Annotated in this window: 105 protein-coding genes and 17 pseudogenes; 64 read left to right on the forward strand and 58 right to left on the reverse strand. The window is 40.3% G+C overall.

What is annotated here, in order from left to right; all coding sequences use genetic code 11:
• Window positions 1-230 precede the first annotated feature (230 nt).
• The 8 genes and pseudogenes from AC0L6R_RS03965 to AC0L6R_RS04000 form a co-directional block, all read right to left on the reverse strand.
• Window positions 231-1,080 (reverse strand): annotated as a pseudogene (locus AC0L6R_RS03965) (prephenate dehydrogenase).
• 148 nt (window positions 1,081-1,228) lie between these two features.
• Window positions 1,229-2,372: pseudogene (locus tag AC0L6R_RS03970) on the reverse strand (pyridoxal phosphate-dependent aminotransferase).
• Between the two features lie 10 nt (window positions 2,373-2,382).
• The gene (locus AC0L6R_RS03975; RefSeq protein WP_473270036.1) at window positions 2,383-3,552 is read right to left on the reverse strand and encodes a GNAT family N-acetyltransferase; all 1,170 of its coding nucleotides are present in this window, start codon (window positions 3,550-3,552) and stop codon (window positions 2,383-2,385) included.
• 5 nt (window positions 3,553-3,557) lie between these two features.
• A complete protein-coding gene (locus tag AC0L6R_RS03980; RefSeq protein WP_473270037.1) occupies window positions 3,558-4,091 on the reverse strand; it encodes a hypothetical protein in 534 nt (177 codons plus the stop codon).
• A 14-nt stretch (window positions 4,092-4,105) separates the two neighbouring features.
• Window positions 4,106-4,990, reverse strand: a complete 885-nt coding sequence (locus AC0L6R_RS03985) for a 3-phosphoshikimate 1-carboxyvinyltransferase (RefSeq protein ID WP_473270038.1) — start codon at window positions 4,988-4,990, stop codon at window positions 4,106-4,108.
• Between the two features lie 11 nt (window positions 4,991-5,001).
• A pseudogene (locus tag AC0L6R_RS03990) lies at window positions 5,002-5,520 on the reverse strand (3-dehydroquinate synthase family protein).
• 91 nt (window positions 5,521-5,611) lie between these two features.
• Window positions 5,612-6,046, reverse strand: coding sequence for an iron-containing alcohol dehydrogenase (locus AC0L6R_RS03995; protein ID WP_473270039.1), 435 nt, complete (start codon window positions 6,044-6,046; stop codon window positions 5,612-5,614).
• A gap of 91 nt (window positions 6,047-6,137) precedes the next feature.
• Window positions 6,138-7,242: pseudogene (locus tag AC0L6R_RS04000) on the reverse strand (chorismate mutase).
• A 445-nt stretch (window positions 7,243-7,687) separates the two neighbouring features.
• On the opposite strand from AC0L6R_RS04000, the gene AC0L6R_RS04005 reads away from it, so the two are divergent.
• From AC0L6R_RS04005 to AC0L6R_RS04030, 6 genes and pseudogenes are all read left to right on the forward strand, one after another.
• Window positions 7,688-8,725, forward strand: coding sequence for a proline dehydrogenase family protein (locus tag AC0L6R_RS04005; RefSeq protein ID WP_473270040.1), 1,038 nt, complete (start codon window positions 7,688-7,690; stop codon window positions 8,723-8,725).
• A gap of 46 nt (window positions 8,726-8,771) precedes the next feature.
• Window positions 8,772-8,921 carry a proline dehydrogenase family protein gene (locus AC0L6R_RS04010; RefSeq protein ID WP_473270113.1) on the forward strand — a complete coding sequence of 50 codons (150 nt, stop codon included), beginning with the start codon at window positions 8,772-8,774 and terminating at the stop codon, window positions 8,919-8,921.
• A gap of 261 nt (window positions 8,922-9,182) precedes the next feature.
• Window positions 9,183-10,895, forward strand: a pseudogene (lysS, locus tag AC0L6R_RS04015) (lysine--tRNA ligase).
• A gap of 309 nt (window positions 10,896-11,204) precedes the next feature.
• Window positions 11,205-11,474: a hypothetical protein gene (locus tag AC0L6R_RS04020; protein WP_473270041.1), complete on the forward strand. Its 270-nt coding sequence runs from the start codon at window positions 11,205-11,207 to the stop codon at window positions 11,472-11,474.
• Complete coding sequence (locus AC0L6R_RS04025) at window positions 11,426-11,983, forward strand: M48 family metalloprotease (RefSeq protein WP_473270042.1); 558 nt, start codon at window positions 11,426-11,428, stop codon at window positions 11,981-11,983. Before AC0L6R_RS04020 ends, AC0L6R_RS04025 begins: the two co-directional genes overlap by 49 nt.
• A 65-nt stretch (window positions 11,984-12,048) precedes the next feature.
• Window positions 12,049-12,651, forward strand: a complete 603-nt coding sequence (locus AC0L6R_RS04030) for a hypothetical protein (RefSeq protein WP_473270043.1) — start codon at window positions 12,049-12,051, stop codon at window positions 12,649-12,651.
• Between the two features lie 39 nt (window positions 12,652-12,690).
• Here the strand turns inward: AC0L6R_RS04030 and AC0L6R_RS04035 are convergent, their stop codons facing one another.
• From AC0L6R_RS04035 to AC0L6R_RS04050, 4 genes are all read right to left on the reverse strand, one after another.
• Window positions 12,691-14,943 (reverse strand): ATP-binding protein, encoded by a 2,253-nt coding sequence (locus AC0L6R_RS04035; RefSeq protein ID WP_473270044.1) that lies wholly within the window; start codon window positions 14,941-14,943, stop codon window positions 12,691-12,693.
• Between the two features lie 5 nt (window positions 14,944-14,948).
• Window positions 14,949-15,551, reverse strand: coding sequence for a biliverdin-producing heme oxygenase (locus tag AC0L6R_RS04040; protein WP_473270045.1), 603 nt, complete (start codon window positions 15,549-15,551; stop codon window positions 14,949-14,951).
• A gap of 12 nt (window positions 15,552-15,563) precedes the next feature.
• Window positions 15,564-16,001 (reverse strand): response regulator, encoded by a 438-nt coding sequence (locus AC0L6R_RS04045; RefSeq protein WP_473270046.1) that lies wholly within the window; start codon window positions 15,999-16,001, stop codon window positions 15,564-15,566.
• A gap of 197 nt (window positions 16,002-16,198) precedes the next feature.
• On the reverse strand, window positions 16,199-16,939 hold the full coding sequence (locus tag AC0L6R_RS04050; protein ID WP_473270047.1) for a DUF4197 domain-containing protein: 741 nt from the start codon (window positions 16,937-16,939) through the stop codon (window positions 16,199-16,201).
• Window positions 16,940-17,132: 193 nt separating this feature from the next.
• Here AC0L6R_RS04050 and AC0L6R_RS04055 point away from each other — a divergent pair.
• Window positions 17,133-18,346 (forward strand): annotated as a pseudogene (locus AC0L6R_RS04055) (arginine deiminase).
• A 133-nt stretch (window positions 18,347-18,479) separates the two neighbouring features.
• Here the strand turns inward: AC0L6R_RS04055 and AC0L6R_RS04060 are convergent.
• The 5 genes and pseudogenes from AC0L6R_RS04060 to AC0L6R_RS04080 form a co-directional block, all read right to left on the reverse strand.
• A complete protein-coding gene (locus AC0L6R_RS04060) occupies window positions 18,480-18,893 on the reverse strand; it encodes a hypothetical protein (protein ID WP_473270048.1) in 414 nt (137 codons plus the stop codon).
• Window positions 18,875-19,099 carry a hypothetical protein gene (locus tag AC0L6R_RS04065; RefSeq protein WP_473270049.1) on the reverse strand — a complete coding sequence of 75 codons (225 nt, stop codon included), beginning with the start codon at window positions 19,097-19,099 and terminating at the stop codon, window positions 18,875-18,877. The genes AC0L6R_RS04060 and AC0L6R_RS04065 overlap by 19 nt, the downstream gene beginning before the upstream one ends.
• A gap of 2 nt (window positions 19,100-19,101) precedes the next feature.
• Complete coding sequence (locus AC0L6R_RS04070; RefSeq protein ID WP_473270050.1) at window positions 19,102-19,863, reverse strand: putative LPS assembly protein LptD; 762 nt, start codon at window positions 19,861-19,863, stop codon at window positions 19,102-19,104.
• Window positions 19,835-20,514: pseudogene (locus AC0L6R_RS04075) on the reverse strand (putative LPS assembly protein LptD). Before AC0L6R_RS04075 ends, AC0L6R_RS04070 begins: the two are co-directional and overlap by 29 nt.
• Window positions 20,439-21,173 (reverse strand): hypothetical protein, encoded by a 735-nt coding sequence (locus tag AC0L6R_RS04080; protein WP_473270051.1) that lies wholly within the window; start codon window positions 21,171-21,173, stop codon window positions 20,439-20,441. The pseudogene AC0L6R_RS04075 and the gene AC0L6R_RS04080 overlap by 76 nt, the downstream one beginning before the upstream one ends.
• Before the next feature lie 103 nt (window positions 21,174-21,276).
• Between AC0L6R_RS04080 and AC0L6R_RS04085 the strand changes: the two genes are divergently transcribed.
• From AC0L6R_RS04085 to AC0L6R_RS04095, 3 genes and pseudogenes are all read left to right on the forward strand, one after another.
• Entirely contained in the window at window positions 21,277-22,077 is an 801-nt protein-coding gene (locus AC0L6R_RS04085) for an N-acetylmuramoyl-L-alanine amidase family protein (protein WP_283414524.1), read from the forward strand.
• Between the two features lie 233 nt (window positions 22,078-22,310).
• A pseudogene (locus AC0L6R_RS04090) lies at window positions 22,311-23,905 on the forward strand (acyl-CoA carboxylase subunit beta).
• 57 nt (window positions 23,906-23,962) lie between these two features.
• Window positions 23,963-24,807 (forward strand): annotated as a pseudogene (locus AC0L6R_RS04095) (transglutaminase-like domain-containing protein).
• Here AC0L6R_RS04095 and AC0L6R_RS04100 read toward each other — a convergent pair.
• From AC0L6R_RS04100 to AC0L6R_RS04110, 3 genes are all read right to left on the reverse strand, one after another.
• Window positions 24,801-25,352 carry a redoxin domain-containing protein gene (locus AC0L6R_RS04100; RefSeq protein WP_473270114.1) on the reverse strand — a complete coding sequence of 184 codons (552 nt, stop codon included), beginning with the start codon at window positions 25,350-25,352 and terminating at the stop codon, window positions 24,801-24,803. The pseudogene AC0L6R_RS04095 and the gene AC0L6R_RS04100 sit on opposite strands and share 7 nt — an antisense overlap.
• A gap of 134 nt (window positions 25,353-25,486) precedes the next feature.
• Window positions 25,487-25,768, reverse strand: a complete 282-nt coding sequence (locus tag AC0L6R_RS04105; RefSeq protein ID WP_473270052.1) for a hypothetical protein — start codon at window positions 25,766-25,768, stop codon at window positions 25,487-25,489.
• 22 nt (window positions 25,769-25,790) lie between these two features.
• Complete coding sequence (locus AC0L6R_RS04110; protein WP_473270053.1) at window positions 25,791-25,949, reverse strand: hypothetical protein; 159 nt, start codon at window positions 25,947-25,949, stop codon at window positions 25,791-25,793.
• Between the two features lie 214 nt (window positions 25,950-26,163).
• On the opposite strand from AC0L6R_RS04110, the gene AC0L6R_RS04115 reads away from it, so the two are divergent.
• From AC0L6R_RS04115 to AC0L6R_RS04150, 8 genes are all read left to right on the forward strand, one after another.
• Window positions 26,164-26,469, forward strand: coding sequence for a hypothetical protein (locus AC0L6R_RS04115; protein WP_473270054.1), 306 nt, complete (start codon window positions 26,164-26,166; stop codon window positions 26,467-26,469).
• The gene (locus AC0L6R_RS04120; protein WP_473270055.1) at window positions 26,462-26,965 is read left to right on the forward strand and encodes a WD40 repeat domain-containing protein; all 504 of its coding nucleotides are present in this window, start codon (window positions 26,462-26,464) and stop codon (window positions 26,963-26,965) included. The genes AC0L6R_RS04115 and AC0L6R_RS04120 overlap by 8 nt, the downstream gene beginning before the upstream one ends.
• 95 nt (window positions 26,966-27,060) lie before the next feature.
• The gene (locus AC0L6R_RS04125) at window positions 27,061-27,312 is read left to right on the forward strand and encodes a DivIVA domain-containing protein (RefSeq protein ID WP_473270056.1); all 252 of its coding nucleotides are present in this window, start codon (window positions 27,061-27,063) and stop codon (window positions 27,310-27,312) included.
• 38 nt (window positions 27,313-27,350) lie between these two features.
• A complete protein-coding gene (locus AC0L6R_RS04130) occupies window positions 27,351-28,016 on the forward strand; it encodes a hypothetical protein (protein WP_473270057.1) in 666 nt (221 codons plus the stop codon).
• 36 nt (window positions 28,017-28,052) lie between these two features.
• The gene (locus tag AC0L6R_RS04135) at window positions 28,053-28,277 is read left to right on the forward strand and encodes a dihydroneopterin aldolase (protein ID WP_473270058.1); all 225 of its coding nucleotides are present in this window, start codon (window positions 28,053-28,055) and stop codon (window positions 28,275-28,277) included.
• 126 nt (window positions 28,278-28,403) lie between these two features.
• A complete protein-coding gene (locus AC0L6R_RS04140; RefSeq protein ID WP_473270059.1) occupies window positions 28,404-28,835 on the forward strand; it encodes a ChaN family lipoprotein in 432 nt (143 codons plus the stop codon).
• 23 nt (window positions 28,836-28,858) lie between these two features.
• Entirely contained in the window at window positions 28,859-29,257 is a 399-nt protein-coding gene (locus AC0L6R_RS04145; RefSeq protein ID WP_473270060.1) for a ChaN family lipoprotein, read from the forward strand.
• Window positions 29,258-29,259: 2 nt separating this feature from the next.
• Complete coding sequence (locus AC0L6R_RS04150) at window positions 29,260-29,715, forward strand: DUF4268 domain-containing protein (RefSeq protein ID WP_473270061.1); 456 nt, start codon at window positions 29,260-29,262, stop codon at window positions 29,713-29,715.
• Window positions 29,716-30,544: 829 nt separating this feature from the next.
• On the opposite strand, the gene AC0L6R_RS04155 is transcribed toward AC0L6R_RS04150, so the two are convergent.
• Together AC0L6R_RS04155 and AC0L6R_RS04160 are read right to left on the reverse strand one after the other, a co-directional pair.
• Window positions 30,545-31,039 carry a DUF6265 family protein gene (locus AC0L6R_RS04155; RefSeq protein WP_473270062.1) on the reverse strand — a complete coding sequence of 165 codons (495 nt, stop codon included), beginning with the start codon at window positions 31,037-31,039 and terminating at the stop codon, window positions 30,545-30,547.
• Window positions 31,040-31,194: 155 nt separating this feature from the next.
• Window positions 31,195-31,509 carry a HesB/IscA family protein gene (locus AC0L6R_RS04160; RefSeq protein ID WP_283414513.1) on the reverse strand — a complete coding sequence of 105 codons (315 nt, stop codon included), beginning with the start codon at window positions 31,507-31,509 and terminating at the stop codon, window positions 31,195-31,197.
• A gap of 110 nt (window positions 31,510-31,619) precedes the next feature.
• On the opposite strand from AC0L6R_RS04160, the gene AC0L6R_RS04165 reads away from it, so the two are divergent.
• The 7 genes from AC0L6R_RS04165 to AC0L6R_RS04195 all read left to right on the forward strand — a co-directional run bounded on the left by AC0L6R_RS04165 (window position 31,620) and on the right by AC0L6R_RS04195 (window position 37,668).
• Complete coding sequence (locus AC0L6R_RS04165) at window positions 31,620-32,141, forward strand: DUF7935 family protein (protein WP_283414512.1); 522 nt, start codon at window positions 31,620-31,622, stop codon at window positions 32,139-32,141.
• A 2-nt stretch (window positions 32,142-32,143) separates the two neighbouring features.
• Complete coding sequence (locus AC0L6R_RS04170) at window positions 32,144-32,557, forward strand: YkvA family protein (protein ID WP_283414511.1); 414 nt, start codon at window positions 32,144-32,146, stop codon at window positions 32,555-32,557.
• A gap of 31 nt (window positions 32,558-32,588) precedes the next feature.
• Window positions 32,589-33,209 (forward strand): thioredoxin family protein, encoded by a 621-nt coding sequence (locus AC0L6R_RS04175; protein WP_473270063.1) that lies wholly within the window; start codon window positions 32,589-32,591, stop codon window positions 33,207-33,209.
• Window positions 33,210-33,212: 3 nt separating this feature from the next.
• The gene (locus AC0L6R_RS04180) at window positions 33,213-33,932 is read left to right on the forward strand and encodes an NAD-dependent epimerase/dehydratase family protein (RefSeq protein ID WP_473270064.1); all 720 of its coding nucleotides are present in this window, start codon (window positions 33,213-33,215) and stop codon (window positions 33,930-33,932) included.
• On the forward strand, window positions 33,929-34,381 hold the full coding sequence (gene dtd, locus AC0L6R_RS04185) for a D-aminoacyl-tRNA deacylase (protein WP_473270065.1): 453 nt from the start codon (window positions 33,929-33,931) through the stop codon (window positions 34,379-34,381). Before AC0L6R_RS04180 ends, dtd begins: the two co-directional genes overlap by 4 nt.
• Window positions 34,382-34,473: 92 nt before the next feature.
• Entirely contained in the window at window positions 34,474-35,952 is a 1,479-nt protein-coding gene (locus AC0L6R_RS04190) for a sulfatase family protein (protein WP_473270066.1), read from the forward strand.
• Window positions 35,953-36,195: 243 nt separating this feature from the next.
• Window positions 36,196-37,668, forward strand: coding sequence for an ATP-binding cassette domain-containing protein (locus tag AC0L6R_RS04195; protein WP_473270067.1), 1,473 nt, complete (start codon window positions 36,196-36,198; stop codon window positions 37,666-37,668).
• 415 nt (window positions 37,669-38,083) lie between these two features.
• Here the strand turns inward: AC0L6R_RS04195 and AC0L6R_RS04200 are convergent, their stop codons facing one another.
• Both AC0L6R_RS04200 and AC0L6R_RS04205 read right to left on the reverse strand, forming a co-directional pair.
• Window positions 38,084-38,536, reverse strand: coding sequence for a transposase (locus AC0L6R_RS04200; protein ID WP_473270068.1), 453 nt, complete (start codon window positions 38,534-38,536; stop codon window positions 38,084-38,086).
• 185 nt (window positions 38,537-38,721) lie between these two features.
• Window positions 38,722-41,427, reverse strand: coding sequence for an alginate lyase family protein (locus AC0L6R_RS04205; RefSeq protein WP_473270069.1), 2,706 nt, complete (start codon window positions 41,425-41,427; stop codon window positions 38,722-38,724).
• A gap of 182 nt (window positions 41,428-41,609) precedes the next feature.
• On the opposite strand from AC0L6R_RS04205, the gene AC0L6R_RS04210 reads away from it, so the two are divergent.
• Both AC0L6R_RS04210 and AC0L6R_RS04215 read left to right on the forward strand, forming a co-directional pair.
• Entirely contained in the window at window positions 41,610-41,999 is a 390-nt protein-coding gene (locus AC0L6R_RS04210; protein WP_473270070.1) for a DUF302 domain-containing protein, read from the forward strand.
• A 309-nt stretch (window positions 42,000-42,308) separates the two neighbouring features.
• On the forward strand, window positions 42,309-43,577 hold the full coding sequence (locus AC0L6R_RS04215) for an aminotransferase class V-fold PLP-dependent enzyme (RefSeq protein ID WP_473270071.1): 1,269 nt from the start codon (window positions 42,309-42,311) through the stop codon (window positions 43,575-43,577).
• A 183-nt stretch (window positions 43,578-43,760) separates the two neighbouring features.
• Here AC0L6R_RS04215 and AC0L6R_RS04220 read toward each other — a convergent pair whose 3' ends face one another.
• The 5 genes and pseudogenes from AC0L6R_RS04220 to AC0L6R_RS04240 all read right to left on the reverse strand — a co-directional run bounded on the left by AC0L6R_RS04220 (window position 43,761) and on the right by AC0L6R_RS04240 (window position 47,650).
• Window positions 43,761-44,144 (reverse strand): iron chaperone, encoded by a 384-nt coding sequence (locus AC0L6R_RS04220; protein ID WP_473270072.1) that lies wholly within the window; start codon window positions 44,142-44,144, stop codon window positions 43,761-43,763.
• Between the two features lie 11 nt (window positions 44,145-44,155).
• Window positions 44,156-44,512, reverse strand: a complete 357-nt coding sequence (locus AC0L6R_RS04225; protein ID WP_283414501.1) for a helix-turn-helix domain-containing protein — start codon at window positions 44,510-44,512, stop codon at window positions 44,156-44,158.
• A 1-nt stretch (window position 44,513) separates the two neighbouring features.
• Window positions 44,514-44,807 (reverse strand): type II toxin-antitoxin system HigB family toxin, encoded by a 294-nt coding sequence (locus AC0L6R_RS04230; protein WP_339868770.1) that lies wholly within the window; start codon window positions 44,805-44,807, stop codon window positions 44,514-44,516.
• Window positions 44,808-44,862: 55 nt separating this feature from the next.
• Window positions 44,863-46,426 (reverse strand): annotated as a pseudogene (locus tag AC0L6R_RS04235) (M81 family metallopeptidase).
• A gap of 126 nt (window positions 46,427-46,552) precedes the next feature.
• Window positions 46,553-47,650 (reverse strand): VanZ family protein, encoded by a 1,098-nt coding sequence (locus tag AC0L6R_RS04240; protein ID WP_473270073.1) that lies wholly within the window; start codon window positions 47,648-47,650, stop codon window positions 46,553-46,555.
• Window positions 47,651-47,799: 149 nt separating this feature from the next.
• Between AC0L6R_RS04240 and AC0L6R_RS04245 the strand changes: the two genes are divergently transcribed.
• Window positions 47,800-48,138 carry a nucleotide pyrophosphohydrolase gene (locus AC0L6R_RS04245; RefSeq protein WP_283414497.1) on the forward strand — a complete coding sequence of 113 codons (339 nt, stop codon included), beginning with the start codon at window positions 47,800-47,802 and terminating at the stop codon, window positions 48,136-48,138.
• An 8-nt stretch (window positions 48,139-48,146) separates the two neighbouring features.
• Here the strand turns inward: AC0L6R_RS04245 and AC0L6R_RS04250 are convergent, their stop codons facing one another.
• From AC0L6R_RS04250 to AC0L6R_RS04270, 5 genes and pseudogenes are all read right to left on the reverse strand, one after another.
• The gene (locus AC0L6R_RS04250) at window positions 48,147-49,625 is read right to left on the reverse strand and encodes a sulfatase (protein WP_473270074.1); all 1,479 of its coding nucleotides are present in this window, start codon (window positions 49,623-49,625) and stop codon (window positions 48,147-48,149) included.
• 146 nt (window positions 49,626-49,771) lie between these two features.
• Entirely contained in the window at window positions 49,772-51,250 is a 1,479-nt protein-coding gene (locus AC0L6R_RS04255; RefSeq protein WP_473270075.1) for an alpha-amylase, read from the reverse strand.
• A 184-nt stretch (window positions 51,251-51,434) separates the two neighbouring features.
• A complete protein-coding gene (locus AC0L6R_RS04260; RefSeq protein WP_473270076.1) occupies window positions 51,435-52,148 on the reverse strand; it encodes a 2-phosphosulfolactate phosphatase in 714 nt (237 codons plus the stop codon).
• Window positions 52,149-53,242, reverse strand: a pseudogene (gcvT, locus tag AC0L6R_RS04265) (glycine cleavage system aminomethyltransferase GcvT). It lies immediately after the preceding gene.
• Between the two features lie 107 nt (window positions 53,243-53,349).
• Entirely contained in the window at window positions 53,350-53,676 is a 327-nt protein-coding gene (locus AC0L6R_RS04270) for a HesB/IscA family protein (protein ID WP_192348245.1), read from the reverse strand.
• A gap of 90 nt (window positions 53,677-53,766) precedes the next feature.
• On the opposite strand from AC0L6R_RS04270, the gene mce reads away from it, so the two are divergent.
• From mce to AC0L6R_RS04285, 3 genes are all read left to right on the forward strand, one after another.
• Window positions 53,767-54,168 (forward strand): methylmalonyl-CoA epimerase, encoded by a 402-nt coding sequence (gene mce, locus AC0L6R_RS04275; RefSeq protein WP_473270077.1) that lies wholly within the window; start codon window positions 53,767-53,769, stop codon window positions 54,166-54,168.
• A 261-nt stretch (window positions 54,169-54,429) separates the two neighbouring features.
• Complete coding sequence (gene thiL / locus AC0L6R_RS04280) at window positions 54,430-55,458, forward strand: thiamine-phosphate kinase (RefSeq protein WP_473270078.1); 1,029 nt, start codon at window positions 54,430-54,432, stop codon at window positions 55,456-55,458.
• Window positions 55,459-55,992: 534 nt separating this feature from the next.
• Complete coding sequence (locus AC0L6R_RS04285; RefSeq protein WP_473270079.1) at window positions 55,993-57,141, forward strand: 6-bladed beta-propeller; 1,149 nt, start codon at window positions 55,993-55,995, stop codon at window positions 57,139-57,141.
• Window positions 57,142-57,253: 112 nt separating this feature from the next.
• Here the strand turns inward: AC0L6R_RS04285 and AC0L6R_RS04290 are convergent, their stop codons facing one another.
• From AC0L6R_RS04290 to AC0L6R_RS04330, 9 genes are all read right to left on the reverse strand, one after another.
• Window positions 57,254-58,921, reverse strand: coding sequence for a M1 family metallopeptidase (locus AC0L6R_RS04290; RefSeq protein WP_473270080.1), 1,668 nt, complete (start codon window positions 58,919-58,921; stop codon window positions 57,254-57,256).
• Between the two features lie 78 nt (window positions 58,922-58,999).
• Window positions 59,000-59,830: a translation elongation factor Ts gene (tsf, locus tag AC0L6R_RS04295; protein ID WP_283414489.1), complete on the reverse strand. Its 831-nt coding sequence runs from the start codon at window positions 59,828-59,830 to the stop codon at window positions 59,000-59,002.
• Window positions 59,831-60,039: 209 nt separating this feature from the next.
• Window positions 60,040-60,804, reverse strand: a complete 765-nt coding sequence (gene rpsB, locus AC0L6R_RS04300) for a 30S ribosomal protein S2 (RefSeq protein WP_283414488.1) — start codon at window positions 60,802-60,804, stop codon at window positions 60,040-60,042.
• 33 nt (window positions 60,805-60,837) lie between these two features.
• The gene (gene rpsI / locus AC0L6R_RS04305) at window positions 60,838-61,224 is read right to left on the reverse strand and encodes a 30S ribosomal protein S9 (protein WP_111612705.1); all 387 of its coding nucleotides are present in this window, start codon (window positions 61,222-61,224) and stop codon (window positions 60,838-60,840) included.
• A 9-nt stretch (window positions 61,225-61,233) separates the two neighbouring features.
• Window positions 61,234-61,677: a 50S ribosomal protein L13 gene (gene rplM, locus AC0L6R_RS04310; RefSeq protein WP_091697417.1), complete on the reverse strand. Its 444-nt coding sequence runs from the start codon at window positions 61,675-61,677 to the stop codon at window positions 61,234-61,236.
• A gap of 181 nt (window positions 61,678-61,858) precedes the next feature.
• The gene (locus AC0L6R_RS04315) at window positions 61,859-62,569 is read right to left on the reverse strand and encodes an RluA family pseudouridine synthase (RefSeq protein WP_283414487.1); all 711 of its coding nucleotides are present in this window, start codon (window positions 62,567-62,569) and stop codon (window positions 61,859-61,861) included.
• A 79-nt stretch (window positions 62,570-62,648) separates the two neighbouring features.
• On the reverse strand, window positions 62,649-63,725 hold the full coding sequence (locus tag AC0L6R_RS04320) for a sensor histidine kinase (RefSeq protein WP_283414486.1): 1,077 nt from the start codon (window positions 63,723-63,725) through the stop codon (window positions 62,649-62,651).
• A complete protein-coding gene (locus AC0L6R_RS04325) occupies window positions 63,726-64,418 on the reverse strand; it encodes a response regulator transcription factor (protein ID WP_283414485.1) in 693 nt (230 codons plus the stop codon).
• Between the two features lie 151 nt (window positions 64,419-64,569).
• Window positions 64,570-65,361, reverse strand: a complete 792-nt coding sequence (locus tag AC0L6R_RS04330; RefSeq protein WP_283414484.1) for a DUF3108 domain-containing protein — start codon at window positions 65,359-65,361, stop codon at window positions 64,570-64,572.
• A 180-nt stretch (window positions 65,362-65,541) separates the two neighbouring features.
• Between AC0L6R_RS04330 and recA the strand changes: the two genes are divergently transcribed.
• Entirely contained in the window at window positions 65,542-66,570 is a 1,029-nt protein-coding gene (gene recA / locus AC0L6R_RS04335; RefSeq protein WP_283414483.1) for a recombinase RecA, read from the forward strand.
• 75 nt (window positions 66,571-66,645) lie between these two features.
• Here the strand turns inward: recA and AC0L6R_RS04340 are convergent, their stop codons facing one another.
• Complete coding sequence (locus AC0L6R_RS04340; protein WP_283414482.1) at window positions 66,646-67,893, reverse strand: ABC transporter permease; 1,248 nt, start codon at window positions 67,891-67,893, stop codon at window positions 66,646-66,648.
• A 208-nt stretch (window positions 67,894-68,101) separates the two neighbouring features.
• Between AC0L6R_RS04340 and queA the strand changes: the two are divergent.
• The 5 genes and pseudogenes from queA (at window position 68,102) to AC0L6R_RS04365 (ending at window position 72,799) form a co-directional block, all read left to right on the forward strand.
• A pseudogene (gene queA / locus AC0L6R_RS04345) lies at window positions 68,102-69,152 on the forward strand (tRNA preQ1(34) S-adenosylmethionine ribosyltransferase-isomerase QueA).
• 100 nt (window positions 69,153-69,252) lie between these two features.
• On the forward strand, window positions 69,253-69,942 hold the full coding sequence (locus AC0L6R_RS04350; RefSeq protein WP_473270081.1) for a 2-C-methyl-D-erythritol 4-phosphate cytidylyltransferase: 690 nt from the start codon (window positions 69,253-69,255) through the stop codon (window positions 69,940-69,942).
• 219 nt (window positions 69,943-70,161) lie between these two features.
• Complete coding sequence (locus tag AC0L6R_RS04355) at window positions 70,162-71,007, forward strand: LiaF transmembrane domain-containing protein (RefSeq protein WP_283414479.1); 846 nt, start codon at window positions 70,162-70,164, stop codon at window positions 71,005-71,007.
• 29 nt (window positions 71,008-71,036) lie between these two features.
• On the forward strand, window positions 71,037-72,077 hold the full coding sequence (locus tag AC0L6R_RS04360; RefSeq protein WP_473270082.1) for a sensor histidine kinase: 1,041 nt from the start codon (window positions 71,037-71,039) through the stop codon (window positions 72,075-72,077).
• Entirely contained in the window at window positions 72,074-72,799 is a 726-nt protein-coding gene (locus AC0L6R_RS04365; protein ID WP_283414477.1) for a LytR/AlgR family response regulator transcription factor, read from the forward strand. The genes AC0L6R_RS04360 and AC0L6R_RS04365 overlap by 4 nt, the downstream gene beginning before the upstream one ends.
• 213 nt (window positions 72,800-73,012) lie before the next feature.
• On the opposite strand, the gene AC0L6R_RS04370 is transcribed toward AC0L6R_RS04365, so the two are convergent.
• Together AC0L6R_RS04370 and AC0L6R_RS04375 are read right to left on the reverse strand one after the other, a co-directional pair.
• On the reverse strand, window positions 73,013-73,234 hold the full coding sequence (locus tag AC0L6R_RS04370; protein ID WP_024284896.1) for a DUF2795 domain-containing protein: 222 nt from the start codon (window positions 73,232-73,234) through the stop codon (window positions 73,013-73,015).
• Between the two features lie 76 nt (window positions 73,235-73,310).
• Window positions 73,311-74,558, reverse strand: coding sequence for a DUF349 domain-containing protein (locus AC0L6R_RS04375; RefSeq protein WP_283414476.1), 1,248 nt, complete (start codon window positions 74,556-74,558; stop codon window positions 73,311-73,313).
• A 132-nt stretch (window positions 74,559-74,690) separates the two neighbouring features.
• On the opposite strand from AC0L6R_RS04375, the gene ettA reads away from it, so the two are divergent.
• Window positions 74,691-76,370, forward strand: a complete 1,680-nt coding sequence (gene ettA / locus AC0L6R_RS04380; RefSeq protein WP_473270083.1) for an energy-dependent translational throttle protein EttA — start codon at window positions 74,691-74,693, stop codon at window positions 76,368-76,370.
• A 524-nt stretch (window positions 76,371-76,894) separates the two neighbouring features.
• On the opposite strand, the gene AC0L6R_RS04385 is transcribed toward ettA, so the two are convergent.
• From AC0L6R_RS04385 to AC0L6R_RS04395, 3 genes are all read right to left on the reverse strand, one after another.
• Window positions 76,895-77,473, reverse strand: a complete 579-nt coding sequence (locus AC0L6R_RS04385; RefSeq protein WP_473270084.1) for a transposase — start codon at window positions 77,471-77,473, stop codon at window positions 76,895-76,897.
• A gap of 386 nt (window positions 77,474-77,859) precedes the next feature.
• Window positions 77,860-78,162 (reverse strand): type II toxin-antitoxin system RelE/ParE family toxin, encoded by a 303-nt coding sequence (locus AC0L6R_RS04390; protein ID WP_473270085.1) that lies wholly within the window; start codon window positions 78,160-78,162, stop codon window positions 77,860-77,862.
• Window positions 78,150-78,332, reverse strand: coding sequence for a hypothetical protein (locus tag AC0L6R_RS04395; protein WP_473270086.1), 183 nt, complete (start codon window positions 78,330-78,332; stop codon window positions 78,150-78,152). The genes AC0L6R_RS04390 and AC0L6R_RS04395 overlap by 13 nt, the downstream gene beginning before the upstream one ends.
• A gap of 204 nt (window positions 78,333-78,536) precedes the next feature.
• On the opposite strand from AC0L6R_RS04395, the gene AC0L6R_RS04400 reads away from it, so the two are divergent.
• Window positions 78,537-79,703, forward strand: a complete 1,167-nt coding sequence (locus AC0L6R_RS04400; protein WP_473270087.1) for a hypothetical protein — start codon at window positions 78,537-78,539, stop codon at window positions 79,701-79,703.
• Between the two features lie 652 nt (window positions 79,704-80,355).
• Entirely contained in the window at window positions 80,356-80,802 is a 447-nt protein-coding gene (locus AC0L6R_RS04405) for an alpha/beta hydrolase family protein (protein WP_473270088.1), read from the forward strand.
• A gap of 151 nt (window positions 80,803-80,953) precedes the next feature.
• Here AC0L6R_RS04405 and AC0L6R_RS04410 read toward each other — a convergent pair whose 3' ends face one another.
• The 3 genes from AC0L6R_RS04410 to AC0L6R_RS04420 form a co-directional block, all read right to left on the reverse strand.
• A complete protein-coding gene (locus AC0L6R_RS04410) occupies window positions 80,954-81,394 on the reverse strand; it encodes a DUF6266 family protein (protein WP_473270089.1) in 441 nt (146 codons plus the stop codon).
• Between the two features lie 29 nt (window positions 81,395-81,423).
• A complete protein-coding gene (locus AC0L6R_RS04415; protein ID WP_473270090.1) occupies window positions 81,424-81,597 on the reverse strand; it encodes a hypothetical protein in 174 nt (57 codons plus the stop codon).
• Window positions 81,598-81,866: 269 nt separating this feature from the next.
• Window positions 81,867-82,124 (reverse strand): hypothetical protein, encoded by a 258-nt coding sequence (locus AC0L6R_RS04420; RefSeq protein ID WP_473270091.1) that lies wholly within the window; start codon window positions 82,122-82,124, stop codon window positions 81,867-81,869.
• A gap of 556 nt (window positions 82,125-82,680) precedes the next feature.
• Between AC0L6R_RS04420 and AC0L6R_RS04425 the strand changes: the two genes are divergently transcribed.
• Window positions 82,681-83,085: a helix-turn-helix transcriptional regulator gene (locus AC0L6R_RS04425; RefSeq protein WP_473270092.1), complete on the forward strand. Its 405-nt coding sequence runs from the start codon at window positions 82,681-82,683 to the stop codon at window positions 83,083-83,085.
• 291 nt (window positions 83,086-83,376) lie between these two features.
• Here the strand turns inward: AC0L6R_RS04425 and AC0L6R_RS04430 are convergent, their stop codons facing one another.
• On the reverse strand, window positions 83,377-83,754 hold the full coding sequence (locus AC0L6R_RS04430) for a hypothetical protein (protein WP_473270093.1): 378 nt from the start codon (window positions 83,752-83,754) through the stop codon (window positions 83,377-83,379).
• 71 nt (window positions 83,755-83,825) lie between these two features.
• Here AC0L6R_RS04430 and AC0L6R_RS04435 point away from each other — a divergent pair, with 71 nt between their 5' ends.
• From AC0L6R_RS04435 to AC0L6R_RS04495, 13 genes and pseudogenes are all read left to right on the forward strand, one after another.
• The gene (locus tag AC0L6R_RS04435; protein WP_473270094.1) at window positions 83,826-84,359 is read left to right on the forward strand and encodes an HsdM family class I SAM-dependent methyltransferase; all 534 of its coding nucleotides are present in this window, start codon (window positions 83,826-83,828) and stop codon (window positions 84,357-84,359) included.
• A pseudogene (locus AC0L6R_RS04440) lies at window positions 84,329-84,589 on the forward strand (N-6 DNA methylase); the annotation flags it as partial. The gene AC0L6R_RS04435 and the pseudogene AC0L6R_RS04440, both read left to right, overlap by 31 nt.
• A gap of 83 nt (window positions 84,590-84,672) precedes the next feature.
• Window positions 84,673-84,846, forward strand: coding sequence for a hypothetical protein (locus tag AC0L6R_RS04445; protein ID WP_473270095.1), 174 nt, complete (start codon window positions 84,673-84,675; stop codon window positions 84,844-84,846).
• Window positions 84,843-85,364: pseudogene (locus AC0L6R_RS04450) on the forward strand (restriction endonuclease subunit S); the annotation flags it as partial. The gene AC0L6R_RS04445 and the pseudogene AC0L6R_RS04450, both read left to right, overlap by 4 nt.
• A gap of 69 nt (window positions 85,365-85,433) precedes the next feature.
• Window positions 85,434-86,057 (forward strand): restriction endonuclease subunit S, encoded by a 624-nt coding sequence (locus AC0L6R_RS04455; RefSeq protein ID WP_473270115.1) that lies wholly within the window; start codon window positions 85,434-85,436, stop codon window positions 86,055-86,057.
• Window positions 86,050-86,574, forward strand: a complete 525-nt coding sequence (locus tag AC0L6R_RS04460) for a P-loop NTPase fold protein (RefSeq protein WP_473270096.1) — start codon at window positions 86,050-86,052, stop codon at window positions 86,572-86,574. Before AC0L6R_RS04455 ends, AC0L6R_RS04460 begins: the two co-directional genes overlap by 8 nt.
• Complete coding sequence (locus tag AC0L6R_RS04465) at window positions 86,550-87,449, forward strand: KAP family P-loop NTPase fold protein (protein ID WP_473270097.1); 900 nt, start codon at window positions 86,550-86,552, stop codon at window positions 87,447-87,449. Before AC0L6R_RS04460 ends, AC0L6R_RS04465 begins: the two co-directional genes overlap by 25 nt.
• A gap of 38 nt (window positions 87,450-87,487) precedes the next feature.
• A complete protein-coding gene (locus AC0L6R_RS04470; protein WP_473270098.1) occupies window positions 87,488-88,066 on the forward strand; it encodes a four helix bundle suffix domain-containing protein in 579 nt (192 codons plus the stop codon).
• 73 nt (window positions 88,067-88,139) lie between these two features.
• A pseudogene (gene hsdR, locus AC0L6R_RS04475) lies at window positions 88,140-90,558 on the forward strand (EcoAI/FtnUII family type I restriction enzme subunit R).
• Window positions 90,559-90,793: 235 nt separating this feature from the next.
• Window positions 90,794-91,045: a type II toxin-antitoxin system Phd/YefM family antitoxin gene (locus tag AC0L6R_RS04480; RefSeq protein ID WP_473270099.1), complete on the forward strand. Its 252-nt coding sequence runs from the start codon at window positions 90,794-90,796 to the stop codon at window positions 91,043-91,045.
• Window positions 91,042-91,320: a Txe/YoeB family addiction module toxin gene (locus AC0L6R_RS04485; protein WP_473270100.1), complete on the forward strand. Its 279-nt coding sequence runs from the start codon at window positions 91,042-91,044 to the stop codon at window positions 91,318-91,320. Before AC0L6R_RS04480 ends, AC0L6R_RS04485 begins: the two co-directional genes overlap by 4 nt.
• Window positions 91,321-91,545: 225 nt before the next feature.
• Window positions 91,546-91,728 carry an IS1/IS1595 family N-terminal zinc-binding domain-containing protein gene (locus tag AC0L6R_RS04490; RefSeq protein WP_473270116.1) on the forward strand — a complete coding sequence of 61 codons (183 nt, stop codon included), beginning with the start codon at window positions 91,546-91,548 and terminating at the stop codon, window positions 91,726-91,728.
• Window positions 91,662-92,504: an IS256 family transposase, variant Zn-binding type gene (locus AC0L6R_RS04495; RefSeq protein ID WP_473270101.1), complete on the forward strand. Its 843-nt coding sequence runs from the start codon at window positions 91,662-91,664 to the stop codon at window positions 92,502-92,504. The genes AC0L6R_RS04490 and AC0L6R_RS04495 overlap by 67 nt, the downstream gene beginning before the upstream one ends.
• A gap of 267 nt (window positions 92,505-92,771) precedes the next feature.
• On the opposite strand, the gene AC0L6R_RS04500 is transcribed toward AC0L6R_RS04495, so the two are convergent.
• The 3 genes from AC0L6R_RS04500 to AC0L6R_RS04510 form a co-directional block, all read right to left on the reverse strand.
• Entirely contained in the window at window positions 92,772-93,989 is a 1,218-nt protein-coding gene (locus AC0L6R_RS04500) for a metallophosphoesterase (RefSeq protein WP_473270102.1), read from the reverse strand.
• Between the two features lie 117 nt (window positions 93,990-94,106).
• Entirely contained in the window at window positions 94,107-94,580 is a 474-nt protein-coding gene (locus AC0L6R_RS04505; protein WP_473270103.1) for a hypothetical protein, read from the reverse strand.
• Window positions 94,523-95,569: a sulfatase-like hydrolase/transferase gene (locus AC0L6R_RS04510; protein WP_473270104.1), complete on the reverse strand. Its 1,047-nt coding sequence runs from the start codon at window positions 95,567-95,569 to the stop codon at window positions 94,523-94,525. The genes AC0L6R_RS04505 and AC0L6R_RS04510 overlap by 58 nt, the downstream gene beginning before the upstream one ends.
• A gap of 361 nt (window positions 95,570-95,930) precedes the next feature.
• Here AC0L6R_RS04510 and AC0L6R_RS04515 point away from each other — a divergent pair, with 361 nt between their 5' ends.
• Both AC0L6R_RS04515 and AC0L6R_RS04520 read left to right on the forward strand, forming a co-directional pair.
• Window positions 95,931-96,137, forward strand: coding sequence for a hypothetical protein (locus AC0L6R_RS04515; protein ID WP_473270105.1), 207 nt, complete (start codon window positions 95,931-95,933; stop codon window positions 96,135-96,137).
• 439 nt (window positions 96,138-96,576) lie between these two features.
• On the forward strand, window positions 96,577-97,893 hold the full coding sequence (locus AC0L6R_RS04520; RefSeq protein WP_473270106.1) for a pyridoxal phosphate-dependent aminotransferase: 1,317 nt from the start codon (window positions 96,577-96,579) through the stop codon (window positions 97,891-97,893).
• Between the two features lie 131 nt (window positions 97,894-98,024).
• Here the strand turns inward: AC0L6R_RS04520 and AC0L6R_RS04525 are convergent, their stop codons facing one another.
• On the reverse strand, window positions 98,025-98,396 hold the full coding sequence (locus AC0L6R_RS04525) for a four helix bundle protein (protein WP_473270107.1): 372 nt from the start codon (window positions 98,394-98,396) through the stop codon (window positions 98,025-98,027).
• 110 nt (window positions 98,397-98,506) lie between these two features.
• On the reverse strand, window positions 98,507-99,280 hold the full coding sequence (locus tag AC0L6R_RS04530) for a zinc dependent phospholipase C family protein (protein ID WP_473270108.1): 774 nt from the start codon (window positions 99,278-99,280) through the stop codon (window positions 98,507-98,509).
• 381 nt (window positions 99,281-99,661) lie between these two features.
• Here AC0L6R_RS04530 and rpsT point away from each other — a divergent pair, with 381 nt between their 5' ends.
• The 8 genes and pseudogenes from rpsT (at window position 99,662) to rny (ending at window position 106,190) form a co-directional block, all read left to right on the forward strand.
• A complete protein-coding gene (gene rpsT / locus AC0L6R_RS04535) occupies window positions 99,662-99,916 on the forward strand; it encodes a 30S ribosomal protein S20 (protein ID WP_057937416.1) in 255 nt (84 codons plus the stop codon).
• A gap of 96 nt (window positions 99,917-100,012) precedes the next feature.
• Window positions 100,013-100,708, forward strand: a complete 696-nt coding sequence (gene radC, locus AC0L6R_RS04540; RefSeq protein ID WP_283414468.1) for a RadC family protein — start codon at window positions 100,013-100,015, stop codon at window positions 100,706-100,708.
• A 106-nt stretch (window positions 100,709-100,814) separates the two neighbouring features.
• Window positions 100,815-101,432: a DUF1684 domain-containing protein gene (locus AC0L6R_RS04545; RefSeq protein WP_473270109.1), complete on the forward strand. Its 618-nt coding sequence runs from the start codon at window positions 100,815-100,817 to the stop codon at window positions 101,430-101,432.
• A 118-nt stretch (window positions 101,433-101,550) separates the two neighbouring features.
• Entirely contained in the window at window positions 101,551-103,200 is a 1,650-nt protein-coding gene (pheT, locus tag AC0L6R_RS04550; protein ID WP_473270110.1) for a phenylalanine--tRNA ligase subunit beta, read from the forward strand.
• A gap of 91 nt (window positions 103,201-103,291) precedes the next feature.
• Window positions 103,292-103,807, forward strand: coding sequence for a hypothetical protein (locus tag AC0L6R_RS04555; protein WP_473270111.1), 516 nt, complete (start codon window positions 103,292-103,294; stop codon window positions 103,805-103,807).
• Window positions 103,740-104,261, forward strand: coding sequence for a phenylalanine--tRNA ligase subunit beta-related protein (locus tag AC0L6R_RS04560; protein WP_473270112.1), 522 nt, complete (start codon window positions 103,740-103,742; stop codon window positions 104,259-104,261). Before AC0L6R_RS04555 ends, AC0L6R_RS04560 begins: the two co-directional genes overlap by 68 nt.
• Before the next feature lies 1 nt (window position 104,262).
• A pseudogene (locus tag AC0L6R_RS04565) lies at window positions 104,263-104,549 on the forward strand (cell division protein ZapA).
• Window positions 104,550-104,616: 67 nt separating this feature from the next.
• Window positions 104,617-106,190 (forward strand): annotated as a pseudogene (rny, locus tag AC0L6R_RS04570) (ribonuclease Y).
• Window positions 106,191-106,527 lie beyond the last annotated feature (337 nt).

A 106,527-nucleotide genomic window follows, 5' to 3' on the forward strand; every position in this document is an offset into this window, starting at 1 on the left:
TACAGCAATAAGGAGAAATGCTAGCGTGAAAAAGGATTTCATAGGATTGGGTCGTTTTATGGAGTTCAAATTACTGAATTTGGAATGGTTATTATAATAGTCCGGTGATCAACTTTCTTGCACCCTCCAGGAAAAACTCAGCGTACTCATAGTTAAAAAAAAACGCCACTTGAACTTTCAAATGGCGTTGATTAAAATCCGAAATCATACATCGGAACCCCGAAATCGATTTACTTCTCCAGATCCAGAATATCTCCAATTTTATTGATTTCAGTCATATCATCAGACAGTCCTTGCCCGTCGCTTGCGGCAATTTTTTCGCGGAAAGCGCTCAAATTGGAGATGTATCCATCCAGTGCAGATAAGATATTGTCTTTGTTCTCAGTGAAAATAGGTGACCACATTGCTGGACTTGACTTCGCTAGTCGAACTGTGGAGGCAAAGCCAGAACCCGCCATATCGAAGATGTTTTTCTCATCTGCCATTTTCTGCAAGACAGTTTTGCCCAGCATAAAAGAAGAAATATGCGAAAGGTGAGACACAAAAGCCAAGTGGCGGTCATGCTCCTCTGGATCCATAAATCTCAATTTTAGATTCAGAGCATCAAATAGCTCATAAGCTTTCTCTTTCAGACTTAGGTCAGTTTGTTCCAGCTCACAGATGATCATGACTTTGCGATCTAGCAAATCCCCAAAAGCTGCTTTTGGTCCCGAATACTCCGTTCCGGCAATCGGGGTGAGCGGCGAGGTATTGCTTTCTTTTTGGGTGTTGAGCCACCATGGCACAAAGTTTAGCTTTCGTAGATCCCACATCAAAAACCAGAGTGTTTTCACCGACCTGATCCAGAGTTTTGAGTAGAAGATCTCCCAAGGTATCTGCTGGAGTTGCTAAAATAACGATGTCAGTATCAGCAGCAGGGGTATCTTTAGCTTCCTGGATAATTCCAAGATTCAATGCATCCTGCAAATTCTTCTCATCAGCATCAGTTCCTGTGATGAAAATCTCCGGAAATTTGTCCTTTGCCGCCAAGGAAAAAGAGCCTCCCAGAAGTCCTAAGCCGATAATATGTATTTTTTTCATGTGTCTATTTTTTAATTTTTTTCTGCTCTTCTCAAAGCTTAATTATATGCTTAATTCTGGTATTGAGGCCTCTTCGGTCTCCTGTCTTCGGTCTTCCAGCCCATGAACCAAAGAAATTTAAGCCAATAATAAAATTGCGGTTAAGATATTACTTAATCCTGTTTATTGCTTCCCAAATCTTGAACTCAGGCATACATAGCGAAAAGCGAACGTAGCCTTCTCCGGCTGATCCAAAGATTTTTCCGGGAGTTATGAATATGTTTTTCTCATAAAGTAACTCGTCAACCACCTGATCTGCCGTCTTTCCTTCAGGCACTTGGCACCAGACGAATAGTCCTGCTGCATTGGTGTCGTAGGTCAGATTAAGCTTGTCTGCAAGTTTCCACACCAATTTTCTGCGGCTTTGGTAAGTGCTTTCAATATCCGAAAACCAACTTTCCCCTAAATTCAAAGCGGCTATTGCTCCTTTCTGAATTCCCAGAAACATCCCGGAATCCATGTTGCTTTTCACCTTCAAGACTTTTGCTATCCAGTCTTCCCGACCTGCAAGCATTCCGACTCGCACCTGGCATATTGAAAGCCTTACTTAGTGAATTCAATTCCATTGCAACATCCTTAGCTTCAGGGATTGATAAAATACTGATTGGCTCCTTCGTCAAAATGTGACTGTAAGGATTGTCATGAAGCAAGACGATTTGATGCTTTTTGGCAAAAGCTACCAACTCCTGTAAAATAGCTTTGTTTCCAGGTGCGCCAGTTGGCATATGAGGATAGTTTATCCACATAAGTTTCACCTTACTTAGATCCTGATTTTCCAATTCTTCTAAGTTCGGTCGGCCCGATTTCGTCAGGTCAATTCCGTAGAAAATTGGGGTAGCTCCAAGTAAATTTGTGACAGATGTATAAGTAGGATAGCCTGGGTTTGGTATTAATACCTCATCTCCTGGATTCAAAAAAGTCATGCTTAAATGCATGATTCCTTCTTTGGATCCCATCATAGGGAGAATTTCTTTGTTAGGGTCCAAGGTGACACCATACTCTCTTGAATAAAAGGAGGCAATGGAAGTTCTGAGCTGCGGGATTCCCTGATAATTTTGGTAACCATGAGCTTGGGAATTTTCGGCTGTGCTTTTGAGCGCATCTATCACAAGTTTGTCAGGAGCCAAATCCGGGCTCCCAATTCCTAGGTTAATGATAGGTTTTCCATCAGCAATCATCTGATTCACCTCACGTAGTTTGGCGGAAAAGTAATATTCCTCTACACTACTCACTCTATCTGCAAAGCCCTTCATTATTTTCTACTTAGGTATTCCCAAAAATTTTCACTTCACCAAAGCTACTTCGAATTTCTTCAATTGTCTGAGTGAAGACGGTTTGATCTTCAAAAACCAGATCGATGAAAAATGCATATTCCCAAGGTTTTTCGATCACTGGAATGGATTGAATTTTACTTAAATCAATTCCATTTTCAGAAATGAAAGTTAACAACTTCGCCAGCCCACCTTTTTGATTTTGAATGGTGACTTTAATTGATGCTTTGTTTACAGCTTCAACAGCTTCGACTGATTCTTTCTGAAGGATAATAAAGCGGGTAAAATTGCTTTTAACCGTCTGAATATCCGGCGCAATAATTTCCATTCTATAGATCTCAGCTGCTATACTCGAAGCAATTGCAGCTACTCCCTTCCAGTTTCCGGCAGCGATATCTCTTGCTACAGAAGCCGTATCGGTATCTTCTTTAAGTGCGATATGTGGATGCTGCGCAAAAAAGGCCTTGCACTGCAAAAGAGCCATGGGTGGACGAACTTCCGAAATATCCTCGATCGTTTGGCCAGGAAGAGCCATAAATTGATGCCCAATAGGAAGGTAATATTCGTCTCGAATGCTCAGGCCATAGCGATCTATTAGATCATAATTTGGCAAAATCGCACCGGCAATGGAGTTCTCAATTGCCATCACGGCAAAGTCTGCATCGCCATTTGCTACAGCTCTTGCTACCGGTTCGAAGGTGGTGTAATCTAGGATTTCTATGTCTTCACCGAAATTGCGCAGAGCAACTTGATGATGAAAAGAGCCAGGAACTCCTTGAATGGCTATTTTAAGTTTATTCATTTTACTAAAAACTCTTTTATTTTCAAACAAAAATAACTCCTCTTCACTATTTGGTAATTTGGTCGTTCCAGTCAAAGTCAAACCCAGTTTTTCCAATAGCTTTTGTGAAACCAAATTATTTTTAGAAGTAACAGCACTCAGTCTTTCAAGACCAAATTCAGTGAATGCAAGTGTTTTTAATTTTTCAGCGGCTTCAAAAGCATATCCTCTTTTTTCAAATTTTGTCAACAGCGCATACCCAATATCTATGCCTTCTAATCCATCTCTATCGTACAAGCCACATGTTCCAACTTTCGTATGATTATTTTTGGTGACAATTGTGTAAGTAGAATAACCGAGTTTTTCTAGTTGAGGAAGCATATTATTTAAAATATATATTTGCCATGTCCACAGATTTGATATTTTCTTTCTCCTATGTTTTCTATGAATGTGGGCAGGTTGAAAAGCTCATAAATGAATTCTGCATCCTCTACTGATATAGGAACGAGCAGAAGTCTTTCAGTTTCAAAAATTTTATGATTTCCCACAATGATTTTTACAGAGCTTAGAATCTCCTTATGATTGGCTGACGATGGATATTCCTGCAAGCTGGCAGTGTTTAAGGAAAACTTTGGATAAGATTTATTCACCACGGATGGATCTTCAATACTTACGCGCGTCTTGGTGATCAAAGGCATAAAAGCCATAGCCATCCTGTGGTCATCGTAAGTATGTATTTTCACTTCAGGAGGCATGGTCACTGAAGGAATCACCTGATAAACTTCCGGTTCGATTTCCTGAAGGTCTGCATTGAACTTCGCCAGCTCTTGCTGCAAAGCGTAGATTCTATCTGTCTCTTTGATTTTCAAACTTTCCAATCCTGTGAACGTCGCGTTTTGTCCTAGAATCGCGCATGTCACAGCGATAGTTTGCGCTAAGTCTGGGCAATGTGTGAATCCCAATGTCTTAACCCTTTCACTGCTTGTTTTTCCAATAAGACGCCACCATCCTTAAAAGTGCTTTTCACGCCTAGTTGCCCCATGATTTCCACCACGGCAGAGTCTCCTTGAAGACTATTTTCTTTCAAGCCAGAAAGAAATAGCTCTCCGGAATCAGCACAGGCTAATAAGCTGAACCAGTATCCAGCGCCTGACCAGTCGCTTTCTACTGCGAACGTGGTTGGTTGATATGCTTGATGTGCAACGGATATTTTATTTTCTACCCATTCATAGCTGATCCCAAATTGAGACATGGAATCCAAGGTCATTTCAATGTAAGAACGCGATCCTACCTTTCCTTCCAATTCGAGTTCCAAGCCTTGAGGCAATAAAGGCGCGATCATGAGAATGGCAGAAATGTATTGACTGGAAACATCCCCTCGTATTTTTACTTGATTGCTCTTCTGCTCAGAAAGTCCATGAATTGCCATAGGTGGGTATCCTTCCACACCTAAATAATGAATTTCAGCTCCTAAAGTTCGTAGCGCATCTACCAAAATCCCGATTGGACGCTCACACATTCGTGGAGTTCCAGTCATGACTTTGTTTTGATTGGTGATGGCAGCATAAGCTGTCAAAAATCGCATTGTTGTTCCAGCGTCCAAGACATCAAAAACTGGTGGGTTTTTCTCCAGCAAGGAGATCATAGTCTGCGTATCACGAGCCTCGGCGAGATTGCTGAGTTCGTTTTTGCCTTCTGTCAGCGCATCAATTATAAGAACTCTATTTGATTCACTTTTCGAAGACGGAAGGGGGATATGTGTAGCCGAAAAATCTGTTTTCTGAGCCAGATGAATCGTTTCCTTGGTTTCAGTAGTCAAAATATTGGTAATTAGGTCTGAGGTAAATTTTGGTAATAATGGATTGCTTCCCGGATTTCTTCCCGTGTGATTGGAATATTATAAGTGCAATCGCCGATCGAACGGAGTAAAGAAAACATCAGTTCTTTGCCTTCATTTTTCTTGTCTTGCAGGCAGAAATCAAGGACAGCAGGCAGGTCAGTTTTCAGGATTTCTATTTTGCCATAAACATTCAAAAAGGCAGCTTGAATTTGCTCCACTTCTGCCATCGAAAGGTTTAATTTCTTGTGTGAAAGCCATGCTTCGCAAATCATTCCAACTGCTATGGCTTCTCCGTGTAATAAATGTCTAGGTCCATCCAAAAAGTACGTTTCAAAAGCATGTCATATTGTATGCCCAAAATTCAAGATTTTGCGCAAGCCTGCTTCTTTAGGATCTTCTTTGACCACGGCTTTTTTGATCTCCACAGAATGATGGATTAAGGGAGTCCAGTAGGATTTTTCCCAGTGGTCAAAATCCAAGCTTTCGAAATATTTTTTATCTCGAATCAAACCGTGCTTGATAATCTCAGCAAAGCCTGATCTTAATTCGTGCTGAGGTAAAGTTTTTAAAAATTCGGATGCTTCAATGACCGTTTCTGGTTCATTCGAATACGCCCAAGTGATTTTTCAATCCTTCGAAATCCACTCCTAATTTTCCGCCAACACTAGCATCTACTTGGGAAAGTAGGGTAGTAGGCATGTTGATAAAACGGATTCCTCTTTTGTATATGCTGGCGCAAAAGCCACCCATATCGCCCAAAACGCCGCCTCCTATATTGATGAAAAGAGCTTTTCTGTCAAGCTGCGCTTCGGTCATCGCAGCCCAGATATTCATACAGGTAGCGATGGTTTTGTTTTTTTCACCAGAATCAATCGTATAAAAAGTGGTGTTGGAAGGAAAAACTTCTTCAACCAAGGGTAGGCAATGCTCCTTGGTGTTTTCATCTGTCAGAATAAAAAGACTTGAAAATTTGATCTCACCGAGTACGGCAGTCAAATCGACAGATGCATTTTCAGAAAAGATAATTGAGTTCACGAAGAAGAAATTTTACTGAACTTAAAATTAGAGTAAAAATCTGAGGAGAAATATTCCCCTCAGATTTACTAAAAGCTCAGTGATTATGAATTTACTTTTTTACTGGATCAGCTTCTCTTAGCTGCTTTTCTTGACGCTTTACTGACTCTTCGTGAATACAATAAAGCAACTCCTTCATGAATTTTTCGCTAAGATTCTTTGCAACGCCTTTTTGAGTACGGCTCTCCATCACATCTTTCCAGCGATCAGACTGAAATACGGATAGATGATGCTCTCTTTTATGCGCACCGATTTGATCGATCACTGCAAATCTCTCCTGAAGGATATCCAACAATTGATCATCCATGTGGTCAACAGCCCTTCTTAAGTCGTTCAGACGCTCACTTGGCTGCTCAGATTCCATTGGTTTTTTGAAATCTATAGCAGATAGAATTTCTTTCAATCGTGCTGGAGTCACTTGCTGCTTAGCATCAGACCAAGCTTTGTCCGGATCGTGGTGAGTTTCGATCATCAAACCATCCAAACCGAAGTTCATTGCCTTCTGGGAGATTTCAAGAATTCCATCTCCTTCTTTCCAACGATGTGAGAAGGATCGTTGATTACTTCCATTCCAGTCCAAACGCGCTTCAAGTGCATTGGCATAGACCAGTTTGGTTTGTTTCTGAATCTCTTGTCGTATGCATCAGAGAATCCTCTGTGAATCGCAGCTAACTTAAGTAAGTCCTACGGCATGGAATCTTTCCAAAGCCCCCATCCAAAGATCTAGATCTGGATTCATCGGATTTTTCACCATCACTGGGATATCAGAACCTGCCAATGCATCAGCAATTTCCTGAACTGCAAATGGGTTGACAGTAGTTTCTAGCGCCTACCCAAACCACGTCTACATTATTTCTAAGGGCGATTTCAGCATGAGCTGCATTTCCTACTTCTACCGTGATCGGAATGTTCAAGTGGTGACGAACGATCTCCATCCACTTCAATCCTTCTTCCCCGATGCCTTCGAAGCTTCCTTGGTCGAAGTTCGAGGCTTCCAGATTCCTGCTCGAAACATAGAAGGGATGACATTATTTTCCTTCATCTCGATACAAATCTGTTCGATTTGTTCTGGAGCTTCGAGCGGAGCAAGGTCCTGCGATAATTGTTGGGCCTGTTAGTCCTAGGCCCCAGTCTTTGATTTGCTTGTGTTCTTTCATCATACTGAGCTTTAAATGAAAAAAGCCCGACTCTTTCGAATCGGGCTTTATGTGTTATATTTTGTTTCTAAGTTTAGGCAAGGCAATACACAACTCCGATTCGATTTTGTCTTCGAAAGTAAAAAGTAAAAGAAGCTAAAATATGTCGCTGCTGTGTTTAACATGTGCCAAATGTAAAGTGGTGATTTTTAAAAATCAAAATTAATTTTTTGCCACAGGTATTATTTAATCGGCAAAGATTCAGGTGATTTGTTGAATATTTCTAAATCTTGACAAAATACTCAGTGCTTTCGGAATTATATTTTGACTTATATGAAAATACTTCTATTTAGAGCTGTAAAATATTTTTTGGAATAATTTAAAAATGCTGGCAGGGTTTAAGGAGAAAGGATATTGGTTTTAGAAAGAATAAGAACGTCTGGGTAAAATTTTACTTTTACTTGCAATGAATCACATAAGGAAACAAGCAATTGCTTTTCTTGAGTCTCTGAACGCCTACAATACAGTCGCTTTTCACTGGTTCAATCATCCCGACAAGACCAACCCAAAAGCAGTTTTTTTGATATCTTTGCAGCTTTATTTCTGGAATATGCCCGCCAAACCCACTATTTCTTTTGACAACTTAAAAGTTGCCTTTGCCTCAAAAAGTGACGCAGAACTGAAGAAAATGCATTTAGTCTTTGCCATGTTGAACAATAAATTTGTCTCAGATATGGGGATTGCACTGACCAAAATCGGTTTTGCGCTTCATTTGCCAATCAAAGGTATTATGAAGCAAACTATGTTTGGGCATTTCTGTGGGGGTGAAACAATCTCAGAAACTATCGAAGATTGTAAAAGTCTTGCCAAATTTGGAGTGGAGTCGATTCTGGACTACTCCGTGGAGGGAAAAGGCGACGAAGAGAGTTTTGATAAAACCTGTGAGGAAATCCGCCAAACGATGGTGGAGTCTGCCAAGACTGATTATATGCCTTTTGGAGTAATTAAGGTTACCGGTTTGGGAGATTATCATATTCTGATCAAAATCCAAGCAGGTGAGGCTCTCGTTCCAGCCGAATATCAGGCGTATGAGCGTTGTAAAGCCCGAGTGGATCTACTTTGCAAAACTGCTTATGATTTAGGATTGAAGATCTTGATCGATGCAGAAGAGTCATGGTTTCAAGATGTGGTCGACACGCTGACCTATGAAGCCATGGAGAAATACAATAAGGAAAGATGTGTGGTATATAATACATATCAGATGTATCGCCACGACATGCTGGGGAGATTGAAGGAAGCTAAAGTTTTGGCAGATGAACTTGGGTTTCTTTTAGGAGCTAAGTTGGTACGTGGTGCATACATGGAGAAAGAGGCAGAGAGAGCGGAAGAAATGGGCTATCCTAGTCCTATTCAACCTAGCAAATCGGCTACTGATACGGACTATAATCTAGGTGTGGAGTTTTGCATTGCTAATGGAGTATACTTAAGTAAGTGGATCGCATAATGAAGCAAGTAACGATCTCGTAGTTGAGCTGATCGAAAAGTATGGAATTGACAAAAAGTCTGACCGTGTTTTCTTTGCTCAGCTTTATGGGATGAGTGATAATATTTCCTTTTATCGAGCAGATGCAGGTTATCGGGTTTTGAAATACGTGCCTTATGGACCTGTGGAAAAAGGTAATGCCTTACCTGATCCGTAGATGACTTCTGGAGAACTCCAGTATAGCTGGTCAAAGCAGTCGCGAGTTTTCGATGATCAAGAAAGAAGTGGAGAGAAGGAAGAAGGAGAAATAAAAGGCTTGATGTCCGATGTCGGGTGACCGATGTTTGCCAAGTAAAGTGAAAAGTGTGAGGTAGAAAGTGAAAAGGTGGCAAAAGGGACAAGGTTCTGACGAACACCGGGTATCGGCTCAATCCGACACCCAACAATAATATAGACAACAAATCTCAAATCAAGACAAATGCAACTTTTGAGCGAACAGGAAATAGAAAGACGTAAAGATCGGGAAGAACTGATGAAGCTAGGGATCAATCCCTATCCAGCTGAGGCGTTTCCGATCAATGTCACCACCGAGGATATTCATCGTAACTATGAAAATCGCAAGAATGACTACAAGAGCATTTCAATAGCAGGTCGATTGATGAGCCGTAGGATCATGGGTTCAGCTTCCTTTGGCGAGATCCAAGACGCTACTGGCAGATTACAGTTTTACGTTCGTCGCGATGATATTTGCGAAGGCGAAGACAAGACCTTATATAATACAGTTTTCAAAGAGCTTCCTGGGAATTGGTGATTTCTTAGGGCTGAAAGGCTATATTTTCACTACGCAGACTGGAGAGATTTCTCTTCACGTAACTGAGTTGACCGTGCTTTCTAAATCTGGAAAGCCACTTCCGGTGGTGAAAAGAGACGAAGACGGCAATGTGCACGATGGATTTACTGATCCTGAGATGAGATACCGTCAGCGTTATGTGGATTTGACAGTGAATCCTGAGGTGAAGAAGACCTTTATTACTCGCTCTACGAATTATCACTCAGATGCGTCGCTATTTTGATGATCATGGATGGCTGGAAGTAGAGACCCCAATCCTGCAAGCTGTGCATGGTGGGGCTGCAGCGCGTCCATTTGATACGCATCACAATACTCTGGATATGCCACTTTTCCTGAGAATTGCGAATGAGCTATACCTGAAGAGATTAATCGTAGGTGGATTTGATGGGGCGTATGAGTTTTTGGGAAAATGTTCAGAAATGAAGGCATGGACCGCACGCACAATCCTGAATTCACTTCCATGGAAATCTATGTGGCCTATAAAGACTACATCTGGATGATGGAAATGGTGGAAGAGCTAATCGAGCAGGTAACTGAAAAGATTCACGGCAAAACCAAAATCACAGTAGGTAATAATGAAATTGAATTTGCTGGTCCATACAGAAGATTGACTATGCATGATTCCATTAAGGAATATGCAGGTATCGACGTGAGCAAAATGGATGAGGAAGGTCTTCGTAAGGTTTGCGCTGAGATGGGCATTGCAGACCGATGCCACGATGGGCAAAGGCAAATTGGTGGATGAGATCTTCGGTGAGAAGGTGGAAGCTAATTTGATCCAGCCAACTTACATCACGGATTATCCTATTGAAGATGACGCCTTTGGCGAAAAAGCGTCGAACTCAGCCAGGTTTGGTGGAGCGTTTGCAGCTATTTGTTAATGGAAAAGAAATCGCAAATGCCTATACTGAATTGAACGATCCTATCGATCAGCGTGAGCGCTTTGAAGATCAGTTGAAATTGGCTGAGCGTGGTGACGACGAGGCGATGGCGATGGACGAGGATTTTCTTCGTGCCTTGGAATATGGAATGCCTCCAACCTCAGGTTTGGGTATTGGTATTGATCGTTTGACTATGTTGTTGACAAATAATACCACTATTCAGGAGGTATTGTTCTTCCCTCAGATGAGACCTGAGAAAAAGCAGGTGGAAATGACTGAAGAAGAAAAAGGCATCTTCGAATTGCTGAAAGCAGAGTCTCCAGTGGCTATCGCTGATCTGAAAGGAAAAGCTGGACTAAGCGGAAAGAAATGGGATGTAGCGATGAAAGGCCTAACAGGCAAGGGAGTCGCTAAAGTGACTAAAGAGGGTGATGCTATCACTGTATCTCTTGTCGACTAATTCCAACTTGATATAAAAGTAAAAACCGGGCTGCGAGGCTCGGTTTTTTTTGTGGCTGGGTTTTTACCGCGGTGGGCGCGAGAGCTTGCGCAGAGTCGCGGAGGGGTTAAGCTCAAAGAAAGAGTGTAGGCGATATAGTTAGTCTTGCTACTGTCAAAGAGCCTAAGCTCTGTCGCCGTGAATGTCTTCACCCAAGGTTTCCAAATCACCGTATAATCACCCGCGATGAAGGCTACTTCCCTTTCCGAAATTAATTGGAATGAATTTTTCAATACCTCATGAACAGATAGCCACCAACCTCAACTTCTAATGAGAACTTTTAAGAATTACCTTAGCCTCTTTTCGGCCCTTTTTCTCTTGAGTTTAGGATCCTGCGCCATCAATCCAGTAACGGGAAAAAAGCAACTTGTTTTGATGTCTGAAGCTCAGGAAATCGCTATGGGACAGCAGTCGGATCCTGAAGTGGTTGCTTTTTTTGGGCTTTATGAAGATCCCAAACTCCAGAGTTTATTACCACTAAAGGATCTGAAATGGCTGCGATCTCACACCGGCCAAAGTTGGCCTATGAGTTCAAAATAGTCGATTCACCTGTGATTAATGCCTTTGCCTTGCCGGGTGGCTTTGTTTATTTTACCCGCGGTATCATGGCGCATTTTAACAATGAAGCCGAGTTTGCCGGAGTGCTGGGACATGAGATAGGTCACGTGACTGCCAGGCACTCAGTGATCCAGCAACGAAACCAGATTTTGGGACAAATAGGTCTTTTGGCAGGAATTATTTTGGTGCCTGAACTTGGTCAGTTTGTAGACCCTCTCTCCCAAGGAATGCAATTAGCTTTATTGAAATTTGGTAGAGATGCTGAGAGGCAGTCAGATGAGCTAGGTGTGGAATATTCTTCCCAGATCGGGTACGATGCCAGAGAAATGGCTGACTTTTTTGAGACTCTGGAAAGACAGCAAACAAATACCGGAGCGGATGAAATCCCACCTTTTCTTTCCACCCACCCATCCCCAGTAGAACGAAATGCAACCGTGGAAGTGCTTGCGCAAAAGTGGCAGGATAAGTCCAAATTGACAGAGTTTGAATAAATCGAGATAGTTACCTGAGGAAAATTGATGGCTTGATTGTGGGTGCAGATCCCAAACAAGGCTTTGTGGAGAACAGTGCATTCTATCATCCAGTTTTGAAAATTCAGTTTCCTATCCCAACTGGGTGGCAGCATCAAAATTCTCCACAACAGTTTCAAATGGCGCCAGCAGAAGGCGATGCGGTAATGATTCTCACCTTAGCTTCTGGAGCTAACCTAGAGGAGGCTGCGAATGCAATTTTAGAAAACTATGGATTGACGCTGGTAGAATCTAAAAAGGAAACTATCAATGGAATGCCTGCAGTTCTGTTGGTTGGGGATCGTCTACAGGAGCAAGCAGCTACGCTTCGAGTCCTTTCTTCTGTTATTGAGTTTGAAGGGAATATTTACAGTCTCATGGGAGTGACGGATATAGCTAATTTTAATTCGTATCAGCCCCTATTTTCTAAAACCATCAGAGACTTCAAGGAATTACGGGATTCGGAAAAGCTTAATCGTAAACCAGATATAATTAAGATCAAGACTGTGCCAAATGTTATGTCACTAGAAGCTGCCTTTAGGTACTACGGAATGCCAGCGGAGAGATATGAGGAGCTTTCTTTGTTGAATGGGATGCACCTGACAGACCAGCTGAGTAAAGGGATGCTGATCAAGCTAATTGGTAAGTAATTTCTGGTTTGTACCAGTAATTTGGTGCCTCTAATAAAATCAATTTAGCGGAAAGTAAATGCTGATTTCTGTGCCTTTCCCAGGAGTACTTTCAGCGCTTATGTATCCTCGGTGGTTTTTCATTATTTTCTTACAAAGAGCCAATCCCACTCCTGATCCACTATATTCTGTGGCTAGGTGGAGACGGGTGAAAATATTGAAAATTGACTCTGCATATTTCTGGTCAAAACCAATCCCATTGTCAATCACCTTGATAAGATAATACGGTTCGTCTTTTTCAGTTGGATAATTTACTGGCTTTGAAGCTGATTTCACCTTTACTCTAATTGGCTCGTCTGCTTTCGCATACTTAATAGAATTTGAAATCAAATTAGAAAAGAGCTGTTTTAGAAAAAATGGTACGCCCAGCACCGTTGGTAATTCGTCCAATTGGATGGTGTTAGGATCAGAATCATCACCAAGTTCTCGCGCTACTTCTCCTACTAGTTTGCTTAAATCTACCCGTTCAAAATCCTCTTCAGAATATTTCAGGCGCGTGTATTTTAGGATGTCCTGAAGCAAAGTTCGCATTCGCTCTGCGGAAATATTAAGGCGCTTAAGGGATTTTTGAACGTTTTCGGGGACCTCATCTTCGTAAAGTAAATGAGATGAAATCAGCTGCATCTTACGCAACGGCTCCTGAAGGTCATGCGAGCTGATCCAGTTCATGTTTTCAAGTTCAGCATTTGCCTCTCTGAGCATTTCGCTGAGCTTGCGATATTTTTGTTCCTCCTGTGTGATTTTGATTAAGTTAATTTGGCGCTGCAGTCCATTAGCATAGGCCGCCGCTGTGTCCAACTCAGGTTGGAGCCAAGGTTTGCTGGTACAATCCACGATTTCCTTCCATAATTCGAAGGAATTTCTAGGAGACAAGCCCTTTTTATCCAGAATGATAGACTTGCTCGGATCCCCGGCCCAGTTTACTTCCGTTTTAGTTTCCGATCTATACCAGATTATACAATTGTCGCCTTCTACATCCAGTGAATGATAAATTGCTCCTGGGGTGTTTTCGCAGAGTGATTTAAAATCTGGTAGTAAATCCAACAATTTGCTGGTGCTGATATTCGTGTTTTCAGTGTATTCTGCAAAATAGCTTGCTAAGAATTTCACCTCATCGTCTGAAGGGGTAACACCATTGCTGTAGACTTTTCCTTCAAAAAACAAAGAAACGCCATTTGCATTGCAAAGGCCGATAAGTTCTGGCTGCTTAATCAGTTTTGCTAAGGATTCTGCCCCTTCAGTAAGTTCGAAAGCATTTATTTTATCGTAGGAAGCATTGACTTTTCTGGAAACCTCATATTCTTCATTGGATTGCCTTACATCAATCTGGGAAGTGATGAAATGCCCCTGAAGCTGTGCCGCCAACCTCAATTCTGGCGTCAGGTTTTTAGGCGAATAATGATGACAGGCAATGAGACCCCAGAGTCTTTGTTTATAAATCAGAGAGATCGTCAATGTAGCACCTACGCCCATATTGTGCAGGTATTGCACGTGGATGGGAGATGTACTGCGTAAAATAGCAAGGCTGAGATCTAGGTTTTTGTCTTTCTGATCATCTATAGTGTAAATCGGAACTGGGGAATAATCAATATCTGTGATTATCCTCAATAGGTTTTTCATGTAAAGCTCTCTTGCCTGTGGCGGGATATCCGTGTGAGGATAATGTAATCCCAAAAATGGCTCAAGGTCCTCTCGACAGCTTTCTGCAAATACCTCCCCATTGTAATTATCATCAAATCGATAGATCATCACCCGGTCATACCCAGTGATTTCTCGGGTTCCTTTCGCTACCAGACTACAAAGATCTTGAAGGCTCTGAGTGGTATGCATGTAGGAAAGGAATTGCGAGGTGTGATCATATACCTCATTTGCCTTTTTGACTTTTGAATTGATCGGTTCAGCTTCTATGATGATCGTAGAATTGCTTTTGTGCACAGTGCAAAGAAATTCCTTTTCTAGAAGTGTAGTTTTGAGTAGCAGCGAGGACAGCATCCTATCATTGGAAATGTAATCCAGTAATTCTTTTTTGGCTTTTTCTCCAAAAGCGACACCGAATGCTTTTCCCAATAACTCTGTATGCGCTATACCAATATATTCAATGGTATTTGCGCTGCAGTAGTCAATTAGAAGCGAGTCTTCCTTCAGACCGATAAGAAACCCATTAGGTTGAATGCTGCCGGGAATGTGGATAGGTTCCTGTTCACAATTTGTGAGGTTTACAATTTCCCTATTAACAATGTCCTTTACCTTCATATTACCTATAGCTCGGACTCACTTTGAAAGTGAGTTTTGATTGCTTGAAAAGTATAGTTAGCCCCCTCAATAATCTTTCCCGAAGTATTATGATTTTTTTCGTAGGCTACAAGTGTAGTCATGAAGTTTTTCCAAAACAATCCAGTTTCTTCGCCATATCCGGAAAAATAAGCAGCTCCAGACTGATTGTCGTATCCTAGTGTTTTGTGTATGTGCTTGTAAATCACTCGCCCACCAAGCGTTGAGCCCTCTATCACATACAGCATACCCAAGGCAAAAGCAGTTGAGATTTGCTTGTCTAGGTTTTTGAAAACGGGGGCGGATTGCGTTTTTATATAGCTAAGGCTATTGAAATCCTGCTCCAATAAAGGAGTTTTAATTCGCTGAGAAAGATCGGATAGCTCAGTGTAGAGTAGTGGGAAAACCAAGGTCTCTACTTCCTTAATCACATCATGCATGCGATGCAAATACTCCATGTAATCCCTAGTGGAAATGTCTTCCTTCAGGATTGCTTTAGAAAGAGGAAGATCCTCCAACTCTTGATGGAGAATTGAAGTTTCAACTTTCAATCTCTGAGGAAAAGTACTAGTGAAAACTGCGTTACTCATGCAGGCAAACTGTTAATTATTGTTGTAGAGGTAATTAGTATTGTCAGCACTGAAACTACTCCAATTGATCTTAAGCGTGTGCTCTATAGACTTGCGAAGAAGTTTGAAGTTTTCTGCTTTTGGTAGGTAATAGTTTGCTCCTAATACCTTTGTTTTCTCTATGACAGATTTATCCTGAGTAGTAGAAAACATAATTATCGGCAAAGAGGCGTGCTTTTCTGATTTTCTTACGGTCTGTAATACTTCCAAACCACTCATTCCGGGCATGTTAATGTCCAAGAAAAGCAGGTAGGGAGTCGGAGGAGGATTGTCAAGTGCATGAAGCAATTGATTTCCGTCCATATGAGTTACCACCGCATAATCGTCGGTAATCATATTTACAATAGTCTTGAAAAATTCCAAGTCATCAATGTCGTCATCAGTATAAAAGATTGTTAACTTTTCGTTCATGGTAAAGATTTACTAGTAGCCTTCTATTTCAAGGCCACTACAAATATATTAGAAATATAATGGAGTAACTATGGAATTGGATCGACGGTATGTCGGTCAAATAGCTGGGTTTAGGAAATTATAAAATCAGGGAATTAGATTTTATCTGGTAATCAAACTCCAGTGGAGTTAGCCTTGAGGAATTAAGATTATTTTAATTAAGATCCTTGGGCGTCTGCATAGCCAAACACCTTTTGCAACAAAATAGTGCTCCGGGCTGCTACATTTTCCCGGATTTTCAATTCTTCTTTAGCAATTTCATAAAAAAGACCTTCTATTGCCTTTTGTGTGACATACTTGGATAGATCGGCTTCGATCGGAGTCATCAGCGGAATTTTATTATATCGTGTCACTACATCGGACCAGTATTTGGTCGCTCCTACTTTAGTCAGGCTACTTTCAATAATTGGTTTGAATTTCCCTTCTAGCGAGGCCGTCGTTTTATTTTCAAAATATTGCGTAGCAGCATTATCAGCACCTAAAAGAATGTTCTTGACATCAGTGATGCTCATTTCTTTGATTGCTGCCACAAATATTGGCTTAGCTTCTATGGCAGCATCTTCAGCGGCGCGGTTTACACTTGTGATTACCTGATCACAAAGACTGCCTAAGCCAAGAGAGCGGAGCGTGTTCTCGACCTTTTTCGCTTCTTCAGGGAAAGCAATTTTGATAGCCAAATTTCCCAAGTATCCATCCTCTTTTGAAAGACGCTCTGAAGCATAGCTGGTTCCAAATTCCAATGCCTCTTTTAGACCTGAATTGATTTCAGAATCCGTTGGAGTGCCGAAGTCTAAGCCTTTGCTCAGTTGAGTTAGTGTTTCGCAGCTTCCAAGAAAAAGGGCACTGGCTAATGCAAAAGTGAAGGAAAGTTTTTTGAATTTCGTATTTTCTAATTTCATGGGAATTATCTTAAGTAAGCCTATTTCCATTCAACAATGATACCTCAATTAAATTTGAGGGTAATTGTAACTAGAATATATACTAATCTAGACGCATTTACAAAAATCATTATTTTCATTTTCTTAAACAAAAGCTTATATTTTTTGAGGTATGGCAATTATTACTTAAAATAGCTGATAAACTGTTAATGAAATGAATCTTAGACTTAATTCAGAATTCGGTACCCTCAAAGCAGTTTTGATGCATAGACCCGGGAAGGAAATTGACCGGTTAACTCCCTATAATAAGGAATTTTTGCTGTTTGATGATGTGCCATATCTGGAAGCTTTGCAGCAGGAACACGATGCTTTTTCCAATCTAATCAAGGAATCTACGGGTGCTACGGTCTATCAACTACGGGAATTATTGATTCGAGTGCTTTATGATCAGAAAATCCTGCTTCAATTGATGCGAGAATCATTGAAGAGATCAGGCATGGTCCATTTGGCAGAAGACATACTGGAGCGTTATTCTACTGCCGAATGTGCAGGGATTTTGACAGCTGGATTGAAGGTGCATGAACTGCGGCGCAAAATACCTAAACTGAATGCTGGGGAGTTGATGGAATTTGCCTTTGTGATATCTCCTTGTCCAAACTTGTACTTTCAGAGGGATCCCATGGCTATAACTCCGGGTGGGGTTATTTTTTCTAGTATGAGAATGGAAGGAAGACAACGTGAGGCGGATTTACTTCGGACTATTTTTGAAAATCACATGGATTTTAAAGATAATATCCATCAACTATATCCAGTATTAGGGCATGATAATCCGCCGAGCATAGAAGGAGGAGATGTTATTATCTTATCTCAAAAGGCTGTAGCAATCGGAAATTCGGAGCGTACGGATGAAAAGGCAATCTACCATGCCGCAAAAGCACTATTAGCTGAAGGGACTGTGGAGCGTGTTTATGAAGTACACCTACCTCAGAAGCGGCAGTTTATGCATTTGGATACAGTATTTACAATTTTGGATGAGAATCTGGTACTTACTTACCCTGATGCGATGAATGCAGTCTTGCAAACATCCCTTTATACCCTGAAAGAAATCAAGGATGACAAAGTGCACATCAAGCGAGAAGTGCTAAAAGAGTCACTATTGACTATTTTGGAAAGAGAGATTCCGCATTTGGAAATTTTGCACACCGCAGCAGGAAATCCTGATTATGCGATGCGAGAGCAGTGGTTTGACGGTGCAAATGTTTTTGCCATCGGCCCAAGAAGAGTGATTTCTTATAACCGAAATATTCATACTAACAGGGCATTAAGAAATATGGGAGTGGAGGTATTGGAAATCCCATCTTCGGAGCTTTCCAGGGCCTTGGCGGACCAAGATGCATGACTATGCCGATTAGTAGATCGAGAGTGTAGCGATTTCGGATGGTTGATGTCGGATTAGCGAACCTGATATTTACCTCAAGTAAGAATGGCATTTGATGGATTGGAAAATCTACACTTAATTCCTAGCACCAAAATCCGAAATGCAATCAAAACCCGAAATCGTCTAATTGTCAAAAAAGGATCGTCTCCTAGATACCTTCAAATCTTGAAGGATTGTTGATTTCACTCGAATGTCAATATTGTATGAAGTAAAGGCACCAAAAGGAAACCAATTGACATTCATCTGCCAGCAGTGAAGATCTCTAGCTATACCTACCATTGTTTGGGTAAGCTTCTTGGTTTGGGCATCATAGCCTGTATTGAAGTTTACTGCCCACTTCTCAGAAAGTTTGAAATCACCACGTACGCTGAGAGTTTGCGTGACTCTCTTATTTCCGGATACCGGATTACTGTAAGATAATACATAGCCAAATGACATGTTCCAAGGAATATTCCAATCTATGTATTGACTAGGGTCAGTCGAGATTCTGTTAATCTCACTTTCTACAAATTCATTCATCACACCGCCTTGCTGCAAAATTCATTGGTAAGCTCATCTCGTACTTCCCCAGGATTTTGCGCACTACTTGGGTTGATGGAGGCATTCATATTTAGCGAAGCATTTCGAATGGATCCTAGCCCCTGTCCATTTTTCCAAGCAAATTGATTGATGGAGCGTGTGGCGTTAGAACCACTGGAATTAATATATGTCTCCGTGGCATAGGGGTCAAGCGTAGAACTCATATTCACCGAGAGCTTTCTGTCGAAAAAGCTGGTTCGAGCACTGATTCGGATGGAGCTAGCTTAAATGAATCTGCAGCGAAATTATAGCTGGAGTTCAGATCGATATTTTCAAGTAAAGGTATTTTCTTAGTAGCATTCTCTTGAGTAGAATCCTTTTTATCAATCACCTTTGCCTCTAATACACTTCGGATGCTAAATGCCATCGCTCTACTTTCTCCTAATGGAGCACCGCTATAGGAGAATCCTTGATACCTGTCAAACAAACGAGTGTCCCCATCATTATTAACTTTTACCTCTTGATAATACCCTAAAGAAGGATCTGAGAAATCAGGAGAAAAGTTTACACTCAAAGAAGGCTGAATATGCTGACGTATGGTCTGGATTTTCCCTTTTTTGAAGTTGAAAAATCCATAGATATTGGTATTCAAACTGAATGAGCTAGAATAAAAAGTAACTCTGTTAAATCCCTCTTCTATTATTTTATCCACTCGCTCTTCAGACGGGTTATAGAAATAATTAATCCTTTTCAGGTACCATAATTCAGTTAGGTTGGCAGATGCAGTGCCTGTGAAATATTTAAAAAGCCTGAAATTTGAGCTGATTGGAATTCTGTTTCTTGCGCCATTATTAGCATTCTGAAGTAAGTACCCAAAATTAGAAGGGGTGAAAGGTACCAAGTCAGGAGTATCTGTATTTTCAACTAAGTCAGGATCTACTCCGAATTCCTGAGTCACCTTATTGGTGATAGAATTTTGGAGGCTCAAAGTTGTAGGCGATATTTAAGGTCTTGAGCGGTTCGAATTTTACATTTTTGAACGGACTCTGTCTATTCATACTCAAATTCATGGTAGGTAGACTTAATTGAACTTCTCCAGTCTGAACACTTTGGGAGTGTCTCATACTCGCTCCAAAGGAAAATGGAGTTCCCGTAAATGTCTTGCTATAATTGATATTTGAGGACAAATCCGAAGTTACGTTATTCGTGAAATTATTCGGATTAACGATATTGTTGAAGTAGCTCGTTGAGCCAGCATTTACAGAGGCTGAGAATCGGCTATTTCCACGTGATTCAGGGTTATGTGACCATTGAATTCTGAATGTGTTGTAATCGACAGGGTTCAGCTCTGTTTCTGGAGATTTGAACTTTTGGAAGTCAATATTGAAAGAGCCGCTAAATGATATCGCTTTTTATACACAGATTGTGATTTCAAACCCCAGCCTCCATTAGAGTAGATGTCACCCGTTACCCTGGCGTGGATATAATCATTGATTGCAAAATAATAGCCTAAGTCACGAAGGTACAGTCCTCTTTTTTGCTCTTGACCGTAGCTTGGGAAAATCAATCCTGAGGCTTTTTCTTCCGGGGTATTTGGTATGATCCCAAAAGGTAGCCCAAGTGGCGTGGGGATGCCGATCTAAAGTAGAAATTGAAAGGGCCAGCTACTACTTGACCTCCTTCAATAGACTTGATTTTGTTGGCTGCCACATGATAATGTGGAGTAGTGAGTGTACAGGTCGTATAATAACCATTGGCTAAGTAAATACTCCCATCTTCTGTTTTTTTGATCGTTTCTCCTCTTAAAATACCGTCTTGCTGTTCCGTAACGACATCCTTGATAATAGCTTTTTGGGTTTTGAAATTATACTTCATCTCCTTCCTGATTTCATAGGAGGAGTTTCCATCCTTGAAAAATGGATTTCCTTTCACATTCCCCAAACTATCCGTAACTCCGGAGGCGTAGAGCTCTGAGTTTTTCCAGTCAATAATGATCAAGTCAGCCTCCAAACGCATGGTACCATACTCGAACCAAGCTTGGTTATAGAGGTAAACTTTGTTTTCCGTGAAATCTGATACGATGCTATCTTCACCGTAATAAGTAATATCTGTGGTGATATCACTCCTGGGCATAATTTTTGTCGAATCAGTAAGTGCGAGCGTATCAGCAGTAGTGGGCAAAGTGTCCATAGCCATCAATTCCCGAGAAAGTGGCATTAAAGAATCTGGAACGACTAGTGGTTTTTCTTCAAGCTTGCGGACTGGGTCTTGCGCAGTCGCTAACAGCGGAACAATCAATAGCCCAAAAAAGCAAAATAAAAAGAGCCTGAATCCCTGCACTGTTGCTTACGCTTTATTTAATTTGAGTGAAATTTCGTGTAAAGTTAATTTTATTGCCCTCATGGAACGGTCCAAAAACAAAAAAATTCTTCTTAGTCTGATTTTATGTATTCCCTTTGTATTTGGCGGATTTATCACAAATGAATCCATGGTACCATCTTTTAAGATGACAAAGATCGTCTTGGATGCTGGCCACGGAGGTAAAGATCCTGGTAATCTGGGTTCTAGGTCAAAGGAAAAAGACATTAATCTTGCAGTTACACTTTTAGTTGGAAAATACATCAAGGAAAACTTGCCTGATGTAGAGGTGATTTACACTCGGGACGATGATAGTTTTCCTTCACTCAAGGAACGACCTATGATCGCCAATAATAACAAAGCACATCTCTTTGTGTCCATTCATTCCAATTCTGCTGCAAATAAATCAGCATTTGGAACAGAGACTTTCGTGATGGGGACAAAGCATTTTGATGCAAACTTTGATATTGTAAAACGAGAAAACTCGGTGATCCTGTTGGAAGATAACTACGAGGAAAACTACGAAGGGTTTGATCCATCTTCACCTGAATCCTACATGATGTTCAATTTAATGTCTAAAGTTCATTTCGAGAACTCCGTGACTCTAGCAGATAACGTAGAAACTCAATTTAGAGATCGAGTTGGTCGCAAAAGTAGAGGCGTGAAGCAAGGGCCTTTTTATGTGCTCTGGACTCCTTCAATGCCATCTGTTTTGGTGGAATTGGGTTTTTTATCCAATTCAACAGAGGAGCAATTCCTAATGAGTCAACAAGGAAAAGAATACATGGCCTCTGCGATTTACCGGTCAATAAGAGACTACAAAGAGTCAATCGAGAAAAATTAATTTTCATAATATTTAACATTCTAGAGCCCTTTTCTTGTGAGTAAAGGGCTTTTTTGTGGGATTGTCAGAATACAGTTTTGAGACTGAATAGGGTGACTGCAACCTAGAATACTACGACTGTTAGCTTTTTCTTTTTTAACTTGGAAGCTTAACTATTTGCAGAAAGCACTGGTTATGATTTCTAAACCCAAATTTGACTAATGACAGCAACTACTGGAAATTCTAATCCAACCATGGAGGGTCTACTCCATGAGTTAAAAGAAAAATATGAGCACGTTAAACTAGGTGGAGGTGCCAAAAGAATAGAAAAAGAACATGCTAAGGGAAGCTCACCGCTCGTGAGCGAATAGACTACTTGCGTGATAAGAACACTGATTTTTTAGAAGTTGGGGCTTTCGTAGCTGACGGCATGTATGAAGAGGAGGGAGGTTGTCCTTCCGGTGGCGTTGTGACTGGAATTGGCTATGTGAGTGGGAGAATGTGCATGATCGTAGCCAATGATGCGACTGTGAAGGCAGGAGCATGGTTTCCGATGACTGCGAAGAAAAATCTTCGTGCTCAGGAAATAGCCATGGAAAATCAGATTCCTGTTATCTATCTGGTCGATAGCGCAGGTGTTTTCCTCCCCATGCAAAATGAGATTTTCCCAGACAAAGAGCATTTTGGGCGTCAATTCCGAAACAATGCGAAAATGTCTGCGATGGGAATTATACAAGTTGCAGCGATCATGGGAAGCTGTGTGGCTGGGGGTGCTTACTTGCCGATTATGTCCGACGAGGCAATGATAGTGGATAAGACTGGGTCTATCTTCCTGGCAGGTCCTATTTGGTGAAATCAGCAATCGGAGAGACGATTGATAATGAAACACTAGGTGGTGCTACCACGCACTGCGAAATATCAGGAGTGACGGATAATAAATACGATACTGATCAGGATTGTCTGGATGCGATCCGAAAGATTTTTGATAAAATAGGTCATAATCCTACCGCCGGTTTTGACCGTGTAGAATCACGGGAGTCAGGCTTGACGGGTGATGAACTCATTGGCTCATTCCCGACTGAGCGTGTGAAGCCATATGACATGTTGCAGATCGTAAAAGGTCTTGTGGATGCTGGTGACTTCGATGAATACAAAGAAGACTATGGCAAAACATTGATTTGTGGCACTGCGAGGATTGATGGATGGGCAGTGGGAATAGTAGCAAATCAGCGGAAGATCGTCAAAACTGCCAAGGGAGAAATGCAGATGGGCGGAGTGATTTATTCTGACTCAGCAGACAAAGCAGCTCGATTTATCATGAATTGCAACCAGCGTAAAATTCCACTTGTTTTCCTTCAGGATGTCAGCGGCTTTATGGTTGGCAGCAAAGCTGAGCATGGAGGGATTATTAAGGACGGAGCCAAAATGGTCAATGCCATGGCTAACTCTGTGGTGCCGAAATTCACCTTTATACTAGGAAATTCTTACGGAGCCGGTAATTACGCCATGTGTGGCAAAGCATATGACCCGCGCTTGATATATTCTTGGCCTACAGCTCAGATGGCAGTGATGTCGGGAGCTGCAGGAGCAAAATACTTTGCTTCAGATCAAAGTAGCAGGTTTGAAGAAAAAAGGGCTGGAGATCACGCCTGAAGATGAAAAGGAATTGCTGGATGAAATCACTTCCAAATACAATGAGGAACTGAGCCCATTTTATGCGGCTTCGAGACTCTGGGTGGATGGAGTAATCGATCCTCGTGAGACTAGAAAGGTAATCAGCATGGGTATAGAAGCAGCTAATCATGCTCCGATAACTGAAAGATTTAATGTAGGCGTGATTCAAACTTAAGCCAATTTTTAGTATCTTATTTTATAGTTTCCTTCCATTAACCGTAGCCTTTTGACGATGAGTGATTTGACACCCGGAGAATTAAATGCCTTGGTTTCCTTATTGGATGATTCCGATCGTGAAGTAAGAATGCATGTGAGGGATAGAATCATTTCTTTGGGGAATGATATTATTCCCTTTTTGGAGAAAAAATGGGAGAATAGCTTCAATCCGGATATTCAGAAAGAAATAGAAGAATTGGTTCATGATCTTCAGTTTTCTCTGCTAAAGGAAAGGTTGAAAGATTGGCGGGATACCGACGATCGGGACTTGCTGACTGGGCTGTGGATTATCAATACCTATCAGTATCCAGATCTCGAATATGCGAGGCTGAACGCTGAGATGCATCAGATTTACTTCGAGGTTTGGACTGCTTTCAAAAATGATTTGAGTCCATATGAGCAGGTGAGGGCAATTAACAATGTGCTTTTCAACACCCTCCGATTCTCTGCGAATACCAAAAACTTTCACTCTCCGGCCAGAGTATGCTTTCCTCGGTTTTGGATTCAAAACGTGGAAATCCCCTGACATTATGCTCAATTTATTTACTGGTAGCAAAAAAGTTGGGGTTACCGATTTATGGTGTGAACCTCCCAAATCTTTTTGTACTCACCTATAAATCAGCCGATGTCACTTTTTACATCAATGCCTTCAACAAAGGATTGATTTTTAGTAGAAAGGATATTTTTAACTATCTGGAGCAATTGAAGATCGAGCCAAAAGAGGATTACTTCGAACCTTGTGCGCATCTACAAATTATGCTTCGAATGTTCAGAAACCTGAAAAATTCATTCGAGAAGCTTGGCGAGGCTGACAAAGTTCAAGAGATTAAGGAATTAATAGCCTTGCTGAACGATCAATAAGTCCGCACATTACAGCCAACAGCTCTAACTTGACTTGGTGTCGGCGACTCACCTTTCAATAAGGAATCCATTGCTTTGTCGAGGTAGTTTGATGACACGGCACTTTCAGCTTGAGGATTATTATCAATCGCTCCTCTATAACTGACCACAGCTCCTGGGGTAAGTAAAATTACTTCAGGGATTTTGGTGACTTTAAAGAATTTGGTCAACGCTTGGCTATCATCAATCAAGTAAGACATGTTTATATCGGACTGATCTATATAGCTTCGCAAGGCTGTTTTATCTTCTTCTTTTTGACTCACTTCTGGGTTAACGAGCATAAATGTAAAACCCTGATTTTGGTATTTGCTTCGCAAAGCAATCAAACGAGCTTCATACATTTTTGCAAAAGGGCATCCCAAACTATGGAAAATCAAGACTAAACCTTTCCCCTTAATTTGAGTGGCTACATTAACCTCTTTGCCAGTTACCGCATCTGTGAGATTGATTCCTTCCAGACTTTGGGCAGAAAGCGAAAAAGTTAAAGAAAGAAGAACAAGGATAATTAAGCTTAAGCTTTTGCATTTACCAAATAGTGTATGTTAGTACAACGTCTGAGATCACCCGAACTTGTACTGTGTAATGATGATCTGTAAAATCCGTACCTCGGACTTTACCTCTGATGATTCCTGCCTTTGGGTCAAAGGGTTCTAAGCGAATATTTTCTCGAAAAAGAAAACGCCTCTTTTCCCCTGACATTTAAAGATAGACTCTTTAGCTGACCAAGCCATGGTGTAATGTAAAAAAGGGATCCTTTTCCAAGAACGACTCTTAATTCTGATTGATCCAGAAACCGAAATCCAATCCTCAGGATTTTTTCCCGTATCAAATCCATGTCAATTCCAACCGGATTTTCCCTGTGATAAATAGCGCCAGCGTATCCCATGGTGTGTGAAAGTGAAATATATCCATGTCCATTCATGGTTTGAGATTTACCAGACTGCTCATCTTTGAAAAAACCAGGAATATGGAACATGCAAAACATCCAAAGCATCTCGGATTGCCATTCTAGCAGTGGCCCATTCTCTCTTTTTCTCGGGATGCGAAATGTTGGCGTAACCAAGTTTCTCCCTGAAAGCTGAGAAAATCCAGGTCGTTTTCATCTTGAGTTTCGATAATCTTGATGGCCAAAGCCGAGGAAGAATCTATTTTTTCTATTTTTGTTTGCATAGCCAGCAGGGCAACCAAAGTCTCAGTCCAATATATGTCAAAAATAGAAGTTAATAAATTACAAACACTAACAGGACACAATGACTGCATCTATGCATTGGTAGAAGGGAGTGATCCCAGATTTTTTATACCGGAGCTGGAGATGGTATGGTAGTGGAATGGGACTTGGATCAGCCTAAAAATGGCAAGTTGATCGCTAGACTGCCACATTCAGTTTATGGACTTGCAATAGACCCAAGTAGGAATTTGCTTTTTATAGGCCATAATTTCGAAGGGATTCACGTCATTGACCTGAATGAAAGCAAGGAGATTTGGTCATTGAAGTTAACGGATAAGGCAATTTTTGATATCAAAATCTTTGGGGACGAAGCGTACATTGGTACAGGTGACGGGGTGCTTATTGTAGTTGATATTAATTCAAAAAACGATCAAAAAGCACATCAAATTGAGTGAGAAGAGTATTCGCGTGATGTCTTTGGCAAAAGATAAACGCGAACTGGCAATTGGTCTGAGTGATCATACCGTAAAAATTCTTGATTTATCAGACAGTTTTAAACCCATTGCAAATTTAACAGGCCACACCAATTCTGTATTTGCACTTTCGTATTCTCCTGATGAGTCGATTTTGGTCAGTGCCGGTCGGGATGCTCGGTTGAAATTCTGGGAAACTGACCGCTATTCTCTACAAGAAAACATTGTGGCACATATGTATGCCATTAATTATTTATATTTCAAGGAGGACGGAAACCTTCTAGTCACCTGCTCCATGGATAAGTCTATCAAGGTATGGGATGCAAGCGAACGGAAACTCCTCAAAGTCATAGACAAAGCAAGAAATGCAGGTCATGGTACTTCAATAAACAAGGTGATTTGGAGTAGCTATCAAGGCAATGTAATTTCTGTGTCAGACGACCGTACTATTTCTATTTGGCAAATTGAAGCGAATTAACCTATGAAATCGAGCATGATTCAAGGTCTCAAAGCATATCGGATTATAGCCACGCGAGATTCCATGGGGCCTTTAAAAAGACAAATGATAAACACATGAAGATCACACCAGCAGCCATTCGGCAAAAAACCTTTGAAGTTGGATTCAGAGGATATGAGAAAAAAGAAGTTACCACATTTTTGGACGAAATATCTGAAGTAGTCGACCTGCTTCACAAAGAAAATATGGAGCTGAAAACTAAGCTTCAAAATACAGAAGCAGAGGCAAAGCGATTGAAGGATGTGGAGGAATCACTTTTCCGTAACCCTCAAAACTGCGGAAGATACCGGAGCCGCAATAATCGTTGAAGCGAATGAAGCTGCGGACTTGATTATCGCTGATGCAAATGAAACTGCTGACAATGCGACCAAGCACGTTGATCAGATGCTGGCTGACTCCAGCGAAACAAGCTGAGGAGCAGGCTGCTGCGATCATCGGCGCTGCGGAAACCAAGGCGAAAGAGACTATCGTAGAGCTCAGAGAAAGCATGCAAGGTCTAGTCCGATCTTATGAAGGCCTAGCTGAGCAAAGAGAGTCTATGGTGAAAAGTCTGAAGAGAATTGCTCAGGATACCTTGAATCAAATCGATCTTTCGGAAGCACATTACTCGAGAATCGATGCAAAGGCTCATGCCAGAGCGATAGATGAACTAAGCAGGTCACAAACATTCACTTTCGGAAATCTTGAGAATCTTGGATACGAAAAAGAGGAGATAGTCGAAGAAGTAATTGAAGAAAGTCCTTTAGCTGAGATGGAAGTGATAGAAGAGGATCTGGAGCTAGAGGATCATGATTCAACTCCTGATTTGGAAATGGAAATCGAAGAGGATGCTGAGGAAGAGCTGGAACTAGAAGATACCAAGATGCAGCTGGAAGATGAGATTCTCGAAGAAGATATAGAAGAAATAGAGGAGGCTAAGGAGAAGAAGCCATTTGAAGAGCCGCTCAAACCTCAGGCGTCCCAACCGAAATATACCGATGATTCAAAGAACCAATCAGGTTCAATTTTTTGACCAATTTGACTGATGGGGAAGTAAGTCTCGAAGGGATTGAGTTTCACGCCTACCACGGAGCATATCCCGGAGGAATCCATACTTGGAAATCGCTTTACCTTGGATCTCGAACTGGAAACAGATTTCAGACAGGCGATGCTTCATGATGACCTGAGTGCAACTGTGGATTACTCCAAATTGTACAAATTGATCAAAGCCAGAATGGATGTGAAAGTGAAACTGCTCGAACATCTGGGCCACATGATTGTGACCATATTTTAGAGGCCTATCCCAAAACCACAACAATTAGATTAACGCTTAAAAAGCATCATCCTGCTCTCGGAGGATTAGTAAGCTTCTCCTCTGTGCAAATTCAATACCCGGAAGATTATGCGTAATTATTTTCTAATGTTCCTGCTAGTTTTTGGTTCATTTGGAACCCTCAAAGCTCAGGGAGAGGCCTATCAGTTTTTTACTAACAAAGGCAAAAAAATAGATTTGAAGGATGTTCTCAAAGACGCTAAAGATGTTGATGCGGTTTTCTTTGGAGAACTTCATAATAACAGTCTTGGGCACTGGTTACAATTGCAGGTGCTGAAAGGATTGCAAGCGCAGAATCCTGATTTGGTGGTAGGATCAGAGATTTTTGAGCGAGAAGATCAGTTGAACTTGGACGAGTGGTTTTCAGGTCAAATTACCGAAAGCAATTTCGAAGCTGAGGCAAATCTTTGGAAGAATTACAATAGCGATTACCGCCCTGTTTTGCGCTATGCTAAGGAGAAAGGGTTAAGGTTTATTGCCACAAATGTTCCAAGAAAGTATGCTTCTCTCCTTCTCTAGTCAGTAAAGCTGGTTTAGGCGCTTTGGATTCGCTTTCACCTCAGGCTAAGAATTATTTTGCAAAACTGCCAGTTGAGGTAGATATGAGCATGCCAGGTGATGTTGCCATGAAGGATATGATGCATGGCGCGCCGGGCAATTCCGATTTTATGATTCAAGCTCAGGCTTTGAAAGATGCGACCATGGCAGAATCACTTTTTGAGCCTATTCGTGAAGGAAAGCAGATCTATCATATCAATGGTTCCTACCATACCAAAGACGGAGAGGGTATTTTGTGGTATTTGAAAAGAGAGTTCCCAGATCTGAAAATTTTAGATATCCACATGGTAACACAAGATCAATTGGATAAACTGGATGATGAAAATGCAAAAGCCGGTGAAATTATCCTTGTCTTACCTAGCGACAGCCATACTACCTATTAATCTTGTACAACAAAGCTGAAACATCGAGAATCCGTTCGGAGTTTTGGATTGCTTTTGGGCAATACATAAAACCTATTCCGAATGCGGAAGGAAGGCGAATTAACTGGCCGAATTACAAAACAGGCGTTCGGAATATTTATTTCAGGATGAAAGCTGAGCGTGATTTTGCGTCGATTGGAATAGAGATTGGTCATGCTGACGAGGAATTGCAGGAATTGTATTTTGATCAATTTGCTCAGTTTAGGAAAATGCTGGAGGTCACGGTAGGCGAAGAGTGGAGTTGGAATTTGCACCAAGAGAATGAGTTTGGACAGTTGGTTTCCAGAATAGAAAAAATTTTACCAGCCGTGAATGTGATGAATGAAGCAGATTGGCCAGAGATCATTTCATTCCTCAAACCCAGAATCATCGCCTTGGATGAGTTTTGGAGTAATGTAGAGCCAGGTTTTGAGAGTTAAATATTGATGATATCAGAATTGCAGTGGCAAGTCAAACCATCAAAATATATGTTCATGAGATTGCATTTCAGAGGTGCTTTTGGTAAAATCTTTAGTGCAGATACATTGTAGCTGATTTCCAAGAGAATTTTAGGCTTTTAATTAAGCCCTGAAAGGGCTAAATACCTAGCGATGGGTGAAGCCCATCGATATAAATAGACGGATAATTATCTAAGCCCTGAAAGGGCGTAATTATAGCATTACCCCCAAACATACCTCTCGTCATAGTCTACGTTATATTTTTTTTAAAAATGCTCTGTATTCCTTTTGAAAAGTTTTGCTTACATGATGCTCTCGTTGGTTTTGTATATAAATACTGACAATTTCAATCTGGCTCGGATTAACTGAAAATGCGTCGTAGCCACCTTGCCAATTGCGATGGATGAATGGCCCAGTTCTTCGTGCTAAAAATGATATGTATATAATTCTTTACGAGTGACTGTCCCATCATTTATTACGCCCTTTCAGGGCTTTAAAAATGAATGTTTCTTAAACCTTACAACGGCCTAGCGACCGTTGCTTTGTTATCTTGCCCTTACAGGGCAAGTGAATTTAATGATGCGATTGCTATTGATTCCAACAAGCTCTTAAGAATCAAATTTTCCAACGCCAGATGTAATTTATTCAGGTAAAGAGTTGGTTTTTTGGCTCCGAAAAGGGGCAAATACCCCAGTGATGGTTGTAGTATAGAGGAAAGATGAACTAATGAAGTCCTGAAAGGACGGAATCAAAATGATGTTATACTCTATCGATTTCCAATGAATTGAAAATTGATAGAAATCATCAATTATTAAAACTCCCGCTTTACGTATTTCAATTCCTCAATTGTACTGACCCCGTCTTCGGTCATAGCAAGCCAGAGTTTGATTTCGTCGCCCACACGCTTCATGGTCAATCCGTGAAAATAAACGGTATTCTCAGCAATTTCCACCAATCGAAATGTGGTCCATTTGTCTTTTTCCTCCCAAGGTGAAAGATCTGCATTAAAATGCTTGAGCTTCAATGAAAAAGTCTCTCCCTCTTGCACGATATTCATGAATTCAGAAAAGACAAGTTTGCCTTCACTCCAAAAGCGAAAAGTCCCAATCATATTCCCATCTACTGCTGGCATCCAAACTTCCTCGCATTCTCCACCAAACCCTGTTCCTGTCCAGAAGCCTTCTAGCCAATCCAATTCAGAGACATTTCCTTTACCAGGCTCTTGATCCTTTTCAAGTTGCTTCACCTGAGAAAAAGCTATTGAACATATAAAAAGTAGAATGCAGGAGAGTATTGACTTTTTCATAGGAAAGGTTTTGTTCTATATGAATTTATTAAAAATTCTGAGGTAATGCTCAGATTATGAAGAGCTATTTTATGCCAGCTTCTGGAGAAGCAGAACAACTTTTTCAATGGCGTTCTCTGCGAAACCTTCATGTCCTTCGCGGTTAAAAATGAAAATTACACATCATGTCTCTTTGGAATCTCGGGATTCACGAACGTAAATCCTCTAGCCTCGTCTCCTTCAAAAAAATCAATCTGCATTCCCATCAGAAACATATAATGCTTTTTCTCAATCAGAACTGGAATCCCTGCTAATTCAAATTTCTGATCTTCCTCCTTCGGCTTGTCAAAACCCAAAGCGTAGGACATACCACCACATCCGCCACCCTTCACGCCCACTCGTAGGTGATAGTCAGCAGGGATGTTCTTATTGGCCATGATATTTTTGATCTCTACCTCGGCCTTTTCGGTGATCTTTATTGGAATTATCATGTGGTGAAAATGATTTTGGCAGGGAATTGGTTCGCGTCAATACAAATTTACATTCCCCTTATGTTTTTTGACGGGGATAATTTGTGCAAATTCGAGTTTAATCCCCAAAAATGGAATACGCAGTCGATTTATTGAAAATTCTTTTGCCAGCAGGCATAGTCCTTTATGGAATGTATCTAGTGGTCGTTTCTTTTCTTTCAAAGGAAAGGGAAAAGACACTGGTGGAGTTGAAAACCCAAAACTCCCAAACCATTCTTCCTATTCGTTTGCAGGCGGCTGAACGGATTTGCCTTTTTCTTGAGCGAATTACTCCAAATAATTTGGTGAGAAGATCTAACCCAGGAGGTCTGACTTCAGGTGAATTACACTCTCTTTTGCTTGCTGAAGTTCGTGAGGAATTCAATCATAATTTTTCCCAGCAAGTGTATTTTTCTGAGGAAACTTGGGAAGCAGTAAAAAGAGCTGTAGAAGAAGTGACTACAATCATCAATCAAAGTCGACAAGTACTTAATGAGGAAGCCACTGGGCTGGATATGGCTAAGGCGATTTTTGCGCAAGCTTTAGACAGAAAGAACGATCCGATCGGATATGCGTTGAAACAAGTGAAATCAGAAATTCAAATTTACTTTTGAAAATGAGCAGCTTAAAAGCAAAGACTTCCGCAACTATCGATAATGCCAAAGCACTTTTTGGTAAAAAGGTAGATGCACTCATAAAGCAAAAAGAAAAAGTGACGGAGTTAATTGCTGGAGTTGGACATAAGCTTTCAAGTGTTGGGGATAATCCAAGAGTAAAAAAACTTATTGAGCCTTTATCTGTCTTTATCCGCATGATCAAGGCACATTTTAATGGAGCGCATAAATTGACCAATAGTACTCTTGGCTTGGTACTTTTAGCTTTAGTTTACTTTATTTCACCCATTGATATCATTCCTGACTTTTTGGGTTTTTTTGGCTTTGCAGATGATCTAAGCGTTGTCTTGGCTATTTATGCCAAAGTAAAAGATGAAATTGAAGATTTTTTGGATTGGGAGAGAACTCAAGACTAGCTAGGTCTGTTAGTCTCCAAAATCACAGGAAATGCTAGACCAACAAACAGTATTAATTTCTTCTAAGCTAATTGAATCGGCTCAGACATACGCAGAATATAGAGAAATGATTGATCGGCTTTTGGCTGAAAATAAGACTACTGGAATCAATCATTCAGAGAGTTATCTGGATTATACTAAGATGAATGTGCAGCGAATGAATCGCTGGGATAAAACGGCAAAGATTTCACCCGAGCTGGAGAAAGTGGTAAAGTCAATTTCTTCTCCCCAAGTTTGGCTGGTGATTACTGAAGCTTGGTGCGGAGATGCAGCTCAAAGTTTACCATTTATAGCCAAGCTGACTGAATTGAATCCACTAATCAACTTGAAATTTGTTTTGCGGGATGAGAATCCGGGCCTGATGGATGCTTATCTTACCGAGGGAGCACGATCAATTCCGATTTTGATTAGCTTGTCTGGTGATTTGAGTAAGGAGCTTTTCGTCTGGGGACCTAGACCGGAATTTCTTCAAAACCGTCTAAAGGCATATAAATTGGATCCACAAAACATTACTTCCAAGGAGTTTGCGGACGGTACTCACCTTTGGTATGCACGAGATAAAAATAAAGCAATAACAGAGGAATTGATCCCCCTGATTGCTGCAACATTATAAAATATGCGAATCGCACTGATTTCTGGATCTTCCGGCCTGGTAGGCAAGGCTATTCTTCACCAACTTTTCAAAAGTGAAGAATATAATTATGTATTAAGCGTTGGCCGAAGGAAACTCGCTATTAAGCAACAAAAGCTTGTACAGATTGAAGGTGATATGGCGAAAATTGATAGCTGGGACTGGGAAGCTAAAATTGCCGAACAGAGTCTAAGCGGAGAATATTTTCCTCTGATCGATGCGCTGAATAAGAAATCGGCAGAAATACACGCATTTTCCGCATTAGGCACTACCATAAAGCAAGCAGGATCAAAGGAAAAGTTTTTTGCTATTGATCATGATTTGGTAATTGAATTTGCCAAGTGGGCAAAGACCTTGGGTACATCAAAGTTTCTATATGTTTCCTCCTCCGGTGCCGATGCGAAATCCTCGATTTTTTATAGTCAAACAAAAGGTAAAACCGAAGAAGATCTTAAGGCAATCGGATTTAGCTATATAGGTTTATTCAGACCCTCCTTATTAATGGGGAATAGAAATGAATTTCGACTGGGAGAGCAAGTCGCTCAGGTAGTGATGAAGCCTTTGATTTGGTTAAAGCTATTTAAGAATATTCGTCCGATCTATGATTTTCAAGTGGCCAAGGCTTTAGTGAAAACTGCGCTGACGCAAAAATCAAATTCTATAGAAGTGATCTCCTCCGGAGAAATGCAAGACCTAAGCAAATGATAGTAGTTATTCAAAGAGTATCTGAGGCTTCCGTTAAAATTGATGGGAGAGTAAAATCCGAAATAGGAACAGGATTGATGATTTTACTGGGAATAGAAGAGGCTGATTCGGAAGAGGATATTACTTGGCTAACGAAGAAAATCACAAATCTCAGGATTTTTCCAGATGAAAATGAAGTGATGAATAAGAGCCTATTTGATATCAACGGAGAGATTTTACTGATTTCCCAGTTTACACTTCATGCAAGTACGAAAAAGGGAAATAGACCTTCCTATATCAAAGCGGCCAAACCTGATATTGCGATTCCTATGTATGAGAAAATGATTGTCTCGTTGGAATCGGAACTTGGGAAATCAATCGGTACCGGTGAATTCGGGGCAGATATGAAAGTTTCCTTGGTCAATGATGGTCCTGTTACCATTATAATGGATAGTAAAAACAAAGTCTAATGTAAAGACAGGTTAGGACAGGATAGGATGAGGACTGGTTTATCTATTTTAGTGAAGATTAATTTAGGTTTTATCTTTTCTAATCCTGTCGCATGAAAACCCAATCTCTCATTAGATTTTTTGCTTTTTCTCTACTAATTACTCATTTGCTTTACGGCTGTAGCAAGCCAAATCAGGAATCCAGCGAAATCCAAGCAAAGCCAAACGTAATCATCATTCTTGCCGATCAGTGGAGAGCTCAGGAAGTTGGTTATATGGGAAATACCCAAATCAAAACCCCAAACCTGGACAAGCTTGCTACTGAGAGTTTAATATTTGAAAATGCAATCACTACCATGGCAGTCTGTGCGCCGTGGAGAGCGAGCTTTTTAACCGGACAATATCCACTCACTCATGGTGTGTTTTACAATGACAAACCATTACCAAATGAAGCCCTGACTATGGCAGAGATCTATAAAGATCAGGGATATGCTACAGGGTACATTGGCAAATGGCATTTAAATGGCCATGCGAGAGGAGAGCAACATTTTAGCTCAAGGGATTTACCGGTGCCAAAAGATAGGAGACAAGGTTTTGATTATTGGAAAGTCAGAGAGGTGACTCACAACTATAACAATAGCTTCTATTTCGATGAAAATGATGTGAAGCATACTTGGGAAGGTTACGATGTTTTCCCACAGACGGATAGTGCGATTAGCTATATACATAGGAATAAAGAAAATCCTTTTGTGTTGATGTTGTCCTATGGACCGCCGCATGACCCTTATTTTTCTGCTCCCAAAGAATTCCAGGATTTGTATGATGCGAGCACCTTGGAGGTTCGTCCAAATGTTCCTCTCGCTTTACAAGATTCGGCTAGAAGGGTGATGGCAGGTTATTACGCACATGCTTCTGCAATAGATTTTGCGATCGGGAATTTGCTTGAAGAGTTGGATAAAGCGGGTATTGCAGACAATACCATCCTTGTTTTCACTTCGGAGCATGGTGATATGTTGATGTCTAAAGGAGTGCTGAAAAAGCAGCGACCGTATGACGAGGCAATCAAAGTCCCTATGTTGATTCGTTACCCAGCAAAATTTGGAGAGAAGAGCAGGAAAGTAAATGACCCAATAGGAACACCAGACTTATTGCCGACGCTACTCGGATTGAGTGATATTACTCCCCCAAAGAGTATAGAGGGAAGTGATTTTTCCAGTGAATTGCTTGCTGGGGAAGATTTGGGAAATGAAGCTGCCTTGATAATGCTACCTGTTCCTTTTCACGAGTGGAAATTTCTAAATGGTGGTAGAGAGTTTCGTGGAATCCGGACCAAAAGATATACTTACGTCAAAGATTTAAAGGGTCCTTGGTTGCTTTATGACAACCAAAAAGACCCTTATCAACAAAGCAACTTAGTTAATGATCCCGCATTATCAGAACTTCAACATCAGTTGGAAGGTGTTTTGATGGAAAAATTGAAAGCTACAAATGATTCTTTTCTTCCAGCGGATGAGTATATGATGCAGTATAATTATCTCTACGATGCGAAGGATAGCGTTCGCAAGCCCAATTATTTGGAGCTTAATCGATAAGAATGATGCTTCCCGCAGATATACGCAGATAAATCTCGCAGATATACGGAGATTTTTGAGCTTTCGAAGGTAAGCTAATTCTTGGAGTTCAGCGTAAATCAGCGTTCCTTTTCAGCGTGAATCTGCGGGAAGCCTTACTTTTAAGTTGAGCATTTATAATAGTACCGATACCTATTTTTATTGATGTCGGATTTTGACTGTTTCGGAGAAAATGCCAATCTTCAATTTTCAAATCATTTTATTTTGTCTACTTCATTACTTAGTATCCATTCCGCCCAAGTTCTCACCAAGGGAAAACAAGTTTTTGAATCACTGGATTTTAATTGGGAAGTTGGACAGCAATGGGCGGTAATAGGTAGCTCTGGCGCTGAACTTACAGCCTTTATAGAGACTATCCGTGGGAATGCTGTGATTCCAAAAGGCCAGATCAATCGACCTTTTGCACAGGAATATACCGAGAAGAAAACCCTTTCTGGCGAGATCAATTCTTTCCGAGACTTGATAGCCTATGTCTCTCAGCGCTACGAAATTCGCAATAAATCCAATCAGCAAAACTTCTATTTTCAACAGCGATTCAATTCCTCAGAAGCTGAAGAAACGGCCACTGTTCGGGAATATTTATTGGAAGTGAAAGCAAAAGTTGAAGGGCCATGGACCTTGGAAAATGTATCTGAATTATTGCATTTGGAGAAGTTGCTGGATAAGTCTTTGCTCTTGCTTTCCAATGGGGAAACCCGACGATTGGCGCTAGGCTTGGGGCTTATGCGTCAGCCGAAAATCTACCTGATGGATCAGCCCATGACTGGTTTGGATGTCAAAAGCAGAGCGGAGTTTGGGGAGATTTTGAAAGTTATAATTTCCAAAGGAGTTCAAGTCTTGTTGACCACTTCGGCTAATGAAATCCCTGAAGGCATTACTCATGTAGCCAAGTTAAGTGGAAAAGGGATAGAGAATGTGTGGGAAGTAGCTGACTTTCATTTGACCGCCAAACACGAGCAAGATCTCTCTTACGATTGGGGATTATTAGATTCCTTGCTACCAAAAAGACCTAAGGAAAATACAGAAGTAATTCGTCTGGAAAACCTCCATATCAAATACGGAGAAAAGCAGATTTTGACAAACCTCAACTGGGAGGTGAGGTCAGGAGAGCGTTGGTTATTGAAAGGCTCCAATGGTTCTGGGAAATCTACCTTGATCAGTTTGTTGGTTGGAGAGAACCCTCAAGCCTATTCTCAAAATCTATGGCTCTTTGGGCGGAAACGAGGAACTGGAGAGAGTATTTGGGATGTGAAGCGGCCTACTGGTTTTGTAGCCCCTGAGCTTAGCCGATTCTTTCCTGCCAATCAAACTTGCCGAAAAGTCATCCTTTCGGGGCTTTTTGATACAATGGGCTTATATAAAAAAGTAACAGCCGAGCAGGAAGCATTGGCTGAATCTTGGATAAAGCTTTTTCATTTGGAGGCATTTTCAAGTATCGTAATTAACCGACTTTCTTTGGAAAACCAGCGTTGGACATTACTGGCCAGAGCGTTGATCAAGCAACCCCAATTGCTAATCCTCGATGAGGCGTCGCAAGGAATGGATGAGTTTCAGCGTAGGCTATTTAAGGATACTGTGCAGCAAATTTGTGAGCGATCTGAGATGACCTTGGTGTATGTGAGCCACTATGCAGAGGATGTGCCAGAGGCGGTGGGGAAGGTGATGGAGTTGGGATAGGTTCTATAAAGAGATAATTTTAGAAGAAAAATTTATAGGAAATGGATTCATTTAGATTTTTTATTGGCTTATGTTTTATTCTTATATCAATTATTGTTTTTATTATTCAGTATAGAGATAATGCTTTTAACAAGAAAGGGTGGACTAGTGGTGATGTTAAATTATTTTATGCTGGAATATCTGCCTTATAAGGCGGGATATATTTTATTCATACTTCGTTTTAAAAAATGCAGTTCTGACAAAGTAGCTATTTGTGGGGGGAAGAACTATTTGACTTGTACTGTAGTTGAAAATAGCTTCTGATGTTTTAGCCCTGAAAGGGCTCAATACCTCAGCGATGGGTGTAGCCCATCGAAATTGATATTTATTGTCATTTAGTTCCAAGCCCTGAAAGGGCGCTATCAAAAGAACAGTGTCATCCCCAAACATACCTCTCGTCATATTCCACATTATATTTTTTCAAAAAAGCTCTGTACTCATCTTGGAATGATTTACGTTCATGATGTTTACGCTGATTTTGGATATAGTCAGTCACAATACCAATCTCACTAGGATTAACCGAAAATGCCCCGTACCCATCCTGCCAATAAAAATCACTCAATTCAACTGCTCGCTTTTTCATCCATTTGGAAGAATCTGTTTTTAATTCCTCTAGCAATTTCACAATGGTTAAATTTTTATTCAAGAGGCACAGAATATGCACATGGTCTAAATATCCTCCTACTTGAATCGGAGCACAGTCTAAGGCTTTGCACACTCCTCCGAGGTATTTGAATAACTCTTCTTCATACACTTGTTTGATAAATGGCTGTCTGTTTTTGGTGTTAAAAAAAATGTGTACATAATTTTTCACGAGTGATTGTCCCATAGAATATTGCGCCCCTTCAGGGCTTTAAAAATGAAATCAACTGATTCCTAACAACGGCCTGGCGACCGTTGCTGTGTTATTATGCCCTATCAGGGCTAATGAATATAATATTCTCGGCCTTAAATGCTGATTTTCAATTGATTTAGTTTTAGTTTTTGTTATGATGTTTGTGTGATTTTGGAATCCTAGTTCTTTTCCACCCTCACTCCCTTAAACATCACCTCATTCTCACTCACTCTCAATTCTTTTCCACTCGAAGTAGTCACATTCTTCAGAGTGACTTCTTTGGTTATCACATATGGGAACTTCTCCTCGTAATTTTCATCTATTCTTTCGGAGTTGAAGTTTCCAAAAATCGCTGGGCCTTGGTAATCATCAGGATGATTGGAGTCGTCGATTTTTAGGTTTTCGATAATGATTTGCTCCGGCATATAACAGGTGTAGCCGAAATCATGTTGGCCAGAGTTATATCCGCTAATTAAGACTGGACTAGTGGATTTGCCTCCCATGGGTACAAAAGTGCTGTTACGGATAATTAATTTTCCTTCCCAAGTGCTACCATAGTCGGAGCGAAGATTGATTAGACTTCTTCCTCTAATAGTGGAGTTTTCTACAGTGAATGTCCCGGTTCCGATCGCATTAATACCCATGTGCCCTAGCGTAGAGTTGCGGATTGTGGCATTGGCAACGCCCATGTGAGCATCGAAACGGGAAAAGACGCATTTATCGAAAAGTAGATTCTTAGAGTAATTTGAGCCCATGATTCCCCAATAAACATTGTCATCTATGTCATTTGTCTGAGTACAGTTGACAAAGGATACATTCAGAGCTCGGTTCACAATGATGTCATAGGTTCCCATAGTTACAGGTTTCCCCGCATTTCCTATGGTCGAGTAGGTTTTATGACCTGTCAAGGTGGTGTTTTTAACGGTTACGTTTGTACAGTTGGATATATTTAGAAATCCACTGTATGGAGCTCCTTGATCTCCTTCTTCAATGACGCGATGCTCCAATGAATCCACAATAACATTGGAGCGCTGTATGGATATATTTCGGCTGTAGTAGTTGTATTTTGATTCCTCCTGATTAGCAATTGTGGTAAAAAATCCTCCGGAAATAGTCAGGGTTTTCTCATCAATGGGAAGAGCTGTGATCTCAGTGATTTGCTCAAAATCCCAAATAATAGGAGCATCCTGATCCACATTTCCATTTTTGTCTACCAGAAAAATATCAGTTTGGGACGCGCCATTGTTTTGATTTAGCCCAAATCGGATATACCGCATCTTGTTGGAATTGGTGACAGTAATCAACGCAGAACCTGGCAAAGTGATGTCAATTTTCTCCTGATTTCTCTTAAGTGAAGTGATGCCATCAAGTTTATAAGATTCTAGGCTTGAGCTGACCAAGAAAACAGGTGAAGTTCTATTTTCTACATTTCTATCGTCAATGAGGAAGGTAGCTTTACCAAAGTCTGTGTCAGTTTGGATGATTGCCGTAAGGGCCTTTCCTCCAATGTAATAGCTTGCTCCATCTTCCGCTATTACCTTTAAATCATGTTCATTGGCGAATTCATGCGCAGAAAAGATTGCCTGCATGTCATCGGTTTTTCCATCTCCTTTGGCCCCAAAGTCACTGTAATTCACTACCCCAGAAGCTATTATTTTTGCGGCTGCATCTGAGATTAATTTTGCGTCTAACTCCCCAATGGTTTCTTTTTCTTGATCAGAAAGCCAAAGCATTGGGAATCGAACCGGCATATTTCGAATGACTTCTGGAGTGTCAAAATCAGCATCAAGTGAATTCCATAGCTCAAGGTGTTTTTCCTGACCATAAGCAAGTCCTCCGAAAAGCAGAAAAGTATGTCGAACAGGCCATTTGTCCCAATACATCACATCCGTTTGGTAGGGCCAGGAATCCTTGTTTTCTACAAAAGGGTAAAGGAATGAAATCCCTTTTTCCAAAGATTTCCCGTCTGCTGTTTGGTAGCTAAATAGGTTTTCGGAATCGTCCGCATACACTTGGCAAAGCGTTGCCATGGCATCTAAAGTGAAAAGAGAATAACCATAAGGTTTTGTACGTTTGAGTTCCAGTGGAAAACTCCCATCGTCGGCCATTTGATCAGGAAGCAGCACCGTTTTATACATTTCCTTACAGTAATCGAGGACTTCTTGATTGCCTACCAGTTTTGCAAAAACAGCAGCCTGCATTGCCCAACATACACTGTGATTATTTCCATGATCACGCTCATCTATCCCATATGGATGAGTAGTTATCCAATTCAAATATTCCGAAAACCAATCTTTCATCTGCTTTATTTCCGAATCAGAAATCACTTGTGAATCTTCCACTGATTCGATTGCTTTGGCCACTTCCATGAGTTGAATGGTGTCGATGATTCCAATTCCTCGCCCTGTTACTTTTCCCTTTATCGCTTGAGCATAGAGCAAGCTTGGGTTCATCTTGGTGGCTTCATCTATAAACCAAGCTCTCAGATGCGGAGCCAAAGCTTTTACATACTTTTCATCTTTGGTTACCAAATAGGCTGAAGCCAGTGCTCCTGAAATCTGGCTGAAGCGAATCATCGCTTCACGATGTGCTGTGAAATTGTCAGGATTGGTCAGGCCATCACGCTGAATATATGATCCATCTGGATTATCTGGGTCTGGCCACCAATAATCTCCTTCGGAATAGAAATCATGTATCCCGCCTGCAGATCTTGGGCTACTTTCTGCCGTGACAGTAATTGGTTTTTCGCTAGCATATTTGTCCGCCAATTGAATAACCCTTGCTCGTTCTTTTGCGAGATAGTCAGTTTCGGAAGGCTCGTTCTTTTGCAGGTTTGTGAAAAAGGAGGTGAATACAAAAAGAAGAATAAGAAGGGATCGGATCATTTTGGGTAAATAGATAAAGGATACCTAAGATGCAATTTATTGAGATGTTTTGAAAGGGATTTAACCGAAGTGGTAGCACAGGTTCCTGAAAGGGTATTGCGGATTGTTAAGCTTATGAGTGAGAATGTGGTTAAGTGACTCAAGTCACTATCCTTCTCGGAAGAGTTTGCGTTATTAGTGTTATGAGCTATTATATAACAACAAGAATAAAAGGAGACTTCAATCAAGTGATAGAAAAAGTCACAGAAGAATTGAAGAAAGAAGGGTTTGGAGTGCTGACAACAATTGATATGAAGGCTACACTCAAGAAAAAGTTGGATGTGGATTTTTATAATTATCAAATTTTAGGAGCCTGCAATCCACCGAATGCCTATAAAGCCTTACAAGCTGAAGATAAGATCGGTTTGATGCTTCCATGTAATGTTATTGTCCAAGAGAAAGAGGAAGGTCAAATCGATGTTTCGGCAGTGGATCCAGTAGTCTCTATGATGGGAGTAAAGAATGAGGGACTTGAACCAGTCGCTGTAGAGGTGCGCGATAAGTTGAAAAAAGTGATCGAAGCGTTAGCGTAAAGTCGTAGTTATAATTGTGTTTTGCCGCCTTGGCCTGTGTCTCACATGCCAAGGTTTTTGAATTCTCTTCTGTTCAGAATTTGCAATCCTCATCCTTTATCATTGGTTTTTCAAGCCGAAAAAAGCAATCGATAATTGCTGGTATTTTTAATTAATGATTGCAAATCTTCCGACACAGCTTCTAGATTACAAATCTCGAAGAGCAGGTTAAGTATAGCACCCGATCAACCTAATTATTGGCAGGCTAATACCATTTTCTTTGAATTATTGGAGATCATTTCCTAACTCATAAAGATAGCCACCGACCTTATGAATAGTAGAAGATCATTTATCCAGAAACTCAGTGCAGGAATAGCTATTCCAGGCTTGGTTTCATTCAAATCTCCAGAGGAAACCTCTCCGCAATCTATTACCCCTTCTCTGGTGGGAGAAGAATTCTGGGCTGAGCTCAGAAAGAAATTCCCGCTGAGGGACAGTAGAGTTTATTTGAATAATGGAACTTTTGGACCTTCACCTCAAGTGGTTTTGGATGCTTTACAAAATTCCTTTGTTGCCACTAATACATCTGGTGAATATGGTCATATAGAGCCAGAACGTGAGAAATTGGCTGCTTTTGTGGGAATCAAAACCTCTGAGATTTCTCTTACACATAATACAACTGAGGGGATTAATATTATGTGTTGGGGTCTGCCGCTGAAGGCTGGAGATGAAGTGATCATCACGTTGCATGAGCATGTGGGAAATGCGTTGCCATGGTTGAACCGGGCAAAATTGCATGGGATAGTGTTAAAACCTTTTGAACCCAAAGCTACTCAAGCTGAGAATTTGGAATTGATTAAAAGCTTGGTGACTTCTAAAACCAAGGTGATTGCAATTCCTCACATCACCTGCACAACTGGGTTAGTTTTTCCCATCAAAGAAATTTCAGCTTTCGCTAGAAGCAAAGGAATATTTACAGCTATAGATGGTGCACATGGAGCAGGTACTTTCGATCTTGATCTTCATGATTTGGGCTGTGATATGTATGCAAGCAGTTACCATAAGTGGGTTTTGGGTCCAAATGGAACTGGATTTCTATATGTTAGAGAAGGTGTTTTGGACCAAGTTCAGGCCTACCAAGTAGGTGCATATTCTGATTTAGGTTGGAATTTGTACCAGAATCCACCGGAGTTTAAGGGGTATGTGCCAACAGCCCATCGTTTTGACTATGGAAGTCAGAGTTTGCCGATGATGCGAGGAGCTGTGGCAGCTGCTGAATTTCACGAAGAAATAGGGAAAGAGAAAGTAGAAGCAAGAATTAAGGAGCTAAATCAATTCTTGTTTGATGGGCTATCAGAGATGGGATCTATGCTAGATATATTAAGTCCTGCGGAACCCGAATCCCGAATCAGTATGGTTACTTTCAAACCTAAGAAAATGAACTACCAAGAGGCCGCTGGTTTAATAAGTAAGGAAGGTTTTAGAATTCGTCAAGTTCCTGAAAGTAAGTTGGATTCAATCCGGATTTCAACTCATATTTATAATAGTAAGGCTGAAATTGACAGTTTTCTTGAAGCTACTAAGAAAGTATTGAGTTAAGTATTCAGGTATTAACCACAAAGTCCGCAAAGGTTTCACAAAGAGCATCTTCTGAGATAATAGAGCTAAAAGCCTAAATACCATAGCCGAGATCTATAGGGCTGGGTAAAAGATGTTCATCTAAATATGTAAGGTCTGAAAGACCGAAATACAGATTATCTTCCGATTCTGAAATTCTAATCACTAGATTTTTTTCTTCTTCTTCAATTCTGCTCTCTTTTCAGCTTCAGTTGCTCTGAACTTTGCAATGTCAGCGATTAACTTCAAAGGCAAGGGCTTGTCATAGGGAATCTGTATTGCTCCTTTGGAAGTTACAAAACCTTCCAGTTCTTTCTTGAATTCGCTCACACCGCTGTTAGTTGGATAAAAACCAATGTGTTTTTTCGCCGCGGCAAAGTAAACCAGCACTTCTGTGGTTTTGAAGGCTGGCATATTGTAACTGATCACTTCTTTAGCTTTTGGCAGAGCCTTCAGAATTGTCGTGCGCATTTGCTCCAACTTTTCTCTCACTTCAGGAGAGCACCAGCTAAGATATTCTTCTACGGAGGATGGCTTTGCGTTCATCATGAGAATTCAAATCAGTATTCTTTAACTAGAATTTCAGTAGGGATATTTAGTTTAGAACTTAAATTTCTAATCATTTCTAAAGTCAATTTTCTTTTCTTATTAAGAATTTCACTTACGCGGCTTTTGAGTCCAACTACCTCCGCTAAATCTTTTTGTTTCAAACCCATTTGCTCCATTCTGAATTTGATTGCTTCAATGGGGTCTGGTAAATCTATGGGGTAATGAGTTTCTTCATAATTTTCTATTAGAATAGTCAGAATTTCTGATTCATCCCCTTCAGGAGTTCCTTTTTTAGAATCAAAAATTAGCTCAAGTCTATCCAAAGCATTTTGATAATCTTCTTCATTTCTGATAGGTGAGATATCCATTTTAAATTTCGTTTGCGTTTATTTTATCGTATTCTGCATGAGTCCCTATAAATCGAATCCAGCAACGTTGATGTTCAAAACTGAATTTCACAATTAAACGGTATTTGTTTCCTTTGATATTAAAAACAATTCTACCTTCTTTTAAAATGCTAGCACTAGGATAATCTACCTTTAAATCATTAATAGAGGAATAAGAAGATTTAGCAATTTCATGATACCAAGCATTTAGTTGCTGTTCACAATCATTGTGAATTTCCCAGTATTCTCTAAGCGTTTTTCTGGCGATTATTCTCATTATCAGTCCTCTTGCAAAAGTAAAGAAATAAAGGAAAAGTTCCCAATATGGGAATTTATTTTTTTAGCTCATCCGCTGCAGGTACTAATTTAGCTTTCAAATCCGGGTCTGCCATATCCTTATCAAGAGGGAACATCGGACGATTGATTCGCTTATAGCCAAGTCGCTCCAAATCCTGATCAACTCCGCCCGGTGTCAAGGCCATAATCCAGTCTGCTCTCATATCGTAGAGCTCAGGTACCAGATATCCGATCTTTACTACTACTATATCTGCTTCCCTTGGCTTTAAACCAAGATCTGTGAAATCCCTTTCATTATGATAGGGCTTGCGCTTTTTAGTGACGATCACATGAACGGAACCAACTTTAACCACTACTTCTACTTCTGCAGCTCCGTCTCCTTCTTTGATTGCTTCCACAGTACCGTTGAGCATAACTGGTGGTGCAAATCGATCATCGATTGCGGCACCAGCTGTCCCTTCTACTTTTCCTCCCACGCCAGCAGCAATGGCTTTCTCCACCAACTCAGGGCCTGGGATAGAAGCATAAATCAATGTAGGGCCATTTTCAGATTTGAACTCTGGGCGCTTTAGGATTTCTGTTAAAGTCCAAGTTACATCCCCCGCACCACCTGCAGTTGGGTTGTCGCCCATGTCAGAAATCATGAAAGGCTTTTTGTCAGAGGCGATCGCCATATCCAAGCTTTCCTTCAATGGTGCAACTGGTGCTACAAATTCAAATTCATTTCGTACATCCCAAAAGCTTTGTGCCAATTCTTCTGCTGACTCTGTCACTGCATTTTCATCATCACCTGTCACCATTACCACCGCATGATTTCTAGGCTCATCTGCCCAAGCATAACCTATCCAAATTGCCGCATCGATCACGCCATCTTTTTTTGTCATAGGATCTACTTTTGCATAAAGACTTTTCCCTGGATCAATTCTGGTGCTTGTTTTTTCGCCAGGAAGCAAAATTGGGACAGGAATCCAAGCTTTGAAGCCTGGCTTTTCCTTTGCCACTTTCCAAACGATCAAGCATGTTCTCAACTGCTCTTTGCTTTGATTCTAAAGCATCCTCATGTGGAGCCATTCTGTAGCAAGTAATCAAATCTGTGTTTTCCGCCAATCTCCAAGATACATTCCCGTGTAAATCCATGGAAGTGGAAATCAAGGTTTCTGGTCCAACCACATCACGCACGCGAATGATGAAATCACCTTCCGGATCATCCAAACCAACCACGCTCATCGCTCCGTGAATATCGAAGAAAAGCCCATCGTAGGGGAGATTTTCTTTAAGCATATCCAAGGTTTTGCCCACGAGCTCTTCGTAAGCTTCTCTAGTTACAATTCCTCCTGGAATGGCATGGCCGCGTAAGGTAGGAAACCATTCAGCTCTTCCTCTGTCCTCTGAAGCTGAATCTAGAAAAGGGTAATAGGAGAAGATATCCGCACCTTCTCTAGTTCGAAAAGCTGCCACATCACTCGTTGCAGGAGAAAAAGTACTGGATTCTATCGCCAAACCAGCAATGGCAATTCGAGGAAGTGGTTTTGATTCCTCCTTGGTAGCGCAGGATAAACTGATCAGGAGTATAAAAAGGAAAGAGAGGAAATTTCTCATAGGTGGTTTATGATTTCGGATGAAAATTATAATTTCTCGAAGGTCAATTTAAACTAACCCCTGAAAACATTTATGATTTTTTTTAGGAACGGGGCATATATAAGTAAAGAAATTTAAAAATAGGCTTTAAGTACTAGGGTTTCGGTTTGCTAGAACCTGCGTGGTATGGGCAAACCGATCTAGCCAGCCTCGATGATCTTTACGGATGAAAGTGATCATAACTGTACCTACAAACCAGATTGCTAAGAAAAGTAGGTAAAGGAAAAGATATAGCCTATCATCAAATCGGGTGTCGATAAGGAATTTGGATACTTCGCCGACTAGAAATGGAAGTATCAAAAAGATTCCATAACGAGCTATTAGGTCCTTGTAAGTCAACGGAAGACCATCCATTCTGACGATTCGAATTCCTAGTAGTCTTTTTCCTAAAGTTTGCCCATTTGTGATTTTACTAATGAGTATAAAGTAAATAAAAATCAATCCAACTTTTAAGATGGATAGCAGCCAAACATTATCAGTAAGACCTTCAATGACATATGCAGTAAATAAAATCACCAATAAAGAGTCAACAAAAATCGCCAAAAAACGCTGGGTCAAGGTGACATCTGAATGATTTACCAGGGGTTTGCTGGAAACATTAGGTAGTACGTTTGAATACCGAGCGATCACAAATCCAATGAAGCAGCCAAAGGTATTGGTGATCAGATCATCCACCTCAAAATGGCGGAATCTGCACGGATATAATCCGTAAATGGCAGTTAGCTGGGTGACTTCAAAAAATAGGGATGTCAGAAACCCTATCAAAGCTACAATTCCGGCATTTTTGAATTGGTATAAATACCTGAGAAAGAACCCAAGCGGCATCAGCAGTAATACATTGAAGGCGGTTACCTTAAAGGTGGTACTTTTCACTATACTGAAAAGGGAAATGTTTCCCTGAACCTCTCTGAATGTATCTTTTACAAATCTGAATGGGAAATAGCTGGGGATAAATCTCCCTGATCTTACTTCACAGAAATCAGGAGTTATTTCCGGTAAGGGCAGCAAAGTCAAAAAAAATGCTGTCATGGAGTAAAATGCGAACACATAAAACACCAGGCTTCTGTTGAATTGGACATAGCCTATTTTCTTGTATTGAAAATAAGCATATGGCACAAAACTCAAAACTGCTGCTAGTGGGAAATAGAGGATAGATGTTCGAATAGCCTCAAAATATTGATTCATGCAATCGGTTTTAGCTTCACTGGAGGTATTATTGCTTTTCAGTACTATTCTGAAAAATATATCAATTATCAATAACTGATCCTTTTCTCTGAAAAATGACCTGCCAGTGCATCAATAGATTGTTAATTTTGGCTAAACATAAATCATTTATGAAAGAGGAAATCACTATAAAAGAGGCGCAAGAGCAAGTGGATCAATGGATCAAGACAGTTGGCGTTCGCTATTTCAATGAGCTTACTAACATGACTATTTTAATGGAAGAAGTGGGGGAGTTGGCTAGAATCATGTCAAGGACTTACGGAGAGCAATCTTTCAAGGAATCTGATAAAGGAAAAGATCTAGGCGATGAAATGGCAGATGTGCTTTGGGTGTTGATCTGTCTCGCCAATCAAACAGGAGTTGACCTTACTGAAGCAATGAAAAAGAACTTTGAAAAGAAGAATATTCGTGATATCGACAGACACAAGAATAATGAGAAGTTGAAATAAATTACCGCTTACTTTTTATCGTAAAGTCCAGTATTTCCTTCTTCCAATATAGGCATCAAATTCGCCACGAGTTCGGGGTTTTCCGCTGCTATATTGATAGATTCTAATGGGTCTGTTTGATGATCATAAAGCTCAATTGTCGGCTCAGCTTCTCTAAAATATTTAGTCAGTCTATAGCGGTCTGTCCGCATCGATATTCCATTATGATAATAAGAATAAGCTACATTCCCTTTTTGAGAATTTTTGGAATTTAATAGAGAAGCAAAACTTTCTCCATCCAGATTATTCGGCTTTTCCACGCCTACTAATTCCATCAAAGTTGGGTAAATATCAACAGACTCGACTATAGAATTATCAATTTTACTAACCTTAGAACCCGGGATTTTAAAGATCAGCGCTGAATTTAAAGCATTTTCGAAAAGTGTATGCTTGCCCCAGATTTGCTGCTCGCCAAGGTGCCAACCATGATCTCCCCATACGATCACAATTGTATTTTGATCCAGTTCCAGCGCTTTTAGCTCGTCTAGGATCAAACCGATTTGAGCGTCCGAATAGCTAGCAGCCGCATAATACGCATGTTTGATTTTGTGTGCATATTCATCAGAGAATTTTCTGTCAAGCCCGGCTTTTTCTTCTCCCAGTTGATAGCCGTTGAATTCACCACTTTCGAGTAAGCTTTGACGAGCTACATTTTTAGGGATTGTTGGGTTCTTGGCCAATGGTATCTTTACCTCATCGTATAGGTCCCAATATTTTTTTGGAGCGGTAAAAGGCAAATGTGGTTTGAAGAAACCTACTCCCAAGAAAAAAGGTTGGGAGCTGTCTTTTAGTTCTCTTAGTTTTTTGATCGCTAATTGAGCTGTCAGTCCATCTGGATAACCCAAGTCGTCCACATCACCAGCTTCATATGGTTTGACTTGTTTTTTCATGCTTTGGCGATTTTCTCCATCTGCATACCCAAAGAATGCATTCCAACCAGTTCCCCATTTCCCTGCGTCAAAAAGGAATTCATCCCAACTATAAGGCAGTTCTTTTTTATCAGAAACTTCCTCTTCGTACCCATAAACAAAGCCATCAGCAGAGTGGGAAATTTTGCCCAATCCTATGGTGTAATATCCATTTCTTCTCAAGTGATGAACAAAAGTTTCAGGTATTTCTCCTTCTGGTTTTTTGGGAAATTCATCCTGCATGATGTTGTTACCTAGTTCTGCGGTTCGGCTTGGTCTTTTACCTGTCAGAAAAGCAGCACGGGAAGCTCCACAAGTTGGGACTTGGACAAAATGCTTGGTAAAACTTACACCTTCAGCAGCGAGCTTGTCAAGGTTGGGAGTGATGATGCTGCTATTTTCAAAATGCCCTAATTCTGATCGAAGATCGTCTACAGCGATGAAAAGTACATTTGGTCTATTTACTTGTGCAAAACTCGGAATAATAATTAATCCTAGTGAAGCAATAAGAAATGTATGTTTTAAAAATCTGTATGCCATTTACTGCTATGTTTTCAACCAGTCAATCTAGGGCATTTGCTGTCAAGATAAAAGTAGAATTTGATTGATTGGGTTTTATGGAGCTAGGAAGAAAAGAGGGAAAAGAATAAGAGCTGGAGATTAATATTCCAGCTCTTAGCAATAGTTTAATCCGCTTCTGTCCAAACCGAGACTGATCCAGGAGCGCAATGAAAATCTCCCCAGCCTGATTCATTTACCCAAACCTCGTCCTGGATTTTACCCAGCATGTCTTTGAACTTCTTACCGGCATAGCGAGAACCGATTTCCATGGAGACAGTTGCCCCATCTGCATTGGATAGAACTACAGCACAACCTCCGTGTTCGTCGTTTCCTTCTCTGGTCCAACCAAGCACATTTGGACTTTCGAAGTAGTCTCGCTGCATGCCAAAAGCAAAATCTTTTCGCGCATAAAGCAAATTTTCCAACTCATCTACCCGATTGATGAAAATCTCATGATCCTCACCATCTTGGCCCTTGTCCCAATAGCTCGCGCCATAAAGATCTGGATGAAAGACGCAAGGATATCCATCTTTGCGAAGCAGAATCAAAGCATAAGCCAAGGGTTTGAACCAATATTCGACTGGAGCCTCCAAAGACTGCAATGGCTGTGTGTCATGATTATCGACCAGTGTGACAGCAAGGTCTGGGCTATGAGCAACCAATGTTTTGTCAAATATCTTCCTTAGATCATAGTCACTTCCAGAATTAGAAGCAATGTGAAAATTATGCTGCAGTGCTGAGTCAAACAAGCTCATCGTGCCGTCAGTAGCTTCAATATATTTTAGCAGCAATTCCAGATGGCCAGGCGCCCAATATTCACCTACAGCGAAAATGTCTTTTCCGGTTTTCTCACGGAGAAAATACATCAATTCCTGAAAGTACTCTGGCGCAATATGCTTGACGGCGTCCAGCCTAACCCCATCGTAGTAAGTGAGCTCATGAAGCCATAAGGCATAGTGTAGAATTTCTTGTCGTACCGCGGGATTTCTGAATTCAATGTCGCAGAACATCAGGAAGTCATAGTTCCCTTTTTCGTCGTCAATCATTTCCTCCCAATCGTTTCCATATTCGCTCATGAGATTGAAAATACCATGTTCCTGATTTCTATGGTCGAAATCTACTCCGCTGAAGCAATTGTGATCCCAGATAAAATCCGAATATTTCCCATTTCTACCCGGAAAAGTAAATCGTGTAAACGCCTCGATATCATAGGGTTCAGAGATGGTTTCCAGCCGGTTTTCCTCATTCACTTTCACAGCCTTCAAAATTTCCGATTCATCTCCTCCGGCTTTATGGTTCAGTACAAAGTCGACAATTACCTGAATGCCTCGGTCATGAAGTGCTTGAGTGGCTTCGATGAATTCATCCTTGGTTCCGTACTTTGTTCTTACTGATCCTTTTTGATCAAACTCCCCCAAGTCAAATAAATCGTACGTATCGTATCCGCTGCTTCTTCCGCCATTTTCTCCTTTGCCTGCAGGTGGTAGCCATACGCTGGTGATGCCGAGGTAGCCTAGGTATTCGGCTTTTTCTTTTACTTCTTTCCAAATGGTATCCTCTGGAGAATACCAATGGAAATATTGGATCATTGTCCCGTTTTTCATACTTAAAAGTTGGTTAGTTAGTGGTTAAGATTAATCGGTAAACGCCAAATTTTAAAGATGGTTTAAACAATTTTTAAGCGGGATTTTATGCTTCAAAATGGGGAACTATTAACCCTAAAAAACACCAAAGCTCGATAGAATTCTACCGAGCTTTGAAAGTATTCACTTTTGAAAATGTTTGTTTCTACCAATTTTCCACAGCTACTAATGTTTCATTTTCTACTTTACCAACTAAAGAATAAAGGTCTAGCGTTAGACAAAAATCTATATCAGAATCTATGTTATGATTTTGAAGGCGCTTAGCATGGGAAGCCTGAGATAGAAAGCCTTTCAAATTATGTCCTTCCTTCTCGTAGAGAGATTTCATGGCTATCGCAGCATCATCTTCTGCATCATGGCTAGCTTCTAAGGCTTTTACGAGAGCACCAGCGTACAAAGAATCTTCCAGATTGAATTTGCCTTTCCAGCCTGCACAGTGAATCAACACATCCTTATTGCGAGACTGTATATAGCTTACTGTGGCTTGAAGATTTGGGAAAGCGCCAATCAGAATTTCATCAGCACCAGTAGATTTAGAAATTGCCAAGGTGCCATTGGTAGTAGTCATGGCTAGCTTTTGGCTTTGATAATCTCTGGACAGGTAGGCTAGGGGAGAGTTTCCGAGTTGGAAGCCCTCGGCCATTATTCCATTTCTTTCGCCAGCGATCAAATAACCAGCAGATGCCATTGCTCTGCATTCTTCGAGATCAGCACAGGTTTTAATTTCTGTAATTCCATTTGCCAGCGCAGCAACCATGGTGGAAGTGGCGCGAAATATATCGACCACGACCACAATCTTGCCTTGCAGTTCATGCAGATGAATTAAGTCTGGACTGAAACAGATTTCTACTTGTTGCATTTATTTTTTCAAAAGTGGAAGTTTCTCCACTTGAGCTTTAAGGTTCTTGTTTCTTACCTGGATGAAAATCTCAGTTCCAGCTTTGCTAAACTCAGTTTTCACATATCCCAGTCCTATACCCACTCCCATGCTTGGAGATTGAGTACCGGAAGTCACTTCTCCGATCTCATTTCCTGCTTCATCCACTATTTTATAATGACCTCTAGGAATTCCTCTTTCCTGCATCACAAAACCAACCAACTTCTTGGTAACACCCGCTTCTTTCTGAGCTTTTAGCGCTTCGGAATTGGTGAAGTCTTTGGTGAATTTGGTGATCCAACCCAGTCCAGCTTCCAAAGGAGAAGTGGTATCTGTGATGTCATTTCCATAGAGACAATAGCCCATTTCCATACGGAGTGTATCTCTAGCACCAAGACCGATTGGCTTGATGTCGAAGTCTTTTCCAGCTTCGAACACAGCGTTCCATACTTTTTCAGCATCTTCGTTTTTCACGTAGATCTCAAACCCTCCAGCACCTGTATAACCAGTTCCTGAGATGATCACATCCTGAACTCCGGCAAATTCACCTACAGTAAAATGATAGAATTTAATGTCAGCAAGATTAACTGGAGTTAATGCTTGAACAGCTTCGATTGCCTTTGGTCCTTGGATAGCAAAAGGGAAATATCATCAGAGATGTTTGTCAGCTTCGCACCCATGGTATTGTGCTGGTTTACCCATGCCCAATCTTTATCGATATTGGAAGCGTTTACCACCAGCATGTACTTCTCGTCTTCAAATTTGTAAACGATCAGGTCATCAACAATACCTCCTGTAGCATTAGGAAAGCAAGAATACTGTGCTTGTCCATCCACGATTTTGGAGGCATCGTTGGAAGTTACTTTTTGGATTAGGTTGAGTGCCTCTGGGCCTTCTACCATAAATTCGCCCATGTGGGAGACATCAAAAACGCCAACGCCATTTCTCACGCAAAGGTGCTCTTCATTATCAGAACTGTAACGTACAGGCATGTTATATCCTGCGAAAGGCACCATTTTACCGCCAAGGGCAACGTGCAAGTCATTGAGTTGGATTTTTTTGATTTGCTCTTCCATAATCTGGGTTAATTTTCTAGTGGGCAAAGGTAAGGATTGAGGCGAAAAATGCACTAAAAAAGGCAACCTGATCAGGTTGCCTTCTAATGATTATCAAGATTTAACGCTTATACAGAGAAGCTTTCTCCGCATCCACAGGTTCTGCTTGCATTAGGGTTCACAAATTGGAAGCCTTTTCCGTTCAGTCCATCTGTGAATTCCAGCGTAGTTCCAGCTAGGTATAATAAGCTTTTTCTATCCACCAGGATTTTCACTCCTTTGTCCTCAAATACGTGGTCAGTTTCCACTTGAGCACCATCAAAGCCTAAATCGTACATTAGACCTGAACAGCCGCCACCTTTCACCGAAACACGTATATTCTCATTTTCTGCGCGTCCTTCCTCTTTTTTGAGCTGTAGGATACGCTCTTTGGCTTTGTCAGAAACGATTATCATATCTTTATTTATTACTTTGTCTTAAGTTGAAGTAATGGGAAAACAGTATCACTCCCAAAATGATTCAATGCAAATATAGCAATTTTAAGCATGAGGAAAATCGAGCATATAGGCATAGCCGTTCAGGATCTGGAGAAATCCAATGAGCTCTTTGAGAAGTTACTGGGTAAAAAGCACTTTAAAACTGAGGAAGTGGAGGGAGAAAAAGTAGCTACATCATTCTTTCAGGTCGGAGAAACGAAATTGGAACTGCTTCAGGCTACGGATGAAAGTAGCCCGATTGCTAAATTCCTAGAGCGAAAATCGGAAGGTGTACATCATATCGCATTTGATGTAGAAGATATCAATGTTGAAGTAGAACGATTGAAAGCGGAAGGTTTCGAAATCCTGAATGAAACACCCAAACTTGGGGCAGACAATAAATTAGTGGTATTTTTGCATCCTCGGAGCACGAATGGTGTTTTGATTGAATTGTGTCAGGAGGTGAGTTGAGTAGTTGTAGGTGGTAAGGTTGTAAAGTTTGGTGTACTTCATTATTCATAATTGAAACATTGGAAAATTGGAAGATTGGAAAATTCCCTCCATAAGCTGATTAAGTGTGGCAAGGTTGAAAAGTGGTAAAGTTTGTAAATGACATCAAATCTACTGTGCATCTCGTAAATCGTACTTCGTAAATCTAAATTATCATGAAGTGCCAAAAGAATAAATGAGTTAAAACTGTTGCGCCGATGTGTCGCCGTGAGAAAAAATACTATGTCAGAAAAGAGAACAGAAATAAGCGATTTGGGTGAATTCGGATTGATCGATCACTTGAATGAAAAAGTAATAATTAAAAATTCCAGCACTGTGAAAGGTATTGGTGACGATGCTGCCGTGATTGAAGCTGGAAACATGGTCAAAGTTGTGACTACTGATTTATTGGTAGAAGGGGTTCATTTTGATCTTTCCTATGCGCCATTACCTCACTTGGGGTTCAAAGCAGTGGCAGTGAATGTGTCTGACGTGGCGGCTATGAATGCTGTGCCTAAGCAGATCACCGTAAGCATCGCACTATCCAATAGGTTCTCAGTAGAAGCTATTGATGCGCTCTATGAAGGAATTCATGCAGCATGTGAGCATTATGGTGTGGATTTGATTGGCGGTGATACTACGGCTTCCAGAAGTGGTTTGGTGATCTCTGTTACGGCAATTGGCGAAGCAAAGCCTGAGCAAATCTCTTATAGATCCGGTGCCAAAGAAAATGATATTCTTTGTGTGACTGGTGATTTGGGAGCAGCTTTGGTTGGATTGCAAATCCTGGAGCGTGAAAAGGAAGTTTTTCTAGCTAATCCAGAAATGAAGCCTGATTTAGGGAAATATACTTTAGTCACTGCCCGCCAGCTGAAGCCAGATGCACGGGTTGATATCATCCATGAACTTCGAGAAATGGAAGTAGTGCCAACAAGTATGATGGATATTTCTGATGGCTTAGCTTCAGAGATTTTTCATATCTGCAAAGCATCAGGAGTAGGAGCTACGATCTATGAAGATAAACTTCCGATTGATAAGCAGACTTTTGATACGGCTGTGGAACTGAATCTAGATCCTATCACCTGCGTGATGAATGGGGGCGAAGACTACGAGTTGCTATTCACGATTGATCAAAACGATTTTGCAAAGCTAGAAAAGCATCCGGATATCCACTTTATCGGACATATCAGCAAGGCTGAGGAAGGTAAATTCTTGGTTACAAAAAGTGGAACTGCCGTGCAAATCAAAGCACAGGGCTGGAAGCATTTTTGATATGAATTAGTTTCGACTTAAATCTACCATTTCGTGTAGGTAGCTTTCAACTTTATAAATGTTCTTAATTAATTACATTTTATTCGTATTGCAAAGATAAACTTCAGCTACAATTAGGGTTTTCTGTGTTTTTTTTAGAATTAGAAAATGTTTTAGTTATAAACTTAATTTCTTTATGAAGACTCATGTATTATCCAAAGCGGTTTGTTTAGCAACAATATTATTTTTTAATATTGGGCCTAGCATTGATTTCAAAGAAACTTCAATTATTCCTCAAATCAGTTTAGATCAAATTGTCCAGAATCAAGCTTTTGCTAAAAAAGGGATCCAAGTTGCTCAGTTCCTCAATTATCTTATTCCCTATACAGCTCGACTGAAAAGTATTGTGCAAATGAAAATGTTTGGCTTCATTTTGAAGAATGTGAATATGATGAAATTCAATGTTGTCCAGGTTTAGAATTGGACCCTGAGCCTCAATGTTATGAACTTGGTTAATCTATTTTAGGCTGTCTTTGATAGACAGCCTATCATTTTATGAAAAATTTATATTTAGTACTATTCTTGATTCTGATTTTTTCATGTTCTCAAGATGAACTAACTAGTTCTGATCTGGTTATTAAGGTTAATGTTTCTAATAAGTTGAAACTAGAATTTACAGATATATTTGAATCAGTTAAAGTTATCCCTCTCCAAACAACTGATGATGTGTTAATTAGTGGAATTACTAAAACACTGATAGTCGACGATCTAATTTTTGTCCTTAATAGAAGCGCAACGAATACGATCTTTTGTTTTGATAAATCCGGAAAATTGATTTTTAAAAAGGAGGCTGAAGGGATGGGGCCAAATGAGTTGTATTCCGCTAGAGATTTCACCATTAACAAAGAATTAGATCAATTAGTAGTTTATGATGGGAGACTAGGAAAGCTGATAAGTTACGATTTAAAAGGAAATTGGGTAAGTGAAGTAAAATTTAAAGGAACATCAATCTATGATTTGGTTATTTCAAATGAAGATTTATTCTTTTATGATGGATTAGCTGTTAATGAAGGAGAAAAAGTGTTGAAATTTAATTTTAATACAAATACTACAACTGCAATCAATATCAATGATGAGGATAGAACAATAATTACAAGAGGAATGAGTCCTCCATATTTTTCATTATCCTATGATGAAAAATCAATATATTTTAAAGATTGGGGGAGTAATTCGGTATTTCAGTTTTCCGATAATGATGTCCTTCGTCAAATAAAATTTACCTTTTCAAATAATGAATTCGTTCCAAATCATTCCGCATATGAGGCAGTAGATTATGTGAGGGAATTAAGAGATAAAGATCAATACTCAATCAATAGTCATATGATTGATAGCAAAAATATATTGTTTTTCAATATAGATAAGGGAGCTCGCCGTGAATTAGGACTTTGGATAAAAAATAGAAATACTGCAAACTTGGCTACATTTGAAAATAATATGGATGGGATTTGTCCAGATTTTAGCGCTGTTCCCACCGATTCCAGAATGCCGGGATTTATTACTTGGGCCATATTCCCTAGAGAATTAAAGATATATCTGAACAAGAAAAATGGTAATGACAAAGCTTATAATGAATTTGCTTTAAAGTATAAGGTGGAAGAAGATGGTAATCCAGTATTATTTGTATACAGAATTAAGGATAAGTAATTTTTCTTGTTCTGAGAAACGATAAACCATTTAAAGTATAAAAAGTCTCTTCAAACTTACTTGAAGAGGCTTTTTTATGATCAAGAGTCTTTTAAGCTTCCATGCTTAGGGATTATTTTTTAAGCATTAGCCAACCTCTTGGATCGACGATTGGTGCAGTCTTGCTATTAATCAAAAGTGGTTTCTTACCTAGCTTAACTGTCTCGATTCCCTTATCTGTTTTCAGTTCCACAGGCAGTTCGAAGTCAATTCCTTGCAGTGAAACTTCAAAACCATTGTTTCCCTTTTTAGAGATTTTTACTTCTGGAATATCAGTTGTGTAGAGATATAACTGAAAAAAACCTTCCAAATTTTCTCCTGTAAATGAAGTTACAAAATCAATAAAATCACGCGTATTGACTTGGTTTTTATAGGTGAATCGAGGATCATTCGCGAAGGATTTCAACATCGGGAAGAAAACTTCGTCACCTAAAATTCCGCGTAGGGAATGCATGATGTACGCTCCCTTTGTATAAATCTCTGAATGATAAGCCTCCTCTTCGGTACTATTTACAGGGCTGGCCACTGGCTTGGAATGACTGATAGATTTCAAAGTTCCACCTACTTTTTCGAAGTAAGCCTCTTCACCGCCATGCTCTAAGTAGTAAAGCCAGTCTCCGTAGGCAGTAATTCCCTCATGAATCCAGAAGTCCGCCCAATCACCGACAGAAACCTTATTTCCAAACCATTCATGGCCTAGTTCATGGTGCAATAAATTATCATAATTGACCGCGCCCATTTTCACGAAACGATAGAAGTTTCCATATGCATTGATGGTCTGATGCTCCATTCCGAGATAGGGCGTTTCCACTATTGCTACCTTATCTTTTGGCCACGGGTATGCTCCAAAATATTTCTCATGAGTTTCTGTAGATACTTTTAGTACCTCCAAAATGTCTTTTGCTCTGGCTTTGTTTTCCTGTAAAACCCAGACATGCATGGGGATTTGATCACCAGAAACTGAGGTGAAACTTATCACTTCTTCATGAAAAACGCCCATCGTAAAGTTGATCCCATAATTATTTATAGGATAAGCTGTTGTCCAATGATACGTCTGCTTGTCTTCTTTCTGTGTTACTTGGGCTAGACGCCCATTAGCTGCTATGAAATAAGGTTTTGGAACAGTGATCAAAAGATCAACGCCCTCTGCGGCTTCTGAAGATGGATGATCCAGTGCAGGCATGAATATCTTTGCACCTTCTCCTTGAGATGATAGTCCCATCCAATCATTTCCTAATTGATCTTTTTTCCAAGTAAAGCCACCTTCCCATGGTGGATTTATCGCAATTGGGGTTATTCCCTCATAGTAAATATCCACAGCATCGCAGGAACAAGCAGTGATGAGAATATCTATGAGATCATTGTTATGTGAAAACTCCAATTCAGCTCCTTTGGCCTGGACGCTTGTCACTTTATACTCATCGATAAGGTCTAGACGAAGTGTGTCTAATTGAGTGCTGGTAGAAAATGTGATGGTGCTTTTACCTTTGATTGATTTACTCTCTGGGAAAAGTTCTAATTCCAGCCGGTAATGCTTCACCTCAAACCTTGCTTGCAGCGGATCAATCGGTCCTCCCCAATCCCAATTTTGACCGAGGCTAGAAGAAACCAAAGCAACTAGTAAAAGTGCAGTAGTAAGAATATTTTTCATCTGATGTGGGGTATGACTTTCAAAAGCAAAAGCTAATATAATTTGCTGACTTGCTTTTGCGATTAATGGCTTTGAATTTAAATTTTTCATCTGGCGTTTGTAACTAAAATAAAAAAAACCTCTTCAAACTTAATTGAAGAGGTTTTTTGAGATTAGGAATCCTTCGGGTTAACCGATTGATACTCTTTTGAATGCAGATACAGTCATTCCTTTGCTTACGCTATCAAGATACTGAGCGATAGTCTTGTTGTTGTCTTTTACGAAAGACTGGCTTAGAAGTGTATTCTCTTTGTAGAACTTGTTCAGTTTACCCAAAGCGATTTTCTCAAGCATTTCTTCAGGCTTACCTTCAGCTCTTGCTTGCTCTTTACCAACTTCGATTTCTCTTTCTACTACAGAAGAATCAACGCCGTCTTTATCAAGAGCTACTGGGTTCATCGCTGCAATTTGCATTGCCACGTCTTTACCAGCTTCTTCTACGTCAGTTCCGCTAGTGTTAGTCAATCCTACCAATACACCTAATTTACCATTTGAGTGGATGTAAGGAACTACAGTTTCTGCAGTGATCACTTCGTAATGAGAGATCTCAAGTTTTTCACCGATTTTACCAGTCATCTCAGTGATTTTCTCAGCAACAGTGATGTTTTCGTAAGGTAGTGCAAGGATTTCTTCTACAGAAGATGCTCCTTTTTCTACTGCAAGATCAAGTAGTGTGTTTGCAAATGCACCGAATTCTTCATTCTTAGCAACAAAGTCGGTTTCGCAAGTAAGTGTAAGCAATGTTCCTTTAGCACCGTTTTCAGTTACTTTAGTTACAGCTACACCTTCTTTAGTTTCACGATCAGCTCTGGAAGCAGATACTTTTTGACCTTTCTTTCTGAGGATATCAACAGCTTTTTCGAAATCGCCTTCAGATTCCGTAAGAGCTTTTTTGCAATCCATCATACCGGCGCCGGTCATTTGTCTCAATTTGTTTACTTCTTGTGCAGTAATTGCCATGGTATTATCAGTTTGTATGATTAAACGATATAATTCTATTTCGAAAACCTTGTAGTCTTTGTGAAGAACTAGGAGGGTTTTAATTCGGTACTAGGGAGCATTTGGTCACTAGGAAAAGCCTCACAGGACAAATGCAGGTAAAACAAAAAAATTGAACATAGGCCGAAACCTGATGTTCAATTTTTAATATATTTCAATCAAGTAGTGGATTAATCTTTTGTTTCAGCAGCGTCCACAGCTTTCTTCGCTTCTTCCTCTTCAGTAAGTTTAGCGTCTTCTTTGTCTCTCTTGCGTTCTGAAAGACCTTCTTCGATTGCTGCGCCGAACGCTTTAACTAGTAAAGATACGGACTTGAAAGCATCGTCATTAGCAGGGATAGGGAAGTCAACCTCATTTGGGTTAGAGTTCGTATCTACTAATGCGAAAACAGGGATACCAAGCTTTTTCGCTTCAGCAATTGCAATGTGTTCTCTTTTGATGTCCACGATGAAAAGAGCTGCAGGTAGTCTGCTCAAGTCAGCGATACCGCCAAGAACATCTTCCATTTTGTCTTTCTGACGGGAAACCATCAAACGCTCTTTTTTCGCAAGGTTCTTATAAGCTTCCTCCTTCATCAATTTGTCCAAACCGGACATTTTCTTCAATGATTTACGGATTGTAGCGAAGTTGGTCAACATACCACCTAACCATCTTTCAGTTACGAAAGGCATGTTAAGTCTCTTCGCTTCAGTAGCTACAAGATCTTTCGCTTGCTTCTTAGTAGCAACGAACATCACTTTTTTGCCTGAACGTACAATTTGCTTGATTGCGTTAGATGCTTCGTCGAGGCATACAAGCGTTTTATTAAGATCGATAATGTGGATACCATTCTTCTCCATGAAAATGTATGGAGACATTCTTGGATCCCACTTTCTCGTCAAGTGTCCGAAGTGAACACCAGCATCTAGTAAGTCTTTATATTCTAATTTGGCCATAATATAATTTGTATATTCTGAAGTAAATCCAGATTAACGTTTTGAGAACTGGAATTTTCTTCTTGCTTTTCTACGTCCTGGCTTCTTACGTTCCACCATTCTAGGGTCACGAGTAAGGAAACCTTCTTTTTTCAATGCAGGTCTGTGTTCTGCGTCGAATTCGCACAAAGCACGAGAGATAGCCATACGAGCTGCCTCTGCCTGACCTGTACTTCCGCCACCATCTACATTGATTTTGATGTCGTAGTTACCTTCTACACCTACTAGAGTAAGAGGCTGCTTTACTACGATCTGGTGAAGTTCAAAAGGGAAGTGAACGTCAAGTGCTCTGTTGTTCACGGTGATTTCACCTTTTCCTGGCGCCATGTAAATTCTGGCTACAGAGGTTTTTCTTCTACCGATTTTGTTGATAATATCCATTATAGTCGATTAAAGAGTGATGGCTTTAGGCTGCTGTGCAGTATGTGGATGCTCAGATCCTTCATACACGTACAAGTTGCCGTATAATTTTCTTCCCAATCTGTTTTTAGGCAACATGCCTCTTACAGCTTTCTCGATCAAGATAGTTGAAGACTTGTCTTTCAATAATCTTGGCGTAGAAATACGCTGTCCACCTGGGTAACCTGTGTGTCTCACATAAACTTTTGAGTCCCACTTGTCACCAGTTAATCTGATTTTGTCAGAGTTGATTACGATGACGTTGTCACCACAATCAGCGTGAGGGGTGAAGCTTGGCTTCGTCTTACCTCTTAAGATTTTTGCTACCTCACTAGCCAATCTACCCAAAACTGCTGCTTGGGCATCCACTACCACCCATTGCTTATCTGCAGTCGCGGCATTGGCTGATACGGTCTTATAGCTCAAAGTATCCACTGTGTAACTGTTTAATATTTAGCTTGTTAAATTTATTTCACCCTCAAAAAGGGACACAAAGATAGGAGTATTTTATTTTCGATGCAAAATATTTCCAATACTAAGTCCTAATTTTCACAGGCTTAGCGTTTTACTACCTCTTAAAACCGGTTGTTTCTTGCTCTTTTTCGATCTAAATCTCTTAGCTGGTTTTCTCTAGTTGATTGACCAAAACCTTGAAATCCTTAGGATAGGGCGCATTTACGAATATTTCCTTGTCATCCAGACCCTTAAATCCAATCGAATAAGCATGAAGCGAAACCCGCTGCATAATTGGTAATTCTTCTGTCTCTTTTTTTAAATTGAAGCGACGCTTGATAGAAGAAAGGTATAAAGGGTTGCCTCCATATAAGGTGTCACCACAAATGGGTGACTTCAGATAAGCCAAATGAACCCTGATCTGATGCAATCTCCCAGTGATGGGCTTGCATTCGACTAGGGTGTGCGCATAGTAAGTCTTCAAGGTATTGAAAACTGTCTGTGCTGGCTTGCCATCCTTACTTACTTTGGCGATTCCTTTGTTGTTGGCTAAGAGATTTCGGTCTACCAGCTCATCGCTGAATTCCTTGATCCCTTCCACCACTGCATGATAGACTTTGTTTACTTTTCTGCTTTCAAACTGCATAGCCAAATGCCTGTAGGCCGCTGGATTCTTGGCAATCACTAGACATCCTGAAGTTTCCTTATCCAATCTATGGCACAGCTGGGCATCGGGGGTGTGTGCCTTGGCAAGGTCTAGGATGTTCTGCGCTTCGTGTCTATCGTCTAAGCTTGATAGGTACGGCGGTTTATTGATTACCAGGTAATCCTCGTTTTCAAACAGAATAAGATTGTCAAAATCTACTTTCTTCATGGATTCTCCTGCCTCTTTCAATTGAGGCTGCAAAAGTAGGAAAAAAAGGATGGTTAAAAAACTTCTCTAGGTTTTATTCTTAGAGAGTTGCCGCTTTATGTTTGTCCTCCATAGAGTCGCTTTTCACCAATGGAAGAGAAAAGCTGAAAATAGAACCTTTACCAACTGTTGAACTCACCGAAATCTTGCTTTTGTGACCCTCCAGAATATGTTTAACAATGGCCAGACCGAGGCCTGTGCCTCCTTCTTTTTTATTTCTACTTTTCTCCACACGATAGAATCGTTCAAAAATTCTCTTCAGATCTTCAGGCGGGATTCCCGGGCCGTCATCGGTCACATCTACTTGGATAGTGTTTTTATGGGTTTTTAATACTACCTGTACCTCACCGCCATTTTGATTGTATTTCATGGCATTGAAGATTAGGTTTTGACAAACCCGGTAAATCTTTTGTCTGTCGCCATTCGTAAGGTAATGCTTGTCAGGCTGCACCTCAAACTTTATGTGCATGTCACGCTTAGAAGCTTTGTGCTCCAGCTCTTCCATTACTTCTTCCAAGAGTTCCTTTAAATCAAATTCTGTAAAGTTAAATTTGATTACACCACTTTCCATTTGGTTAAGTGTCAGAAGATCTTGAACTAGGATATCTAGAGAGTCGAGGCTTTTAGCTGCTCGCTTCAGAAAGCGCATACGAACTTGCTTGTCATCTATAGCGCCGTCAAGCAGTGTGTGGATGTAGCCCTGAGTGGCAAAAATTGGAGTTTTCAATTCATGAGAAATATCAGCAATAAATTCCCGACGGAAAACTGCATTTTTCTGTAGTGTGTCTATCTCCTTTTGGCGGGCAATCGCATAGGAGTTGATGACTTTATTTATTTTTCTAAGTGGTGAAATAGAGCCCTTACGGCCTTTTTCGCTGATTTCAGAAAGATCCTTGCGTTGGATTTTTTCTAAAAGAGAATAAATATCCCCAATCTCCTTGAAGATTAAATACTCCAGCATAAAGGAAATCAGCAAATAGGATGACGAAAAAGATACTCCCCAAGCAACTAGGAGCAAAAGAAGGTCTGCGCCATCCATTAAAGACAAAAAAGCCGCAACCAGAGCCGAGATGGCTAAAGCCAGGATCAAAGAAATTCCTCTGGAAGTGGTAAACATTTATTGCCCTAATTCGAATTTATAGCCTACACCTTTCACAGTAGTGATGTAGTCTTCTCCAATCTTTTCACGCACTTTTCTAATATGCACATCTACAGTTCTCGCTAATACAAAGACATCGGCACCCCAGATATTTTGGAGAAGTTCGTCTCTACTGAAAACGATATTAGGGTTTTTGGCTAGGAAATACAACAACTCAAATTCTTTCTTGGGCAGGGTAATTGTCTTTCCAGACTTGTCAATGGTATAACTTCCTCTGTCAATGATTAAGTCACGGATTTTGATTTGAATCTGCTCCTGCTCTTTTTTGGATTCACGTCTGAACAAAGCTGAAATTCTGCTCATCAACGCTCTAGGCTTGATGGGCTTGGTGATGTAATCATCCGCTCCGACGTCAAATGCGGCAACTTCAGAATATTCTTCCATACGCGCTGTAAGGAAAATAATAAAGGTGTTTTTGAGCTCCGGAATCTGTCTTACCTGTAGGCAGGTTTCGACACCGTCCTGATTTGGCATCATGATGTCTAGAAGAATCACATCCGGCAAAAATTTCGCAGCAACTTTTACTGCTTTGATTCCATCTTCGGCGGTTGCTACTTCATAGCCTTCTTTTTGGAGATTGTATTTCAGGATTTCAACAATATCAGGTTCGTCGTCAACTACCAGAACTTTGATTTTTTGCTTATCGCTCATCAGTGATTTCTTAATGTTTGGGTTAAAATTAAGGAATATTTAAGGATTGAAGCCAAACAATAGATTGTCTATGTACGAGCCACACTATGAAAATGACAAGAAAATTTGGTAATAGCAGTACAATGTTATCCTAATGTTATGATCTTTTGAATTAGTTGTTTTTCAGTCCCTTCGCAGATATGATGTCTAAATTCAATGATCCGATAAAAAGATTTGCTTTGATTTTTACAGGGATTTTGTTCTGATCCTTTGTGACCCAGACCTTCACTGGATAATCGCCTCTGAAAAGTTTGTTCTTCGGGAGTTGAGGGGAGAAAATATAAGTTTCTTTCTTGCCAAGGTTGGTGTCTAATGTTTCAGTCCCCTCGTAGATTAACTTTATGTTATATATTTCCTTGTCAAAGAATCCGCGGATTAAGATTGACTCTCCCTCCTTCAAATCTTTCAAATCTTGAGTTCTCAAATAGTAAAAACCGCTCACTAAATCCTGAACTTGTCCTGGTAAATCAAAATCCTTCGTTTCCTTCAAGTGTCTATTCTCTTTGTCAAAAAGCTTCATGGTAGCTTTCTTGTTCTTTTGGTCAAAGTGAACGAACTCATGTTTTCGGTATTTCCCTTCTTCAATATGTCTGTAGGACACGGAGGGTAAATTGGTGGCTACATCTAAGTAAGTTCCCCAGTTATCGTTTACCTTCCCGAATATGGTGGCAGCACCTTTTGTTTTGCCATACACATCAATTTTATAATGTGGTTTTTCGTTCTGCTCTTGAGGTCTTTTGGCAATCTGCATTTTTGCATCAGCTAGATTCAGCCATCCGTAGGATACTTCAAATGAAAGCTCTTCACCAAAAGTAAATGGCGTTGTGCCTTCCGACCCTTGGGCGGAGAGATCGAATAGGGTGAAAAAAAGAAGTACTGATACTGATCCTAGGATTCTTTTCATAAATTTTAATGACAATACCTGACGAAAAGAGGGGTAATCTATAGGTATTACGAAAAAACGTGCCGAAAGGCGATTAAAATTACGAATTTAGTATCCCGAAACAATAGGATAGCACACCTTGGTAATGGACTGCTGTTTATTTACTTTCACTAAATAATTGATAAGACAAATTCAAAACGCATGAGTAATAACGCCGAAAAACTAAAAGCCTTACAGCTGACTATCGATAAGCTGGATAAAACGTACGGTAAGGGCACCGTAATGAAGCTTAGTGATAATAAAGTGGTGGATGTACCTGCGATATCTACTGGCTCACTAGGGTTGGATATAGCATTAGGCGTCGGAGGAATTCCCCGAGGCAGAGTGATTGAAATATATGGCCCAGAATCTTCTGGAAAAACTACCCTGACACTGCACTGTATCGCTGAGGCTCAAAAGGCAGGAGGGTTGGCGGCTTTCATCGATGCGGAGCATGCATTTGATAAGAGCTACGCAGAAAAACTTGGTATAGACACTGAAAATTTATTGATCTCTCAGCCAGATAATGGTGAGCAAGCATTGGAGATAGCCGAGCATTTAATTCGTTCAGGAGCTATTGACATCATTGTGATTGACTCGGTGGCTGCTTTGGTGCCAAAAGGTGAGCTGGAAGGCGATATGGGAGACAGCAAAATGGGCTTGCAGGCTCGATTGATGTCTCAGGCTTTGCGAAAGCTCACTGGAGCTATTAATAAAACTGGATGCTCTTGTATTTTCATTAACCAGCTTCGTGAGAAGATCGGGGTTATGTTTGGTAATCCTGAAACTACGACTGGTGGTAATGCATTGAAATTTTATGCGTCTGTTAGGCTAGATATCAGAAGAATAGGTCAGATTAAAGAAAGTGCAGACAATATCCTTGGTAATAGAACTAAGGTGAAGGTGGTGAAAAATAAAGTGGCGCCTCCTTTCAAAGTAGTGGAGTTTGACATCATGTACGGGCAAGGTATTTCCAAAGTGGGGGAAATCATTGACCTTGGTGTGGAACTGGATATTATCAAAAAGGCAGGTTCATGGTTCTCCTATAATGGAGAAAAACTTGGACAAGGCCGTGAAGCTGTGAAGACCCTACTTTTGGATAACCCTGAATTGATGGAAGATCTTGAAATAAAGATCAAAGCTGCCTCTGGATTATCGAAAGGAGCTAGCGCAGTAGTCGAGGAGGAGTAAACCTTTTCTACAGTAAGCAAAAAGCGGTTGTCAAATTATTGACAACCGCTTTTTGCTTTATATGCTCTGTGCTATTTAGGTTGTCCGGATCGCCTCTACAGGATCCATTCTTGCAGCTAAAGTAGCAGGGACAATTCCTGAAACTACTCCGATAATAGTGGAAACTCCCAAGCCTAATACAATGTTGCTGATCGATAGTACGATCTCCAAAGTTCCCAATTGAATAAAGGTTAGGAAATAGACGATAATTATTCCTGTAATTCCTCCGATTAGACTAAGGCAAATAGATTCAAATAGAAATTGGAAAAGGATAAAATAATTTTTTGCGCCCAATGATTTTTGGATACCTATGATGTTTGTTCGTTCTCGAACAGACACGAACATGATATTAGCGATACCAAACCCGCCTACAAGTATTGAAAATCCACCAATTACCCATCCTGCGATAGAAATGACGTCAAATACGGATCCTATGGCATTTTGGATAAACTCAGTTTTGTTTAATGCAAAATTATTTTCGTCTCTTGGTTTTAGTCCTCTTTTGGCACGAAGTAATCCTGTCATTTCATTTTCTAAAGCAACTAGCCCGATGTCCTCTTCCATGCCCTTCACTGCGATCACTGGCTCCAGACCGTTTCTTCCCGTATAGTACATTTTGGTAAAAGCTCCATAAGGGATTAGACAGGCTTCGTCTTTAGACCCACCGCCAAATAAGCCTTCTCCTTCTTCCTCAAAGATACCGATCACGGTGAACTTCATTCCTCTGATTTTAATGGGTTTGCCAAGTGCTTCTTGCTGTGGGTAAAGCGTGTTTGCAATTTCCCTTCCTATGATTGCTAAATTCCTTGAGGCATTTATTTCTGAGGGTGTAAAATATCTACCTTCCTCAATGGATAGCTCATAGACATCTTGATAGGAGTAGACAGCACCGGTAAGAGCCATACCTTGATAGGCATTGCTTCCGGCTTTTACAGTTGTATTAGCAGATGCTGCAATTGTGACCGCTTCCGCAGATGTCAACCTTTGCTGCAGAAATTCATATTCAGCTACAGTACCGGGGGGTCTTCGGAAATATTTCCACCAAGGGTAATCCTGTGGCCCGTTTGCATAAGGGAATCTATCCACTCTCATTACATTAGTGCCTAGAAATGAAAAGGATGATTTGATGTTATTTTCTAAAGAGTCGACTAAGGTGAATACAGCTATAATGGCGAAAATACCAATTGTCACCCCTAATAGGGATAATATGGTACGCGTGAGACTAGTCTTTAATGCTGCGATCGCGAAGCGAAAACTTTCCCATGAGAGTTTGAAAAAGAGCATGCGTTAATAGTTGGTTTAAAACAATTTGTCAAGTTAGCTGAAATTGCCTGATTTTGTTAGTATCTTTGCATTTTTTAGAGATATTCTAAATCACTCAAGACATCTAAAACTTAACTATGAAATCGAGCATGTCGGAAACGACACATATTGGCATGTTTATCAGCCCTGCGAGATTCCATAAGGCCTTTAAAAGACAAATAATAAACATATGAAATTATCGGATTTCAAATTTGACGTTCCAAAGAAACTAGTAGCTCATTATCCAGCAGCCAACAGGGATGAATCCAGGCTAATGGTTGTCCATCGTGATACTGGTGAAATTGAACACAGAGTTTTTAAAGATATTATCGAATACTTTGGTGAAGGTGATGTCTTTGTTACTAATGACACCAAAGTGTTTCCTGCAAGGCTTTATGGCAACAAAGAGAAAACCGGTGCAGAAATCGAGGTGTTTCTTTTAAGGGAATTAAATGCGGAATTGAAACTTTGGGATGTGTTGGTAGATCCAGCTCGTAAAATCAGAGTAGGTAATAAGCTGTATTTCGGAGATTCTGATCTTGTTGCGGAAGTAATTGACAACACTACTTCTAGAGGTCGTACAATTCGCTTCTTGTTTGATGGGACTGAAGAAGAATTCCATAAGACTATAGATACGCTTGGTGAAACCCCTCTTTTGAAGGAATTTATTGAAAGAAAAGTAAGAAGCAGAAGATAAAGAAAGATATCAAACTGTATTCGCTAAGAATGTGGGCGCTGTTGCAGCACCTACAGCTGGCTTGCACTTTACTCCTCATTTGCTAAAAAGGCTAGAGCTTCAGGGTGTTGATGTGACTCCTATTACTCTTCATGTTGGTTTGGGGACTTTCCGTCAGGTAGACGTAGAAGATCTGACTAAGCATAAGATGGATTCCGAAAACTATGAGATTCCTGATAGAACTGTAGAATTGGTGAATAGATCATTGGATGCTAAAAAGCGAGTGGTAGCTGTGGGTACAACTTCATTGAAAACGATTGAGTCCTCGGTGACTGCAAACGGTCGTTTGAAAGCTAGTGCTGGCTGGACAGATAAGTTTATCATTCCTCCTTACGAGTTTAAAATCGCTAATTCGTTAATTACTAATTTCCACCTTCCAGAATCTACCTTGCTAATGACAGCAGCGGCATTCGGAGGTTACGATTTGGTGATGAAAGCATATAAAGAAGCCATCAAAGAAAAATATCGATTCTTCTCTTACGGAGACGCGATGTTGATCCTTTAAAACTGAAAGCTCCGAAAGGAGCTTTTTTTATGTTCACACAGATATAACTTTGAAGTAAAATCTGAGCAAGTTTGATTCTTTACATTTGGGCAAATCTAGTATGACAAACAAAGCTGCAATCCTAGTCGCAGGCGGAAGAGGCACCAGAATGGGCAGTCCTATTTCCAAGCAATATTTACCCATTGCTGGGCAGCCGGTATTGATGCGCACACTTTCTGTGTTTTATAGCGTCGATCCATCTATTGAATTAATTCTAGTTTTGCCCGAGAATGATTTTTCGTATTGGGAAGAGCTGTGTCAGCATTATCAATTCACTATCTCTCATCGATTGGTAGCAGGTGGCAATTCCAGGTTTCAATCTGTGAGAAACGGCTTGAATTCTCTGAACCCTGAGACCGAACTGGTCGCTATCCACGATGGAGTTCGTCCCTTTGTAGACATAAAAGTAATCTCAGAAAGTTTTGAAACTGCCCAGCAACAGGGTAGTGCCATTGCTGTCATTGCATTGAAAGATTCAATCAGGAAGCTGACAGCTGATGGAAAGTCATTTTATCAGGAGAGGCAAAATTTTCGCTTGGTGCAAACCCCTCAGACTTTCCAAGTAAAGAAAATCAAAAAAGCTTTTGCAGTAACCGAACTCCAACAGTTTACCGATGATGCTACTGTGTATGAAAATCAAGGTTGGCAAGTGACGTTGATTTCAGGAAATCCTGAAAACATCAAGATTACTACTCCTGAAGATATGGATTACGCGGAGTTTATCGCAGCGAAGCAATCGTCAGATCGGTAAAAATTGCGGGTGAAATTTCACCGACTTTTTTATGTGTTTCACCGACTTTTAGGTTGAGTTGGCCTTTTGTTCATTTCTTAAGAATGTCCCGTCCAGTACTTTCGATCATCATTAAAAAATGAATGAGATGAAATCGAGCAGGAATCAGAAGCCTTATGCAGGAATGATGACTAACCAGGCGAGATTAAATTTGGCTTTACAAAACTAATTACAAAACAGATGAAACGAAATCGCATAAACAACAATGATGGAGGGATGGTCTTCGGATTTATAATCCTCGCAGTAGGTGTCCTGATTTTACTTAGAAAGCTAGATATTTTCTATCCTGATTGGTTACTATCCTGGCCGATGATTTTAATCGCAATAGGGGTGATTACTTTGGTTAAGCATGAGTTCAAAAGTTTCTTTGGAGTATTGATGCTAGGTGTAGGTTTATTCTTTTTACTTGAGCAGGAGTTTGATTTTCATTTCGGATTGCAGCGATTTATTTTCCCAATAGCTCTTATCCTGGTCGGTATTTATCTGATTACAAAAAAGCGGCAAGAGCAGCAGGTTTTAAATGATATTCAGGAAAAAATCAGGGCTAAATCTACCGCTTCCCCAGCTTCTGGTGAGGAATATAAAATAGGCGAGGAGTATAATAAAGGAGAAAAATCTTCTTTTTCAAGCCAAGCTTCCGGAGCTAAATCTTACTCAGGAATGTCTGGTGTTTCTGGTACCAGCTACTCAGATAGTGTTTCTATAGATTCTATCTTCAGCGGAATAAATAAAAGAATGCTTACCAAGAATTTCCAAGGAGGTAAACTGACTGCTGCCTTTGGGGGGATTGACCTAGACCTGACTCAATCAGACTTTTCTGGCATGGTGACCCTTCAGGTAGATGTGATTTTCGGCGGTGTGAAATTAGTAGTTCCTCCGCACTGGGATGTACGGGTAGAAGTAACCAACATCGCTGCAGGAGTGGAAGATAAGCGGGTGTACCGTCAGTCGGAAGTGGATTCAGATAAAGTTATGGTGATCAGGGGAACAGTCTTCTTTGGTGGCTTGGAAATCAAATCTTATTAACGAAATTCCTTTCTTAAAACCACCAAATTTTGTTTTCTAAAGCATTTTCAAACCCTTCTAAAAGTATTTGGATCGTACAAGGAGCCGGAGTAATCTGGTTCCTTGTTACATTTGGGCTGCTAGTTTTTTATGGAATTGATCAGTCAACAGCTATAGTCGATTCCTTGGTTTTTGCCTTGCTTTTCTCTCTGGGAGTAAATATGCTGGATCGGGTTTTCGGCTTTTATATTCCCAAAGGAAGCAATAACTGGTTGCTCCTGGGAGTGCCTTTGATATTCAGTTTCTTGGCTGTTCTTTCTCACCAATATTTACTCAGGTGGATTTATTCTGATCAGGAGACTTACCGGAATTTTCTCAAGTCGCACTTTTACCTCAGATGGGCAATTTTGGGATTGGCGGAGACACTTGTAGGGCTCATTGCAATTGTAGTTTCGAAATTAGAACAGCAAAATGAAACTCAGAAAAGAGAGGTGATGATGAATGAACTTTCTCGGGAAGCAGAGTTGACCCAGTTGAGACAGCAGCTACAGCCACATTTTCTATTTAACAGTCTGAATTCTATAAGTGCACTCACTGTCTCTCAACCTCAAAAAGCCAGAGAAATGGTGCTTCAGCTTTCAGATTTTCTTCGCGGAACAATCAGAAAAGACCATCAGCAATGGGTGAGCTTAGACGAGGAATTGACTTATTTAAAGATGTATTTGGATATAGAGCGGGTGCGATTTGGGCATAGGTTAGAGGTGGTGTTTAATTTGGCTGATGAAGTAAAGCAAATGCGAGTGCCCCAGTTATTGATTCAGCCGCTATTGGAGAATGCCATAAAACATGGGCTTTATGGGATCACGGAGGACGTGAAAATACTTGTTCAAGCATATAAGGAGCAAAATTATTTGATGCTGAAAATCGAAAATCCTTTTGATCCTGAGGTGGCTGCTCCCAAAGGAACTGGCTTTGGATTAAGTTCAGTAGATCGGCGACTATTTTTGCTTTTTGGCAGGAAAGATCTCTTGGAGTCTAAAGCTGAGGACTCGCTTTTTACTGTTATTTTAAAAATACCCCAACAGAAATGATCAAAACTTTAATCATAGATGATGAGCCATTGGCTGCTAGTATTGTGCAGGAGTTTTTAGCAAATTTCCCTCAGTTTGAACTCGTAGGAGTTTACCAAAATGGATTTCAGGGACTTAAAGCTATTCAAGAACATAACCCCGATTTGATTTTTTTGGACGTACAGATGCCTAAAATCACCGGTTTTGAAATGCTCGAACTCCTAGATGAGCCTCCGGCGGTTATTTTCACTACGGCTTTCGATCAGTATGCTCTGAAAGCCTTTGATGCGATGGCGATTGATTACTTGCTGAAACCTTTTTCTCAGGAGCGATTTAATCAGGCTATAGATAAGTTTCTTGCCCAGCAAGCGGGGGCAGACGAAAGCACTCAAAAACTGAATGAGTTGGCTGAAAAAAGAAATCGGCTGGTGGTCAGAGTTAAGAATGAGATCAAAATTATTCCTACACACGAAGCGATTTTTTTTGAGGCCGAGGACGATTACATCGCTATTCATACAGCTTCGGGTAAATACTTAAAGAAGATGACCATGAAATCTCTCGAGGAAGCTTTGGATCCCAGTAAGTTTGTGCGTGTGCATAGGTCATACCTGATCAATTTGAATGAGATCACCAAAATAGAGCCCTATGAGCGCGATAATTACCTGGTGTTATTAAGAGGAGGTGAGAAGGTGCCAGTGAGTAAGACAGGGTATTCTAGGCTGAGACAGGTTTTGGGCTTATAGTTTTCAGTGAGCAGTTGCAGTTTTTAGTTGTCAGGGATCAGTCGCAGTTTTCAGTTGCGAGTATTCAAGCCTGAATACTTTTACTAATTGAATCTTCAGACTGCAAGGTCATGCGAACTACTTAGTGACTCTGCGAGATCTCTGCTCCTCTGTGGTTAAAATAGTCCAGGTTACAAAAAAGAAAAAGCCCCGATCGCTCAGGGCTTTTTTCATTTAATATTCGTCTTCGTTGAAGAAGAAATCGTCTTTGGTCGGATAATCTGGCCAAATTTCTTCGATGGTCTCATAAGGTTCTCCATCATCTTCTAATTCTTGAAGGTTTTCTACTACTTCCATTGGTGCGCCGGATCGGATGGCATAATCAATTAATTCATCCTTGGTGGCTGGCCAGGGTGCGTCCTCTAAATAGGATGCTAATTCGAGTGTCCAGTACATAGTGTTTGTTTTAAAGGAGTTCCGGAGTTAAAGGGTGCAAAATTATTCTTTTTTTGAAATATTCAGCGTTGTTTTATTATTTAAAAGAAAGTTGCTTCAAAATATAATTTTTTACATCAACCTTTCTCTTCACGGCAAATAGTTTTTTCTTCATCATTATATCAAAATCAGCTGACTGAACGCGGAAATTCTCCGTATTGTTTTGTGCCGCTTCCAGCTCAGTTTGATCTCTTTTCAATAAATCTTTTAGTAAAGCAGTTTTTATCTGAATTTGTTCCGCTTCTGGTTTTTCGTCAAAGTCAGGGTACTTACCATGAACAAGTTTCTCTAAGAAAGCTTTCTCAAATACGATGTCGGAGAAGAATTGGAATGACCTCACGATCAAATTAGCCTCTCTTGGTTTGCGTGGGGGTAATTTTCTCCATTCTTCCTGAATCGCTTTGGCTCTCCCAATGAGTTCGTATGACGTTGGTTTACCTGCTAATGTTTTGATTTCTTCCGTTAAAGTCTCCACCTTCCGCATTAGTTCCCTTGGGTTCATTTGCGGTCCAGTTTGAAGGGTCCTTTTGTATCTGGAGAAAATTCGGTTGTTCAATCTGGAAAACTCATCCCATAGCGGTTGTCTCTTCTCTGCGGGTACTTTACCGGCTTCTTTCCATTGACGTTGGATTTTCTTTGAAATATCAAAAGCAGTTTTAGCATCAGGAAAATCATGTGCTTCCCTAGCCTGAACAACTAACGCTTCATATACTTTGATATTTTCTTCAGCCTGAAGTGCGAGTCCTTCGAAGAAATGTCTTCTGTTTTCGAAGAAATGCTGCACGATGTCGTTGAAAGTGCCTTCTATTTCTTCCTGATGTTCCTTATCAACAGGGCCGGTTTTGATCCAGCGGAGTTTTAATTCCTTGTAAAACTCGGTAGTTTCTTTCCAGTCTGTATCGTCTTTTTTCTCTTCGGCTTCTTGAATCAATGCTTTTTTGACCTCAAGATTTTTGGTGCGATTTACCTGAATTATTTCGTTCAGGAATTCTTCTTGTTCGCTAAGATCTTTAATTAGGGGTTCGAAATCTCCCAATGCATCAGATTGCATAAGAGATTCTCTGAGGTGAATAAGTTTCATCAGGAAAGACCCCTTGTTCTGGTTTTCCTGAATATCATTCTTGAGTTTCTCTACTTTTTGTTTGAGTTGTTCAAATCTATCCTCAAAATATTTAAGTGTAGAGGCCTCATCTTCTTTTACTTCTCCGATTACCCTATCGTCCTGCCCCAAAAATCCCCTCAAATAAACTTTGTCGTTTTTGATATATCCATACGGATGCTCCATTGCTCTACAGTAGGTTAGGTGGCGGTTTTCGAATTTCCGCAAATTAATTAATTCAAAAGCACTTATCCTAAGAAAGCGGTTTTTTTGCCATCTTTGATTCTTAAGCGCAATTTCTAAGTAAAAATATAACGCATGAGTTCAGAAAAAATCATCTTTTCCATGGCAGGAGTTTCAAAAATTTATCCGCCACAGAAAAAAGTCCTTAAAGATATCTACCTCTCATTTTTTTATGGAGCCAAAATCGGTGTTCTCGGTTTGAACGGTTCGGGTAAATCTTCTCTTCTTAAAATCATCGCTGGAATGGACAAGGAATTCCAAGGTGAGGTTGTTTGGTCTCCTGGATACACCGTGGGGATGCTGGAGCAGGAACCAAAGCTTGATCCTACCAAAACAGTAAAAGAAGTCGTAGAAGAAGCGGTTTCTGAGACGGTCGCTTTGTTAAAAGAATTTGAAGCTATCAATGAGAAATTCATGGATCCAGCATTGATGGAAGATCCTGACGCTATGGATAAGCTAATTGAGAAGCAAGGCGAGGTGCAGGAGAAGCTTGACGCAGCTAACGCGTGGGAACTTGACGTGATGCTGGATAAAGCTATGGATGCGCTTAGACTTCCTCCTAGTGATGCTAACGTCGCTAATCTTTCTGGTGGTGAAAAGAGACGAGTGGCACTTTGCCGACTTTTATTACAGGAGCCGGATGTATTGTTGCTCGATGAACCTACCAACCACCTAGACGCTGAGTCAGTACATTGGCTGGAGCAACATCTTCAGAATTATAAGGGAACTGTCATCGCAGTAACGCATGATAGATACTTCTTGGATAACGTTGCCGGTTGGATTCTTGAGCTGGATCGTGGCGAGGGTATTCCATGGAAAGGAAATTATTCTTCTTGGCTTGATCAAAAGCAAAACCGATTGAAGCAAGAGGAAAAGACTGAATCCAAGCGTCAGAAAACATTGGAAAGAGAGTTGGAGTGGATCAGAATGACCCCGAAAGCCCGTCAGGCGAAAGGTAAGGCTCGTTTGAGTGCGTATGATAGATTGGTGGGAGAGGAGTCCAAAGAGAAAGAAGCGAAGCTTGAATTGTTTATTCCTCCAGGACCTCGTCTTGGAGCCAAAGTTATTGAGGTGAATGGCGTTTCTAAAGCATATGGAGACAAGCTGTTGTTCGAAAACTTGACTTTTGCTTTGCCACAAGGTGGCATAGTTGGAGTAATCGGGCCAAATGGTGCGGGTAAATCCACGCTTTTCAAATTAATCACTGGACAGGAAAAACCTGATGCTGGTAATTTTGAGGTTGGCGAGACAGTGCAACTAGCTTATGTGGATCAAGGACATGATTCCTTGGACCCAAACAAGACAGTGTACCAGACAATTTCCGAGGGAAATGAGCTGATGATGCTGGGTAATAAAGAAGTGAATGCTAGAGCTTATGTCTCTAAGTTTAACTTCGGTGGAGGAGATCAGGAGAAAAAAGTCGGTGTGCTTTCCGGAGGTGAGCGAAACCGGGTTCACTTGGCGCTGACACTGAAAGAAGGTGGAAACCTATTGCTTCTCGATGAGCCTACCAACGACTTGGATGTGAATACACTTCGAGCGCTGGAAGAAGCTTTGGAAAACTTCGGCGGATGTGCAGTAGTCATCTCCCACGATAGATGGTTCTTGGATAGAATCTGTACGCATATTTTGGCTTTCGAAGGAGATTCTCAAGTGGTGTGGTTTGAAGGAAACTTCTCCGACTATGAAGAGAATAAGAAGAAAAGATTGGGTGATGTAGAGCCTAAGAGGATTCGATATAAGAATTTGAAGTAAGTAGGCAGTGGCAGTGATCAGTATTCAGGTAGTCAAATAAAAGACGAATGCTAAAATCTTGGTAATGTGGTCAAAAATAGTTGGTGACTTTGGTATAAAATTTCATTATAATCTGCGACAGATTTGAAGAGGACGTAAGCTCTGCTGAGGAGCAACTTACCAGCAATAAAATCTGTCAAGTGGAATGGAAGGGCTTCGTTTTTTCGGAGCCCTTTTTTCATGCTTCATTCTTCTTGTCCCATGGCTTGGAAAACCTTTTACCTTGTTGATTTTTGAAGTACAGATACCATTTCAAAAAGCTTTTTCTGTTTGCGTTCGAAAGTCCTCTATGGACATTGAGATTGTTTTTTAAATGTCCGAAGAACGACTCCAGACCGTTTGTTGATTTGGGTATTTTTGGGTTTTCCAGATAGTGAAACAAATTGGGCAGTGCGCTCATAATTACAGAGAAGGAACGCTTCAACAGCTTATGTTTATACCAGTATTTTCCAGTGGTGGGGTTCACGGTTTTCTCATGCACAAACTCATGATGACGGGCATCCCAATTGGCCAGATCCAGCAGCCAAAAGCTGAGCTGCTGTTGGGTACGGATCAGATGCAGTGTAGAGATGATTCTTCGAAGTTCCTCGACCAGGAATGCTCTTTGGTTTACTGGAAAGCCATATTCTGCACATACGCTGGACATGGATCACACATCGCTGAAGGGTCACATCGGGGCAAACTTTCTTCACCGCCCGTAGTAGAGCCCGGTGACCATCACAGGTGATGGATTCAATCTGAACACCAAGAGCCAGCAGATTTTCCAGGTCTTCTTTCAGCTCCTCATACCGTTCTCCACTACTGAAACGGTAGAGCTGGGTAAACTTGACGGTGTTGTCCCGATACAGAATCAGACACAAGTCGTTGGTGAAATAAGTGCCATCAATGATCAGGTTTACACGCTCAGAGGGGTAAACACTCAGCATCGGTGGCTCTTTCAAATAGCCTTTGAACAGCCGCTGGATGGTGCTTTTACTGTACCCTGTGAGAACAACCAATTGCTCCAATGTTTGCTTGCCGATAACCCACTTTTCAAACCATATAAATTGGTTGGACTTGGCCACCGATGGATTCGAACCGGTAAAGAGAATCCCGCAGTTTTTGCATTTATATCGCTGCTTGCCGCCTTGCTTTCCCCACTTGATTGAGTCCAGAAAGCCACATGCCCAACACCTTTTTTTTTGACTTTTCCATAAAACAAAACAACCTTATTGAAACCACTTTCAATAAGGTTGTCACAAAAGACAGTAAATCAATAGTTTACACAGCTTTTACCAACTATTTTTGACCATTAAATCAAAATCTTAAAAACGTTTCGTCACTACGAGGTACGAAGCAGTCTAAAAGAAAATCTCCGGAGTAGAAAATACTTCGGAGGTTTATTTCCTACGAAAATTTATTAGTTAAACCCTCAGAATTAATAAGGTTTTGAGGGTTTTTTAGTTCAATTTCAGAAAAGTTGAGTTCTTCTATTTAAATCCCTAGCTGAATGGTGAACGGTCAAAATATCTACCAGAGTATCTCCTTTTGTACGAAATAGGATTATATAACTCCCCTCGACAAGTTGTCGGATATTTAACTCACCGAAAATTTCTAGCTTTTGGCCAGCTAGTTGATATTGTTTCAGAATATAGGTTCTCTGCCTTATTCTTTGGATTTGAATTTTAGCATAGCGTTTGGAGTCCTTGCTGATGTATTCAGCAATTTCTTTCAAATCGTTAACTGCTTGATCTGTCCAATTTACTCGAACCATTTGTTTACTTCTTGATCCAGTTCTTCGTCTGAAATCACTTTACCTTCCTCGGAATCTTTGAGCCCAGTTTCTAATTTTTGGACTAGAATTAAATGCTCTACCAAGTCGTCTAAAGAAAACTCCTCAGGAAGTTTCTCTAATTGCTTTTTTACCAATTTTTTAGTTAACATATTGAAAGGGTTTAATCAAATATAGTGATTTTAGGATTTGGGATGCTTTTTCTAACCAAGTCTAAATGCCTGTCTTTTTCGTTTTGTTAAAAAATGTAACGTTTCCTTTAAACCCTCTGATCACACTTGAACGAGATTTATTAGGACGAAAGAATAAGTTGTATTGTTACGAAATTTTAATAGATTAGCTAAAAATACAATTAAATGAAGCTCCAATTCTCTTTAATAGGTCTTTTATTCTTGATTTTTTCATGCGGAGAAAAGACAGTGAAATCCAATGAAATCCTGGAATTCGAATTCGTGAAAGTTGACTCCCTAGTCACGGATATTCTGGAGACAGTTCGGATTCTTGACTACCACCATGAAAAAGAATTGTACTTGACAGTTAAGCAGATGAGTATGGAGGGACATTACATGCTACTAGATAAAAATGGAGAGATAGTAGCGGAAAATAAACTGTCCGAAGGGCCAGACGCATTTGGGATGGTTCTACTCAGAGCTGGCTTTATTGGGGATGAGCTTATGTTTGTCTCAGATGGAGAGGTTTTTGTCTATGATCTTGAATTTAAGCAACTTCGGAAGTTTCCTTTTGAGCAAAATCCGAGAGTCAAGTTGGTTCATTTCACCTTGGACAATCTCAGCACTTATAAATCTTCAATGGGTGAGTTAAGTGCTATCGCAAATCTAAATGATGGCTATTTGCAGCCATACCCATTGGATTATTATGATACTCTAAACATGGTTCATCTGCTGGATGTTCGTACTGGATCTGTTTTAAAAGGAGGGGAATTGAATGAAAATGGGAAATTTCGTTCGGGAAGGTTTTATCCGTTTATGGACAAGCCCGTCTATTTTTCTGACCTTCAATCGAAGTATATTTCCACTATTTTACGCGGTGATACCACTCTGTACCAACTAGACCCAAATCAAAATTTCAGCGTTGTAAATCAAATCAAGTTGAATAGAATACAGCCTGATATTGTCAAGGATATTCCAATGGAAGATGCTTCATTTACTAGCGTTAAAGAGTATAGGTCTGAAAATGTCAGGCTGGGTGGAGCCTTTGATCAAATGATGGGAAATGGGGATGAGGTCTTAGTAGGTTACCAGACGGGGGACGATTTGGATTTGGCAGCTTTAAATGCTGGTAAACAGGATGGCGAGGAATTAATTCAAACCAAAAAGAGATTTTACTTTTTAATTAGGGATGGAAAATTACTTGGGAAGGAGGTCGAGTGGACATTGCCAGGAAGTCTGCAATTAAATGTGGGACCAAATAGGTATTTACAGTACGGAGATCAAGCCGAACTCCATGAGTTTGAGAAGGATTATCAGTGCTACTATATCTATGAGTTAAGAGAAAAGGAATAGCCAAATCAATCCCTGCTCCCGAGCCCTTCGAATTCCTATGAATAGGCAGCGTTATCTCGAATACTGATCAATAGATTATTAATCTGCTAGTTTTTAAAAACTTCAAATACTAGGAGGTCTCAATCCTCAACAATGGGCTAATTTTTGGTGTTTTATCCGCTTTTGTGGGATTTTAATTTATACGATCTTGATTAAAGATTAAACTTTCTATAGTTGAGCAGCAGGAGTAAAAACTATTACTTGTTGTTTATTGGAAGGATATCACATATCTTAACTAAGAATTATATAGTATGAAGACTTTGAAGACAGTATCAAAAATTGTGGGAGTACTTTGGATGGTGTTTTTCGGGATTTCCGCCCTTTTTACACTTAAAAATCAAGCATTCGATTTTTCAAGCTTTTATGGTATAGGCTATTTCGTTGGAATGCTCCTAGCATTGCTAATCATAGTATCAATTGGTTTCTTTTTATTCAGATGGGGTGCCAAAAAGCCAGCTCTCTAAAAATCTGGATTTGTAAGAAAAATTTTTTGTTTAAAAATTTGAAACCTCAATCGGCTATTAATGAAGAAATCTGACAATTTGGATTTTGATAGTATTGGAGCAAATTGACCGTCTCCCTTAAGTCAAGGACCTTTGGGCAGCTTGGAGAAATGTTAGCCATCTCACAGCTCCTTCTTAAGGAATCAAAAATAGGTGTTCTGGGAATGTCCATGGGGACAACTATCATATCTCGTGCATATCCTGACATAAAAAGTAAAATAGATTTTATCATTGGAGAGGGGTACGTAACCAATACCTCAACTGTAGCAGAAAGACTGAAGGAATTAGGCAAACATGTCCTCCTTCCTGAGGAGTCAACCGATTACCAAAAATCGGTCAATTCTATTCAGGTTCCACTTTTGATCTTAACTGCATCTGAAGATACAATTACTACTTATGAAGATGCCTTAGCTCTTGGTAATACATTAGGGGAAAATTGTACTGTTGTCCAATTCGAAGGAGAGCATCTCGCTGGTTTTCAGGTGGACTATGATAATAAAGGCTTTGGGGGTTGGTATTTGGAGGAGATTGATCAATTTGTCAAGAGCCTCGAATAAAGCATTTTTAAGTCCATACTGAGACTGCTTACTGCGACTGGAAACTGATATTTTGGTCTTTGCGATCAACTCAGCGTCCTCAGCGGTTAAAGTAAATAAACCTTCGAGGTTTTAAAAACCTCAAAGGTTATCAGATTATCAGATCCAACTCCTATACCCTTCCCAAGTAAATAGAATCAGAGATTACTAGTTTTTTATTATTCAGAGGTCTGTAAAAAGTTAAGTACACTTCCCAGTCCCTTTCCGAATTTTCGCCCTCAAGTGCTACCAATGCTTGCAAGTTTCTTCTTCTCCCAGCATCCTTTATCCAGATATGCTTTTGTAATTCCGGCTGGTTCAATAGAATCGTCACACTGTCTCCTTCACTGGCATTTCCTTCCACTGAGTTGTCTTTCCAAGAGACAGTAATTCCGTCTGCTGTCCGAATTGCCAAAGGGGCTTCAGCTCCCAAAAGACTGTCCCTGCTGATTTGTAAGAAGGCAGGATTTATTCGTGGATTAGCTTTATGATTATACCCCTTGGTGGATACATTGGTATGCGCCCAATTTACCCCGGTTTTTTGGTCTAGATAATTCTGATATCCAAAATCCAATACCCGGGAAAGAGGTCTGAGATAATCATTTACTTCTGCCAGTCTATTTTGATATACTTTTTGAAGGGGGTGGGATTGGTTCCGTTCTTATGAGGAGCACGGGGCAAACTTCTCATAATGATTTTGCCATTGAGCTTGTAAAAAGTAAAACCTCCCACTTTTCCTTGAGGCTGAATTACACTGGACTCTGAAATAGTAGCCATAGTTGTTCGAGTTTAAAAGTTTAACTACAAACAAAGTAAAAATAAATATCTAAAGATCAAATGGTTAAGCAATTATTAGTCGTTTTTTGAACTGTATTTTTACAGGTTAAAAGCAGGGTGTTATTATATAAAACCTGTCTAATCCCTGTATAAACCTTGGATAAACCCTAAAGATCAAAAGCATTTTATCAATTTTCTCTCAGGGAAAAGTTTGGGATAGAGGTTGACATTGGCAGAGGTAAATAGAAAATGCCTTATCCTGGATTCTTTTATGCAGTCTCTTGGATAGTACTTTGGGCTATTTGGCTTGAGTGGGTTTTACCTCGATCGAGCAATTGTTGTTTAGAAATATGAGCAGCTAGGAGTTCAAAGAAGTATTGCCTATTGCTTACATCTAGGTGCGTTTTATCTAATTGTGAAAGTTCAAGCATCCAGCATTGGTACATTTCCCAGAGGTACATATTGATATCTTGATCTGAGTAGTATTCGAATAGTGCATTTTCGGAATGGTCAAATGAAAGTGTCATCTTGAATAGGCTTTGATGTACCTTAAGGTCTTTGGTTTTATTAGGCTAAAGTATTCTTATGAAGGATGTTTTAGAGGGTGAACTAGGATAAAATATTCCGGTGGGTGGCACCATTTGTTTAATGAGGATTGAAACTGAATTGAAATCGTCCGTCCCTCTGGGACTTTGGTAGATCTTCTATTTATTTTATTTGCAGAGGTTAAAACCTCTGGCTAGGAGAAGATGGGCCGTCCCTCTGGGACTGATAAGGGATAGGCAGCTTTTAAAGTGTATAGCGAGCAGCCAGCCTGTAGGGTCGGATTTTTATGGCCTTAATGCCGTAGGCATGATCGATGTACATAGCCAGCCATTTCAATGGCTGGGATTTGGAGTTAATAGATTTCCCGAAATGCCGTAGGCATGGGCGATATCATTTAGAATTGGTGTCCATATGACACATTTTGTCAAGATTTTTTAATCAATGCGGTGATATCCTTGCTCCATTCCCAGAAATGGAATAATTTAGTTCAAGGACTTAGCAGAGAATTTCCTACTTTCCCATAACACTTAGCAGACTATGAACGAGAAAATCCACCACGGCAGAAATATCAAGCGCTTCAGGGAAATGATGGGCATCAAACAAGAGGCCTTGGCTTTTGAGCTAGGGGAGGACTGGTCCCAGAAGAAAATCAGCCTACTTGAGCAAAAAGAAGAGGTGGAGGATGAGTTACTTCGACAGGTGGCCGAGATTTTAAAAGTACCTGCTGAGGCGATTAAGAATTTTTCGGAAGAACATGCTATCAATATTATCTCGAGTACTCTTCATGATAATGCAGGATCTATAAATAACCAATGCTCTTTAAATTTTAACCCAATCGACAAATGGGTAGAAGCATTGGAAGAGAATAAAAAGCTCTATGAGCGCCTTTTAGAATCGGAGCGGGAGAAAGTGGAGATTATGAAAAAGATGTTGGAGAAGTAATTTCTTACAAATTCGCATAGCCTTTCTGAGATTCAGAGAGGCTTTTTTGGCTGCAACCAATACCTATAATTGGAGATTAAACTTTTATATGAACGTCCATTATAGAGTCAATATACCTCACTTTATGTTTATCCTTTATTTTAGAAATTGATCCAATAAAAATCATTTCTCTATATTCGAAATGATTTTTCATTCTAGCTTTAACTAATATCTTTAGAAAGCTTTTTAAATTTTAACTCTCTAGAAAACAAAAGCCCTTACAGCTTAAATAACCAATGTTCGAACAAACCTTTAAAAACGTAGACGATATCCTTCACAAAGACGCGGGCTGTGGCTCAGAGCTGGATTATGTGGAGCAGACTTCTTGGGTACTTTTCTTAAAATACCCTGGATGATCTGGATCAGGATCGGGCTACTGCTGCCGAACTGGAAGGCAAAACTTATACCTCCATCATCAGTCCGGAATATCAGTGGAGTACTTGGGCGGCACCTAAACTTCCAAACGGAGAACTCGATCACCATAATGCAAAGACTGGCGATGATCTCAATGATTTTGTGAATATCAAACTCTGGCCTTACCTCAAAAGCTTTAAGCTTTCTGCTGCAAGTCCAGCTACCATAGAATACAAAATCGGAGAGATCTTCAGCGAACTTAAGAACCGAATCCAAAGTGGTTACAACCTTCGGGAAGTAATCAATCTGATCGATTCATTACGCTTCCCGAACCTATGCCGAAAAGCATGAAATGTCCCATCTCTACGAAGGAAAAATCAAAAACATGGGCAATGCAGGGCGAAATGGTGGAGAATACTAGTACTCCTCGCCCACTGATCACCACCATCATCAAAGTGGTCAATCCCCAAATCGGCGAAACTGTCTATGATGGCGCGGTGGGTTCGGCTGGATTCCTCTGCGAGGCTTTCGATTACATGCGAAACTCCAAGTCACTGACTACTGCCGAGTCTGAAATCCTTCAGAAGCGTACCTTCTACGGAAAGGAAAAGAAATCACTCGCCTACATCATCGGGATTATGAATATGATCCTGCACGGTGTGGAAGCTCCGAACATCATCCATACCAATACGCTGGCTGAGAATATCGCGGATATTCAGGAAAAGGATAGATACGATGTGGTGCTTGCCAATCCTCCTTTCGGAGGAAAAGAAAGAGCAGAAGTGCAGGAGAAGCTTTCCGATCCGAACAGGAGAAACCGCCTCACCTATTCCTTCAGCACTTTATTAAAATCCTTAGAGCCGGTGGTCGAGCTGGTGTAGTCATCAAAAACACTTTTCTAAGTAATACCGATAATGCTTCAGTCGCTTTACGAAAGCAACTCTTGGAAAACTGCAACCTCCATACCGTGCTGGATCTTCCGGGAGGAACCTTCACCGGTGCAGGTGTAAAAACCGTCGTTCTCTTCTTCGAAAAAGGAAGCGCTACAAAAAAGGTATGGTTCTATTCCCTTAATCTGGATCGCAACTTAGGCAAGACCAATCCACTCAATGAAAATGATCTCGCGGAGTTTTGTGGAATTACAAAAAACATTCGCGGGATAGCGAAAACTCGCTGGACTGTCAAATATCTCCGATGTCATTTCGAGCGGAGTCGAGAAAGGCCGAAACCACCTTCGACCTCTCTGTCAGGAACCCAAATAAAAAAGAAGAAGCTGCCCTTCGATCTCCACAAGCCATTTTAGAAGAAATGAAAGCCTTGGATGAGGAAAGTGCGGATATCTTAAACTCAATTTTGGAATTGATATGAAGGAGGGTTGGGAAATAAAGAAATTGATCGAAGTGTGTGAGCAAATTACTGATGGTAGTCATTTTTCACCAAAATCATCTGGTGATGCCGAATACCCTTACATTACTGTTAGAGATATTGATAATGATATTATTGACTTTGATAATTGTAAGTTCATTAACAAAAGTGATTATCAATCCCTTTTGAAAAACGGATGTAAACCTAATTCTGGCGATCTTCTTTTTTCAAAGGATGGAACTGTTGGTAAGGTTTCAATTAGTGGATTCCGAGAAAGACTTTGTAGTGCTTTCATCATTAGCAATTTATAAGACCTAAAAATAAGGTTATTGATTCCTCTTTTATTGAAGTACATTTTAAAAGACCCATCATTCCTAGAAACGGCAATTGGAATGAAAACTGGCGTTGCGATAAGAAGAATTATTTTAAAAAATCTGAAACAGATTGAGATATGCTTTCCCAAATCCCTCCCCGAACAACAACGTATTGTTTCCATTTTAGACGAGTGCTTTGCGGCGATAGACAAGGCCAAAGCCAATGCCGAACAAAACCTCAAAAACGCCAAAGAACTTTTTGAAAGCTACTCGGAGATAGCATTTAACGATAACTCACAAAATTGGAAAGTTAAAACTCTTGGTGATGTTTGTTCTTTATATCAAGGTATTGCTATAAATGCAAAAACTAAGCATGCAATTGTTGAAAAAAGTGATTTGCCTTTGCTTAGAATAAAAGATCTAAGAAATAATACCGTAGAGCAATTTATTGATCCTGAAAATTATCCTAAAAATGCTTTGGTAAATACAGAGGATATTATTTATACAAGAACAGGTAATTCTTTAGGTTTAGTTTTTAGGGGGAGACGAGGTGTTCTTCACAATAACTCTTTTAAAATTGTACCAACAAAAGAATTAAGTAGAGACTACCTTTTTAACTGGTTACAAAATCCAAAGTTTAAATCAAGAGTATTTGGATTAGCATTTAAAGCAGCTCAGCCAGATATAACACATTCGATATTTAAACTTCAGGAAATAAAATTACCCACCGTAATAGAACAACAAGCTATCGTCCAAAAAATAGATATTATGCGAGCTGAAACACAAAAGCTAGAAGCAATCTATCAACAGAAACTAGCTGACTTGGAAGAATTGAAGAAAAGTGTGTTGCAGAAGGCGTTTTCGGGAGAGTTGACGGAAGGGAGGTTGAGGTATGAGTAGTTTAAGAAGCCAAGAGCTAAAAGCTACAGCTGGAGACCCATTTGAAAATTGTCGATTAGACAGAAAAAAGTATGCTGAGATTCTGACCAGTATCATCCAAACTTATGAAGAGGGATTTGTCTTAGGACTCAATAATAAATGGGGCGAAGGAAAAACAACATTTATTCGTATGTGGCGACTGTATTTAGGTCAGCCTGAGAGAGGATTGAAAACTCTTTTTTTTAACGCTTGGGAGCATGATTTTAATCACGATCCATTATCAGCCATACTTTCTGAACTCAAGTCACTGGATATTTATGATAAGCAGGAATTCGGCCCATTGCTTAAAAAGGGAGCAAAATTAACTAAGTCACTTATTCCAATATTTTTAAGTGCGGTTGCTGAAAAAGTTGTCGATACAAAACAAATAAAGGAAGCTTTTCAAAAACTATCCGAAGATGCAGCATCTATTTTTGAAGAGGAAGTAAATGAATACGCAGATAAGAAAAAGGGATGTACGAACTTCAGGCAGAATTAGAGTCTTATATAAGTAAACTAGAAAAGAAGCCTTTGGTCTTTTTTATAGATGAACTTGATCGTTGTAACCCCAAATATGCGGTTGAATTCCTTGAAGTAGTAAAGCATTTTTTCTCTGTTCCTGGAATCGTATTCGTGATCTCTATCGATAAAGAACAGCTTTCACATTCCATCAAAGGTTATTTTGGTAGTGAAAACCTAAATACAGAAGAGTATTTGAGAAGGTTTATTGATTTGGAGTATTCGATACCAGCTCCAGAATTGGAAGATTTTATTCAATACATGTTTCAAAAATCAGGAATGAATGAATTCTTCAATCTTGAAAATAGGAGAAATAGTTATAATTATGAAGAAGAAAAAAATAGATACTATGAATTATCAAAAGCACTTTTTTCAAATTCAGGAATCAGTTTAAGACAAATTGAAAAAATATTCAATCACACAGCACTTATTTTTCAGAACCTTCATACAATTTCTCACACATATCCAGAAGCGCTATTTACTTTGGTTTTTATAAAATTCGTAAATCCTGAATTTTATAAAAAAATAATTGCTAAAGAATTCACAAATCAAGAATTAGTAGGGAAACTATATGAAATCTTAAGGCCAGTTTCTAAAGGAAATAGTAATGTGGATTTTGTATTAATTGAAGCTATAGTACTATACTTATATGCTAAAGATGAAAACAATATACCAAAAGGAATTTGGGTTAATGAAAGATTAGGCAGAGGGCTTTTAATCAAATCTAGTTTTCATAACAATGATTCTTTAGAAGATAAGCTTTCTCTAATAAGAAACGACGATAGTTTTAGAAAAATAAATATGGATTATATCACTGGAAGGATAGAATTACTTAATAATTTGAGAATTAGCTAATTTTTATGATTCAGGTTTTTATATCGATTTAAAGATTAATGAGCGATCAGGAAAAAGATACAAAAGGATTTATTCCCCAGCATGGAGGTTACCGCAATCTGTTTAGCTATCAGAAGGCGGAGATTATCTATGATGGTACGGTATATTTTACCAATCGCTTTTTTCATAAGTATGATCGCACAGTTGGTCAGATGGTACAAGCTGCAAGGAGTGGCAAACAAAATATTGTCGAAGGAAGCATGGCTTCAGGAACTTCCAAAGAAATGGAAATTAAGCTCACTAATGTTGCCCGTGCTAGTTTAGAAGAGTTACTTATCGACTATGAGGATTTTCTGAGAACCCAGAAGCTTCCGATTTGGGGCAAGGATCACCGACTGGTCGCTCGCGTTCGCGAGCTCAATAAAAGTACTCCAACTCCTACTTACGAGACATTCCAGAAAGCTATAGAGCATGAGAGTCCTGAAATCGTAGCTAATTCTATGATTACGTTAATCAAGATTTGTACTTATTTGCTTAACCAGCAAATAAAGCAATTAGAGATTGCTTTTGTAAAAGAAGGAGGATTGAGAGAGCGGATGACCCGAGCGAGAATTGAAAAGAGAAAGAAAAAGCCATAATTGAAATTGGGACTTTTGGGACTCTTGCGACGATGTCCCAACTGTCCCAATTGTCCCAAAAAAACACCAATCCATGAACGAATCCGAAACCCGCGCCGAACTGATCGACCCCAAACTGAAAGAAGCGGGTTGGGGAATTGTGGAAGGCTCTAAAGTCTTGCGTGAATATCATATCACCGCGGGTAAGATTCAAGTAGGCGGTCGTGGAAAAAAGCAAATCGCTGATTACGTTCTAGTTTACAAGGGTACTAAGCTAGCTATCATCGAAGCCAAAAGTGCTAACCAAAGTGTCGGCGAAGGTGTAATGCAAGCCAAGCAATACGCTGAGAAATTAAAGCTAGCGACTACCTACTCTACCAATGGCAACCATATCTACCAAATCTGCATGGAGTCAGGTTTGGAAGGGTTGGTGGATGATTTTTTAAGTCCCGACGAGTTATGGGAAAAGACTTTCCCAACAACCCAATTTGACGCAAAAGAGGACTTTTCAGGAGAATGGAGAGAACGATTTGCAGCTGTACCTTTTGAAGATAAGTCAGGAACATGGGAACTTCGGTATTACCAGGAAAATAGCAGTTGCGAGGACACTGGAAACCATAGCCAAACAAAAGGATCGCGCTCTATTGACTCTTGCGACAGGAACAGGAAAGACAGCTATTTCCTTTCAAATTGCTTGGAAGCTTTTCCAAACGAGATGGAATCTTAATGATCGAGACAAGCATCCTGACCAAGCTAGCCGTAGACCAAGAATTTTGTTTTTGGCAGATCGGAATATTTTGGCAAATCAGGCATTTAATTCATTTTCTGCATTTCCAGATGATGCGCTTGTTCGCATCAAACCATCAGAAATAAAGAAAAGCGGGAAAGTCCCTACTAATGGATCTTTGTTCTTTACCATCTTCCAGACTTTTATGTCAGGAACAGATGAACATGGAAAGCCTGCCCCTTATTTTGGGGAATATCCAAAAGACTACTTTGATTTAATAATCATAGACGAGTGTCATAGAGGTGGTGCTAATGATGAAAGTAATTGGAGGGCGATTATGGAGTACTTCTCTCCTGCTGTCCAATTGGGTTTGACTGCCACACCTAAGCGAAAAGATAACGTAGATACCTACCGCTATTTCGGCGAACCGATATATGTGTATTCACTGAAGGAAGGAATCAACGATGGTTTTTTGACCCCTTTCAAAGTGAAACGAGTTCAGACCACATTGGATGATTACATCTATACTTCGGATGATGAAGTTCTGGAGGGAGAAATCGAAGATGGAAAACGCTATGAGGAAAAGGATTTTAACCGAACCATAGAGATAGAAGAACGAGAGCGCAAGCGAGTTCAAATCTATCTGGCAGATTGTTATCAAAAAGAAAAAGCGATTGTCTTCTGTGCCAATCAAGCCCATGCTGCATTGATCCGAGATATGATCAATCAGGAGAGTAAGAGCAAAGACCCTTTCTATTGCGTTCGTGTTACCGCTAACGATGGAGCAGAAGGTGAAACCCAGCTGAAAAAATTTCAGGATAACGAAAATTCTATCCCTACCATCCTGACTACCTCCCAAAAGCTATCAACAGGAGTGGATGCCAGGAATGTCAGGAATATTGTGTTGTTACGGCCTGTCAATTCCATGATTGAATTTAAGCAGATTGTAGGTCGGGGAACACGCGTTTTCGATGGGAAAGAATTTTTCACCATTTACGATTATGTAAATGCAAACCATCATTTCGCTGATCCAGAATGGGATGGTGAACCTGCTGAACCAGAAGTAGTACTTGGTGATCCCCCTTTGGATACTCCATGCAAAGAGTGCGGAGAACTGATTTGTGTTTGCGTCAAAGAGCCAGCAGCCCCTTGCCTTGTTTGTGGTGAATCTCCATGTACCTGTGATAAGAAGTCAAAGAAAGTAAAAGTCAAATTAGCCAGAGGAAAAGACCGTACGATCCAGCACATGATGTCCACCTCTTTTTGGAGTTCAGATGGAAAGCCGATTTCTTCAGAGGAATTTATGGCCGATCTTTTCGGAGAACTTCCCAAGCTATTTAAAGACGAAGAAGAGTTAAGAGCTATTTGGGGCAACCCAGTAACAAGACGTACATTTTTAGAGAGTTTGGATGAAATGGGATTTCCCAAGGATGACCTTCTCACCCTTCAGAAGTTGGTAAATATGGAGAAGAGTGATCTTTTTGATGTTTTGGAATATGTTTTTAATGGAGATTTTATCGCTAAATCCAGAGCCGAACGTGCTCAATTAGCCAAACAAGCTGTAATTCCATTATTGAATACGAACCAGCGAGAATTTATTGATTTCGTTCTTGAAAAATATGTGGAAGTAGGCATTGAGGAACTTGACGATTCCAAACTGAAATCCTTAATCGAAAACAAATACCAAAGCTTACCTGATGGTCTTAGCGTATTAGGAAATGCCGGAGAGGTCAGAAAAATGTTTATCGAGTTTCAGCAGTATTTGTATAAGGATGTAGTGGCATAGTAAATCTTAAAATTAAGCTACCAAGCCTTTCTTACATAAAATCAGAATTGGCATACACTGATAGAAAAGTGATGCAGATTTCTTTTATGAACAGGAAGAGGGTATTCTAAGGTGAAAGGAAATTGCAAGTGTTGCAGAAATTGCAACAGTTGCAAAACCAATTCTATTCAGATCAATTTTTGAACTCTAACGCTTATCTTTGTGTATCTTATTGTGTACACAAATATTTGAAACCATGGTTGTAGTAAGCACTAGAGAATTTCGCCAAAATCTCAAAAAATACCTGGATTTGATTGATAAAAATGAGCGGGTTATCATTCAGAGAGGCAATGATAAAATTTATGAGATTTCAAATAAGGTGAAAAATGATCGCTTCTTTGATGATCCTGCAATTCAAGAGCGGATATCAAAAAGCCTTCAGTCCTACAATGAAGGCAAAACCGTTAAGTTAAGTGACGATCAACTGAAGGAATTGCTAGGTTTATGATTTTTGAGATTGTTTTCACTCCAGAAGCATTAGAAGATATTGAGAAACTAAAAAAAACTGGTAACAAATCCCTCCTAAAAAAGGTGTTCACATTAATTCAAGAACTTAAGGAGCACCCAGAAACAGGTACAGGCAAACCAGAAAAACTTAAATATTATCAGCAGAACACCTGGTCGAGAAGGATTGATAGAAAACACAGACTTGTGTACCTCATCGATGGTTCAAAGATTGTAGTGACAGTTTTAGGTGCTTATGGACATTATGACGATAAATAAGGTCTTTTGCGACTGTTTATTTTTTAATAGTCGTATTGAATCTCACATTTTTATAATTGGGCCAGTTTAACTGATATAATGGTCAAAAATAGTTGGTAAAACCCCTGTAATTAACTGGTATATAATTATTTACGAGAACCTTATTCAAATGCGTTTCAATAAGGTTCTTTTGTTTTATGAAAACTTCAAAAAAAGCGTTGTTGGGCATGTGGCTTTTTAGACTCAATTAAATGGGGAAAACAAGGAGGGAAGCAGCGATATAAATGTAAAAACTGCGGCATTCTTTTTACGGCATCTAATACCGGAGTAGCAGACTCCAATCGGTTTATCTGGTTTTACAAATGGGTAGTAGGAAGAAGGACTTTGGATCAGTTAGTGATGAGAGTGGCTACAGTAAACGGACCTTAGAGCGCTATTTCGTCAGTTGTTTATGTCATCCACCCAAGCTGAGCGTCTATCCCTCCGAGAAGGTAAATTTGCTCATAGATGGCACCTATTTCAGTCGTGATTTATGTCTGGTATTGTATCGTGATAATACCGTTAAATTCACACAACTCTACCGCCTGACCAACGGAGAAAAGTATGAGGAACTGAAAGAAGATTTGGAAAACCTGTTTTCCCTTGGAGTGAATATTGAATCTATTACCTGTGATGGGCATCGTGCCTTGCTGAAAGCCATCCGTGTTGTCTGTCCCAACATTACCCTGCAGCGATGCGTAATCCATGTCCAACGAATGTGTCGAATATGGCTCTCCAGTAAACCTAAGAGCCTTGCTGGCCAAGAATTGAGAAGAATTGTATCCAAACTCCATCTAATCAAAACCAAGGAGGAATTGAGCTATTGGTTACTAGGATTGGCTACCTGGGATAAAACATACCATGAGTACACCCATCAAAAAACAGTAAACCCTCTCACTGGAAAATATTGGTATACCCACAAATTATTGAGGAGATCTTTTTCTGTCCTTAGGACTGCTTTACCTCATCTGTTTGAATACCTGGACAATCCACGAATCCCAAAATCAACCAACGGCCTAGAGTCTTTTTTTGTTCATCTAAAGAATAATCTGGCCATCCACAGAGGCCTTTCTACAACAAACAGAAAAAACTTCCTAAAGTGGTATTTGTACTTCAAAAACGAAAAGCGGAAGAAGGTTTTCCTAGCCATAAAACAAGAAGAATGAAGCACTAAAAAAGGTCTCCCAATCTAGGAGACCCTTCATTCCACTTGGCAGTTTCTATTGCTGTTAAGTTGCTCCTCAGCAGAGCTTAAGTCCTCTTCAAAACGGCAAGGAATTATATGAAATATTTAAACCAAAAACACCAACTATTTTTGGCCACATTACCGTTTAACTTGGCCAAAAAAAACTCCCTCTTGTCGGGTAGGTAAAAGGCCAGGACTCAAGCAAAGCTTCATACTGATCTTTCCTAAAAATACCCTCAAGCCTACGCTACCTCTTCCTCTTTAACTCCAAAACAGTAATCTCCGGCCAGATCCCGACCCTTCCCGGAAAGGCTAAAAATCCAAATCCACGATTGACATGTAGGTAACGACCCAGTTCCTCGTACAGTCCAGCCCATTTCGGGTAGCGAAGAGAAGCCGGACTCCATTTGATAAAGCCAGGGATCTCGATTCCAAATTGCATTCCGTGGGTGTGTCCACTCAAGGTGAGGTGGATAAATTGGGAGAAATTTTTCACCTGCTCATCAAAATGGGAAGGGTCGTGGCTCATCAGGATTTTAAAGCTTTGGTCGCTGAGGTTTGCTGTAGCTTTCTTCAGGTCTCCATATTGCCCAAATCCCTTTCCCCAATTCTCTATGCCAATCAGGTCTATGCTTGCGCTTCCTCGTTCAAGCTTGATATTTTCATTGCGCAAGAGGGTAAAACCCAATTCTTTTTGGATTTCATATAGGCGCTGCATATTAGCCTCTTTGGCCTCCTTGCTTGGCCAGGAAACGTAATCTCCATAGTCATGATTTCCCATGATGGAGTAAATACCCATAGGGGCCTTCAGCTTTTTGAAAGTCTCAATCCAAGGTTCCATTTCTGTTGCTTGGTTGTTCACCAGATCTCCAGTAAATAGGATGACATCTGACCCTTGCTCATTAATTAACTCAACGCCATATTCCAGCTTCTTTTTATTGTCAAAACTTCCAGAGTGTATATCTGAAATCTGCGTAATCGTAAAGCCATCAAACTCCTCAGGTAGGTCGTCAAATTCCAGGGTATGGTTTACTACACGGTATCTGTATTTGCCTATTAATACGCCATGCAATATTCCTAAAAAAGGAATTGCAGAAAGAACCAATGCCGTTTGACTGATGAATTTTCTGCGATCAGCTAGAAAATCCCCTTCACGGTTTCCGGTAAGGGATTGATAGGTTCCGCTTAAAAAGCGGACGAGATCTTCTCCAAATAGAAATGCCAGAATGATCAACTTTGGAATCAGCGACAGCACAAGCAAGGAAATTACTCTACCAAAGTTGGGAGTGGGGCTACTACGGCTGAAGGTCAGAAAACCGTAGGCGACAAAAACGTAAACTGAAATAGAGAAGATCCAAAAGCCGATCTTAATCCAGTTTTGCGCCGGAAATAGGGTTGCGAAAGCTTGATAGGAATACCAGTCGATGAGGAAAACAAAGACTAGGAGGATTATAATACGAAGCAATAGAAAGAGGAATTATAAGATGATTTGCCAGATAATTTAAAACCTAAGGGGAACTAGGATAACCCCTTTACGCAAAAGAAAAGGTTATTGGTTGACTTAGATGCAATTATTTATACTTCAAAGATGAAAGGCCCAGTCTCCATTTTTGATTCTGGGTCTATTTTGTTTCGGCTGAGTCACCTGATAGTTATGATCATACAATCCCAACTGTCGTTTTTTCCAAACAGCTCCTTCTAAGAATATAGGATGAGGTAGATTTACATCCCAAATCCCAAGTTTTTTTAATAAGTAAGCAGTCTTGTCGAGATTCTTCAATGCCAAATCGTTTTGTTCGGATGGGTCATCAGACAGATTGTAAAGCATTGGCATCCTGTCTGGAATACTTACCAGTTTCCAGTCGCCTTCCCGAATAGCTCGGCTGATTGTGAATTTCCAAGTCATCTCCCGATTGGCAAGTGGAGCAGTTTTTCCTGTTAGGTGAGGCATTAAATCAACTCCGGTAAACATATTCCTATCGGTTTCTTTGTCTCCAGCTAAAGCAAGAAATGTAGGGACAATATCCAGTGAAGTGACTTGCTCATGGTAAACCATGTTTTTTGGCAGCAAGCCAGCTGTAAATTCATGACAAAAGGAACGTGGATTCCGCCTTCCAATAAAATTCCTTTTTGTCCTCGATAAGGAGCATTGATCGAAGCATTACTATCCGTTGGTCCGCCATTATCGCTGAAGAATACCACCAAGGTGTTTTCCTTCAGGCCTTGATCTTCGAGTGATTTCATGATTTTCCCTACATTCAAATCCAATCGATGCACCATTGCAGCATAAGTGCGGCGCTTTTTATCTTCAATGTGTTGATACAACGCCAAGTCTTCTTCCAATGCCTGCATGGGTGTATGTGGAGCATTGAATGCGGCAAAAAGGAAAAATGGCTCATCCTTATGTCGAGTGATAAAATCCACACTCTCGTTGCCCACATCATCTGTTATATAGGTGATTGGGTCTGGAGTTTTGAAATTGCTTTCCAAAGGTTCTTTGTATCCCTTTCCATCAGGCAATGATTCAAAATAATCGTGTCCACCGCCTGTATATCCCCAAAACTCATCAAAACCTCTCTTCAGGGGATGAAACTGTGGCTCTTTTCCCAAGTGCCATTTTCCAATTAAGCCATTCACATAGCCAAGTTTGTTCAGGTGATCAGCTAAGGTTTGTTGGGTGAGCGGAAGCCCGTTGTATTCAGGGTCAAATTCAGGTTCAACTCCCCCTAGATTATTGTCGTGCCCAAACTCAACTTGATTGATTCCTGTGATAAATCCAGCTCTGGAAGGACTACAAACTGCCGAAGAAACGTAGCCTTGAGTAAAGGTGACTCCATCGGCTGCAAGTTGATCGATATGAGGTGTTTTGATCTGAGTGCTACCTGTGAAACCTAAATCTCCATAGCCTAAATCATCAGCTACAATCAAAACCAAATTGTAATGTGTTGCCTTGGCAGGGTTAGAAAGTGAGTCAATTGTGGCTTGGCAAATTATTGGCCTAAGTACAAGTACTAAAAGGAAAATGGATGTGAAAATATTTTTCATTTCAAGGATTTCTTCTTATACTGAAAGTGGCAATGATAATACAAAATTGAAGTTATGAACTTCGATTTTATATCGATGGTTTAATTTAGGTTTTTTGCCCTAGAGTGTAATTTCTAAAAGTAAATTAGTAACAGTATATGTGTCGCTAAAACTAAGTTTTTGAAGAAAAATTTATAATTTAAAGTTATGGCAAAAATTCCTTTGGTCTTTATAAGTTTCTTTTTGGTGCTGGTTTCGATTGGGCTGATAAGCTCTTTTCAAAAATCAGAATGGACAGCGTTTGCCCTACTGCTTGTCACTGGATTAGGCTTGATTTTCGGCCAGTTGATATTTTACTGGGAGATCAAAAAAAATCAAAAACATGAGTAGAGGAATTATGTTCGTACATCTGGGTTTGATTGCCATGGCTCTTGGACTAGGAGGATTTTCAATTTATCGAAAGGGATTTATGCCCGACGATGATCCCAATTTTTCTGCTATCGCCATGGGCTGTATAGTCCTTTCTCAAGGAATTTTAATAGTAAGTGGATTGTATAGGAATAGGAAAGGAAAACCACCTGTCTTATAAAAAATGCACCTAAAGCGATGAGTAAAAGCCTATAGAGCGCCTATATGGCTTGCCTTTTGTATTAATTATACTCTTGACCTTGGTGAAGCTTGTGGTGCTTTTTCCCGTTCCAAATTGGCTTATGGCCATGGTCCTTGTAAAAGGAGCTGTGACCTTTTGTTTGAATGCTTATTTGCAAAGGGAGAGGAATCGATCTTGATTTTTGATAGATAGTTTATCCCATCAAAAGGGTAAATTAATGTGTTATCGGTTAAAAAATACATTCAAGCTGCTTCCGTCTCCCTTCCGCGGTCTTCCTGCAGAGTTAGCGAATGAATTATGCTGATTTTGATTTTTATGGTCGACCATATATTTAAGTATTTCTACACTTTGCGATACTTTCATTCCTCTTTTTTGTTTCTTTACACCCGAATTATTTTGCATTCAGCCTAATAGACCTATGAGACAGCAACTCCTAAGATCCGGAGCGGAAGAATTGACCTATGAGATTCGTGGTATAGTGAAGAAAGCGCGTCAGGTCGAGGCCTTGGGCTATTCTATGACATGGGAAAACATCGGCGATCCTATCCAAAAGAGCAATCATGTGCCTGATTGGATGAAAGAGATTATCGCTGATTTATTGAAAGAGGATAAAACTTACGGCTACGCGGACTCCAAAGGAGTGCTGGAAACCCGGAGATTTCTTGCTAATCTGAATAATGAAAGAGGCGGCACCCAAATCACAGCAGAGGATATTTTATTCTTCAACGGCTTGGGTGATGCTATCGCAAAGTTGTATCAATTTTTGATCCCTACGGCAAGAATTATCGGTCCATCTCCGGCATACAGTACCCATAGTTCTGCTGAAGCTGCTCATGCCAATGCTGCCCCAATTACCTACAAACTTGACCCAGATAATCAATGGCTTCCGGATATGGAAGACCTGTATCTAAAGGTCCGTTATAATCCATCAATCGTTGGAATCTTGATAATCAATCCTGATAATCCAACAGGAATGGTGTATCCAAGGGAGGTTTTGGAGGCTTTTGTGAAAATAGCTGAGGAGTTTAATCTCCTGCTTATCACCGATGAGATTTATCAGAATATTACCTACAACGGAATTACAGCTGTTCCACTTGCCGAAGTAATCGGTGACAGACCTGCAATTTCACTGAAAGGGATTTCCAAGGAATTCCCTTGGCCAGGTTCACGCTGTGGCTGGATGGAATTTTATAACCGGGAATCTTCCAAAGAATTCTCCAAGCTCTGCCAGACACTTGAAAATGCCAAGATGATAGAGGTTTGCTCTACTATCTTGCCGCAGCTAGCTATCCCAAAAATCATGAAGCATCCAGCTTACTTCAAGTACAGGGAAGAAGCAAATGCCCAAATTGGCAAGCGAAGTGAGTGGATGAGTGAGATTTTGGGGGATATTCCTGGAATCAAATTTAATCCTACTCAAGGAGCTTTCTATAATACTATTGTATTTGAGGAGGGAGTATTGAAAGAAGATCAGTTTCTTCCGATTGAAGATGAGAAATTACAAAGTTTGCTGGATTCTTGGCTGGAGGAGAAAAACATGCCTTTGGATAAGCGCTTTGTATATAATCTATTAGCCGCCGAGCAGATTTGCGTGGTTCCTATTTCTTCTTTTTGCTCAGATTTGAGAGGTTTCCGAGTGACGCTTTTGGAGGAGAATGAGGAAGTGTTTAAGAATACATTTAGGAGACTTGGGAAGGCGATTAGGAGGTATTTGAAGTCGGAAGTGGAAGTTTAGTAGGCAGTTGCAGTGATCAGTCGCAGTGATCAGTCCCACTTTGCAGTTACAGTGGTCAGTCTCAGTTTTCAGTCATAGAGATCAACCTTAGATGGCATCTTAGGTTTCAGTTGTACTGGCAGACTGAGGGATTATTTCGAGGAGACACCGAATTTGGAAGGATTCAACATCATATAGTTTATCAGTTTCCCAACTTCTGTTGCTTTTTGGGTGAGTTCTATATGAGTTTCATCGCTTATATATTCGCATGCATGAGAGAAGTCTAGCCAAACATTGGTCTCGCTATTTTCCATGTCAGCATCGCTGAGCTTAGATTTAAAATGAGCTGGGTATTGCCTTTTTCTATATGATTCAGCTATGCATGCACACACAGATCTACTTGATCTTCTAATTTGATCCGTTAGAGAATATCTTTCTTCCTTTGGGAAGTTTTTGGAAATGTGGAAAATACACATAGCTAAATCAAATCCTTTTTTGAATGCCAAAAGGTCTTTGTAGTCCATGAGGTTTAATTTTTTAGCATGAAAATTTTGTTTTATTAACCATTTCGTTACCTAAATACCCTCGTAATACCTGGGCACTGATCCCTGCGACTGAAAACTGCGACTGAAAACTAATTATCATGTTCTCTTGTCTTGATTTTAGAGTCCTGAACAATAACTTCTTCCTCCACCGATTCCTTTGAAAAGGCCGATAAATCAGGTTGCCCGGCATTAACCCAGGCAGTAAACCAAAAATCAGCTATCATCTTGATAGATTTTTTCATTTGTCGCTCGATCTGGCTGTCCAAAGCAAGTGCATAAGCTTCGGTGAACTCTCTGGAGTAAACACGAACGGTTAAGTTGTTCCGTTCTTCGTAGCTGTATTTCTGGTCGGGAGAGAAGCTTTTTGTCAATTCTCTTTCTATTGCCAATACACTGTCAACTTGTGCATGTGCAGCTGCTACAGCATCCCAAAGTGCCAATTGTGGTTTGTCAACATACTCCGCCTGCCCAACCCAAAGCGGATAGTCTTTTGCCTGAAGCTCAGGAATGCGACTTTCCCAGAACCCATGGATTCCTACTTGATCCGTAAGCTGTCCATTATAGTTCACCGTGGTGTGGAGCGGCACATTCAAATCACCTATGTAATGCCCCAAGTCTGCGGAGAGCCTTAAGATGGCAGTAGAATTCTTGGTTTCGAAAGCTTTGGTAAGGTTTAGAAAAGTGAAATAGGCAGACCAAGGACCGATTCCATTCATTCTCAAGCTGTCTTCGGTGAATTTTTCTACCGCCTCATTCCAATATTTTGGTAGGATTTGCAAAGCAGAATCACCATAATAATCCAAGTCTATGTAATGCTTCTCCGCTTCTCCTTCCACTGCATATCGTCTGCGGTCTGGGTTCACGGCGTTCTCGGTAATGTATTGTATATGAGGTTTGTAAAAGCCGATCATTTCCTCAGGAAGAGAAAAGACAGCAAGTCTATTTATTAAAGAATGCGCATAAAATCCCCAGGCTGGCGAAGGTAGCTGAGATCAAAGTCACAGAAAAAATGAGAGCTTGAAAAAATTTCATACCTAAAAATAATCAAAATCTTTGGCAGATAAATGAATGTATAATCGGTATATTTGCCCCGTAAACGATGGTTTTGCCAAATTATTGGATTTGAAAAGGACTGCTTTGATAGGGAATGTTTAAAATTCCTTTGGCAGATTTAATAAATTACAATAACTTTGCACTCCGATTCGGAATAGGGACACGTAAAGAAATTCAATTATAATTAAGATATGGCAAATCACAAATCAGCTCTGAAGAGAATTCGTGCTAACGAAGCTAAGCGTTTGAGAAACAGATATCAGGCTAAAACAACTAGAACTTTCATCAAAAGATTGAAAGCAACTACCGATAAAGTAGAAGCTTCTGAACTTTACAAGAAAGTATCATCTATGTTGGACAAGTTGGCTAAGAAGAATGTGATTCACAAGAACAACGCAAGTAACAAAAAATCAAGATTGGCCAAGTTCGTTTCTGCTCTAGGTTAATTCTACAAGATTTTATTTCTCTAAAACCCTGCTTGTCAGGGTTTTTTTTGTGCCCTGAAGTAATTAAATTCATAGCTCACTTTTTAATGGATTGCTATGGATTCTTACTCCTCTATCAAAATTTCCCAGCTTGCAGAAGAAGATCGTCCAAGAGAGAAGCTGCTTCTCAAGGGTAGGTCTGCGCTTACCGACGCCGAACTTATTGCAATCTTGATTGGATCAGGTACTCCTTCTGTGAGTGCAGTGGATCTTTCTAAGCACATTCTTGGCAATGTCAATTATGATCTACGTGCTTTGGCAAAACTCTCAATCCAGGATTTGAAGAAATTCAAGGGAATAGGGGAAGCAAAAGCCATCTCAATCATTGCTGCGATGGAATTGGCTCGTAGGAGGAAGGATTCAGAACCTGTGGTAAAGCCTAAGATTACCTGCTCGCAGGATATTTATGATCTGATGCGCCCAGAGTTACTCGATGAGCAGGTTGAGTATTTTTATTTGATTCTATTGAATAGAGGTAATCAGGTGATGAAAAAGTACCTAGTGTCCCAAGGTGGTACTGCAGGGACCGTAGTTGATCCTAAAATCGTTTTTAAGATAGCTTTGGAGCACTTGGCTCAGTCAATAATATTAGTTCATAATCATCCTAGTGGTAATTTAAGCCCCTCTGAACAAGACAAGCGGCTGACTCAGCGTTTGGTCAAAGTAGGCAGAGAATTAGATTTGCCTGTACTTGACCATGTGATTTTTACAGATAGTGGCTACTTTAGCTTCGCCGATGATGGCATTCTCTAATTCCTTTGGAAATAGCCTGCTTCAATCAGATTGTTCTGAAAAGCTTAGCTCGCTATTATTTGGAAATTATTATTGCATATGGCTTTAAAAAGTCAATTATAAACAGATGAAAAACAATACAATTATACTTCTGATTATCTCAGTGGTGGTTTTTGCTGCAGTTGTTTACACTTTGACGAGTGCTGAATCTCCTGAAGATTACATTGAAAAGATAGAGGCTGAGCGGGAAAGACAATTCAAGTTTATCCGCTTCAACTTCGAATCACCTCTTACAGATGAGCAGAAGGCTTCTTTTACCAAATTGAATTTTTACCCAATGGACCCAACCTACAAGGTGAAGGCAAGGATGGTGGCCATAGAAGACAGGAAGGTAAGAGAAGTTCCGCTTACGGATGGGACCAAGGAGAAATACATAGAGCACTCTTGGGCTGAATTTGAAATCAATGGCAAGGCTGAGAAGCTCTTGCTGCTCCAAGCGATTAATGAACCGGATAAGCGAAATTTCTTTTTGGCATTTGCAGATGAAACCAGTGCAGTGGATACCTATGGAGGGGGACGTTATATCAACGCCCGTCAGGATGGGAAGAATAGCATCACCATAGATTTCAATCTGGCATACAATCCATATTGTGCCTATAATCCCGATTATGCTTGCCCGCTGCCACCTAAAGAAAATTTACTGGACATCCCAATTCCAGTTGGGGAGAAAAATTACGAGAAATAGCCTTTTTGCCTAGCTCAAATCTCTTAAATTTGTACGCATTATTGAATAAAATGGGGTTTTCGAACCCCTTTTGTTTATCACGCAGGTCAATTCTGATTTGCTTTATTTAGTACTACGAATGAAAATCTCGATAAATCGATTAAAAAAATATATCCCTCATACCGAATCTGCAGAGGAAATCGGCGCCTTGCTGACGCAGTCTGGTTTGGAAGTGGAGGGAATAGAAGAATTTGTTTCAGTCAAAGGAGGTCTTGAAGGCATTGTGATTGGAGAGGTGTTGACCTGCGAAAAGCATCCCAATGCTGATAAATTAAGCATTACCACTGTAGACATTGGAACTGGAATTTCACCGATTGTTTGCGGAGCACCAAATGTGGCCAAAGGCCAAAAGGTATTGGTTGCAACGGTTGGAGCTACACTTTTTCCATCGGAAGGAGATTCATTCCAGATCAAAAAAGCAAAGATCAGAGGCGAGGTTTCCGAAGGGATGATCTGCGCTGAGGATGAGTTAGGCCTAGGGTCTAGCCATGCCGGGATTATGGTTTTGGATACGGACTTGCCAAATGGTACTCCTGCCTCAGAATACATTGAAATTGGTCAGGATCAGGTGTTGGAAATCGGTTTAACGCCAAACCGTGCAGATGCAGCTTCCCATTTAGGAGTTGCGCGAGATTTGAAAGCACTCTTGGGAAAGGATTTAGTGATCGATGCTGCGCCTGAATTGAACCTAGAGGCTTCTGGTCCTGTGATTGAGGTGGAAGTTGAAAACACGACTGATTGCCCACGTTACGCCGGAGTGGTGGTTACCGATTTGAAAGTTGGGCCTTCTCCCGCTTGGCTTCAGAATTTCCTGAAGGCATTGGATTTGGAGCCAATCAATAATGTGGTGGATATCACCAATTTCATTTTGCATGATTTGGGTCAGCCTCTTCACGCATTTGATGCAGAGAAAATTTCCGAAGGAAAAATCATCGTTGGCAAGCTTCCAAAGGATACAGAATTTGTGACTTTAGACGAAAAAAAGCGCAAACTTTCCGGGGAGGAATTGATGATTAAAGATCCAAAAGGTGGACTGTGCATCGCTGGAGTTTTTGGTGGAGAAGATTCTGGGGTTTCTGATAGCACCACTTCCATTTTCCTGGAGTCAGCTTATTTTTCTCCCGATATCGTGAGAAAAGGATCCCAGTTTCATGGCTTGAAGACAGACGCTTCTTTCCGCTTCGAAAGAGGAACTGATCCTAATATGCCAGTTTATGCGCTGAAAATGGCGGTTAAACTGTTGCAGGAAATTGCTGGTGGAAAAGTGAGCTCTGAGCTGATTGATATCTATCCAGAGCCGATCGAGGATTTCGTGATTGACGTGAATTACGGTCATATCAATCGTCTGATTGGAAAGAAAATTGAACCTGCTCAGGTGAAATCGATCTTAGAAAGCCTGGAGATCAACGTAGAAAATGAAACGGCAGAGGGCTTTACAGCCACTGCCAAGCCATATAGAGTGGATGTAACTCGGGAAGCCGATATCATCGAAGAGATTTTAAGAATCTACGGTTTCCACAATGTGGAGCTTTCCGAAAACCTAAGAACGGATTACCTCGCAGAACATCCTGTGAAGGATCTGAATAAATTACAGTATCGTCTGACCGAGATTTTAACTGGTCAGGGCTACTACGAGATGATTACCAATAGCTTGACCAAGTCGACTTATGCTGAGAAGTCGGGCTTCCTTGATCCAAAAGACAATGTTGTTATTTACAACAAAGCTTAGCGGAGGATCGAGATGCGTTGCGGTCAAAGTTTGCTTTATCTCCGGGCTGGAGGTGTTGGAGCGAGAAATATAAACCGTCGTCGAGACCGATTTGAAATACTTTGAGTTTGGAACCGTTTATCATAAGGCTGAGGAAGGATATTCAGAAAGCAGGAGACTTTCTCTTTTCCTAACGGGAAAAAAGACTGCCGAAAGCTGGTTGGAGCCAACCAAGGCATTTGCTTTCGCAGACATTTATTCTACGGTTGAAGCTATTTTGGAAAAGCTGAATGTACAGGCAGGCGATCTTTCTATGATTGAAACTGCGCCTTATGCCTATGGTTTGAAAATCATGCTTGGTCAGAAGGAATTGGCGACAATTGGCTTGCTGGACGATAAGATTTTGAAGCAGGCAGAGGTGAGACAGGAAGTGTGGTTTGCTGATTTGAACTGGGATCTGCTTTGCAAAAAAGCTACAGGTTTGAAGAAGTTTGAGGAGATCTCAAAATTCCCTGAAGTACGCAGAGATCTTTCCTTGGTGATAGACAAAACAGTGAGCTATGATCAGGTCAAAACAGGTAGCCACAAAGTTTGGTGGAAAATTATTGAAAAGAATTGGAGTTTTTGATGTGTACCAAGGTGATAAAATTGATGCAGGCAAAAAGGCATATGCATTAAGTTTTCAGCTTACAGGATGTCAGGAAAATACGTTAACTGATAAGGTAATTGACAAAACTATGAGTAAATTGATTCAAGCCTTTGAAAAAGCAGGTTGGCGCTTTGATAAGAACATAGAAATGATTCAAGAGGAACTGCAAAAATTAGAGAAACTAGCGCTACAGGCGAGTACTAAATTGCTTGAGATCAGTGAGGAGAATCAGCAATTGAAACAAAAATTATCAGAAGTAAGTACGGCTTTGGATAAAAAAGAGCAGGAAATTGAACATTTTAAAAATAAAATTAAAATTAGTAACATTGTAGACAACCAACCGGTGAATCCGGAACAGTCAACTGAAATGAGTGAACTAATCAATAATTATATACAAGAAATCGATCATTTAATCACCTACTTATCTGAGTGATATGGAGACACTTGCCATCAGATTAAAAATAGGGGATAGAGAATATCCTATGCGCGTGAAGATCGAGGACGAGTCCAAAATCCGGCATGCTGGGCAAGCTGATTAATGAAAAATTAAGAAAGTATAAAGAGGAGTACGGACTGGACGATCACCAGGACTTTGCTGGCGATGGTAGCCTTCGATTGCATGGTGGAATCGTTAGAAACCAACCAAGTGAACACGGAAGATTCAGAGCATATTAAATCCAGTATTTCTCATATTAACGCCTTGCTAGCTAAGGCGTTGTAATTATTTATAACACAGAAATCAGGAGATTTTTCAGATTCCCGAAGGTCTAATTATATCCAAAATACCTATGGGAGACATACTATATATTGTCCTCGCAGCCCTTGTTGGGACTGGTGCAGGAGCCGCTATTGCTGGCGCATTGATAAAAAATAAAAACGCAAAATTAGAAGAAGAGACTCGGGAACGCGTGAAATCCATGCTCAGAGAAGCTGAGATCAACGCTGAGTCTATCAAGAAAGACAGAATTCTAGAAGCAAAAGAAAAGTACCTCAAGCTGAAATCTGAGTTTGATGAGGAGATGAATAATAAGAAGAATATTATCATCACCAACGAGAATAAAGTTAAGCAAAGAGAGCAGCAGGTTTCCAAGGAATTGGAGCAGGTGAAGCGAAAAGAAGCAGAATTGGATAGTAAATCTGAGAACTTAAATGCTCAATTACATTCTTTAAAAATCAAAAAAGAGGAACTCGATCGAGTAACGAATCAGCGTATCTCAGACCTTGAAAAAGTTGCTAATCTTACCCGTGAAGAAGCTCGTGATCAATTGGTGACTATGCTTACCGAGGAAGCTAATTCCAGAGCCTCTTCCCAGATCAAAGACATTCTTGACGAGGCAAAACTTACAGCTACCAAGCAGGCGAAGAAAATCGTTTTGGATACCATACAGCGTACAGCAACCGAGCATGCTGTGGAAAACTGCGTGTCTGTATTCAACATCGAAAGTGATGATATCAAAGGTAAAATCATCGGTAGAGAAGGAAGAAACATCCGTGCGCTGGAAGCAGCTACAGGTGTGGAGATTGTCGTTGATGATACGCCAGAAGCAATTATTATTTCTGGTTTTGATCCGGTAAGAGAGAGGTAGCTTATAGACTTTCACTTCATAGATTGGTGCAGGATCGGCGTCCTTCACCCAGCGAGAATCGAAGAAGTTGTTGCTAAAACTGAAAAGAATATAGAAGAGGAAATCGTCGAGATTGGCGAAAGAACTTGTATAGATCTTGGTATTCACGGTTTGCATCCTAGAGTCGATCAGAATGGTAGGACGTATGAGATACAGATCTTCCTATGGTGGAGCACCTCTTGCAGCACTCAAGAGAAGTGGCTAAAGCTTTGTGCTACCATGGCTGCTGAGATGGGCTTGAATGCTAAGATGGCGAAGCGTGCAGGTTTACTTCACGATATCGGGAAAGTATGGCGTGAGGAGCAGGAACTTCCACACGCAGTGTTGGGTATGGAGCTTGCGAAGCGATACAAAGAGCATCCTGAGATTTGCAATGCAATCGGAGCTCACCACGATGAAATTGAAATGACTTCCATGATCTCGCCGATTGTGCAGGCTTCTGATGCGATATCAGGCGCGAAAGGCCAGGCGCAAGACGCGAAGTTATGGATAGTTACATCAAGCGTCTGAAAGACCTTGAGGAGCTTGCTTTGAGCTTTGACGGGGTGAATGGATGCTTTGCAATGCAGGCAGGTCGTGAACTACGGGTTTTAGTAGATGCAGATAATGTAGATGATTCTACCGCAGGTAAGCTTTCTTTTGATATTTCCCAGAAAATAGAAAAGGAAATGCAGTATCCAGGTCAGATCAAGATTACAGTAATCAGAGAAATGAGATCTGTCAATTACGCTAGATAAAGGAGCAGGAAGACAGAAGACGGAAGACGGGAGTAGCGAACATCGGCTTGGTGCTGTGTTTCTGTTTGAATATTTAATTTAAATGGCAGTTGCTGAAAAGTGGCTGCCATTTTTTGTCACCTCGGCCAGTGTCTCACGGCCGAAACTTTTCAGTCTAAATGACATGTGATTGCATTGCAGATAGGAAGGCTTCACTGAACAATTAAAGTTTAGGTCTGTGGGATACAGACCACTGCGCAAGGAAAACCTTGGTCTATGCCTGCCTTGCAAGTAAGCATGTCTCGCAGACCGATTTACATTTGGTATAAACCAGTGGCAGATCACCTTAGATAACGTG

Source organism: Algoriphagus sp. 10J20-15 (genome assembly GCF_055809615.1).

Excerpts from the sequence above, each read along its gene's own strand:
- rpsT (WP_057937416.1), top strand. The coding sequence starts at position 99,662 with ATGGCAAATCACAAATCAGCTCTGAAGAGAATTCGTGCTAACGAAGCT.
- AC0L6R_RS04215 (WP_473270071.1), top strand. The coding sequence starts at position 42,309 with ATGAATAGTAGAAGATCATTTATCCAGAAACTCAGTGCAGGAATAGCT.
- AC0L6R_RS04035 (WP_473270044.1), bottom strand. The coding sequence starts at position 14,943 with ATGAAGGTAAAGGACATTGTTAATAGGGAAATTGTAAACCTCACAAAT.
- AC0L6R_RS04460 (WP_473270096.1), top strand. The coding sequence starts at position 86,050 with ATGAGTAGTTTAAGAAGCCAAGAGCTAAAAGCTACAGCTGGAGACCCA.
- radC (WP_283414468.1), top strand. The coding sequence starts at position 100,013 with ATGGATTCTTACTCCTCTATCAAAATTTCCCAGCTTGCAGAAGAAGAT.
- AC0L6R_RS04260 (WP_473270076.1), bottom strand. The coding sequence starts at position 52,148 with ATGCAACAAGTAGAAATCTGTTTCAGTCCAGACTTAATTCATCTGCAT.
- tsf (WP_283414489.1), bottom strand. The coding sequence starts at position 59,830 with ATGGCAATTACTGCACAAGAAGTAAACAAATTGAGACAAATGACCGGC.
- rpsB (WP_283414488.1), bottom strand. The coding sequence starts at position 60,804 with ATGGCCAAATTAGAATATAAAGACTTACTAGATGCTGGTGTTCACTTC.
- AC0L6R_RS04405 (WP_473270088.1), top strand. The coding sequence starts at position 80,356 with ATGTTAGCCATCTCACAGCTCCTTCTTAAGGAATCAAAAATAGGTGTT.
- AC0L6R_RS04400 (WP_473270087.1), top strand. The coding sequence starts at position 78,537 with ATGAAGCTCCAATTCTCTTTAATAGGTCTTTTATTCTTGATTTTTTCA.
- AC0L6R_RS04425 (WP_473270092.1), top strand. The coding sequence starts at position 82,681 with ATGAACGAGAAAATCCACCACGGCAGAAATATCAAGCGCTTCAGGGAA.
- AC0L6R_RS04485 (WP_473270100.1), top strand. The coding sequence starts at position 91,042 with ATGATTTTTGAGATTGTTTTCACTCCAGAAGCATTAGAAGATATTGAG.
- AC0L6R_RS04480 (WP_473270099.1), top strand. The coding sequence starts at position 90,794 with ATGGTTGTAGTAAGCACTAGAGAATTTCGCCAAAATCTCAAAAAATAC.
- AC0L6R_RS04045 (WP_473270046.1), bottom strand. The coding sequence starts at position 16,001 with ATGAACGAAAAGTTAACAATCTTTTATACTGATGACGACATTGATGAC.
- AC0L6R_RS04130 (WP_473270057.1), top strand. The coding sequence starts at position 27,351 with ATGAAACTGCTGACAATGCGACCAAGCACGTTGATCAGATGCTGGCTG.
- rpsI (WP_111612705.1), bottom strand. The coding sequence starts at position 61,224 with ATGGATATTATCAACAAAATCGGTAGAAGAAAAACCTCTGTAGCCAGA.
- AC0L6R_RS04160 (WP_283414513.1), bottom strand. The coding sequence starts at position 31,509 with ATGATAATTCCAATAAAGATCACCGAAAAGGCCGAGGTAGAGATCAAA.
- AC0L6R_RS04040 (WP_473270045.1), bottom strand. The coding sequence starts at position 15,551 with ATGAGTAACGCAGTTTTCACTAGTACTTTTCCTCAGAGATTGAAAGTT.
- AC0L6R_RS04340 (WP_283414482.1), bottom strand. The coding sequence starts at position 67,893 with ATGCTCTTTTTCAAACTCTCATGGGAAAGTTTTCGCTTCGCGATCGCA.
- AC0L6R_RS04365 (WP_283414477.1), top strand. The coding sequence starts at position 72,074 with ATGATCAAAACTTTAATCATAGATGATGAGCCATTGGCTGCTAGTATT.
- AC0L6R_RS04520 (WP_473270106.1), top strand. The coding sequence starts at position 96,577 with ATGAGACAGCAACTCCTAAGATCCGGAGCGGAAGAATTGACCTATGAG.
- AC0L6R_RS04220 (WP_473270072.1), bottom strand. The coding sequence starts at position 44,144 with ATGATGAACGCAAAGCCATCCTCCGTAGAAGAATATCTTAGCTGGTGC.
- AC0L6R_RS04205 (WP_473270069.1), bottom strand. The coding sequence starts at position 41,427 with ATGATCCGATCCCTTCTTATTCTTCTTTTTGTATTCACCTCCTTTTTC.
- AC0L6R_RS04230 (WP_339868770.1), bottom strand. The coding sequence starts at position 44,807 with ATGAGAATAATCGCCAGAAAAACGCTTAGAGAATACTGGGAAATTCAC.
- AC0L6R_RS04395 (WP_473270086.1), bottom strand. The coding sequence starts at position 78,332 with ATGTTAACTAAAAAATTGGTAAAAAAGCAATTAGAGAAACTTCCTGAG.
- AC0L6R_RS04155 (WP_473270062.1), bottom strand. The coding sequence starts at position 31,039 with ATGAAAAAGTCAATACTCTCCTGCATTCTACTTTTTATATGTTCAATA.
- AC0L6R_RS04245 (WP_283414497.1), top strand. The coding sequence starts at position 47,800 with ATGAAAGAGGAAATCACTATAAAAGAGGCGCAAGAGCAAGTGGATCAA.
- AC0L6R_RS04200 (WP_473270068.1), bottom strand. The coding sequence starts at position 38,536 with ATGGGACAATCACTCGTGAAAAATTATGTACACATTTTTTTTAACACC.
- AC0L6R_RS04370 (WP_024284896.1), bottom strand. The coding sequence starts at position 73,234 with ATGTACTGGACACTCGAATTAGCATCCTATTTAGAGGACGCACCCTGG.
- AC0L6R_RS04025 (WP_473270042.1), top strand. The coding sequence starts at position 11,426 with ATGGCTGCGATCTCACACCGGCCAAAGTTGGCCTATGAGTTCAAAATA.
- dtd (WP_473270065.1), top strand. The coding sequence starts at position 33,929 with ATGATAGTAGTTATTCAAAGAGTATCTGAGGCTTCCGTTAAAATTGAT.
- AC0L6R_RS04210 (WP_473270070.1), top strand. The coding sequence starts at position 41,610 with ATGAGCTATTATATAACAACAAGAATAAAAGGAGACTTCAATCAAGTG.
- AC0L6R_RS04390 (WP_473270085.1), bottom strand. The coding sequence starts at position 78,162 with ATGGTTCGAGTAAATTGGACAGATCAAGCAGTTAACGATTTGAAAGAA.
- AC0L6R_RS03975 (WP_473270036.1), bottom strand. The coding sequence starts at position 3,552 with ATGCTTCCTCAACTAGAAAAACTCGGTTATTCTACTTACACAATTGTC.
- AC0L6R_RS04085 (WP_283414524.1), top strand. The coding sequence starts at position 21,277 with ATGGAACGGTCCAAAAACAAAAAAATTCTTCTTAGTCTGATTTTATGT.
- AC0L6R_RS04125 (WP_473270056.1), top strand. The coding sequence starts at position 27,061 with ATGAAGATCACACCAGCAGCCATTCGGCAAAAAACCTTTGAAGTTGGA.
- AC0L6R_RS04415 (WP_473270090.1), bottom strand. The coding sequence starts at position 81,597 with ATGGCTACTATTTCAGAGTCCAGTGTAATTCAGCCTCAAGGAAAAGTG.
- AC0L6R_RS04330 (WP_283414484.1), bottom strand. The coding sequence starts at position 65,361 with ATGAAAAGAATCCTAGGATCAGTATCAGTACTTCTTTTTTTCACCCTA.
- AC0L6R_RS04435 (WP_473270094.1), top strand. The coding sequence starts at position 83,826 with ATGAAATGTCCCATCTCTACGAAGGAAAAATCAAAAACATGGGCAATG.
- AC0L6R_RS04375 (WP_283414476.1), bottom strand. The coding sequence starts at position 74,558 with ATGGAGCATCCGTATGGATATATCAAAAACGACAAAGTTTATTTGAGG.
- AC0L6R_RS04165 (WP_283414512.1), top strand. The coding sequence starts at position 31,620 with ATGGAATACGCAGTCGATTTATTGAAAATTCTTTTGCCAGCAGGCATA.
- thiL (WP_473270078.1), top strand. The coding sequence starts at position 54,430 with ATGTCAGAAAAGAGAACAGAAATAAGCGATTTGGGTGAATTCGGATTG.
- AC0L6R_RS04190 (WP_473270066.1), top strand. The coding sequence starts at position 34,474 with ATGAAAACCCAATCTCTCATTAGATTTTTTGCTTTTTCTCTACTAATT.
- AC0L6R_RS04285 (WP_473270079.1), top strand. The coding sequence starts at position 55,993 with ATGAAAAATTTATATTTAGTACTATTCTTGATTCTGATTTTTTCATGT.
- ettA (WP_473270083.1), top strand. The coding sequence starts at position 74,691 with ATGAGTTCAGAAAAAATCATCTTTTCCATGGCAGGAGTTTCAAAAATT.
- AC0L6R_RS04115 (WP_473270054.1), top strand. The coding sequence starts at position 26,164 with ATGGTAGTGGAATGGGACTTGGATCAGCCTAAAAATGGCAAGTTGATC.
- AC0L6R_RS04420 (WP_473270091.1), bottom strand. The coding sequence starts at position 82,124 with ATGACACTTTCATTTGACCATTCCGAAAATGCACTATTCGAATACTAC.
- AC0L6R_RS04510 (WP_473270104.1), bottom strand. The coding sequence starts at position 95,569 with ATGAAAAATATTTTCACATCCATTTTCCTTTTAGTACTTGTACTTAGG.
- AC0L6R_RS04465 (WP_473270097.1), top strand. The coding sequence starts at position 86,550 with ATGTACGAACTTCAGGCAGAATTAGAGTCTTATATAAGTAAACTAGAA.
- AC0L6R_RS04325 (WP_283414485.1), bottom strand. The coding sequence starts at position 64,418 with ATGAGCGATAAGCAAAAAATCAAAGTTCTGGTAGTTGACGACGAACCT.
- AC0L6R_RS04110 (WP_473270053.1), bottom strand. The coding sequence starts at position 25,949 with ATGAAAACGACCTGGATTTTCTCAGCTTTCAGGGAGAAACTTGGTTAC.
- AC0L6R_RS04470 (WP_473270098.1), top strand. The coding sequence starts at position 87,488 with ATGAGCGATCAGGAAAAAGATACAAAAGGATTTATTCCCCAGCATGGA.
- AC0L6R_RS04255 (WP_473270075.1), bottom strand. The coding sequence starts at position 51,250 with ATGAAAAACGGGACAATGATCCAATATTTCCATTGGTATTCTCCAGAG.
- AC0L6R_RS04050 (WP_473270047.1), bottom strand. The coding sequence starts at position 16,939 with ATGAAATTAGAAAATACGAAATTCAAAAAACTTTCCTTCACTTTTGCA.
- AC0L6R_RS04505 (WP_473270103.1), bottom strand. The coding sequence starts at position 94,580 with ATGGTTTACCATGAGCAAGTCACTTCACTGGATATTGTCCCTACATTT.
- AC0L6R_RS04250 (WP_473270074.1), bottom strand. The coding sequence starts at position 49,625 with ATGGCATACAGATTTTTAAAACATACATTTCTTATTGCTTCACTAGGA.
- AC0L6R_RS04170 (WP_283414511.1), top strand. The coding sequence starts at position 32,144 with ATGAGCAGCTTAAAAGCAAAGACTTCCGCAACTATCGATAATGCCAAA.
- recA (WP_283414483.1), top strand. The coding sequence starts at position 65,542 with ATGAGTAATAACGCCGAAAAACTAAAAGCCTTACAGCTGACTATCGAT.
- AC0L6R_RS04020 (WP_473270041.1), top strand. The coding sequence starts at position 11,205 with ATGAGAACTTTTAAGAATTACCTTAGCCTCTTTTCGGCCCTTTTTCTC.
- AC0L6R_RS04005 (WP_473270040.1), top strand. The coding sequence starts at position 7,688 with ATGAATCACATAAGGAAACAAGCAATTGCTTTTCTTGAGTCTCTGAAC.
- AC0L6R_RS04290 (WP_473270080.1), bottom strand. The coding sequence starts at position 58,921 with ATGAAAAATTTAAATTCAAAGCCATTAATCGCAAAAGCAAGTCAGCAA.
- AC0L6R_RS04320 (WP_283414486.1), bottom strand. The coding sequence starts at position 63,725 with ATGTTTACCACTTCCAGAGGAATTTCTTTGATCCTGGCTTTAGCCATC.
- AC0L6R_RS04525 (WP_473270107.1), bottom strand. The coding sequence starts at position 98,396 with ATGGACTACAAAGACCTTTTGGCATTCAAAAAAGGATTTGATTTAGCT.
- AC0L6R_RS04105 (WP_473270052.1), bottom strand. The coding sequence starts at position 25,768 with ATGAATGGACATGGATATATTTCACTTTCACACACCATGGGATACGCT.
- AC0L6R_RS04270 (WP_192348245.1), bottom strand. The coding sequence starts at position 53,676 with ATGATAATCGTTTCTGACAAAGCCAAAGAGCGTATCCTACAGCTCAAA.
- AC0L6R_RS04240 (WP_473270073.1), bottom strand. The coding sequence starts at position 47,650 with ATGAATCAATATTTTGAGGCTATTCGAACATCTATCCTCTATTTCCCA.
- AC0L6R_RS04315 (WP_283414487.1), bottom strand. The coding sequence starts at position 62,569 with ATGAAGAAAGTAGATTTTGACAATCTTATTCTGTTTGAAAACGAGGAT.
- AC0L6R_RS04445 (WP_473270095.1), top strand. The coding sequence starts at position 84,673 with ATGTCATTTCGAGCGGAGTCGAGAAAGGCCGAAACCACCTTCGACCTC.
- AC0L6R_RS04545 (WP_473270109.1), top strand. The coding sequence starts at position 100,815 with ATGAAAAACAATACAATTATACTTCTGATTATCTCAGTGGTGGTTTTT.
- AC0L6R_RS04515 (WP_473270105.1), top strand. The coding sequence starts at position 95,931 with ATGAGTAGAGGAATTATGTTCGTACATCTGGGTTTGATTGCCATGGCT.
- AC0L6R_RS04180 (WP_473270064.1), top strand. The coding sequence starts at position 33,213 with ATGCGAATCGCACTGATTTCTGGATCTTCCGGCCTGGTAGGCAAGGCT.
- AC0L6R_RS04355 (WP_283414479.1), top strand. The coding sequence starts at position 70,162 with ATGAAACGAAATCGCATAAACAACAATGATGGAGGGATGGTCTTCGGA.
- AC0L6R_RS04065 (WP_473270049.1), bottom strand. The coding sequence starts at position 19,099 with ATGAGTTCTACGCTTGACCCCTATGCCACGGAGACATATATTAATTCC.
- AC0L6R_RS04140 (WP_473270059.1), top strand. The coding sequence starts at position 28,404 with ATGTTCCTGCTAGTTTTTGGTTCATTTGGAACCCTCAAAGCTCAGGGA.
- pheT (WP_473270110.1), top strand. The coding sequence starts at position 101,551 with ATGAAAATCTCGATAAATCGATTAAAAAAATATATCCCTCATACCGAA.
- AC0L6R_RS04560 (WP_473270112.1), top strand. The coding sequence starts at position 103,740 with ATGATCAGGTCAAAACAGGTAGCCACAAAGTTTGGTGGAAAATTATTG.
- AC0L6R_RS04495 (WP_473270101.1), top strand. The coding sequence starts at position 91,662 with ATGGGTAGTAGGAAGAAGGACTTTGGATCAGTTAGTGATGAGAGTGGC.
- mce (WP_473270077.1), top strand. The coding sequence starts at position 53,767 with ATGAGGAAAATCGAGCATATAGGCATAGCCGTTCAGGATCTGGAGAAA.
- AC0L6R_RS04350 (WP_473270081.1), top strand. The coding sequence starts at position 69,253 with ATGACAAACAAAGCTGCAATCCTAGTCGCAGGCGGAAGAGGCACCAGA.
- AC0L6R_RS04175 (WP_473270063.1), top strand. The coding sequence starts at position 32,589 with ATGCTAGACCAACAAACAGTATTAATTTCTTCTAAGCTAATTGAATCG.
- AC0L6R_RS04225 (WP_283414501.1), bottom strand. The coding sequence starts at position 44,512 with ATGGATATCTCACCTATCAGAAATGAAGAAGATTATCAAAATGCTTTG.